This window comes from Sporosarcina sp. D27 (assembly GCF_000586555.1).
Lineage (GTDB): Bacteria > Bacillota > Bacilli > Bacillales_A > Planococcaceae > Sporosarcina.
The window spans coordinates 57672-173014 of record NZ_AZUC01000046.1 but is presented as its reverse complement, the minus strand read 5'-3'; the positions used below and the strand labels follow the sequence as shown (position 1 = coordinate 173014).

The following is a 115343-nucleotide window of genomic DNA, read 5'->3' as shown; positions in this document are numbered from 1 at the left end:
TATGGTTTTCGGCTTCCAATCGGTACTCTCCTGTAAGGATAGTATGATGTCATTCGCTGTTTGAGGGGCTTTATCCCAAAGCACGTTCATGATTTCCCATTCTGATTCTGATATACTAGGAATGTTTTTCTCCATATTTCTTCTCTCCATTTTCATTATAGATTCCTAAATCTTTTAAAATTGATAATGTAATTTCTGCCGCCTTGCTTCCAGATGAATCATCTTGATTTTGTATATTGGTAGCAAAGAAATAAGTATTGTTCTTCGTCTCTACATACCCGATAAACCAACCATTGATGTTTTTTCCATTCACTGCTCCTGTACCTGTTTTTCCTGATAGGTGAGCCTCTTCATTCTTTTCTAAGAATAGTGCTTCCTTCACAGCTTGGATATGCATTTCCTTATATCCCAATTGATTGTTATAAAAGGCTTGCAGCAGTTGGACTTGCTCGACTGGAGAAATTTTTAATGAGGATTCGTGCCAGAATTCACCCAATCCCCCAGATACATCAGAATTTCCATAGTTTATCTCTTGTAAATTGGATTTTATTGTTTCAAATCCTGTTCTACGATCTAATTCTTGGAAATACCAGCTTACAGATTTTTGTAAAGCAGATGAGACATCTTGATCCATATTCCAAGCGTTATAGGGCTGCTCCGTACCATCCCATGAAAGGGTGGATTCTTCGGGTGATATCACATTTGATTCTAGAGCAAATAAGGCACTATAGATTTTGTATGTCGAATCAGGTGATACCCGCAATGTACTTTTCTCTTCATTATAAATGTGATATTGCTGTGCGTTTTGATTATATAAAACAAAACTTCCTTCATACCCTTTAAAAAATCGATCTAAATCCTCATAAACTGCTCCGTCATTATTAAAATAGTATCGGTCATTTTCCGTCGCAAATACTGAAACGAATGGTAATTGGATTGTCAAAATGATACTCGCCAACACATAAATATAGACGCTTTTTCTTATTGGTTTTTTTGCAGAATGCTTATAAGCAGATATTTGTTCAATTCGTTTTTTGATTTGAAGCTTCGAACCGTTTAATTGTGTCACTAACTGTAGCTCACTTGACTGTTTTGAAAGATCCAAAAAATTAATGATTGTATTTCCATATTCAATAAATGAATGATCATCTAGCAACTGTAAAACAGATGTATCACATGCGATTTCCCGATCTAATCTCATTTCTCTAAAAGCAAGCCAGACAAGGGGATTAAACCAATAAATGGTTTGATAGAACAATATCATGTAATTTGTCAGCAGATCCTTGTTTTTATAGTGATTCAGTTCATGAAGAAAGATATACTCGTAATCTTTCAAGCTAAGCCAGTTTTCATGCTTAAAAGGTATGACGATATATGTTTGAAAAAGTCCAAATATCATTGGAGATTGGACTCTTCTCGAAATAACAACCTTTATAGATTTTTTAATCTTTAGTCTTTTCTTGCATTCTTCGAAAAGCACGAGAACTTCTTGATTGGAAAATGCAGAAGAATAATTCTTTATCCTTCTAAGTGTGAGCCATCCACGAACCATAGTAAAGGTAAATAAAAGCATCCCTAACATCCATAATCCCATCACTCCCATATTAAGTAAGGACAGGTCCGGCCGATTGACCGATACAGAAAAGTCTTGTATCAGGTGTAGACCCTGCATCATATCAGTTCCAGTTTTCTCCACATTAGAACTGAGTGCATTAGTCTGATATGCATCCGCACCGCTAAAGAGAGAACTAAAATTAAATAAATCAGTAGGTATGAATGGAAGTGTTAAAGCTATAAAAAGAAACATCCACAAATGATAGTGCGATTTTGCGGTTAGTTGTTTTCCAAACCATTTTCGTATGAGTAGAATAACGGTAACGGAAAATGAAGACACCAATAGACCTATTATAAAATGAGTTAAAAACATGTCCTTCAACACCAACTCTCTTGATTTTTAAATTTAAAAAATCAGGTATATAGCATATTTATAGTAGCTTGATGGTTAGGAAATAAAGAATTGACTTTATTTGATTACGTATGTAATACTATACTACAGATGTAATCAGACTACAAATGTAATCTGTTAAAACTCCTTGAATAAGGTTGTTTTTTCATTTTGTACATAGGAGTCTAATCAAATAATTAGGAGGTTTTACATCATGAACAAAAGACGTTTTTATCAAATACTAGCAGTGATAGGCTTGGTGCTTATGGTTGTAGGCTGCTCAGATGAGAAAAAACAGGTTGTACAACAGTCAGAAACAGAAAATATGGAGGGAACTAACCAATCCTCAGAAAATATAACGGCAAAAGAAACCACAAAAGAGAAATTTGAAGAACTTGAGAAGGAATATGACGCGAGGCTTGGGGTCTATGCCATTGACACAGGAACAAAAGAAATCGTGGAATTTCGTGAGGACGAACGATTTGCGTACACATCTACCTCCAAAGCGCTAGCCGCGGGTGTTTTATTGAAACAAAATCCGATATCAGAGCTTGAGGAAATAAGGACATTTACCAGTGAAGACATTGTTCCCTATTCCCCGATTACAGAAGGCTTTGTGAACAAAGGGATGACTCTAGGAAAGATAGCTGAAGCAGCAATGCAGTACAGTGATAATACAGCAGGAAATCTTCTGTTCAAAGAACTAGGCGGACCAGATGGATTTGAAAAGGCGTTACGAGAAAGTGGCGATACTATCACAATGGCTGACCGTATTGAACCTGATTTGAACGAAGCTATTCCTGGAGATTCAAGGGATACAAGTACCCCTAAAGCACTTGCAACTAACCTTGAGGTGTTTGGAGTCAGTGAGTACCTTTCTGCTGATAAGCAAGAAATTTTCACGAATTGGCTAAAAGGAAGTACGACAGGTGATTCCCTCATTCGAGCTGGTGTACCAGAAGGTTGGGAAGTTGGAGATAAGAGTGGAGCCGGTGGTTATGGAACTCGAAACGATATAGCGATTGTGTGGCCACCAAATCGGGAACCGATTATGATTGCAATCATGTCAAGTCGCGATGAAGAGGATGCCAGCTTTAATGATGAACTCATCGCAAAGGCCACAGAAGTGATTGCTAAGGCGTTTTCTAACAACAAATAGATTAATATTTTAGAGAAGGAGTACGACTCTTCAGGTAAAGATCGTTTTTTACTACAAAAAAGTTGGCGAAATAATATACTTAAAGGGTGCTTATGTTGAATAAGTGTTAAGCAATGGTCTTCTACAATCGGGCGCGATTGTTGTATACAACTTAGATTTTTCAATAACCGTATTGCAAAAGATTCCTCATTTAACAACTTTAATTTACCCCCATCCTGCAGGATGGGGGTATGTGTATTGGAAGTATTTAACTTAAACAACGTAATATAACCTTTGACATTTCCTTATTGCAGGCGGTGTCGGCTTCGCTGCTACTACCCCATATAAAAAAGAAATCAGAATGTCAATTGTATTTATATTTTGGCTATCAAAACTAACGAGTAGGAAGCATATAAGTGAACCATCGAGCGAATAAAAAATTACCCCAACCAAGTATTTTTTTGCTCAAGTAATTTATCAATATGAATAGAAAGTGGAACTCCTACAAGAATATAAATAGGTCCGGCAAAAAAATAACAAGAACAAATGTTTCAAAAACCCAAAGTAATACATATTAGATTCACGCTGAGAGATCAGAGTATAGAAAGCCCACGCATATACGATAGCAGAAAGAATTCCTGTGAGTAATCTTTTCCTAAGTTTATCAATCTGAGCTAGTGGATAGATACTTATTGAAGAAAACTTTCACTTTGTGCCATGCTTCAAATTGTGCCTGTGAGTAATCTTTTATATTTCCTCCTAGTAACAAGGTCATTTCTTTCCCGAAGTGAGACACGACAGATTGTGTAGCAGGTTATACATTGGTAACCGCATTTAATCCACCTCATTTCTACAAGCACTCATGTTTCTATAATTCAGAATTAAAATCAGAATATTTTACAAAAAAACTCCAAATTGAGCACGGATCTTATTCCTGTATTGCCCCCAGTTATGGAACACTATTCTCTGAGGAAGCTTTGGCTTTCAAATTCATATTTCTTTTTATAATAACGGATTGCAAACCCGTACACAGTAAATAAAAGCAGCATTAATACCACCATACTATCTCTATATGACTCATAAGATATATTTGCAATGATGCGATGATAAAGCTCAAGTATCACCCAACCAACCGGAAAAATTGGAAGTGCGATTTTAGAAGATTTAGCTACTATCTTTTGTGCTAAGTCACTCTTAGAGCCCTCACCTTTTAAAAACTTAAAATTCATCGCCAACGTAAATATGAAAAATGGAACCAATAACACTCCAATAACCATTATCAGCATTAATCAAATCCCCCTTAATATAAAGAAATAAATATTCCGTCAATATTAATAAGAGCGCAAATTATTCTGAGATAAATTCCTCCATTTGCTTAGTTTGTAAAATAAGTACCAGATATACCGAAAATTAATTTAATCGTGTTTCGTGTTTTTTTACTCCGTTTAAATCCCTCTTTCGAATCGATAATTAAAACCGTTTTACCAAGCCAGATTCTCAAGTAGAGAGAATGATATTTTATTGGATCACCTATTCCTTTTTCCTCATATTCGGTACCATCTGGTAACTCTGATTCAGTCCTAACCAACCACGTATTACCTATCCCGAATTCAAGAAAACTTCAAAGAATCAACTCTCTCCATCACCTCTTAAATTGCCCTATTCTTGCAAAAGCTATGTTGTTTAAGCCCCCATTTGTGAAACGAAAATCATCTAATATGGTTAAAACAGGATTAAAAGACCTTTTCAAAACAAACACACTGGTGAATACGTTTATTTTCAATTTTAAATTGACTTATGTCCTCACCTACATAATGTGCAAAAGCATTCACCAAGTGTAGTTTTGGAATTTCACTCTGAATTCTTTGAGTCATCTCGTCACCTTCAAAATAGATATGATAATAAGAATAAACATTAGTGAATTTCTGTTTCTCATACCAGTTCCAAACCCACAGATCGTCTCGTGTCCAAGCCTCAAAACGATTTAATCCAATTGCTTTAGCTCTATTCACAGCAGAGTTTAGTAATTGTTGTCCGATTCCTTGTCGAGAAAAATCAGGATGGACTGCGATATGCCAAATCATCCCTCCCAGCCCTTCTCCTCTCGAGCAAACTGTACGTTCCTCTTTTTCGTATTCAACATCAATAAGTCCAACAATTTGGCCATCCATCTCTGCGATTAGTTCAATTGCAGGGTTATCATAGCGTTCTTTTTGTTTTAATACATTATCAAAATATGCCGTCTCTAAAAACGCAAGTACTCGGCATCTTACCCAACCCATTTCATCATTAGGTTCATAGTCTCTAATAATCATCATTTCCCTCCTGATTTTAGGGCCCACGTAGTTTTAGGGGCAATTATACGCCCATCCCTTAAAATAAATTCACCCCTTAAGTACATATATTGTTTTCATGTGTATGCTGGCTAAAACGTTTCATGTATGAATGTACAGAAAAGTAGACCGCACACATCCCTGAGAAACAGCAATCTACCTTCAATTTTTCTTTGTAGCGAAATACCAATGGTCTTCATTGATATTTGACTTGATATTCTAGAGCACATAACTAAAAGTAAAGCTTCATCTACATCTTTCTCAAACAGTCATCAATACTCTGTACGAATAAATGAAGATCAGAGTGAGAGTTCATTTCTCTATATAAGCTTTTTAAAAACGTTTTGCTATTTGCATATAAAAACCAATAGTTTTCCTCACTCAATTGTTCCTTCTGTAATCGAAGTGCTGCAGGAATGCCTTGTATAAAGGATTGTAGTATATCCGGATTCAACCCATTGCTTACCATTGCCAACAAAGGAACTATAATCCGTTCATCTTCATCGTGGATATATACACTAGTGGAAACGAACATGGTTTTCCATAGAACTTCAACCAATTCGTGATAGGAACTCCTTGCCAAATTCGGATTTTTTACAAGTTCATCAATCGCATCAGCTGCGTGCGCAATACTATGAGCCCAGCCTTTCTCAGGTACGTATCCTCGTAGATCTTTCTCTAATATCATGTATTCGATCAAAGCATCCTTTGTTTTGAAAATCATGGAATCGCCAAGGAAATTGTCTGCGTTATCTCGATAAAGAATAAGTGCTATTAAAAGCAAGGTAAATGATCTCGTAAATACGGAATCGGTACCATTCTCTCCTATCCCGACAAATAGTGTTTTGCTTACACACCATTCCAATATGTCATACAACAACTTATGGTCCAACTGATTTTTCTCTAAAATAAGTTGGCAAAATAAGTTGTATATCAGATTATCTCTCAGTTCACTATCAGTGGATCCGATATGTTCAATCATAGATCTAACGAGTAATACTTTATTTTCATCGTCCCAAATTCTATTCCCTTCCTGAACTTCTATTAGGTGAACTTTCAATTCAGTTGCATCCATCGGAGTTATTTTGGCGAAATTCGCAATTTTTATATTCAAATTGGTTCCCTATCCTTTCTTGTCATTCTTCTAAGAGAACTCCATTTAAGAGACTGCTCTGCGAATGTTGGATTTAAATTAACACTAAACTTCAACGAACTTATCTTGACTATTTATCCATTTTTTTATACTTCAGCTACTTGGTGGGGCAGTTGGGACTTCAATATGAATGAAGAGTTCCTCTACAGATTCAGCGTGCTTGCCTCTTAACTAAGAACTTGCAGTATGAATTGACGTGATCCATCTGATCTCTCCATTTACTAAAATTTAACTCGTTGATTCCCATGAAAAGCATTGATAATGAATTCACGATTTGGAACTTGGAGAAGGTCATAAGATGACAAAAAGCTAGTGTTATCATAGATTACTTCTTCAAAGCTTACTTTAATTTTATCCTGTGAAGCGTCTACGATAGCGTATGGGGCTATAGGTTTGGAATTGCATCCTAAAGAGCCTGGATTTAGATAAATTGTGGATTCACTTTCGAAAAAGTGAAGTGGATGATGGTGACCAAAACAAATTAACTCTGCTTCTGAGTCTTTAAATAATTCGGTTAAGTTTTCAAGACTTGGTTCGACAATGTTGCTGAAAGGGTCTAAGCTAATGTGATCAAACAGTTTAGTATTCTCAATGTGATAATGTGTAAACAAGACACTATGACCATTGAGATTTTGATGAATCGTTCGAGGTAATCGTTCCAAATTTGAAATAAACCTATTATCCATAGTGTCAGCAATCCATTGATGATGCTCCCTAGCATGAGAGTGACTGAGTGGATGTTGTTCATCTTTTAAAAGTGCTAGAACTGCTTCATCGTGATTCCCAGTGATCATAGCTATATCGGTTCTGGAAAACAAGATTTCTAAAACTTCGTTTGTATCGGGCCCAATTCCAATCATATCCCCCAAACAAAGGATCTGATCAATATCCTGTCTCTTATCCAAATCTTGAAGCACAGCTCTTAATGCGGGAGCATTTCCATGAATGTCTGCTATTAATCCCATTTTCATATAAGGCTACTCCTTTAACTGATTCAGGAACACGAAAAGTTCCATTAAATTATCAATAACATAGTCACAGTCCCCGCTGTCAAAATGAGAAGTTTTCTTCCAGACACCTCTCATGCCAATAGCCATCGCTGCAACCACATCATTTCCGGGATGATCTCCTACAAAGACGCTCTCACCAGCAGAAACATTCAGCTTCTCTAAAGCTTTTACAAAAATTCTAGGATCCGGTTTTTTCATCCCTTCCCACTCTGATATTACTATCACATCGAAATAATCTGCTATCCCCAAACTCTGGATGTTTTCCATCTGGAACTGACCATATCCATTTGTAATAATGCCAAGAAGAAGATTCTGCCGCTTTAACTCCTCTAACATTTGAAAAAGCCCTGGAAAAGGAACGCATATATACTTAAATTTCTGTTCATAGTCTTGCAGCAGATTTTCCCATGTGATTTGCTCAATCTTGAACTCATGGGTCAATTGCTGGTACACTTTGTCCTTCCATACATAACCATGGTTATCCAACGCTAAAAATCTTGAGACATACTCTTCTTTCTGAACGTCACCTAGTAAACGATGCAGTCTTTCGTACTGATTGGCGATAAACAGCTTTACAGATGCATCTCTATCTAACAACGTGTTATCTAGGTCAAATAAAATTGCCTTAATCATTGGTTATAGGATGCCCCCATTCTAAAAGCGATGTTAACTTCTATATGTACCGTTTTTTCAAAGTGGATAATCATCTAAAGTAGCCAGCACATTTGACAGACTGACTAAAAGTTCCTTTTGTTCAGCGCGTTTCCAGTCCTCTTCGACTTCAGCCATTAACCACATCACTTCATCTAGAAAAACGTGTAATACGATAGCCTCCCACTGTGCACTCTCTACTTTGGATGGCGTTTGATATTTGAGATAACCTGATAAAAAAAGGTTCCATTCATCCGAAGTAAATACTCTATTTGGCGCTGAAACTAGTTCATTGTGAAACAGTAGTAAGGCCAGTGCCAAGTCAAAAGCACGAGGTATCCATTTAGCATTATCCGGATCAATCAAAACAGGTTTGTTGTCTTTGTAGATTAAGTTATTTGCTTTAAAATCGTGCGGAGTGTCGATCCAGTTTAATTCACAATTTTTTATAGTATCCTGATTTTTAACCGCTTGATCTAGATGTATTTTTAACTTATGAGTGTCAATGTTTACATCATATAACTCAACGAATTTCTCTATTTCCTTTATAGACTCCTCCACTTCTTGATAAGTAAAGTCAAAAACATCATATTCTTCTAGTTGAAACCTATTCTCTAAAGTCGAAAAAGAATGAATCCGACCTAACAGTTCGCCAGCTTGTATGATCTGTTCTTCTGATCCTTCATAGACAACTCCCTCAATAAAAGGATAACAAACAAAACACTCGTCGTTGATTTGCTGTGGATTATTGCAACTCATTTCGACGGGAGTTACGATGTTTATATTATTGCTCTCAAGGTGAGAAGTATAATTTACAAGATTGAGAGCTCTTTCTATAGGAAACTGAGTTCTTTTTATGATGTAGTTATCTATTTTAAAAACTTGAGAAAATGGATAAATACTCTTTTGTTCCATTTCTATGTTAAATCCGAATCGTTTTAAAATGGGTATGCTGCTCATACATGACTCTCCTCGCAAAAGGCCTTTCCACAATGAAAGAAGCCCTTTATCTATCATTATCCAAATCACTATCAAGGAATGACTTTTTTTCGATGTCCGCTCCTCTTTGTTTTTTTAAGAATCTCCTATTACAGATTGGTTTTTGCCATTTGTAACTGCAGCAGTGATGACGAAATATAAAAGCCGACAGCCCAAAGAATAATCGAAATAACTAATGAATTAAAAAATCATAGGAACCACCCGCATTCTATTGTTCTCCTGTCAAAACTTTCTTATTACTCCGTGAGTCCATATAGAATAGTAGAATCAAAGTTACCACTGTACTAACTACACATAGTAGTGACGCAACAAAGTCATGAAAGACTATCTCAGTCAAAAAATAGGTCATCGTAGCAGTAGTAAGAATAACCAGGGCTGAGTGGAGGAATGCGCTATGATGTATTTTACTTTGAATCAATCTCAAAAAAATCAGCCTACAGAAGAAAAAGCAAACTAAAGGAATTATTGAGATAATAATAGAGGGAATTGAGGCATACATAATCAATTCATTAAAATCTGATGTGTGATTGAATCGATACCGGTACTGCAAGATTAAGATTGTAATGAATGTCAAATTAAAAATAGCAGTAAAAGAGACTAACCTTTTAAGTGTTTTCATTTTTCCTACCTCATTAAGCGAAAGCTTGAATCCTATTTTTAATCTCAGCGATAACTGAAGGGATTGCGACATGATCAGTATCTATATACTCCTCAAAGTTGTCTTCATTAAAAGCAGTTAAGCATTTGTCTGTTTGTTGAAAGCACCAATTCCCTTCTTCTTCTCCGCGATGACGAAGTCGACCGTAGATTGTATCTTTACTAGCAGTTAAACAAAAATGGTATGTTTGTGTATCGAGCTTACTAAATCCGTCTTTTATGTAATGAAAGTACTCTGGTTTGCGAATCGTCATTGGAACTATCAAGTTCTTTTTGTATTTAGCGATTAAATCATGAGCTACTTGAACCGTTAATTCTTTCCAAAGTTCTAGATCTTGGAAATCACCAGTCTTCGCTTCAAGTTGGATTGTTTGCTGGGGGAGAATATTTCTTAACATAAAGCCAATCTCCTCAGGATCAAATATCATACTGTTTTCTATGCTTTTTACTAGTTCACTAGCTATTGTTGTTTTTCCCACGCCAAATGCGCCATTTATCATGATGATCACAAGAAATTCACCTCATTCATTCAGTTGAAATTGGGATAGTAATTGGTTACTACTGCGTTCTAACACAAACTAGACCGTGTGCCTAATTGTCTTGATTTAAGTGCCACAGTTGCGTTAAAGGTAATTCCTCATAGTTCAAATTTATTTTTTCTTTCAAAAACCATTTGGACATATCGTCTATCTCTCCTGTATAAAATTTCGTGACAACATGACAATGAGCTAATGCGACATGATCCGTTAATTGCTTTGCAAACTGGTCTAAATAAACGATATGTTCATCTTTTACAAGAGTATTAGAATAGACACTGACAGTTATTAAATTTTCCCTTAAATCATCTGCTATAGCATTGCTGGGTATGTCCAAATCTGCTAATTCAGGCAAACGATTCTCATCAAAAATAAACATCCTATAAAAGCTTTCCCCACATTGGACGTCCCAGACTTCTAAATTCTGAAGTCTTAACTTTCTTTCAAAGAAATCAATCATTACAGCCACCTTTACTAGTTACCTGAATGTGTTTTTCATAAATCATGTACACTGTATTAGATTATCGTTCCCAATTAGTCTTGTAGAAACCAACCCGGTTAGGACAAAGTCATTAACTAACCGATCGTATTTTCTTTTGTTTCTTCTTATAAAAATAACGCCAAATAAGAAAGATTGTCCAAGAGATTAGTGGGAGCAAGCCTGTAATATAGCCGGTTGGAGTTTCGGAATATAGAATAAGTAATACTTTAGCTATCACAGTCGGAACCATAATAATCAACCATACTCTGACTTCCTTATTTTTAAAACTCAGCTCAAATCGGTCACCCATGCCGTTCACCTCTTTACTTTAACTATATTGAGGACATGCAGTTTTTAAGAAACGTGTTCGATTACTTTCATATACAGATTGTCAATTTTGACCTTTCAGTATACATAACAGCTGTAAACCATCAGATTTGTAACCGCTATATCCTCCCATCCAACGAGGGTATGTCACAGGAATAATCGTTACTACAAACTGGAGAAAGTTAAAAATAGTTGTCCACCAAAATAATGGATGCAAATGACTTTGGACAGAGGAATTGTCAGAAATCCAAATGCAATTGCGAGAAATAACGACATGAAAGGTCCTCCTGCTAGTGCAATTGCTCTCTGTCGTTAAGTAAAAACAGTATCCCAATAAGCGAAACCGATAAATGACCAAGAGATGTGAGAGTGAAGCCTGCCTAATCTGAAATTCTCTTTATTATGTTCACATCTCGGTCCCAAATAGATATGTGCATGAGAATTTGACGATAAGACTGCTCCGATTCCATGTCCTATCTCATGGAGTAAAATACAAATCGGTACAACTAAAAGATAAATAATCAAGAGTTGTATCATAAATCCACTCTCTCGTACTTCCTTTACTAAAGATTTATTACGCAGTAAATCCTCTACCAATTCTTATTTAGTGAGAAACCATAATTTCGAACAAGAAATTAAAACGCTAAGAAAATTAATTACTCAGTTTTTCCCACTCGCTTAGATACATGGTTTTTGTAATGTTTTTAGGATTGTCGATTTTACAAATGAATTCTAAGCTGTTTCCATCAGGATCATTAAAATGAATTTTAGCGTGACCAAATCCATCATTAGGCATGACAAAAGGTTCGGTGGGTTCAAATCCAAAGGCTTTCCTAGGTGTGCAGCCCTTTTTTGTTAGCCAATTTACTGAGTCTTTGAGGCTTTCCAATGAGACCTCGAAAGCTATATGTCTAATTGAGGGATGATATTCAACTTCCACTTTATCTGTATTCCATAAGCCCAACCAGCTTTTATCCTTTTCAATCCATAAAAAAGCCAATCTGTCTTCTATTTTATGATCAAGCACTAGTCCTAGCCCTTCGTAAAAATGGATAGCCCTATTTACATCACTTACGGGTAAATGTGCTTCGTATAAACCTTTAATCAATACATAAAACCTCCTACAGTTAATAGACTTGCAGGTCTGATATATTATTAGATTATCGATGCGATAAAGCGCTTGATTCTAGAAGCTCCAGAATATTCTCTTCTGCTTTATCTGTTGAGTTTTGACTAGTGGGCCAAGAATTATCATCAGAGTACATTTGAACGTGATCATGGTAACCACTGTTCCTAAATCTTGAATTCGTCTTCTAATTCCTTTTCAATTTCATCATCACTTACCGTAACAATTTTATCTTTAACCCCATAATTTGTTTTTATGAACTGACCCACCTCTGACTTATCAATCCCATCTTTTACTGCTGTAAAGACTACAATGTACAAAAGTAATAAGCCAAAAATCCATAGTAAAATACTTCCCCAGAACATTGGTTTGTACCTCCAATTAAATATTTCAATGCGCTTTTCTAAAGCGATCTTTGGACCGATACAGGCACATTACATCTTCAATACCTGCGCCCGTTAACGATTCTTCACAATCGTGTTCGGATACCTAAAAACAATTATTATCTTGTGATGACTGAATTCGTTTCTAATGATAACTAATCTAAAACCTTTTTAAAATCCATATGTTAGGTGTTCATGGTATACATATTTATGTTGAATTCACTCACCCGTCATCCTCAACCCTTTTTCAATTCTGGATAACAGAGAAGTAGGGAACATTAGTTCAAAACCCTCAGTCAATTAGTATAAGAAGAATACTTCACAAACTTTAAGTGGTCTGCATAAACTTTCATTTCTTTTTGATCTCGAATGTTTTAGCAAACACATAACCTGACAATCCTAGTGAAGCAAAAATAATGTAACATTTATAATTATTAACTTGTAAGTACTGTTCGAGCTCATTCACATCATCGTACCAAATCGGCCAAGCATATTGTTTATGGGACTCAAATTCTTCTCTGTTTTCTGCAAAGAATGTTTTCAAATCTACTTCTTCAATCCCAAACAAAATACTTCCAGCCATTACATGGTCGAAATAATGAGCTAAATAAGAATCGAATGTAACAGTGTCAATATCATCTGCCACCGTTTCGATATCCATTCGCAACTCATGTTCTAAGAAGTTCACTGTGTATCCGATTAACACACCATCGTGAATAGATATTTTCATTCACCTCCTAATTATGCACTAATAGCTATTGTGCAAGAGAGGATCCCCTGCTAATGCAATAATAATCAATATTCTTCAAGTAATGAGTACGTCACCTTTTAAAATTGAATACATATATAAATCATCAAATTTGCCACAAGTAAATTCATAATGTCTTAATAATCCTTCCTTTTCAAAGCCCTTTTTATCCAATAATTTCAGTGATGCTAAATTAGCAGGTTCTATTAATGCTTCTATTCGTTCTAATTGTAAGTGTTGAAATCCATATTTAACTACCGCTTCCAATGCTTCACTGGCAATACCTTTTCCCCAATATTCTTTGCTTAATTCATAACCGATTTCAGCTCGAGAATGCTTGGATTGCCTATTAAGAAAACCACAACTTCCAATAACCCTACCATTGTCCTTGTGAGTTATTCCCCACCTAATTCCAGTACTCTCTTTATAAATCTTTTGGTACCACTCAATTTCTTCTAGTACCTCTTTTTCTGTTTGAAAAGGGTCTAAACCCATATGTTTTACAACATCTTTGTCAGATAAATACACGAACATATCATTTGAATCCTCTTTTTTTACCTCTCTTAAAATTAATCTATCCGTTTCAATGATTGGGAATTCCCTTTTCACTATGAGTTTCCCCTTTCTTAAGTTTAATGGTGTGCAAAATATGATTTAACTGAAGGGTTATGTAACTATATTTGGTCTCGTTACAAGAATGAATCATCAAACTGCTCTTCAACGACGATTTTATATTCCTTTTGTAATTCATCTTAAATAAGAGTAGTCTTTCATTCTGAAATATTGTATTGCTGTTACTTCACATCAGGTAGAGTAACTTGATACTTCTAGCTTTAAGCTGTATCAAGTTCTGATCGAATCACTCATGGGATATGTCGTTCATTTCAAGCAGGTCCAATAAGTTTTCTGGAACAAGACGAAGCTCCCCTGATCGAAACGCCTGTATAGGCAGACGCATCACCTTAAATAGTTCTCCGTTATCTTCAATGCCTTCAAATATACTCGCTTTGTTAAAAAAGTTTTCGGTGAAAGATGCATCATAGACCCTTACAATCTCGTGCCCTATCATTCCGTTGAAGCTGAATATGTTTTCTAGCGTTCCCAAGTATGCAAGAGCCGTAATACCAGTATCGAGTTCTTCTTTCATTTCCCGGATGAGTGCTTCCTCACTGCTTTCACCGAATTCGATTCCTCCACCGATTGGCCGGTAAAAGTGATCCTTTTTCACTGGATCATAACCTTCTGCAACAAGGATGGTATCCTCTTGTTGGAAAACACTAATAACCAGTGGCCGTATGATTCCTTCTCTCATTTCAATCCTCCCACTCATGTATCTATGTTTTTTAGTATGCTTTACCACTCTCACTAGAAAAATCGAAGGATATATAATTCTCATGCACTTACTGGTACTAACTATTCGATTTAGTCAGTTATCCGTAATAAATGAAGAAAATACTCCTATGTATTTCCAACTTACTAACATCCGTGAGTCATTTCTGTAACATTCCCCTCCAAATTGCAGAAAGGGGGTACATTGGAGATACGTCAATTTTCTTGAGGTGCCTAATTATGAGTAAGAAACGTTTATCCTGGGTGGATGGGGCAAAAGGATTTTTAATGATCCTCGTCGTCATTGGTCATTATCCCGGACAGCTTGATTTCCCACTCGTTAAATATATCTATTGGTTTCACATGCCAGCTTTCTTCATTTTAAGTGGTTTATTTTTTAAACCTGTTATTGAAAAGGGCTTAGTGAAACACATGGTTCATAAACGGTTTATGCAATTGATAGTTCCTTATTTGTTCTTTCTAGGAAGCATTACGCTGATTCGTTACGGGATTGAGCTTAGTTCGGGCAATATAGATTTGTCATGGTATGTGAATGATTTTTGGGCGCTTGTTGTCGGCGGACGCTTTGCCCGTGGTGCGTACGGTGTTTTCTGGTTTGTCACTACGCTTTTCTTTACGTATTTGTTCTTCTTATGGATGACTAAATACTTTAGCCGAACAAAACAAATCATTATTTTGGTAATCTCTTATAGTATCGCTCATTATGAAAGCTTTTTTGCAATGAGCGTCATTGGCGGGAAACCTGACACTGCGTCTCAAACAGTCCCAATGATTTGGAACATCGATGTCGTACTTATGGCAGTAGTCTATTTTGCGTTAGGTTATTATATGAAGAGTATTTGGACGAACGTTTCAATAAGATGGTTAATCGTCGGAATAATAAGTAGTGTAACAGCCATTTCACTCGATATGAATCATGTAATTGACTACCATTTAAGTATGAAGTTTTTACGTTATGAACATTTCTTTTTAGATTTAATCATTCCAGTTTCATTTACGCTCGTATTGGTTGGCGTATTCCAGCTCATTGCAGCACAGCTGTCCGTAAAATGGTTGCAAAAAATCGAGAAGCACTCCTTAACGATTATGTACTTGCACATCTTTACAGATATTTTGCTAAACGATTACTTCACATATGGCATTGTTGGTTTCACCGCATTCGGTTTGGTCGTTCCAATCGTTTTTTCGATCCTCATACAAAAATTTCTACCGTACGGAAAGCTACTCCTTGGTGGATTTTCACAAAAAAAGACCTCACCCAATCCAGCAATTACTCATTAAATTCGGTTCCAGTGAGCGATTTATAAAAGTACCTGTGTTCAAACTTTCATGGATGTTAAAACGATCATGTTTGTTTCTCGCGCAGGTACTTTTCATTCTAATAAATTTTAAAAATCCACAAAAAAAGGATGTGTATTTTCGTCTAAACAATATTCAATCCTCTGTCTAAAGTTCGTAATTGTCACCATTTCCAATGCTATCTTAATTGGGAAAAATCCTACTTCCAAACTCTCCGGACTCGTAGTAGGCTTACCTCCGATAACCCTACCTAGAAATAGTGTGTTACAAATGGATCGTTCGACGTTCTGAAAGATTCCGCAAAACTTGATAATCTCAATATCAATACCAGATTCCTCTTTCGTTTCCCTAATGGCAGCTTCTTTTAGAGATTCCCCCTCTTCAACTTGACCACCGGGCATCTCCCATCCTCTACGGGGGCCTTTTATTAACAAAAGCTCATTCTTGTTATTTAACACAATTGTGGCTGCTGAAACAATATGTTTTGGTGGTGTCATGCACTCATCCCCTTATCATATAAAATCTCCAAAGTATTTCCCTATTTTATGGACCTCAGACATAACGCGTTTTCTCCCAACTTCGGATAAATACCAATTATCTTTAGTTATTTCATGTCGATCCACTACAGGGAATACCATAAATTCAGTAGAAATAGGAAAAGTAACTTGATAGCTCAATAATGCTCTTCGGGAATGACCCGCTTTACAAACAATAATAGCCTTATCAAATCTAACCCCATTATTCTTTAGAACCTCCAATGAAAATCGGGCATTTTCTAGAGTGTGCTGCGCGTTATCTTCTTTTAGAAATACTTCTTCTGGTATCCCCTTTGATGAACCTATGTTTGTTAAATACTCCCATTCTGTAGTTCCTATTTGAGTCTTATAACCCCCGGACGGGAGTATGTATGGGGCAAAACCATTTTTATATAATATTGCAGCTTCATCCATTAAGGGTGGATGATTAGATCCTGGTATTAAAATCACATCTGCATGAGAAATTTCAGACTCTACAAATATAAAATCAGTTATACAGTCAAACGGAAACGTCATATATACCATCCCTCATAAAATAATGTTGTGGATTTCATTTGATTTCATCGTGTCATCATTACATTGTTTAGAGAGCACCGCCTAAATCTGACCAGTACAAATGGTTTATATGATCGATTAACCTGTCTTGTTACTTGTACAAGGAATAAGATGAAATTTATAGTCCTTCGCTTTCAAACCAATTCAATGCCCACTGTTCCAATTCATTTATGAAAGGTTTCTTTGCTTTACTGTATAAGGCTGTATCCTCATATTGATCAGCCAACTTTTCTTTGAAACATGTATATCGTTCAACTTCGTCTGGGTGAGCCCTTAAGTAATCACGGAACACCAGATGACGTCTAATTTGAGGATGATTATACTGATAAACATGAATATGATGCGTTCTGTCATTTCCACCCTTTCGAAATAAACGTCTGCCTGGTATCCCCCATTCACCAGCAACATCATAGCCTAACCGCTCCATTTGCGCATTGAATAGGTCGATTTTTTTGACATCTTTAACGAGACACATCATATCAACAACAGGCTTTGCCTTCATATTTGGAACAGAGGTACTTCCAAAATGCTCGAATTTAACTATTTCATCACCAAAAATACATTTGATAATTTCAACTTCCTCTTTGTACATTTTAATCCAGTTTCTATCATACTCTGACAATCGAACTTTCAAATGATCTCCCCCGTTAAAAAACAACGAAATGCAAAGCGGTTTATAAATTTTTAAATAGTATCTCTTCTAGTAAACCATCTATCTCACAGAACTCTTGGGATATAAAACCAAGTTAAGTTTGCATACGAATTGATTAACTGAGATCAAGCGGCTATTAGCTCTAACTTTTTAGTTAAATCGATCGAAGAATACGCTAATTAACGCGCGGAATTGGTTTTAGAGAGAAATTACTCATACCAGTGTTATGTAATTAAACCTATTAAATATAACTGACAGCAATAATAATAAAAATCAAAGTGAAGAAAAGACCTCTTAATATTAGAGAACGCCTGACATATACTTCATCTACTTTAGGTTTTGTTATGTAAGCTTTTCCAAACCATAAATGAATAGCTTTTGTGGGATTTATATACTGCCAGATCGAAATAGCGTATAATGCAATAACTATGATAAAAAATAAAAATAGTTTAAACATAAACCCCCACCTTCAGCTCCGTTCCTTTATTATGTGTTATCCAATACGTAAGTTCTTGGAAAAATATCTCTTGAAGTATCAACTTTAATCTATCAAGTGGAAAAAGATAATTAGACATAGTAACACTGATAAGGACCTTATGTTCGTTCACCAATCCATTTTAAGAAACAATACCATTAGATCTTCATTAAAATAAGTCTGATTTAGCTTTAATGCTCGTTTTTCTGTACCAAAAACTTCAAATCCCAGCGAAGAATACAAAGTTTTGGCAGCCTTGTTTGTCGTAACTACTGTTAAATAAACCTGCTCAATACCTTGCAATTCTTTTGACATTCTAATGGCTTCTTTCAGCAAAGCTTTTCCAATTCCCGAACCACGGTCTTCTGGAGAAACGTACATAGCTACAATCGTCGCTCTATGTCGTAGTTTGATCCGCTGTTCTGTAACCAAAGTGATAATCCCGACAAGTTCACCATCTTCGAAAGCACCAAATGTAAAGGAATCTTCTGACTGGAATCTAATTTTATACTTGTCAACAGTATAATCTTTTTCCTCTTCGTAAGTAGAACCGAATGCCTCAGGGCTGTTTTGTAAAGCTTTTAATCTTAGAGTTAGATAACTTTCTGCATCTTGTGGAACTAAACGTCTGATCATCATAGATTCCCTCACAATTATAGATATGATTTTTTCTTTGTTTTGCGATAATGTCATGAACTCTTGTGCTTCTTATGTTGTTGTGCGAACTGGCGCTAGTTATAATCAAGGTCGCTTCTCCCATGGTTCTAGAGTTCCAACTATGCTCTCTTCTTGATCCCATTGAATTGCTTTAATAATACCTGCAGCAATTTCTTTATTTGTAAGCCAACGAGAGTAGGAATCGCTCAGTATAAAGCCAAGCACTATCTGACGATAAAGACAGTGTTCAGGCACAAGTATATGACCTTGAGATAAATGGGCGCTACTTCCCTTGACGTGAAATAGCCGCCAAGGATTATTTGAAAGATTTGAAATTTGCTCCGTCAATAAATGTAGCGTGTTTCGAGCATCTGAATGAATCCAGCTAACGGCTAAAGTGATAGGTCCACGTTTATGTTGTATTTCCATAATTTCTTTAAGAAATAGTTCTTCATTTCGATAATCGACACTTATTGGGAAAACACTTGAAGAATCACTAGCCTCATTTACTACGTCGTCCAATCGTTTTTTGGTTCTCCCAATAACTGAAACATTGTAACCTTGATCGACAAGCCACAAGCATACCTCTTTAAGCATTCCAGATCCTCCTACAACAAGGACGTGAGGTTTCACTATGATGCCCCTCCCTCTTTAAATACTTCTAATCAATTCAATAGGTATAAGTAGTTTTCTTTTGTTTAAAGTTGATAATCGATGAAACTAAAAGTATCAAGAATGGCACATGAAAATCGTAATGAGTTAATAAACGATTTGTTTAAATGAGAAAAAACCCTTACATAAATTGCTCCTAATACACAGAGTGGTACTAAAAACATTTCAAAAAAAATTAAATTTTTCACCATTCTCCATCTTGATTAGATACAGAAAGATGACATTATCATGCTTTCTTAGTTGATTTGACAATGAGAACGATATCAACTCATTGAACAGCTAGCATTAATGGTAGTGTGCCTATTTATAAAATCGATATTGAATTAATTGGTCATCGATTCCTAAGTAATCTTCATGACCAATTCTACTTATTTCTATGAATCCTACCTTTTTCAGCATTTTTCTTGAGCGAATATTTCCTTCGTGTGTTTCGGCATCAAAAGTGGTAATCCCGAATTTTTTAGAAGCATATTTCATCATACAGAGAATGGAACTAGTCCCGATTCCTTTCCCCCATACAATTCTTTCTCCAATTGCAATGCCTATTTCAGCAGTATTATTTTTAATATGAGCCAAATCCACATATCCAACTAATTTATCTTCTAGTAGGATTCCCAGACGAACAGAATCTTTTGACTCGAGATTTACACAGTGAAGCCACCATTTATATAATTCTTGTTCATTTCTATTTAACTCCCATCCATTTGCTTCACAAAAAGTGTCGTCTCTACTCCATTTCAAGACAGCTTTATAATCGTCTTCATGTAAATTCCTGATTTTTATAGGGTGTAGTATGCTTTTTTTATTATTCATTCCATCCTCCCAAAAAAAATTAAGTGTGTTTTCTAGTCTAATAACCTCTGAATATTGAGCAATCGACACAACTACTTTTTCAGAAATGGATGCTCATTTAAGTGATACCGTTCAGTTAACAAAAAAGAACCTCTTTAGACAATTCTATCCAAAGAGGCTCAACAACGCAAATAGTTTTCTAATAATTCTTAACCTTATTCGTAGCGCAGTTCTGCTATGCAGGAATAATTATAATTGCGGATGAGGAAATCCATAGTTTCTAATTTCTCTAACTTGCTATTTAATACTAATCGATAGTTCGGTTTATTATTTCGAATTCTATTTATCTGGTCATGATTGACTTTCATACGTGCAACAATTTCTTGGTTTTCAATGCATTGTCTATTCGTTTTGATCCAATCAGGAATCTCTTTGACTGCGCCGTTGTTAGTCATAACAGTTAAAAGTACCTCTCACCTCTACTTTAAAACAGTACACATATTATAAAGGCTTTCTTTCGCTATCTCATTTGCTATAACTTTCATCGCAACTTTATATCAGAATCTGAATTAACGCCTCAGCACGTTGAATGCTTTGCTTTAAATATATTTGTGAATGAGCATGATTTAATATTTCTTCTGTAGTTAGCCAAAATACCTGTTCCACCTCATCCGGACTTTTACAAAATGCTTCCCCGGATTCATACTCACAAAGAAAAACAATATCCACGACATGTTCTCCTTTATCGGTTACAAATGATGTACTATGTACATAATGTAGTCTGTCTTTTACATTCACACCGACTTCTTCAAATATTTCTCTTTTCACTGTTCTCTCTAAAATATCTGATGAATTTCCTTCAAGCTCCACCTTACCTCCAACGAGTGAAAGCTGGCCGCCTGCATGTTCTTCTTTCTTGCTTCTTTCAATTATGAGCCACTTATCATTTTTCCTAATAGCACCTTCGACATTTACGATAAACATTTCAAAGTTCCTCCAAAATAATTATTTGTGTTATTAATACAAATTGGACCTGTAACCTCTCTATATGAAGAACTTCCATCATTGGACTAATGGAAGCGATTATTCAGCAACTCAGCCACTTGGATAAAAAATCTAAACTATAAATTGTGTAAACCAGGCAATATACTTAGCTCCCGGTATAAAGAATAATTGTGCCAACAAAGTTCCCAAAAGCCTCGAAGTAACCATCATCAACGAAATGTTTTTAAGTGTTTGATAATTCCCTCGCTGATTCACTACATCATCAGCAACCACGGAGACTTTAGGATCAACGAAAATAACTAACAGAATTGTTGCCATACCATTTATTAAACCGGATGCCATAATTGCTGTTGATGCACGTTCTGGGGTGAGTAATGCTGCATATAAAGCAGATAGCACACCAATAGTGTATATGGCAGTTATTATCATATTTATTAAGAATAACCTCACTGGGATATCTTTGATTTTCGTATCTTTCAAATATGAGAATTTTGGTAAACTGAAATGTGTAATGCCGCGTTTAATGTACTGCAAGGAAAATAGTCTTTTAAATAGCGATGGAACAGAACCCTTTTCTTCAGATAAATGAATGATTGCCCTTGAAAATAGAGCTACAAAGGTAGGGAGTAAAAGCATTCCAAACACAGTACCAACTGTAGAAGCTCCTATGAGAAAACGAAATTGTGTCTCGACGAATTCCTGAGCATCATGACTTGGCGCAGTGTCTATTAGACTTCCTGTAAAAGGCTGTTGCATCATATTTGCCAATCTTGAAAACATCACCATTATATTAAAAAGAGATAAGGCCGAAGCAATCATCCGTACTCGTGCTCCTGATAGTCTCACGGCATAGGCAAGCGTTTCAATAGAATGAATGATAAAAATAAACAACGCTATATATATGAGTTTTTGAGTAATAATCTCCAACAGAATTACCTTCTTTTTAGCAAGGTTGTTTGAAATTCGAGTACATAACTATGTCGAATTGTACCCTACAACCTAGTTCATAGTTCTACTATTTAGGAACACCAGTGTTTTGTAGTGGATAAAACCTGAATTTCACTTCTCCAATAACTGAGTCAGTCGAAATCAAACCGTATTCTCTACTATCGCTACTTTTCAATCGATTATCACCCAAAACAAAAAGATAACCTTTAGGAACAGTTGTCTTTCCAGTAAGTTCTTGCAAGGTGAAATCGCCAGTAATTCTACGCAGTTCAATCCCATTATTTCTTTTCACATAAGTTTCGTCATACGGCTTTCCGTTAACGTATAGCACATCATCTTGCATTTCTATGCGATCCCCTGGGAGACCGATTATTCTCTTTATATATTGTTTATCTGCATCTGGAGCTTTGAAAACAATCGTATCAAATCGATCCAATTTGCTTGTTTTACTTACAACAATTCTATTTTTGTCTTCGAAAGTGGGTTCCATAGATACACCTTGAACGGTCACGGGTGTAAAGATAAATAGACGGCACACAATCACAATAAATGCAGCAAATACAATTGATTTTATCCAAGAGTATACTTCTTTTTTGGTACTTTCTTGCAAGAGAATTCCTCCTAACATTTTTCTAACGCTCTCAATTCTGAAACAAGTTTTTGATTGAATTTATGGTACGGATAAAGATTTAATAAACATGAATACCACCGTTATGCTTAATAAAGGAGAACCCATAGTAGGTGATCCCTAATTTAACTTAACTCATTTATATGTTTGATCACAGCCATTTCCTTGCCGAAACGATCGCCATTATCTATAAATCCTAAACTGGCATATAAATGGTGGGCCGCTTTATTATCCGGATGGTAAGCCACAACGATTTTGTCTGCATTTGGTAGCTTGCTCATCTCTGAAATCATTAACTGAGTTGCAGCTTTTCCTATGCCTTGCCCCTGGAATGACTTATCAACCATTATTCTAAATATCCAATAACCATCAAGTTCCTCTTGCAGAGTATTAAACATTAGAAAACCAACTACTCTTTCTTCTAGATAAATTGCAAAGGGTTTTAAAGAGGGTTCAAACTTTGATTGGGCAATTGAAACAGCGTTTGCTTCCATATACCCAACTTGGTTCTCTGACAATTCTAATTCACAACAGTCATACCAGTTATCTTCGTTCAATTCTTCAATTTTCACATTACCTGCTTGCATACATTTTCCCCTTTCGGTTTTAGAGGGAACGCTAAGTCACTGTTGTTATTTAGACGTTATCCCCTTTGAGTTCTTAACTAAAAAAGTGTTCACATTTGCCATAATGAACGCCCCCTTAACATGTTTTTGATATAAATAGCATTGTGAATTTTAAAAAAATATAGGATGGAAATAATCAATTACGGAAAATCTGTGTAATTAAGCGCGATGGTTATTAAGCAACTTCTCCTTTTCTTTTTATAAGAGAGTGCTCTATAAAGTTGACTTTACAAACTTATTAAACTTGGCTTCCTCTTCTACAAAAGGATTATGATTACTATGCTCGAAGGTTGTCAATTTGGCATTGGGGATTAGTTCAGCAATTTCTACGCCGTATTTATACGGACACTGCGCGTCGAATCTACCTGCATATATATAGCTTGGCACCTTTACCTTTCCCAATGCCCCCCTCAAATCATATGTGGATACCTCGACATCTTTAAAATAATCTAGACGCGGTCCAACTGTTTTTCCACTGTTAGGGATTTTCAAGGATGACATTAGTTTTTCTCTTGAATGAAAAGACATCTCAGCCCACTCATTCCCTAATTGTTTGCGAATTTCCGGCGTTGTGGATGGATCATTTAATTGATTCATAATTTCTGTTATCCGAGAGAACTTGGGATTCTTACGACAATATATAGAATCTGCATCTGCACAATAATCCTTACTTGCGGCTGCTCCACCAGCAATGGTTTTCGTTAAAGAGTTCGGAGCTAAAACTGCATATTTTAGAGCGAGCATTCCGCCTGTTGAGTGTCCAGCAATTCCCCATTTTTCATAGCCTAATGCTATACGTATAGATTCCAGGTCTTTCACAGACTCTTCCATACTGTATTGACTTCTCTTTTTCCCTTTAACAGAATTACCACAGTCCCGGAGGTTTATTAAATACACTTCATAATGTAAGGTGAATGGATTTGCAAAAGTGTTACCTCTTTCGTCAAAGGCACTATATAAATGAGTTACGCATAAAGGTTCTCCACTCCCTGAAACAAAAACTTCAAATTCCCCTCGCTCAGTTTCAACAAAAGTTTTCTTCCACATACCGCTTGAGCACTTCCTCTCTAATTTCTTCTGGCTGAATTTTAACCTCTTCCCTGACTGACGTATCTATACTTCTTTCACTAATACTTCCTTTATTGTAAGACGTTTGAACTGGTGGAAAGGTCTTTTTTTTTAATACAGGGACATAAAAAAATGAAAAATCTAATTTAAGTGGCCAGTATCATATAATAGTATTTCACTTCATGTAAGAAACTACTTAACTCAATGGCTGTCACAAGAGTAAAATATAGTCCAAGTGTACCTGCTAGAATAATTATTAACGCGCCGTTACCTTTTAGCATTTCACTCTTTTTCTTGTAAATAATCAGGGCGGTTATAACAACAAGTACAAAGTAAGAGAACGATATTATTAATGTACCTAACTCTAACTCGCTCTCGTTAACACTAAACATAAAGTTCTCTAGATTCTTTATATTATCTTCATTTTCTTCAATGAGTAAGTTATTTCCTTTATAACTAATTTCCCAAGAAAATGTATCATGTTCCTTTACGACAATGTATTGATATCCCATGGCTGCCCCGTAGCCAATAACCCCTGAGTCCCCTTGTACGTTATCTTTTTCCCCTTTGGAACAAGCCGCAAGTAATAAAATAATAGCGAAAAGTATTAGAAGAACATATTTTTTCATGCCACCTCATCCCCTTCCAAAATCCATCATGTAGATGGCAATAAGATAGGAACAGCTAGTTCTTAATCTGGCTTAGCGCTCCTATTATTTCAGGAAAATTAGACAATTGCTCACTTTGTGAAATGAATTGATAAGCTTCTGTATATTTCTTTTCATTCTTCAGTTCATGATAGTGAGAAACATCATCTAACCATTTTTGAGAGAAACCCCAGTCCTCAATATTATCTTTCTTAACTATCTCCAAAGCTTTTTCTGCAGAGTTTACTGCCTCTTGAGAGTCAATAACGGTTAATAAATAGGAGAGATCCATGTAACTATACGGATTTTCGGGTTCTATACTAATGATTTTTCTTCTAGCGATGAGAGCTTCTTCCCATCTTTTTTGTTTTACAAGCAATAATGCGTATTGGTGCCATGCTAACGGTTCTCGTGGATGCTTCTTAAGAATTTTTTTATAGTTTTCTTCAGCTTTCTTGAAATCATCCTCATGCCAAAGCTTATAAGCTACATCTAAATCTTTCTCCCATGAATTAATACTTTCAATATTAAGTGTCTTTGGATCTATCCCGGTGAGTTGTTTGAAGGACTCATCAAACGTTCCGAATTCTTTTATATTTAATACAATGTCTGACAAAATAATGGAATCGTCAACGCTTCCTAGTACATATTCAATTGCTTTTCCTGCAAAGTAATAGACATCAGATTCAGATTGCTTAGTAGCATTCTTCCAATCTTGAGAACTTTGTAAGTTGACAACCGTTAAATCAGGGCTAATGTTTCCAGCAGATTTTAATTCCTCACCTACCTGATTCCCTATGTATTCGCTTACGCCTTCATGATACCAAGTAGGGACATCGTCAAATTTTATTCCCTTGTCGACTAAAAACATGTCCATCAAATAGTGACCATACTCATGACTAAGAATTCCAGACAATGAAGGTTCCTCACCATTCACATCTTTTGGCTGCTCATATATGATGGCTCTATTATCCATTCTAGTATACGAACCGCCCTCCCTTTCCCCTGCAGATGTTCTTGCTTGTATGTACTCCTCATAGTTAGGCAAAATAATAACTTCTATATTCTTAGTTTTAGGTATTTGATATCCGAATATTTCCAGTTCTAGTTGTTCAATATCACCCATTTTGCTGATCATCTCATGGACTTGGTCCTCCGAATTCGGTGGGTATTTGAACGTAATATTTTGGCTCTTTAATTCAGGATAGTCTTTTATGAGTTGTTGGATTGCTTTTTCGTTAATATCGGTCTTACCCAGGACAACATTCATTTTATCAAGCGGAGTAAACTCCCCGTATTCATCAATTATTGCGAAGTTAAAAATCCATAGTACAACCAAGAGTGTCCCGGTGATAATCAAATATAAAGATTTTAAGGAAAGTTTTATTAATCCGTTCCAATTATAAAGCTTAGACTGTGATTTAATAAAGTTGACTAGTGCAAAAATAAAAGCTGTAAACAAGCCGATTAATCCCAGAATTAAAACAATAGTTCCCCATAGTTTACTTGATAATAGAAACACGCCAACCAACAAGATAGCTGTGATAATTAAGCCTATTAATGTAAAGAAGATATATTTAACAACGCGCAATTTACTTTCCTCCAAGATGACACAACAATAGTGAAAAAGATCTTTAAGTAATCGATCAGTTCTTACTTATCGGAGTCAAAAATAATTGATAACGATTCTTTATCAAACACTTTTATTGGACAAGTGCACTAGTTACTACTACTTCATTTTCATCGTTTAATATAATTTTCACATCATTTGCTAGTGTGATTTCAAGAGGGAAAACAGTAGAATCTTTATCTGAAAATATCCACTTTCGGCCAGGTTGAACTAGCAACACAAAAACTCCAGCTTTAGTGTCACCCATGAAGTTAAGAGAAGTAGCACTTAATGGTTCATTGTCACGTTCTTTGATACCCAACTCCATTAATTGTCGTCCAACTTTTATCGCATCAAGAACAGTGAGACTAATTTCACTGATATTTAGAATACTCTTATGGGAAAATGGTTCGTCTCCATTGTCAGATGTGGAATGTCTGGATATGAATTCTACAATATTACCAGAGGGATCATTAAAATAGAGCGAGCGAGCTGATAAATGTGGGAAGTCTGCTTCGTCTACTCCATCTTCTCGATTTAAACTTACTTTTTCTTCAACCCATGACTTTGCTTCATTGAATTTATTTCTCGGTATATTAAAGGCGAAGTGGTAATATGGATTTACTTTTTCATTGGTACTTGTAAACTCCAATTTACTTGAACCGACTGCGACACAAAACTTGTCTTCGTTATCTTCAACTAAATCTAATCCAAGTGTAACCGTATAAAAGTATTTCATTTCTTCTATTTTGGTAGCCTGTAATGTGACTTGTTTTATATCCATAATTTTTCCTCCAATATTTTTTTTCGTTTTGCAAGTAAGTCCCCATTTTGGTGTAAGTCACAGTTTAGATAATACATCATTAAGATCATTCCATTCGTAAATCAGAAGTGTTAAATCAGTACCTGCTATTGTGGTTCTTTTAGATTTAAAGAGATTAGCACCATAATACTCATAGAAAAAGCGTGTTTTATTCTCTTCTAATACTTCTACAAAAATTCTATCGAAACCTAACTCTTCAAATTGAAGGAAGAGACGTTTCAATAATTGTTTACCTACGCCCTTTCTTTGATATTCTTCAAGAAGATAAATAGAGGTTAGGTCACCCGAATTCTCAACATGATTACCTTCCCTTTTACCGCAATCTACAAATCCTATGATCTCTCTTTGATTATTTTCTGCTACAAAGATGTAGTTTTCCTCTTTAGAAATGTTGCGAATCCACAAGTCTGTTCGTTGGTCATATGATAATGTCTGCAAAAACTCGTACGGAATAATGCTTTTGTAAGTGGATTTCCAACTATCAACGTGGACATTCGCTATAGCCTCTGCATCGGATAAAGAAGCTCTTCTAATGTTCACTCAATCCCTCCGAAGATAAACTTCATATTGAATAAATTAAGAATATAGCTTCTCCCATTGACTCAAATACATTTTTTCAGATTGATCTATTTCTTTTGGTAGTCTTGTGATAAGCTCCAAACTATTCCCATCAGGGTCATTAAAATAAATCATTGCATGAGCTTGATTCGGAACAACAACAGGTTCCTTTGTTCCTATATTAAATTCGTCCTTCACTTTGATTCCTCTTTCTTTTAACCAAAGCGTTGCATTCTTAATATCTTCTAAGTCTACAAGAAATGCTAGATGTCTTAGTGAAACATGATAAGGAATTGTTGATTCAGTACCTTCCCATAAACCAATCCAACTTTTTCCTTCTTCTATCCAAAAAAATGCTACCTTTTCATATCTTTTATATAGGATAAGCCCTAAATCTGTATAAAAATCAATGGACTGTTGTAAGTTACTAACTGGTAAATGCGCTTCATAAAGACCCTTTATCATTAAATACCTCCTGGTGTAAAAAAATAGGTCGATTATTTAGGTTATTCATTTCCGTAAATGGAGTAAGATTTGTATGATTGATCAAATGAATGTAACACAGACGTAGATAACAAATTCAAGCAATGTAGTCTTTGGATTATGAAAAATCAATATTATTATTGATATGATGGAGATCATCCAGTATCATTACTTTATTTAACTTTAAAAAGAACTAACTACTATCGGAGTTATCAATAATAAAAATGACAGAAGAATTAGCAACAATGACACGTTTTTTGGGAGTTTTTCTTTACTTTTTCCTTTATACCATCCTGAAAACTGTAACTTGTTTCTATATAATACAAAAATGATTATAAAAATTGCTATTGAACCAACCCACATGTCTTCAGTAGGTACTTCATACATGGTATAAATATTCTTTAATATAGCCCATCCCAAACCACCAAAAAATATAAGAATTATAAGTATGCGAAGTAGTTCTAATGACGTCCTCATATCGATACTCCATTCTTTTTATGATTAAACTTTTTATGCACGTGCATTTCGGAATTTCGGCACCATTCATAAGAATGATTTCTTAGTTAAAAGCGCGAACATTTTGTTATTTATAGTTAAATTGTTCCAATAAGAAATCTAAATCCTCGGGGTATGCGTGAGACATTGTTTTCACTTCAGGTAATGACTTCCAAGCAGTAGCTCCTATGATACCATCAGGATCCTGAATACCAGTGCTCGTGCCAAACGTATCTATTCTAAAATAATATGTTTTCACTTCAATACCTTTAATCGACGTTTCTTTAACTAGCAATTGTTCGATAATCCTCACATCATATCCTGTTTCTTCTTTAACTTCCCTTATGCAACATTCCTCTGGACTTTCGCCTTCTTCAATACCGCCAGAAGGAACCGACCATTCTCCTGATCCGTGAGCTTTCACCATTAGTAGTTCATTTCTTTCGTTAAAGCATATCCCTGCTGAACCCAACCACCTTTTCATCAAATCCCCCAAATCTTTAATCCCATTATTAAACTGAATGCTCGGATAAAACCTATGTTTTCAGATATAGCTCACCATTATTCAGTCTAATATACTTAAAGGTTGAACAACTTCGCAAACTTCACTTTCTTCAAGGAACTTGGTGATGATCGATGAATGGGAGCTGCCTACAATCAATAGAATACGCTCCTCCTCAGACTCAATTAGACGAGTCAGATTAGCGAACATAATTAAATTCCTCTTATACCACCAGCCTAACCAGTTCATACCGACATAGTTATTGAAGTCACCGATACGTGCTATGTTTACATATATCTTATGGAACATATTAATGAGAACTGGATCATTTAGCTCTCTATAGTAATCTATTATACTTTTATTTTCTGTTAATTCTGGCACGTGAAGTTCCTTGTATATTTCATTTAAAAGTTCAGGTTGGTTTTCTCTCCCCCAACTCTCGACTTCTCCATAATGCATGTCATACTCGCCCATCCAATCGATTGCGTATATCTGTTCATGGCCAAGCTTTAAACCTAAACGAAAACCTACTTGATCGATTTCATTCATTTCTAAGTTGTTCGAGCCTGACTTGTAATGGATATATTTTTCGTTTAACTCCACGTTCTCTTCTGCTACCATTTCAACTGCAATCTTCGTTGGTTTAAAAATTGCTAATTTAGAAACTAATTCCTCGATTTCAGTTTGTCTTTTTTCGGAATTTAGGTCATCATGTTCAAACATATGAAAAGTTCCAAGTACAAGAACTTTAGCCTTTTTCTGCATCGAATTCCCCCCCTTTTTTTTCTCCATTCACTATCTAAAACACTATAGAGAAAGGAGTCTCGCCAACCCTCTTCCAATAGCAGATTTTCTCGTATTCTTCCTTCATGAGTCATTCCGACCTTCCCTAAAACCGTTGAAGAGCCAACATTTCTTGGATCACATGTAGCGAAGATACGATGTAGACTTAAGTTCTCAAATCCAAAGTTTATTAAAAGAGTTGCTACTTCTGTAGCGTATCCCTCTCCCCAATAATCCGGATGTATAATATAGCCGATTTCCCCTTCTCTATTGGTAAAACTCCGTATATTCAACTCGCCTGCACCAATTAGCACGTCGTTTTCGGTGACCGCAAACACAAACCTACTTCTTGGATTCACTGCAGCATCTGCCATCACTTGTTGAACAAATAGCTGTGACTCTTCTTCGGTATTCGGTCCCCACGGTTGATATTGGCAGACACTGGGTTGAGAGGCATATCTATGTACATCCATCCAATCTCTATCTTCCATTTCTCTCAAGGTAAGTCTCTTTCCAACTAAAAATCCAGTCATTCAAGCAGCCTCCCCACTCCAGTGGTATTTCTTTTTATGAAAAAAATTATCAGCTAAGTTACAAATTCCATTCAAACCATCTTCCGTGTCCATCTGTGTCACCGATCGTGTTTTTATATTCCACACCATTCTCGTAGTAATCGAGGTGGAGTTGTCGATCCCACATATTGTTGTATATATGAAAGACGTCTCTCTTACTCCCAATCTTTGCTACCTTCTCTAATAGTTCGTGTTTAGTTTCTGTTGGGATTTGGTTTGCAACATGAGTATGGAAGATACAGATCGTGGATTCTTTAGGAAGTGTATCTACTACATCTGAAAGTAAAAATACTCCATCTCCTTCAACTAGTTTTACTGGGTTTTCTTTCAAACAATCAGCAGCCCTATCAAATAACTCCAGTCGTTCCTGATGCTCTGGCCAAATGAGTGACTTTAACCACAAATAATCATCTGGATCAGATAGGTTGCTTATATTGAGATCTAGTCCAATTTTAGAGGCAATAGGAGGGCTTTCTGAAAGCAACATTGGAAAGTGATCCCCTTTAACTTCTGAAGTAATATGAACCCCAGCATCTTTATTACCATACATTTCCCCAGTTCCGTATGAATAGCTATAGTGATCCCATAAAAGTTGAAGACCCGCACTGGTTCCAATTTCAATAAGAGATAATGGTTTTTCAACTTTGTTGTAAATCCACGAAAAAACGGGATACAGGTAACCACATCTTCTTACTTCATTTGTTTGAACTAACCTGTTCTCTAGTAATGGAGTGATTTCATCACGATATCTCTCACAGAAATCTTTGAAATTGACGAAGGTCTCACTGTCTATTTTCTTTGGCTGGTTTGTAACACTACTATAGTAGTCTTTTAATGGATGTACAGATCCTTTTAATAGAAGATAATGAACAGCCCCGAATAATAGGTTAGGTACCGGCTGACCTTTTGGTACTTCCAGGCACAAATCGAGTAAATTAGAGTCTTCTGCTATTTTTAAAGATAGAAATTCATACAGTTGACTTGAGCCCCTACATTCCATATTTGCGAAGTTCATAAAACTCCTGGACAAATTAGAGTTTTGCATAACTGTTCCTCCTCTAATATTCTGTTTAAGCGGCCTTGATATTCGCTTACTTAAACGTCAAGCCAACGTTCAGTACAAGATACAGTTTTTGCATCTGCATCTAGCTTGACCTTTTTCCCAATGGTTAATGGATGCATGGGATGTGTGTGGCACGTGTCAAATTCAGCTAGAATCGGAATTGGCAGTCCATCTAGCTGTTCTAACAATAAATCCATAGGTTGTTTGCCGGTCCCTAAATCATCATATAATTCGTGTTTCCCCAAAATGATGCCCGCAACTTTTTCAAAGACACCATGTACTTTTAGCATAGCAAGGTTTTTTTCCACCACAGATGCCGTTTTCATACAGTCTTCAATTAGTAAAATATCCCCGTGCTTAAACTCAGGGAAATACGACGACCCGATAAAGCCGTACATCGTATTCAAATTCCCTCCAATCAGCCGTCCTTCTGCAGCTCCTCCGTTCCCCGTCACCCATTCATTTGGATACAACTTTTTCTCAGTCGTCTTCTCCAACCAGTTGACCGGTTCGTCGGACCAATAGTCAGGCATTGGTACTTCATAAGGAATGACACTTTCTTGCATAAAATACTGCTCGAAATAGCGATACGTAACATTGACTAGTGGCTCAAATTCCCCGAATGACGGAACCAATGCGGGTCCATAAAATGTAGGGATACCTGTTTTTGCATAAAGCGCGAGTAGTATCGCTGTGGTATCCGAATATCCAACTACAAGTTTGGGGTTTTGTTTAAACGCTTCATAGTCAATATAGGGCAACATACTATTTGAATTGGTGCCACCAATTGTGGACATGATCATGGTGACATCTGGATCTCTAAGCAACTCGTTTAGTTCCTCTGCTCGCTCTTTTGGTGTGCCAGAACGGTATCCTTCGTCTTTCCCTGTTAAATTCCCCTCTCTCACGATGAATCCTTTCGACTCCAAAAACGCTTTTGCCCGTTTATAGCGTGGTTCTGCATTCACAGTAGCAGGTGATGATGGGGAGAAGATTCCGATTGTATCCCCTTGTTTTAATCGCTTCATTTTGTGTACTCCTCTCCTTATAAATTGTTCATCTTATCTGCAATTGTACGCAAGATTTGATTTTTTTCTTTCTGTAATTTAATGAAAGTAATTAGAAACCAAATGATGAACACAAATGGTACAAGCCAAAAAAGTAGTGAAAGGATTGGGAGTACAGAAATCATATTTTCCATAAGAATTCCTCCTTCCTATTTAAAAGCTCATTCAGATATTTTGGTGTATGTATAGAGAATCTAAAAACTGTTATCCGAATGTTAACTCTTTTATTCCGGATAATTATACCATATTTCTATCTAGCAACACTTAATAATTGGAAAATATTTAGCACATACTCCCTACCAGATGATGAATCTCAATACTGGTAGGGAAAAAGTTTCGCAGCGATTCAATTGTAATGATGAGTTTATGTAGCGTTCATATTGCGGGAGTACACTGAAGGTAATCAATAACGGAGGTGTTCACCATGCAAATGGCGTGGAAAGAAGTTAAAAAAAGTAAAATGAAGTTCCTGATACTCGGTTCGATTATCTTTTTGGTTAGTTTCTTGACCTTCATTATCTCTGGGCTTGCGAACGGATTGTCTGAAGACAACGCTGCTCTTATTAAAAATGTCCCCAACGGGCAGTTCTACTTAAATGAAGATGCAAAACAAACATACAACCTTTCTAAAATCGATATCGATCAGCAAGACAAATTGCTCGCAGACTATAAAGGCGCCACTGCAATGTCCATTCAAATGGGCTTTGTCAACGATACAGATGACAAACAGCATAGTGTAGCGTTTGTGACTTCCACTGACAGCGAACTATTCCCGAATGTCAAAGACAATGAAGTTGTACTGGATGCTTCCTTGAAAGACGATGGGATTAAAGTCGGTGACATTCTGACAAATAACCAATTCAGCGGAGAGTTCAAAGTCGTTGGATTCGCAGAAAAGCAAACGTATAGCCACGCACCTGTTGCGTTCATCAGCATGAAAAACTATCAAGAAATTTACCGTGTGATGGAAATGCAGACGGTATTCATCCCAGGATCGGACAGTCCTGATTCCATCAAGGGACTTGAATCATTCAATAACAAAGAATTCTTGAATACGATTCCGAGCTATGGCGCAGAACAAATGTCCCTCAACATGATCATTTGGTTCCTCGTTGTGATCAGCGGTATGCTGTTTGCGATTTTCTTCTATATGATGAACGTCCAGAAAATCGGATTGTATGGCATATTGAAAGCGATTGGTGTGAAGACCATTTCACTGTTTAGCATGATGTGGTACCAAATGTTACTTATTACAGCTGTTTCGCTCGTATTATCCGTTGGGCTCAGCCAAGTATTCAGTATGGTAGCTCCCGCAGGTATGCCGTTCAGCTTACCAATTGAGACTTCATTATTACTGTCTGGTGTATTCTTAGTCATCGGATTCATCGGAGCAACTATTTCAGGATTCCAAATCAAAAAAGTGGAGCCGTTGCAGGCAATCCAACAAGGAGAGATGTAAGATGGCGATTTTCACAATTGACGATGTCGAAAAAACATTCAAAAGTGGTGATGTCAGTGAGAAAATCTTAAAAGGTGTCGATCTTGACTTGAACGAAGGCGAAATCACAGCACTCGTTGGTCCATCAGGATCTGGTAAATCGACGATTTTGACGATTGCCGCTGGACTGCAAAAAGCAACTGGTGGGCAAGTGCTTTTTGAAGGTAAAGACATGACTCAGATGAGTCAAGAAGAAATTCGTAAAATCCGTTCAAGTGAATTCGGATTTGTGTTCCAGTCATCGCACCTTGTTCCCTTTTTGACGGTTGAAGACCAATTACTGCTCATGCTAGATGTCGCTGAAACGAAGTTAAACAAGAAGCAACAGAAGCAAGAAGTGTCGAAAGTGCTGGATCTTGTCGGCATGTCACACAGGAAAGATGCCTACCCTTCTTCCCTCTCTGGTGGCGAAAAACAACGTGTCGCAATTGCACGAGCAATCATCCACCAACCGAAAATGCTATTTGCGGATGAACCAACAGCGAGTCTCGACTCTAAACGTTCCAAAGAGGTAATGGAAATCATCCGGAATCTAACGAAAACGTTGAAAATCACTACCCTTATGGTCACTCACGATGAAGATATGTTACCGTATGCAGACCGTATTGTTACGATGAAAGATGGTTTGATTGAATAATTGAGCAAACCCCTTTGCCTGACGTTCAGGACAAGGGGTTTTTGGGTAGTATAGAAGAGAGGGCATGAACCCAGCAGATTCATACTAACTTCGACATAAATCTGGTAGTATGGATACCATTATCAGAAGGAATAGGAGGCAAAAAAATGCGCAATATCTTCACGATTTTTAAGCGGGATGTGCGCAACATCTCAACAAACTGGGTCGCCGCAGTGCTGATTGGCGGCTTAATATTCCTGCCTTCTTTGTACGCATGGCTCAATATTTATGCCTCTTCAGATCCATATGGCAGAACCGATAAATTGCCCATCGCTGTTGTTAATGAAGATAAAGGAGCGGATGTGCAAGAAAAACACATTGACACGGGGAAAGAAATCGTTTCGACACTCAAGAAAAATCCATCCATGGAGTGGCACTTTGTATCTCGAAAAGAAGCGATGGATGGAGTCGAGTACGGCGATTATTTTGCTGTCATGGTGTTACCGAAGAACTTGTCAGAACAACTTGCGTCAGTTGTATCCGGCAATCCTCAAAAAGCCGAAATCGACTACTTTGTGAATGAGAAATTAAACTCCATCGCACCAAAAATCACTGAAAAAGGTGCAACGGTGATTGTCGACCAAGTTAGTAGTCAATTCGTTTCCACTGTGAACGGTGTCATCTTTGACATGCTAAACAAACTTGGCCTTCAATTAGAACAAGACTTACCGGACGTTCAAAAATTCGAAAACTATGTGTTTGAAGCTGAAAAAAGCTTGCCAGAAATCTATGACCTTCTCAATCGAGGATTAGGTGATGCTACAGATGCACAAGCCATCATCCACGAAGCACAAGGCAAGTTGCCGGAAGCGAAACAAATCACAGACGATGGGCTTGGCCAAATCAATCGAACCGTTGGCTATTTAAACGAAGCTGAACAGAAGTTAAATGAAATGTCTCCAAAAATTAAAGCCGATTTGAAAAAAGTAAGTGATATTTCTAACGAAGCAAACGATTTTTTGAAACAGTTACAAGGCGTTCAAATGGATTTTACTGAACTCGATAATGCGAAAAAATCATTGGACGAGCGGATGTCAGCAAGTATTGAACGGGTCGACGGTGTCAAGCAAGATCTTGTTCGTTTGCAGGAATTAGTAGAACAGTTACCGACACCGGATGAAAAACCTGATAGTGAACAACAAACGGCTCCCTCCTTATCATCCCCCGACCTGTCTGGCAAACTGGATGATGCGATTACAAAAACAGACAATCTGAAAAAGTTGTTACAAGAAGCACAAACGAATGCTCGTACAGTGAACAGTGTCGTTACAGGTAAAGCTGAGGAATTGGACCAGGCAGTCGATGATTTACAAAAAATTGCCGGAAATACATCCGTTGAATTGGATGCATTCATGAAAGAATATGTGAATACGATTGAACCGACAGTTAAAAAAGAAGTCGCTACAGCAAAAGACACGCTCGGAAAGGCTAAAGGACTTCTAACCGAAATTCAATCCACCCTTCCAAAAGTGCAAACGATTCTTGGCAACTCAGATCGGGAATTGGCTGAAGGAAAAGAAACAATCGAAAAAGCTGTAACTGAGTATCCGTACGTTTCTGAAAAAGTGAATCAGTTAGCGGAGAAAATCCGCAGCATTCAAGGAGAAACGGATATTAACCAAATCATTCAATTGCTCCAAAATGATCCGAATGCTGAAAAAACGTTTTTTGAAGAACCAATCCAATTGAAGGAAAATCGGTTATACTCGATTGAGAACTATGGGACTGGTATGACGCCATTCTATACAGTGCTCTCCCTCTGGGTCGGTTGTCTTCTTCTCATTTCTTTACTATCTACTGATGTGCACGGAGAGGAGTTTACAACACGACAAGTCTATTTCGGACGTCTCCTGACATTCGGTTTGATCGGCTTATTGCAAATGTTCATTGTAGTTGCGGGAGACCTGTTGTTGCTCGATGTTCATATCCGTGAACCGTTTTGGTTTGTCGTATTCGGAGTGATTATTAGCCTGGTCTTCATGTCAATTGTCTACACGCTCGTTTCTGTGTTTGGTGATGTCGGTAAAGCCATGGCGATTGTCATGCTCGTTTTGCAAATTGCAGGCTCTGGGGGAACGTATCCGGTTGTACTGCTACCCGACTTTTTTGGAATGATCAACCCATTCCTACCATTTACGTATGCAATTGACGTTATGCGTGAGGCAGTTGGCGGCATCGTTTGGGAACGAGTCGCTAAAGACTTGTCATTCCTTGCTTGCAGTTCGATTGCATTCATCCTGTTCGGTGCACTGCTCAAGGCGCGCATTAATAAAGGAACGAACAAGCTATTGAAAAAATCGAAAGAAGCTGGGATATTCCATTAACTCAAAAAGCACTTCAGTCCTGTCGCTATGACAGCTGAAGTGCTTTTTGTATATACACATGTCTAGGTTTCAAATCTGAAGAGAGTGCCTAACACTGCCCCAAAGATTGCATGACCCAGTAACCAGTATAGAAGCGATAACCCATCCGTAATCTCTGGTGTTCTATCGGATAATGCTGTTGTTGGAAATAAAGATATCCCAATGATGACACTACCCACCGTACAAATCGTAATTGCTCTTTTTTCCCACGATGGACGCAACCTGTACATCAAATAAAACCCAAGTGCAACCGAAACCGAGACTACAAGGTGAAAGAGCACTTCTATCCATTCCTGGAACGCGATATCTCCTACAACAGGTATGTAATCGACATTGAGCAAGAATGTGTATACTTTTTCACCTGTTGCAGACTCTATCCATTTAAACAGAAATGTTAGGATGAGTCCTCCAATTAGACCGTAGCCAGCTGCCCAAAGAGTGCGTTTCATGCTTGCCCCTCTTTCCTTCCTTTTATGAGCGCATATGCATCAAGAGCACGTGATCGAGCGGCAGAATGGTCAACAATTGGGAACGGATAAGTCTCACCGAGAACAATCCCTGCTTCAACCAAGACATCTTCAGGGGCAATATGCGGTTCATGGAGAAATACATCTGGAAGCGCAGCTAATTCAGGAACCCACCTTCTAATATAAGCTCCCTGTTTATCGAATTTCTTACTTTGCATCGTCGGATTAAATATTCTAAAATACGGAGCTGCATCAAATCCAGAGCCTGCTACCCACTGCCAACCTAATGTGTTGTTAGCGACGTCAAAGTCGACGAGTGTTTCACTGAACCACTTCGCCCCAATACGCCAATCAATGAGTAAGTGTTTGATGAGGAAGGATGCGACAACCATTCTCACACGGTTATGAATGGTACCTGTCTCCAATAATTCCCGCATTCCTGCATCAACGAGCGGGTAGCCAGTCTTCCCCTCCTTCCATGCGGTCAGTCCTGCTGAATCTTCAAGCCAAGGAAAATGGAGAAACTCTGAACGTAACGATCTCTCTGTAATGTCTGGAAAATGAAACAGTTGGTAGTGCGAGAACTCTCTCCAAGCAAGCTGTCTGAGAAACGCTTCTGGTTGTGGGGCAATCCCCTCTTCCTGCGCATTTCTCACGGAGTGCCAAAGAGCTCGGATGCTTATATTACCGGAAGCTAAAAACCCGGACAGTCTGGAGGTGCCGTTCAATGCTGGGAAATCACGCTTAGCGTCATAATACTTAAGTCTCTTGTCACGAAAGTTGTCCCATTGTTCAAAAGAAGCGGTTTCACCTGGTTTCCATTCTTCTTGAAGTGAGGCATCCCAGTCAATCGAAGACCGTAAACCTGATTGTTCCAAAGGGATAGTCCCTGGATACCCCTGGAACCAACTCGTCAATGTAGTGGGAGCTGCAATCGGCCAAGGAATCGTCTGTTGTTGCAAAGATTTCCAAAACGCACCAAATACTTTATACGGTTGACCAGCTCCTGTTATTAAAATGGTAGGATCCAGCAACATATTCGGTGGGAAACGTTGAATGTCCACCTCCGATAACGATTCCAATTGAAGCAAGTTGACCTCTTCTCTTCGGGAAACAGGATCTACTTGACCATTGAAGAATAGAGCATCTGCTTGTGTTTCTTTTGCGAGTCTTGATAGGACTCTTGAGGCGGGGCCTTTTAAAATTGTCAATGCATTCCCCAACTCTAAGAGCTGTTGCTCAAGTTGCTTAAGGGATTCATACACCCACCAATCAGCAGCCGTCGGGGACGTATGGTCCGGTAGAACGAATACGGGGAGCACTTGACCACATTCTGACGCTTCTTTTAAAGCAGGATGATCATGCAAGCGCAAATCATTTCTGAACCAGACAATTGTTTTCAAAAAAACCCTCCTAAAAAAGGACCGCTCACTATAGCGGTCCTTGAATTATTCCTATTATAGCGGTGATAGGGCTGGTTTTCCAAAAAAGTAACCTTGAAACAGCTGGTAGCCTTTCTCCTTTAACCACTCGAAATCTTCTTCCCGTTCGATTCCTTCAGCAAGTGGAACAGAACCGCTCTCTTTAGCTTTCGTCAAAAACATCTCTGCATTCTCTTGTTTTTTTACGTCCAATGAGACACCGTCTACAAATGATCGATCCAGCTTCATATAATGAGGTTTTAAATCGGATAATAACTCCACTGTACTATAGCCTTCCCCTACATCATCAAGTGCATAATTGAACCCTTTGTCACGATAATATCTTAATATTTTTTTCAAGTGCTCAACATCATCTACTTTGTCTGTTTCGACAACTTCAAAGACAAGTTGAAATGGGTCGATATTGAACTGTTCTGCTACTGCAACGGTCGATTGCAAACAAAACTCAGGTGAATAAATGGACGTAGGTACAAAGTTAATGAATGCTTTTAGATTAATAAGAGGTGCTGCATGACGAACTGCAGTAATCCGACATAACCGATCGAGTGCATAAAGTCTTCCACGAGCTCTAGCCGCAGCAAATGCTTCATCTGGATAAATCATCCGACCTTCAGGCGAATGGAACCGAGCTAATAGCTCGTAGCCGAAAACAGAGCATTCTGCGTCCACAATAGGCTGATAAAAGGAAATCACGCGTTCTTGTTGAATGAGGTCATCAATCCACTGAGAGGTGAACACTTCATCCACTTCCAAGAGGGATCTCCACGGTGCCTCTCCAGATATCCGAAAGTATAACTTTTTCACATCTAAAAAATCCCGAGCAAAGTCAGTTAAATCTCGGAGACCAGCTTCATTAACAGTAAATACAGAGCTATTCTCTCCGTCAAAAGCACCCAGAACATGCAGGCGTTCCATGTGTTCTTTTAGCATTTTGTGTTGTGTTAGGTCATCAACCTTCACTTCTATTTGTAAGTCGGTAACTATACATGCCGTTTTGCAAGTCAATTCAAACCCTCCGTCCTATTCCACATTTCGAATCACCCAATTTATAACTAATTGTAATCGATTACTCCTAGTTGTGGCAAGCATCAGACTACGAAATGCCTATAATAAACTGAAAATAACAGCATGCCCCATGGTACTTTTAGGGGCATGCTGTCATTCAACACTTATATATCGAATTACGTAGGTAGACCTGTTCCCGTTGTATCCGTACTTTTAGACTTTGGTCGTTCCGTTTTCACTTCAACAGTGGTATCTATTTCAGATTCTATCGTCTTCCCGAGCATATAATATTCCGTTTCTTCCTGAGTTAGACTATTATAGCGCTTTTGGATGACACTATAGAAAATACCTCCAAGTACTGCCCAACAGACTAGTAAAATATAAGATGGGGTTGTCAGTGCAGCTGGAGAAAATGGAATGAGCAATAATAGTAAGAACGCGATACTAGCTACAATTCCGAATAACGCGAGTCCTTTTTTAATAGGAGCGATTTCACGATTGGCTTCTTCAGCTCCCCAAGCAAGTACTTTATATGCCGCGATGCACGTAAATAAGTACGCTACAGATACTCCTGTAGAAGACATGTCCACAATCCAAGTAAGCGCTTGGCGCCCGAACCAAGGAGTTGGAAGAGTAATGAGCGTTACAAACCAAATGCCCCAAATAGGCGTCTGGTTCTTCTTCGAAATCGTTCTAAACATGTCAGGTAATGCTCGCGCCCGAGCCATGGAGAAAAGAAGTCGACTAGATGACATATAGAATCCGTTTAAACCAGTAAAGATTCCCATCATGATGGCAACTGCCATAACTATGAGTCCACCAAATCCGAGTGCGGAATTCACAACTTCACCTGTCAACCAAAGGCTACCATCACCTATTGATGAACCTGTAGGGAATGTCCAAGCCGTAAGTCCAATCATTACAGCATAAATAAGGAATGATGCAAATAATGAAGCTACAATGAGCATCGTCGCTTTTCGTGGTGAAAAATTAAACTCTTCTGCCGCTTGAGGAACATTGTCGAATCCAACATATGCCCAAGGCGCAATCGCCAATATGACAAGAATCGATGTCAGAATCGACTGGTTGCCGCTGAAAAGCGGTTTCATATTTTCAATTGGGGCTTCGGTTATGCCAAATGTAAAGGCACCGAGCACCACAACCCCAGCAACTAATAGAATGCTAAAGTAAAACTGAATTCGTCCTGAGATGTTTGTCCCTGTTGTATTAACGAAAGCAAACAACAAGATGATTAGTGAAGATATAATGACTTCCGGTAAATAGACATCCCAGCCAGCAACACTATATAGATAGAATTGCTTCATAAAACCGGGTGCTAAGAACTTAAGAAGTAGTGAAAATGCGGAAGCGTTTAATGCAACGATTGATATGTATCCAAGTGATAAAAACCAGCCGCATATAAATGCCCAAATTTTACCCGCTGCGATAAAGGCATATGTGAATCCGCCTCCGGACACTGGGAATTTCTTAATCATAACCCCGTAGCTTGATGCGATGACCATCATCACTAGCGCTCCGATTAGCAAACCGATCATGGCGCCTAGTGGTCCAGATTCACCTATCCAATCACCTGGAAGGATAAAGGCTCCCCACCCAACTGATGATCCTAGCGCAATCGCGAAGACCCATGATGGTTTAAGCGTTTTCGTTAACTTTCTGCGCTTTTGATGCGCATCTGTCTGATCCATGTGTAAGTTCCCCCTAAAAAATCTTTCTTAGATTTATTCCCTACTCGTCAGAACTAAAACCTATTATTCTGTAAAAAATAAAATTGGAAATCACTACATCTAAATGTGTAGTTAAGAAATTGTTATGAGAAGGACCAAAAGGTTTCAGAAAAAATGGCACGGGTATTCTCAGACTAGCAACGAAATCTAGTATTAAAATTCCAGGAGGCGGTTCAACATGGTAAAACGACAAGTAGTAGGCTACTATGAAAGTGAAAATGATGCGATTCTTGCAATTGAAGACTTAAAACGACAAGGCTATTCTTCAGATGAAATTTCAGTTATCAGTAAAGAGCGCGAACACGTTAACACTGTAGTTGAAGAAACTGGAACACACGCAACGGATGGCGCGGCAACAGGAGCGGCCACGGGTGGTGTCTTAGGTGGGCTTGGAGGTGTACTAGCGGGTATCGGTGCGCTTGCGATTCCTGGTATCGGACCTATTATCGCTGCAGGACCAATTGTTGCAGGAATTACGGGTGCTGCTGCAGGTGCGGGTGTTGGTGGATTAGCTGGTGCACTCATCGGTATGGGGATTCCTGAAGAAGAAGCATACCAATACAATAATCATTTCGATGAGGGTAAAATTCTCGTTCTTGTAGATGGGGATTATCCACGTAGAGCGGATCATGATCTAGATGAATACAACCGTACCCTTTTATAAGGAAGCGATTCTCTCCCCCCTTTTCGATTTTCTGAAAAGGGGGTTTTTGTGTGGACATCGAAAAACGGTGCGATGCGTGCTATACTGTAGCAATGGCATGGAAAGAACGGAGGCGGAATGGAATATGCAATATAATCAGCAAAAGATGGCGCAGCTTGTGAAAAAGGAGCCTGAGCTATCTACACGGTTGACTCAGATTATGAAGGAACACGAATTGGAGCGGGCTTTTGCGTTGAAGGCGTTGTATCACGCGGAAGTAAAAGATAGCGGACGGTTTATGAAGCCGTATCAGGAGTTGTAAGACAAAAAAGCACAGACATCCCATTTTTGACGGGGTGTCTGTGCTTTTTCAATTAGTATAAATTGAAGACAGTGTTGACTTCCACTTCAGACGGACGCTTTCCGCGGGCTCGAACTCAGCCTCCTCGATCACTTCGCTCACTGCGGGGTCTTCGTTCTTCGCTGATTCCGCAGGAGTCGCCGTCTTCCGTTTCAATCAACGGAGATTGTTAACGATAGCATATTCATCTGCAACAGTACTTAATAGTAAGGAGAGATTAAGAGATAGACTAGTACGCCGGTGAAGCTGACGTAGAGCCAGATGGGCATTGTGAAACGGACGATTTTTCGGTGACGTTCGATTTCTCCGTTCCATGCACGTGCTACGCTCGTTAAAGCAAGTGGTACGATTGCTGCTGCTAATAGGATGTGAGTAATTAGAATGAAAAAGTAGAATCCTTTCATGAATCCGCTGCCGCCGAATGGTGTCGATTCCGCCAAGAAGTGATACATTACATAGGTGATCAGGAAGAAGAATGTCGTCACGAATGCTGCGTATATGAATCGCTTATGTACCGTGATATTGCGTTTTTTAATGGCGATCAAAGCCCCTACTAGAAACAGGAATGTAAAGGTATTGAAGATCGCATTGAGCATCGGAAGAATTGTAATATCAAATGCGTCAAAATTTTCAACTCCAGGTATTCCTGAAAGAATCCCAATTGCACCGATTAGAATGACCGATACAATGATGATGAACGGCTTATAATTCCGCTTTTTTATAGGCGTTTCAATTGTAGAAGACGCGTTTTTCAACGTTACCACTCCATTGCTAGTAAATTGTCGTACCTTTCCAGTTTACCATACGTGGAAAGGCCGAGCCACTTCACTTCAGCCTAAAGTGCGTGCTAAGAATGCTTTTGTTCGATCATGTGTCGGATTTGTTAACATCGCGGTCGGCACGCCTTCTTCGACAATCTGCCCATCTGCCATGAATAATGCTTTCGTTGCGACATCTTTCGCAAACGACATTTCGTGTGTCACGACAATCATCGTCATATTCTCTTCCGCTAATTTTTTCATAACTTCGAGCACTTCCCCCGTCAATTCTGGATCGAGTGCAGATGTAGGTTCATCGAACAAAAGAATCTCAGGTTCCATCATAAGCGCCCGTGCAATTGCAACACGTTGCTTTTGCCCACCTGACAAATTAGCAGGATACGCATCGACTTTATCTGCAAGACCGACTTTAGTTAGAAGTTCTGTAATCCGTCCAGCAAGTTTCTCTTTTGGCTCTCCCTTAACAAGTTTAGGAGCAAGCGCCAAGTTCTGTTTTACAGTTAAGTGTGGAAACAAGTTGAAGTGTTGAAACACCATACCGATCCGTCTACCAATCTTTCTGATTTCAGGAGTGCTCGCATAGACCCCTTCATTTACGAGCGCTTCCCCGTCGATTCGAATGGTTCCCCCTTCAATCTCTTCAAGGTGAGCTAGACTTCTAAGCATCGTACTTTTCCCTGAGCCGGATGGTCCAATGACCGCTACAACCTCGTTTTTCTCTACCTGGAATGTGATCTGTTTCAAGACCTCTATATCTCCAAATGATTTTTTCATATCGACTACTTCAATTAATGCCATTGCTTTTCACCTTCCTCATACATAATGGAATCGTCGTTCCAACCACTTGAACACGAGTGTCAAAACCGCTGTAATTAGTAGATAGATCACGCCTGCCATGACAAATGGAACAATCGTAAAGTCGCGGTTGACTGCCGTCTGCGCAAAGTGGAGTAGTTCCGGAACAGCAACAGCATACAACAACGCCGTATCTTTCACGAGTGTCACCGATTCATTCGCAAGAGCTGGAAGCGCAATGCGAATCATTTGAGGAATGACAATCCGTGTCGTCGTCTGCCACTTGTTCAACCCGAGTACTTGTGCTGCTTCATACTGTCCTTTATCAATAGATAGTAGACCACCACGGAAGATTTCTGCGAAATATGCTGCATAATTCAGTACGAAAGCGAGCGCAGCCGCAGCGAAGCGATCCATAACTAAGTATTCCCCGATGACCGGGATAAGTGGCAACCCGAACACGAAGAACAATAATTGCAACAAGAGCGGCGTTCCTCGCATGAGATAGATATACGTGTTCGCTAACCACGACAACGGTTTAAACTTGCTGTTAACCGCGAGTGTTAGTAAGAATCCGAGTGGGATCGAAGCAACGATTGCGATTACAAACAATAGAATCGTTGCCCGTGCCCCTTCGAGCATTGGCTTTAAAATCGATAACAAATAATCTGGTGACATTGTAACCCCTCCAACCTAACTAGAAACCGTGACTTACTTTAGTACTTTGTTTTCACCAAACCACGTTTCGGAAATTTGTGCAGCTGTTCCATCTTCATTCATCGTATCTAATGCATCTTGCAGTTTTTTCAATAAATCCTCGTTACCCTTTTTCACTCCGACACCGTATTCTTCAGGAGCAAGCGTTTCGTCGAGTACTTTAAATTTACCTTCTTCTTTGGACATGTAGTAGTCGATTACGACCTCATCGATAATGACTGCTTCTACTCGTTTACTCTTCAAATCAGAAAGTGCTAAAACGTTATCCGCGAATTCCGTCTTGTTCTTAACTTTATCTGCGATTGGATTTGCTTCTAATGCATCAGCTGCTGAAGACAACGCTTGAAGACCAACTGTTTTACCTTCGAGATCACTAAGTGATTGAATGTTTGAATCTTTAAGCACTGCAACTACCTGAGCGTTGCTTAAATATGGTTTTGTAAAGAGCACTTTCTTCTTACGATCGTCTGTAATCGTATACCCGTTCCAGATAAGGTCGATGCGTCCACTAACCAATTCTGTTTCTTTCGCCTTCCAGTCGATTGGCTGAAACTTCGCTTTCATGCCCATGTGTTCAGCTGCAGCTTTCGCATAGTCGATGTCAAAACCAGTAAGCTCATTCGCTTCATCTCGAAATCCCATTGGTGCGAATTTATCATCAACCCCGATGACTAATTCTTTTTCACCGTTTGTTGCTTCTTTAGAATTCCCGCATCCAGCTAAAAGTGCAATGATACCAAATCCGGCTAACACAACCTTCATTTTTTTCATTTTCATATTGTTTTCCTCCACTTCATCGCTTTAGTCTGTTAAAGTAATAATAGAATAGCACACAATTCAAAGAATGCAAAGCATTAGCTATGAAAAAACTGATTCTTTTTTTGAAACCGTTTCCACTGAAATTCGTATATACTAGAAAAAACAGGAAGGTGGTTTGACTATGGATCCTTTTAACGATTCGTTTTTTGGCGGAGTTCCTATTTTCTTCGCAATTTTCTTCTGTATTATAGTAGGAATAATTCTTTTTACCTTCATAAAAGGAGCAGCGGAATGGGGGAAAAACAACAATTCCCCTCAACTCACTGTTGCTGCACATGTGAAAACGAAACGAACGAAAACGTCCGGTGGAACTGGTGACACAGGAGCGAGTACTTACTACTATGTGACGTTTGAATATGAAAGTGGCGACCGACAGGAGTTTCAAATGAGAGGTAATCAGTATGGCATGTTAGCCGAAGGTGATATTGGAAAATTAACTTTTCAAGGTACTCGTTTTCTTGGATTTGAACGTGTACATTCTTAAAAAAACGGTTCCCCATCTATTGGAGAACCGTTTTTTAAAGTTATTGAATGACAGGTCGCTTTTTACGGCCAATCAACAAGTATAGGATAAGCGCAACGACGATTAATCCTGAAAGGATCATATATAAATCGCGGTAGCCAAATGCAGTGGCTACACCACCTAAGAAGTAAGGACCCAATCCGAAACCAAAGTCTAGGAAGATATAGAAAGTAGACGTTGCAATTCCGATTCGTTTAATAGGAACACCTATAAGTGCAATCGCCTGAGCACATGATTGGAAGTTCCCGAATCCTAACCCAATGATAGCACCTGCAATTAGCAGGATGATTCCAGTATGTGTTTGACTCAGTAGTAATAAACCGCCTGCAAACAAAATCAATGCAGGAACTACAACAAATGTCCCGCCTTTACGGTCAAGCAATTTTCCGGAGAACGGACGGGAAACCAAGATTGCGATGGCATACACTAGGAAGAAGAAGCTTGCGGTATCGACAAGGTTTGCTTCTTTTGCGTAAAATGACAAGAACGACAAAACACCAGAATATGCGATTCCTGCTAACAATGTAATTACTGCAATCGGTATCGCAGATTTTTCGATGTAATTTGCAAGTCCTTTTGGTGCATTCTTTGGTTCGCTTATCTCTTGTGGTGCTTCTTCTGGACGTTTATCGACAAAGAAAAACATTCCGAGACCAATAATACTAAGTACTAAACTGAACGCGAAAATCCATGTAAAGTCGGCATGTTGACTTAAGTAAATACCGAAGAATGGTCCGATTGCTGTCGCAAGTACGGTACTCAAACTAAAGTATCCAATACCCTCACCTCGACGTGACGGCGGTATAATTTGCGCTACCATTGTCCCGGTTGCGGTAGAGGCGATGCCGAGCCCAATTCCGTGGATGAAACGTACGAGTAAAAGAATCGGTAACGAGTGTGCAGTAAAATATAGTGCAATGGCTATGACTGATATAATCATACCAATCAGTAAGATGCGACGGCTACCTATGCTTTCAATAACACGACCTGTTGCAAGCCGGGCCGATAATGTTCCGATGATGAAAATCCCGGAAACTAGTCCTGCCATACTAGCGGATGCTCCATATTCGTCAACTGCAAATGGTGCAATTGTTACGATAAGCATATACATAACAATCATTATAAAGAAGTTAATGATTGAGATGAAAATAAAGTCTTTTGTCCATAAGTTTTGCTTGTCTTCCATATAATGACCCTCTCTATTAGTTGATAAGATTTTCGTACGCCTGATCGAGCAGCTGTTTAGCAGCCCTTATATCTTCTTCAGGAATACCTGCTAAAATATGTTCGTAAAACGGAAGCAGTTCCGATTGAATCTCCCGTGTAATCCGCTCACCTTCACTCGAGAGCTTTAACAACTTTTCACGCTTATCTTGCCCTGGAGTTACATCCAGATAACCAATTTCATGAAGTCGCTTTACTACTTTTGTAACAGACGGCTTTTCAATCATCTGTTCTTCCGCAATTTCTGCAGAAGTCATTTCCCCTTCTCTCGACAGTAAACTGAGAATGGTCCATTGTGCGTTGTACAAGTCATAATGCAACAGCATTTTATTGAGTTGGTTCACCAAAGGACGATACAGTTTGACATAACTTCTGAAAAATTGATGTTCCAAATGCATTGCCTCGCCTCACTTCAAGGTTAATATAGTTAGTTACCCTATCTAACTATATTAGTATACGCTCAGAAATTTCATTTGTAAACGATAGTGTTTCATGAGTATTACCCTATTCTCACGAAATAAAATAAGACTTATTTTGACGATGTTCTTGTGCGGAATTTGAGGGAACAATCAAAAAACGACCTCCAATAGTAGGAAGTCGATTTTTAACAGTATTCAAAACTTAGTATGCAGACCAGCCATTATCTGCTTGCATGATAACACCATTTACATAAGAGGATTCATCAGAGGCTAAGAACAAGGCGATGTTTGCGATCTCTTCTTTCGTCCCAGGACGACTCAATTGGCTAACGCCTTTCATTGCTTGCTCCATACCATGCTTATCGGGTTGCACTAAGTTGTTCGTAATATTTGTAGGAACTGTCGCAGGAGCAATCGCGTTACAGCGAATGTTCAAATGTCCATAATGAGATGCAACGTTTTTTGTCATCCCTGCAACTGCATGTTTAGACGCTGTATATGCAAGTCCACCTCGTCCACCTGTAAGTGCCGAAATGGATGCCATATTAACGATTACGCCAGCTTTCTTTTCTTCGAAGATTGAAAGTGCTTTGCGTGTAGCACGCATGACACCTGTTGTATTGATTGCTAATACTTTGTCCCATACGTCATCTGTGATCGTTGCAGCGGAATACATGTTGTCCATAATTCCTGCGTTATTAACAAGGATATCAATTGTACCGAAAGTCTCGACAGCTGTATCGATCATACGCTGAACATCTTCTTCTGCAGTAACATTCGTTTTCACCGCAAGCGCTTCCCCGCCAGCTGCTTTAATCGTTTGAACGGTTTCTTCTGCACCTTGCATATTCATGTCTGCGATGACTATCTTTGCACCTTCACGTGCATATAGTTCTGCGATTTCACGACCGAGTCCAGATCCAGCACCGGTTACCACTGCTACTTTGTTTTCTAATCGATTCAACTAAACCGCCTCCAATAATTATGTTCGTACCATCCTATGTCAGTATACGCTTTAATGCTTAACTATTAAAATAATTTGATTTACTAGTGGAAGCCAGTAGATTGGTTGCCGATATGGAAGATATGCCGTATACTGATATAGTTAAATCCCAAATGTCTCAGTAGCTCAGGGGATAGAGCAACAGCCTCCTAAGCTGTGGGTCGCAGGTTCGATTCCTGCCTGGGACGTATTGAAATCCTTGTAAACTCAACGTTTATGAGGTTTTTTTGTTTTTCTGTAATCGTGAAAATTTGTAATTGGGGTTGGATTTATTTCTAACTCGTATTTGAACACAAAAAAAGGAGGTAGCCGCCCCCTCTTTTTAATGTGTTTGATTTATTCTCGTTACACCATTGGAAAACTGTTTAATAGTTATTCGTACAAGTTATGCCACAATCGCCCCCCGATTATGAAAAGTATTAAAAGTTTTTTTAACTAGTTTCTGCTCATTCCAGCATTTCCAGATTTTTTGTGAGGATGAATTTTTTTGTGATTTAAAATTATTAAAGGTATCCCGATTATTGCTGTAATTAAAACTGGAATAAACATTTTATTCATGAGGCTGTAAAGCAACACGACAGTAAAAATCACAATGATTAAAGAGTGAAAGGCATAGTTTTTTTTCAATTTAATTCCTCCTTTACTTCGTTTTTATCTGGCCTTATTACTGAATAGGATGCAGATTTCGTATACAATAATCGCCCCCGATAACTGAATATCTTGACCGTTATTTGGTTTGTTATATACGCACTTAATCAATAATAATTAGACTTACATGTATTCCTTTTTTATTGCTTTTATATCCTTCTAATTTATAACTCGTTTGATTATTTTCGTCTATTTTCTTTATGCTTTCACATACATCTTCTTATACTACCTGATCCCCAAATTCATCAGCTCTTCTATCGATTGTCGAGGTTATCTTATCGTTGGAATAGTTTAAATCATGAATAATTGGATCGCCTTCATGAGTGTAATTTACTACTCGGACTTCACTTTCCTTATTATGAGAAACGTCTTGCGTGAAATTTTCAAGAAGTCCAAGGTTTTCTATGGTTCCGTGGGTATTGACTACATCCCACATAGAAGGAGAATATTCGCCACAACCAGAAAGGATAAATAATAATGAAAAGATAATAAATAGTTCTCTCATTTAATCACTCCCTAACAGTAAATAACCTAAAGTGTTTGGGGGTGTTAAATTTATTTTCATAGTTACCATCAAATATATTAAAATGTCCCGATTGCTGAGCTTAAGAATTCAATTTATCTTCTAGATTATACTAAAACCAAGATGAATTATCAGAATTTATTTAAAAAAGAGTAAATCAATATCTATAATTGTACGGATTATAAACAATGAGGAAGAAGGCATCTGCCCCCCTCTCTTATTTGTTCTTATCTAACAGCTTTTTCCTTTGATGATTTTGTCTCTTCTTGAAGTACAGTTACGTCTTCTATTTTTTCAATATTACCTTGCCATGATAATTCCAGGATGTCGGTCTTTGGCTTAAATTTATCGTCCAGAGTCCGAGCCATGAATGCGCTGAACTGGCCACGAGTGACTGCTGTATCTGGTCTGTAAGTGCCGTCAGCAAATCCAGAAGTGATATTTTCTCCTACTAACTTTTGGACGTATTGGTAAGATGCCATGTGCGGTAACACGTCCTTGAATGTTTCTGTTGATGATTTTTCAAACTTGAAAGCACGAGTCAAAAAAATCGCCAACTCCGCACGGCTGACTGCACTGTCTGGACGAAATTCACCAGTCGGATACCCGCTGATAATACCTGCATCTACCGCCGACTGGATATAACCAGCTGCTGCACTCTTCGGACTAACATCAGGGAACTTTGTTTTCCGCTGCGTCCCATCCAGATTTATGGCACGGCCAATCATGATAGCTGCTGCTGCTCGTGTGACAGGTTTTTCAGGTTGGAACCTGCCATCCGGATATCCGGAGATGACACCCTCAGTGGATAGATAGTTGATCTCATTAAAGAAACGGTAAGACTTCGGCGTATCCTTAAAGGTCGCTGCGCTGGCTTCGCTTGTCACACCGACAAAGACCAACAGGAAGACCAATAAAAGTGGAAATACTCTTTTCATTTACCTCTCTCCTTCTCTCTAGGTTCACTACAATACTAGCCAATAAATTGGTAAATGTCTATGAGGCTTGAAGGTTAGGTTAAAAAAAGAAAGTTGTTGCCCTCTCTATTACTTAGCTATCATTTCGACAATTTTACCTTTACCGAATTCGACTACTTCCATTTTCCTTGCATGAAGCAAATTGATGCCGTACTGTTCTTTCGTCATAACCATTTCGGAACCATTAATATGTACGGGTTCGATTTCTAATGGATTATCGACTGTTTCAAACTGTACGTCATTGCCGTTCTTTAGAAGAACATAAACCGAATATCTTTTTACGTTTCAATCTCCTTTGCCAATTATCTACGACAAAGGAAGTGGGTAATCCTTCTTGTTTTCTAAATATTTCGCAATCATTCAATGCCTTATTTGCGCAATCACTATATCCTCAAATTCAATACGCTTCAATTCAAAAGGATCCTGTAGCATGATACGCCTGTTATGTAAATCGTTGGTTTCAATCATGCCAAGTATCAACAGCTGTTTGACATTTCATTTTCAACGCTCTGTCTAACTACTCCTGGATTGATTCTAGGTCCCACTCAGTCAGATCAGGTCGTTGAACGTAATCATCTTCCTTTCGCCATTTCCTCAGCAAACCTACATTTACTGCTCTCTGATACTCGTATGACGTGTAAACTGAGCCTTGGTCACTATGAAGAATGCACCCTTCAGGTAATTCGGGCAGTCGAGACAGGGTATCCAGCTAAAATGCTGTATCCTGTGTTCCTCCAATCGTGTGGGCGATGATTTCTCCATTAAAAAATTTTAACCATAATATTTTTCCCCCTTTTTTTCTTATATCTGTTCATCCACTTTAGATTCTGCTAATTCATCTCGAATTTCATCCGAAATAGATTCTTCTTTTTATCCTTCAATTACCTTCAATTTTTCTGCTACGTTATGTGGAATCAACACCTCTAACTCAGCCAGGTTCTAAATGATTGATAACCATTCATCCGCACTCCAGCCACCCCATGCTTTGAAAAAGTAAAAAGAGTGTCGTTATCGTCACTACCACCCGACTAAAAAAGCCCCATCCAATAAAGGACAGGCTAAAAGTTTTTAAAGAAATTCTGACGAATCTAACTAATAATACCAATATATCGCCATGTAGTCTACAATATATCGATATATATCTACAATTAATGTCTTATATAAGCAATTATTACCAGAACTATTGCTTATTAATATTAAAAAGCCCTTACCAATTAAGGTCAGGGCTTTGCACGATTTTTCTTTAGCCACTGGAAGACTAAAGACTATTATGGAAAAAGAGGTAAACCTGATTACAGGTTAATTTTAACATTTACTGTTTTTCCCGTCAAATGAATCACACGGCTGTCCCGGCGGATGATGTTATCACCGCATTATTCTACTTGATCAGTACTTAAATAGTAGAAATATATGAGTGCAATATGTAAGTACAAGTAAGATGACAGCTAAAAGATTTCTTTCAAGAGAGTTTTCTCGAACAATAGATGTTTGCTTCTGTATAGCCAACCAGAACCAATTGAATTAGGACAAGAAATATTGTCGAAAAGGGAAGCGAAAAGTCGATCCCTTATACAAGTGGCTGTATCAAAACTATTATCCTGATATATATAAAGAAAATTTTATTAATTTTCTTTTTTCAAAACCAAGCTGTTTCAATGTTGGATCTTTCTTCATCATGTATAAAGTTAAAATAACTGCGGCAATCAAAAACGCTAAGATTTGAAAGATAATCATTCCTTTGTCGTCAACTTGAAAAATTAATCCAATTGCAGAAAAGATACTTATAATAATTGTCAATCCCAGCCCGTATCATAGCAGTTTTACATAAATCATTTTAATTCCACCGATCTTTATAGAACATAACATAAACGCCATAAAGGTGACTGTAAGGAGACGGCTGATCGAGTAGGATTAGCTGTCTTTTTTACGTTTACTTAACCGCCCCATCCCAAAGCTGAATATTGCTAGCAAGATACCTCCCGCAATGATTGCTACTGCTTCTGGCGTTGTTAAAACTGTCATTCTCTCTCCTTCTTTGCAAAGCTTACATAATCCGAATCTGAAATAATAAATACCTATCTCCTAAAATACTCTGTGATAGAATAAGGGTTAAAAAAACAATAGGAGTGTTTAAACTGGAGATATTACACAGTTACATAAAGGCAACAAACACACATAATTTTGATGAAGTTAATAAAATACTCCATCCTAATGCTGTTTATTTCTTCTCAGATCGAAACAGTACGAATCATGAAGAAATAAAGTCTTATTTTGAAAACGCTTGGTCAGTAGTTAAAGACGAAAATTATGAAGCCCAAGAAGTGCATTGGTTATTCAAAGGAAGTAACTCAGCAACCTGTACTTATACATACTTCTTTGAAGGCTATATCAATGAAAAATATGCACAAGGTTATGGTAGAGCAACTAATATCTTCGTAAAGGAATCTGATGAATGGCTTTTAATTCACGAGCATTTAAGCCCTTTACCACAATAATTTTTTAAATTTAAGACGTTCTATTTTACTAGACGTCTTTTAATTACTCATTTTGTTCGGAATGCGACTTAAACCAAGTAGCCAATTTCCTTTGCATACTTGATAATCTCGTCTTGAATTTCCTCACTGTGTCCCCAGTGAGGACAATGTAATTCACCATATCCATGATTCCCGTTGCTATCTTTACCAGTTCGAATAAAGTCTGCGAAATCAAGAACTAATGCTCTAAGAGTTCCTCCGTCGCTAAAACTATTCCAACCACGAGAACCATTAATAACAGCAATCTCATCCTGGGTATAGTTATCTACAAAGTAAATGCGTCCATTTTTCAACTTCATGTATGCAACGCTATCTATATTTTCTTCACGCAAATTACTATTTGTATAAAAAAATCTCCGTCCGTGATTGGAAATGAAGCTAATTAGACTGTTCACAATTTCTACCCGATATTGTTTGCTCTGCTTCATAGATTTTCTAACATCCCTTCTGTCATATTTTGTTCGTACTTTGCAGCATTTCAACCAAATGGTTTTTACATAATAATTTGAAAACAGTCAATCTTAAATGATACTATTACGCTGTAAGTCACAGTAATTTAAAGGAGGTTGCGGCACCATGTATAAGACCATTATTTTTGATGTTGACGGAACACTAATTAATACAGAAGATGCGGTTTTGGGATCACTTCAAAAGCTTCTAAAAACAGATTACAACAAGGATATTGAACGGTCAGAATTGTCCTTTGTATTAGGGATTCCAGGTTCTGATTCTTTACCTAAACTAGGAATAGATAATATTGATAAGGCTAATGATAGATGGAATTTCTTTATGAAAGACTTCTATCAATCAATTCATGTTTACAATGAAATCAACTATCTTTTAGATACATTAAAGAAAAAGGGTCTAAACCAAGGTATTGTCACATCAAAAACGAAACAAGAACTAAAAGATGATTTTGAACCCTTTGGTCTAATGAAATATCTTTCACATATCGTTTGTGCAGACGATACAAAGAAACATAAACCCAATCCAGAACCAATTATTGAGTTTTTAAAGATTTCAAAAGCTGAATCCTCATCTTCAATTTACATAGGAGACACTATTTACGATTTTGAATGTGCTAGAGATGCTGGTGTCGATTTTGGATTGGCTTTATGGGGATGTAAAAATCATGAAAGCATACCAGCAAAATATAAGTTTGAAAAACCATCAGATATACTGAACATTTTGGCTTAAGTTAGAAACATTTGGTGATCAACATAAATCTTATAGTAATGCCATTAATCTAACCGTCTTTAATAGGCGGTTTTTTCTATTAGTGACATTCAGCAATGAAAACTCGCAAGTTCTTTTACTTAAATACAGAATCCCAATGAATTACTTTTTCGTTGTTGATTCGCTCCTTCACAGTTTGTTTCATTATGTTCGTACTGCGACATAAAAAATATTTAAAATAAATAAGCCGAAAGTGACTTGTGATTATATTTACTAACAGCTTCTGATTTGATCTCTTCGAGAATTACAAACAAAGTAGAGGTTAGCATATTCAATGAAGATTTAACGTAACCTTCTTCAAAAATATCAATAGAAACAGGTAATTCATCTTCGTCTAAAATGTAATATTCACCATCTGGAAAGACTAAAATATCCAAAATTAAATCCTCAAAAGAAACCATATCTGAACTAATTATTGTGTTTTTTACAATATTAAAATAAGCGCCCAAATACTCACCATCACTATTTCTCCAAAAATACAAATTATAGGGTCTATCTTCCCAGAAGTAAGCTACAGTATAGCTTCCTTTTGGAATAGTTAATCCAACATTTCCCGCAATCATAGTAAAAGGAGTTTCAATAACATGAAAAAGCTTTAGGTTTCGACCTTTCAATTCTAATAACTTACATTTATAGTCTACTATTTCAGTGTTATACTTAATCTTTCTTTCAATAATATCTTCCATACTGTCCACAACCTTTACAATTTTTTATCATACTCGCCATTAATATTATTGTAACAGCAAGTTTTTAGTTGCACATTTTCTGTCTGATACGTCTTATGTTCGGAATGCTTCAGTAACTCAGTAATGTTCTCCGCAATTAAACAGTTTCTCACGAAATATTGTTTCGTCACCTCATTTGTCACATTTATACAGTAATAAATAGTTGATTCACAAACGATAAATATTCTAACTTTTCAAGAAATAACTCCCTGTAGCATTAGTTGCATGTTATAATTTTCCTTAGAGCAAATAAGGAGGTACAAGTCCAATGGTAAAAAACTAAAATGAGAAAATCTTATATTATTTTATTGTTCTTAGAATAAGCATGTAGATTTTCTCTTTCACAAAATCACTATTAATAAAATGAGTGAGGAGATATAACATGTTAAAACAATTAAGTGAGACTATATATTATTTACCTAATCAAAATGATAGAGAACGACCAACATTAGGATTGGTATGTGGCAACCAATATAGTCTAATAATAGATTGTGGTAACTCAACTCAGCATGCTAAAGAATTTTTACTAGAAATCGAGAAACTAAATGTACCTCCGGTTAAATATGTGGTTATTACTCATGCACATTGGGATCATTTCCTAGGTATGAACGAATTTGATGCAACTGTTATAGTTAATAGTCAAACAAACAAAATAATAAAAGAATGGCAAGACTATTCGTATGATGACAGTTCACTCGAAAAGTATGTTAATACTAATCAAATGAGTTCTATGTGCAAGGAGATTATAAAAACCGATATACCTAACAGGGATGATTTCAAGTTGAACTCCCCGGATGTAATCTTTGAAAATAGGTTAACTCTCGATTTGGGAAATAAAGTTTGCATAATTGAAACAATCAAAAGCACACATACAAATGATTCTACAATCATTTATATTCCCGATGAAAAAGTGATTTTTTTAGGTGATAGTCCATATGGCACTACCACAAATTCTTTATATCATTTCAAGCAGTCATTGTTATTACCTATGATTAATGACATTCAGAAATATGATGCTGAAATGTTCCTACTTGGTCATGAATCTATCTGCGATGTAGATGAAATGAATATATATTGGAAAGAGTTAACAACTGCAAGTCGTGCTGTAAAATCACCATGTCTTGAAAGTGCAACAAAGTGTTTCAAGCTAGAGAATAAAAGGGATCCCAATGATGATGAATTATTTTTCTTAAAAGCTTTTGTGAATGACCAGATAATTCAATCAAAATAATTCTATAAACATCAGTCATCTCATTGCAAATATGAGGTGCTTTTAATTTGTCGATGAAGTAAGAGGTATCTGTGCATGAAACAAACAGGAAAGTTTCTTGCGTAGGCTCCTTTCACTTGGAAGTTGATGAGTATTTGTTGATCTAGTTATGCCTCGAAACTAAATAAACATCGAGATCTAAGCCATAATCGGCTAAAATCTCGATGTTTTTTTAAATAGGGCCTGCTTTTTTCTCATTCATCAGCGGCATTAACAAGTGAATTTCAATCTTCCTGTATTCGCGAACGAATGTTTGTTATGCTTTTGGAGGTGTTCCTTCAGCGTTACTCACAACTGCATCGATTTGGATTAAAGCATCATTAGGTAAAGCAGAGACGCCAACTGTTCTTCGTGCAGGAACTCCACCTGGGAAGAATGTTTTGTAAGCTTCGTCCACTGCATCCATGTCTGCAATATTTTTAACGAAGATATTTACTTTAACTACATCTTCCAAAACGTGATCGATACTTTCTACAATTGCCTTAATATTTTTCAAACACTGTTCAGCCTGTTCTTTTACACCACCAGCTACCAATTCACCAGTTTTTGGATCCAAAGGCAATTGAGCTGAGAGGTGGTTGTAGTGAGAGAATGCTACAGTTTGTGTAGAAAGAGAACTCTTTGGTGCATTCTCTGTGTTGTTTGCCCAGATTACGATACCGTGTCTGTCTTCAATAGCTTGCGGAGGTGTACCGTCACCGTGGGAAACTACTACTTCAATTTGCACCAAAGCCCCCATAGGTAATGCTGCAGCTTCAACTGTTGTGCGTGCAGGTACATACGCTACAGCTCGAGCAATTGCTGAGTCTGGGAAGAATGTTTTATACACTTCGTTTACAGCTTCCGTATCCGATAGGTCTTTAAGGAACACATTGACCTTGACGATATCGTCAAAAGGAACATCGATACTTTCTAAAATGGCCTTAATATTCTTCAAGCACTGTCCAGCCTGCTCTCTCGCACCGCCAGCTACCAATCTACCAGTTTTCGGATCGATAGGCAGTTGAGCCGAAAGATTATTGTAATGAGAGAAAGACACGGTTTGTGTAGATAGAGGACTTGTTGGTGCATTTGATGTGTTATTTGTAAGCTTAATGAGATCTCCTGCTTGTGGTGCGTTTGGAATTGTACCTTCACCGTGTGAAACAAGAGCCTCAACTTGTACCAAAGCATCCATAGGCAAAGCTGCGACTGCAACTGTCGTCCGTGATGGAACATAAGTTGGGAAGAATGTTTTATACACTTCGTCTACAGCGTCAACATCTTGAATATCCTTAACGAATACAGTGATTCTAACAATATCGCTCATAACATGATCGATGCTGTTTACTATTGCCTTGATATTATTGAAACACTGTTCAGCCTGCTCTTTTATACCACCAGCTACCAAGTTACCTGTTTTGGGTTCGATAGGTAATTGAGCCGAAAGATTATTGTAATGAGAAAAAGCAACAGTTTGTGAAGATAATCCGTTACCATTTGGTGCATTCTCCGTATTTTTTGCTGATACTGCATTAAAGTTTGTCATGAAAGCATTCCCCTTTTAGATAATTTTTATATACATATTTTTAACCTCATGTTCGTACAAAAACGCAAAAAACGAAGCGAATGGCAGACGGTTCCGAATAACGAAGAACTCATGCGATACTGAAATTATTGTATTATATAGAATCCGCTGAAGCATTGAGGTGTTCTTCAAATCGGCTATGTCACTGGTTCGCCTTGAAAAGAGATACTATGCAACATTAAGATGCGCCCATCGCACACATCTCCATATGAGTATAAATCTATGTATATAAATCAACTTTATCATGAAAATCCCAATAATCTATTATCTTTATGAAATTGCAATACTATCCTTGCTAATTTTAATGTTTTTAAGTCATATCTAGTATCTTACAGCCTGAAGTATAAAAGTGATAGATGAATCCGTGTGAAAAGAACGGGAATGTTCGGAGAGAAATGAAAGCTCTTGAGTAGGTCCTTATTTCCAATAACACTTCTTGCAAACACCATTTGTTGCTCAAACAGGGCTACCAATCGTAACTGGAGTGCTCTATCCACAGTTTTTTCTATAGGATCGCCACGCCATCAGTCACTTTATTCCAAAATGTATAGTTCGTCTTATTCCTGTAAATACTCCTAACTCGCCTAAAGGCAAAGGTGACTGTAAAGAGATGGCTGATTGATTAGAATCAGCCTTCTTTTTTGCTTTTACTCAACTGCCCCATCCCCTAGCTGCCTAATACATTCTGCTATGATTGCTACTGTTTTTTAGTACTGTTAAAACTGTCAATTTCCTCTTTATTCGAGTCACTTTTTGTTTGGCATGCGAATCGACACATTACGACTGTATGATATAATTTTTAAGTGCTATACATACAGAAAGGAAGATTAGATGACCAAAATATCAAATGTATATATACGACCGCTTATCCTCTCAGATGCTGTTGAATTACTAAGTTTAGAAAAAAGAAATCGAGCTTTTTTTGAAAACTATTCCATAACTCATCCGGAAAATTATTGGACTTTAGAAACACAGAAAGAATTAATTGAAAAATGGGAACAAAACACAAAAAAAGAATTAGAATATCGATTCGGGATCTTTAAAATTAGCGAGGATACTCTTATAGGCACTATCGGCTTGTTTCAAGTTTTCCGTGGACCACGTGAAAGTGCGCTTTTAGGCTATTCCTTAGACCAAAAACATAATGGTAAAGGTTATACTACCGAAGCTACCAAGTTGGTTGTTGATTATGCTTTCGAAATTCTAAACTTACATCGAATCGAAGCAGGAGTAATGCCGGATAACTTAGGTTCCATTCGAGTTTTAGAAAAAGCTGGTTTCCATAAAGAAGGAATAGCTTTGAAAAACGTTAAAATTAATGGGTCTTGGGAAGATCATCAGATGTTGGCTATCCTTAATCCGAAAGACTAACCTTGTAATTGACTCTGATTTTTAGACACACTCTTTTTCCACTCATTTAAATTATGAGTGGTTTTTTTAGTTTGTGACGTATTTTCTTCGGAATGTGTAATATCCTTAAATTGACTACAACGTTGTGGCAATTGTTTCATACTATAGTTAAAAGCCATTATTAAAAAAAGGATGTGTAACAATGAATAATTTTGATAATTCTCCGCAAGGTGAAAATGGTATCTCTCCTGAAATTTATGCTGCTAAAATTGGTTTTATTGGATCATTACTCTCCACATTAGGAGATGGTCTTCAGGCAATAGGAGCGGGAATTGAACTTCAGCAATTAGAAAACTCGAGTAGTCAAGACACAAAAAACCAATCAAATCAATTTGAATCTATGCAAAAACAAATCGATCAATTAACTAGAAAAATAGAAGAAATGGAGAGGGAAAATTAATTTCCTTTTAAGAAATGGACTAATAATTATGCATACCTCACGTCGCATTATCTCTTTGGTGCTTCTCTTATTTGTAAGGAGCGTCACGTTAATGTTTATTTCTACAAATAAATCTTACTTACTACAAACACTGCAGCTGCATTTTATTTGAAGACTATATTATAGCCCAAGAAAAATATTGGGCTTATCACACTAAAACAAGACCATACATATCCTGTATATGTGCTAACTATGCATATTTGACATCATCAGAAAAGGATGTGCTTATGAATTCAAATATTGATTACACTTCACCAACCACGCAGTTCACTTTTGATGTAAATGAAAGTCCTTTGTTCAGAAAAGACGGCAGAAACTTTATTAATGTTTTAGGTATTCAACAGTTAAATACACTAGAGAATGTCTCGCTGCTTGATATTTTCCTAAGCACTAATAATGTGGTGGAACCTCACTATCATCAAAATGCAGCTGAGCTAGTCTACTGTATTTCAGGTGCAGCAACTGTTTCGATACTAAATCCATTTACGAAAGAATTACTCAATTTCCCTATTACCCCTGGAAAAGTCGCAAATGTTCCGCAAGGGTGGTGGCATTACGAAGTGGCCACTACAGATAACACTCATCTTTTGGCAATTTTTGATGCACCAACTCCCGAGGTGATCTTAGGTTCAGACATCTTAAAATTCACTCCTGCAAATATCATGGCTCATACCTATTGTCTCGATGAAAATCAATGGAGAAAAGCTATAGAACCAGTAAAACCTTCAACATATATCGGTCCATACTCGGATTGCAACAGAGGAACAAATAATATGACTCAGCATAATAATCAGCAGTATTACCAGAATTACCAACCTGGGTACAGATATTATTAAGCTTAATTGATAAAGAATTTCGTCTTTAGATATGAATAATTCCATGTCTGTTTTGTGTTACAGTAACTGAATGAAAAATTTCAGTCAACATGCTTAAGTTAATGCAACGTAAAGAAAGGTGTGCGTAAAACAAACGTGAATGTTCAAACAAACACGAAAGTTTCATGCACACCTTTATTAATAGTATCTATTTTAATATTGTTCTTATCTTACACAAATTTTTTCTAGCTCAATGGACGTGCTTATTTTTAATATATTCCAAGCCTTTTGTTGTTATGGATAAAACTAGATTATCCGATTCTCTCCCGTTGTCTGCGGCATATTCCCTTTCGATAAGATATTCAATAGCCAATTTGCTATTTACGTCGGCATTTAGCATTGCCTTTGGTAGAGTGTAGGGTTCTCCGTTATAAGCAAAGTGATAGTCATAAAGACTTTGTAACAGCATATCCGATAGTTTGTTTACGTCTTCATTTGTCATGAGCATTACCTCCCTCCTTCTACATTTCGATAAACGAAACGGTAATCCTTCATTTGAAAACTACAGGGAAGCCATTTAGGATCTGAGCGATAAACCCTTCACCTATTAAATCAAACGCGAAAATCTGCAACCAAGATAGTCTCAAGAATAAGAAATTTTCTTTTCATCCTAGTTTTCAACGGTGCCTGTAGGGCGAATAAATATAACCGATAACCCGATCAAGCCAAAGGTGATAAATGCTGACATATAATTCGTCCATTGTATAAATAAACCAGCTGTGGCCGATCCGATGATTTGACCAAATGCCAGGGCTAAAAAGGGTAGCCCAATTCCCAATGAAGATTGCTGCGGAAACAATCTTATCCCCCAAACCAATAGCACCCCTGTTAAAAAGATATAGGAACTACCAAAGAACAGGGCGGAAATATAGACGGGAATAACCTCAGTATGAAAGAGGGCAAGAATAACGAGAGAAAAAAAGATGACCATTACCGTGAATCGGTATGCCTTCACAAGCCCAAGTTTTTCAATAACATTTCCTGCAACGCCTCCGGCAATTCCCGACAAGCCGATCAAGATCCAAAAAATCGATGTCATTAATGAAGATAGATTTCCCTCATTCGTTATAAAGTCTTTTGAAAATGTCCAATAAATTGCTGTCGAAATCCCCAAGATAATGGAGGCAACGATAAGAAAGAAAGACTTTTTAAAATCTGCTTTATGAAAAGAAAACTTGATTTGATTTTCCTCTTCGTCCTTTTGAACTCTGGGGATGTTTACAAAATTCCAAATTAAAACCGCCAATGCGGTAAAAGCAAACAAAAAATATACCGTTTGCCAATGCCCTGAGAGAAGGAGCACGATAGGACCTGATACCATTACGCCAAAACCTGTACCGGCGTTAATCCAAGTGTTTGCCTGATCCTGAAACGGCTTTCCTATCTTTTTTGTTACAACTTCACCATATGCTGGTGATCCAAAACCTGTACTAGCACCCGCGATGAGGACACCCGCAGCTAACATGATTTGATTTGTTGATAGTGCTATTAAAAGCATCCCTGCAAATGCTGAAATGCCTGCTGCCACAATGGAGGGAAGTGGCCCTAATTTAGGAATCAAAAGGACGGAAAGGACGATAGCAATGCAATATGCAAAATAGGAACCGGATCCAGTGATACCTGAAATTTGGGGGTTCATATCCAGAGTGGATGAAATCTCCGGTAATAATAATCCGTAGGCGAATCTTCCTAAACCATATGTGACTGCGATCATAGCGAGACCTGGAAGTACTATTCGTTTTTTCAAATCAATCCCTCGTTTCATTTTAAGCAGAATATGACTCAATCACCTATAGACTTTACATATCATAACTACCCATTTAAATAGAACGTTCTTTCTATTAAATAGAAAAGAAGCAACTTAACTTCTCCAGGCTTGTAAAAGTGTTTCCACCATACAAAGCGCTTGGTTTCCTGCTTGCTGTGCCCCAACGATTTCGGCCATCGAAGTTGCGCCTTCTAATAATACAGCTATTTGAAAAGCAATATCTTCATAATTCGAGTATCCTTTTTTCTGACCAAGGTCCCGTAAATGTCCTAATACCTTGTTTTTATGATTTCTTGCAATGCTTTCAATCTCATTGTTTGTTCCGTTAAATTCCTCGATTGCCCGAAGAAACATACAGCCTTTCTTCCCTTTATCATTTAGCCATTTGACGTGCGCCTCTACGATTTCTAAAAAAGGGTCATGGGATTCTTCTTCAACAGATGAGTTCAGATATGACCAATATTGTGATTCACGGTTCTTAAGGATCTCTTCTATGAGATGTTCTTTTGACGAAAAATGGTTGTAAAGTGTCATTGTTGCTACATTCGATTCATTTATAATTTGCTTCAATCCAACAGCGTGAAATCCATGATCATAGAATAAGGCTTCTGCTGTATTGAGTATTGCCTCTTTTTTAAGTGAGCGACTCATTTTCATCCTCCTCATTAATATATAGAACGTTCATTATACTTAAACTAACATTTACATATATGAATTTCAAGGACTATGAGTATACTTTTAAGCGAGGAGTCCCTCTTTTATAAATATTGTGTGAAACTGATTGCAGTTCTTTACATACTCCACATTAAATTGCTCCATTTGAAAAGCAATCCTATTTCTATCACAGTTCAACTAATTTTGTAAAATCTGTTCGTTGTATTGATCTAATTTCAGTTGTCATTTACTTCACTTTCTATAAAATTGAGATTAAACTATCCGGTCCGTTTTAGGCGCAATCCTTCTGCAATGACTGACCCCGACCGCAGCAATTACACTTATATCAAATGCTTCGTACAATTGTATAGCTTACAATCCCATTTTCCATTTGTGTTATTCAATACTGTTAGCGAGGTATTATCCATATGAGTTGATTGGAACACTGTAGGGAGTATACGTTGTAGGGTCAAACCGATTAAGGCTCCGTGACTCACTATCAATACTCGCTTGCCATCGTATGTAGTGACTAGTTCTTCCATAAATTCAATTCCTCTTTTACCTACGTCTTCAAAGCTTTCCATTCCTAAATTTAATTTGCGCCAGTTGCTCCCCCATATTTCTACTCGGTCTTCTTCTGTAGTTCCTTCAATTTCTCCGCAATCTATTTCTCTAATCCTCTCGTCAAAACAGGTAATTGCTAAGTTTATTTTACTTCCAATGATTTCTGCAGTTTCAATTGCCCTTGATAAGTCACTGGATATAATCATATCCCAATTACCTTCTTCTAAAATCCTGTCTCCAACAGCTCCAGCTTGCTTTCTACCTAATTTGTTTAAAGATATATCTGATGTACCTTGTGCCTTACCAAGATCATTCCAATCCGTTATCCCATGTCTAATTAAACCTATGGTAATCACCTAATATATTCCCTCTTTCTATCTCGGATATTACTTAGATAGGACGCTATTTTTAACCATCAATTTTGACCGATTATGATATAGACGAAATCGTTCCCGTTTATGAAAAGTGAGCGCTAATATTTCTGCTAGATAAGCGCTCTTCTGTGAATTGACCCATAAAATGCAGCAAAACTTTTAATTTCCATTTCACTCAACCATTTGGTCTTTATTTATCGGCTTTAAGATATCTATTGGTTAATAATTGCTTTCAACACGTACCTTTTACTTATGTTCTTTGCTCCTCCACCCCTTCGTAAACAATCGAATAATCAATCGTTAAAAAAGGAATTGAAAATATCCACATTTCATGTGTAGCTTTTAAATTACCGTCCTCTGTTTCCTGAATGAAAAATGTTTCTTGCAGAGGTAATGTGAATAAATCTCTATTGTTGAAAGACAAATATACTCCCGTATCTGAAGCTGGATCTGTCCGTTTACTTGTAAGCTGCAATCCTCCATCAACTGCCTGCAACTCCAAAATCCCCGTCATTGTCGAATAAGGTAAGGGCAGCGCAATATTCATGTACATACGTTCATTTGTTTTATGCTGCGAATAGAGTGCAGTGAAAATCGTCTGTTCACCGACTTTTCGTTCCCAAACGCGCACTTGTTCCCGTTCATCGAGTCCTTCATCCAGCGTAAAGATATCCCCTGTCATCTCGACCACTTCAGAATGTAACGGTAAATTAATTTGCTGCGTGCGTTTACTGATGAACGAATAAAGAAACGCAAACGGCTTAAACCAGCGATGCCAGTGGGTCGATGCGTAAAGCCTGAATTCTAGCGTGTGCTCGTAAAAACGAATAATTAAAGGAGAGACCGAACCAGACGACACTCCGTAAACAGATAATTCATCAGATAGTCCGCGATGCCCACCGACTTGGCCGATTTTTTCCGCAACTTGTCTTCCGCGAATCCCGCTCCTCGGAAATGTGAGCGGTACAAAACTGGATGGTGGCACATCCAACGACCACCCAATTGCGCCGACTAATGCAAATATGACGCAATTCAACACCCCATGAAAACGAAGCATGAAATCAATCGTAACGGAAAATAGACCGAAACCATTACTCAGTACATGCAGCATGGAAAACGTAATAGTGACCGCAAGTGCGCTAAACGCTAGGCGCAACAGCCACTTCTGCAAACTAGAAGCGAAAGAAAGTTGCCAAACGATCCAGATAATCGCGCAAAAGCCACAGATATAAAACAGGACTGAGAACATTTCAATCCATCGAGAAAACGTAATCCCGACCGCTACAATAATCGGTGCTGCAAGCAATGCTGCCACCGCCCACCGATACAATACCGATCGATGCAAACGCCCTATCCATCCTATGAAAATCGGTAATATAAAAGCGGAATAATGAAAATGAATGGCAGTCAACCACGTAAGCAACGGACTAAACCCCAAATCGATTCCCGCAACAAAAGCAACATACCAACCACCACCCATGGCTAAGTATACGAGGCCAAGATCGATCGCAAACTCCTCGACATTCGTAAATCCTCGACGAAGAAACCGGGTGATTCCGTAAAGAGCTATGTATACCGTAAACAATAAGTACAGTGTAGCAATCCATCCATCCCATCTGGTAGAGACTACTTGTCCAAGCAACACCGCGGTATAAGCAGGAATGGCGAAATACGGATAATACTTCCAAAACCAATCGCGTTCCGTACAGACCATTCGTAATAGAACTGGAATGTACACAAGTTGTGCAACCACCAACAAGCCGTATGGCCACGGCGCATCACTGAAAACGATTGCGACCATAAACAACAGTATATGAATCATGACAAACTTACGCATCCGCTGTAAACTCTCCTTCATATGACAATATCTTACCTAGTAAGGGGTTCTTGACATCGACATGAATTCGAAACACACCATGCAGCTCATCGTACGACTCTACAACTGTCGCTAATCCTTGCAGAAATTTCGGCAATGGAATCTCTATCTTCCCGAGTATCAATCGTTGATTCAATGATTCGATTTTCAATGCGTGACCATCCACGACGGTAAACCCCAAATCCGAATAAAAGATCGTAGGTTCCCCGAGGTAATCTTTCACAACCATTCGTTGTTCATCCAAACTCATTAAGGCATTGAAATAACGCATCTTTTTTGGAAAACTAAACTTTCGTTCCCAGTGAATTTGTTCGTCGCCTGCCGAATTAGTAAAGCATGAATTGACAATCGTAAACGAAATATCCGTTCCACTTTCCGGAAAAACAAATTTTCGTCTCGTCCCCAATAGGAAGAGCGGAAAAAGCCATTTCGGCCCACCCGATATGCGATTCATCGTTCCTGCCGCTTGAAAGACCGGCTTTTCAAAGGCATATCTTTTTTGAAGCATCGGATGAAGACGAAAAAAATCGTCCCCCAACACTTTTAGATAAATAGACATTTCACACTTCACCTCTTTCTTTTACAAGATGTAGCAGTTGGAAGATCCCGGTTCACAAGCAAGCCGATTCCTGTTAGCACGAGTAGCGATAGATTAAACGTGATGGGATTGAATGGATGAATGGCAGTTTCCGGAGCGTAAACAAAGGCTGCAATAGTCAACAAAGGAAAGGCGACCATTTGCAAGATTAAGAGATGTCGTTTCTTGCGATAGAGCAACCAAATAACTCCAAATAGAACTTCAGCCAAACCAATCGCCCAGACGACATTCGTTGCTGTAGCATCCGAAAGCGACAGACCGCTTGCAACCATTGCCTTTTCCTGTGGATGCATCGCAAGGAGTTTAGGTACGAGACCTTGATACATCCATAGAAAGGCGAAATATAGTGTGAGAAGTTGCATTGTAAAAAAACGGCAATATTGAGTTATCGGGGCTTCCCCGCGTTCGATCCATCGTTTAAGCACATCAAAACTCAGTGCAGTTGCATATCCCATTAAGGGTCGAAACAACCGATCAATCAGTTCTCCAGCCTTCCCGAAGCTTGTTTTATAATCATACTGCGTCAAAAACTTGGTACCTTCCTCCATCGGCTCATACTTCCAATAGCCGCGACCTTCACGTATCGGAGAGATTTTTTGATCCGTTCCGAAGTGTAAGGAAGAACTGCGTGAACCATCGTTCAAATAAGCAGAACCACTACTTTCCCCCCACCCTTCTACTGTTATAAAGGGACCAACAGTTCGTGTATATGTAAACCGTTGCGGCTGATCGTCTTCCTTAGGTAAATAGTGAATGGAAGAAAAGCGCAAATCCCACTGCACATGTAAATCTGGATCTTGCGAAGCTTCCCACACCCGTTGTAACGGAACATCTATTGGAATTTCTACATAAATTGGTTTTGACTTCATAGTTTTCACCTTCCGAAGCACATTTGGATACACAATTACCAATTGACTTCACTTTTTGCACTACTCTATCTAGTTTATCATTTTTTTGACTAGATGAACCATCCTACACAAAAGAAAGAAAAGCCTCCGTGGGCTCCTCTTTCTCATTCAATATTAAGATTCAAGCTGAACAAACAGTCCTGAATCACTTGAGGTGCTGATAGCTATTCTTAAGATAGAAATAGTGTGCAAACCATTGTCATGGAATTTCCGCCATTTGTTGATTTCAATATCTTTTACATCTTGGATATTCCATAGCTTACAATACTAAATATTAAACTGATAATGACTAATCCTAAAATTGGAATTGCAACAATTTTATTATTTTTGAACTCTATGATCGCTGTGATTGCTCCTGCAAGGCATAATGCTAGCCATAGGGGCGTAAACAGAGCATCCGCAATTCTCCGTGGAAATATTGCATAACCATTCACTAAGAAAAATATCCAATGAAAAATCAATAATCCCACTACTACATAAGAGGTTTTTCTAGGCGGTTTTCTATTTTTACCATTGCTAACAGCTATAAACGCAGGAATGACAAACGTTAAAAATGCAATAATACCAACAACCATTAAAATTATTATGGATATCCCGATAATGAACACTCCCTTAGTCAATACTTTATCGTGTAACTTGACTTATTGTACAAAGAAAGGTAACTTGCGAAATCCAGCAATTTGGACATATTACTGAAAAAGCAAATTCTTAATCCAGAAATGCCCCCTTTTCAGAATCGCCCTGATTGTTTACCGATTGTCACAAGACTCGGCACAACTACTTCCCTGTCATTCCTGGTTCACCTATAAAATTAAGAACTGTATGTATCCAATCATTAATGGCGAATTCTCTTTCAGCTGTTTCAATATCTTTAGGTAACATTAGCCATTGGAGTTTTCTTGGAAGCTTATGGTTTTGTTTTCTTATACATATATTATGAACTGCCTCCTCATCAATAAAGAACAACTCATTATTGCCTGAAAGCTTTTGATAGACTCGTGTTGAATAATCCTTTCCATTGATGATAAGGTCATAATGTCCACGGCTATATGGACGGCATCGAATTTGATTGCCTTTTAATTTTGAAAGGGAATATTCAAATGCTACAAGATGTGCTTCACTGACTATAAATTCTTCCAAATAGTATTTATTGTCTACATGCTTGCTCCAATTTATATCGTACACATCAAACATCATACGAATCATTATATGTTTTGAATTTCATTTGTTCTTATTGGTTTCCTTTGTTATTGCGTAAGGCATTAAGCGTTTCTTAACTAGAAACTCAATATTACTATGATCCAGATCACATCCGTAACTAAGAAGAAATACAGTTTCCAATTACTCAGCACCCCATTTTTTATAATCAATCTCGTGGTAATTTAATATTTCCATGGCTATAACCCGATAAAATGATTACAACTATTGCTAGGGTAAAGTTTATAATCTTAAGTACGATAAACCTCCATTTCATCTTAAGCCATGCAACAAAGTGGTCTGTTTGCGATATTGGCGCGATTACATGTACAGCAATCGGCCCCATTTCTAGAATAAATAGAATACTAAAATTGTGATTGATTATTAAATGTCTAATAAATCTTGATTTGTGAAGCTATACAAATCACAACTTTCACTTTCACTTTTTTAATTCTTCACGTAACTTCTTAATTTCTTCCGTTTGATCCATTATATTATTATTAACTTTTCTTATTGCATCATATACTGCGAAAATACTAACAAATATTAAAAACCCAAATAAAATTTCCAATGTAAATACATTCCCTGTATATTTTTTTCGAACTTCTTCTTCTGCAAAGTAGCCGGTTTCGATATAGTCGTGTTACAGAAAAAAACCCGATTCTTTAATACAGTCGCAAGACAAATGTCAAATTTTTTTCCGGTAAACATTTATTTCGTAATCTTCCCAGGTTCGATTTATTTGTTCAAACTTAATAATTTTTAATGGCTCAAAGAAAGTTTGCCCGCTTTTATTAAAATAAACATCATTTTCAATGTGATAGGAAGAGTGTTGGATAATATTATTCGAATTTATCCACGTCACCACATCTCCTTCTTGAATGTCATCATCTACCATAAAATAATTGTTAATAAATAATCCCTTTAAAAATGTTTCCGGATGCACCCATTCATCGAGAATCCAAGCTTCTCCCGTGATTGCAAATAATGTTGAGGCTAGACAATTACTACCAGCCACAGTTGAAAAAGTATTCGCATACGCTTTAAGATGTGTTGGCGTTTTTTCTGGAATATTATTGCATGTCCACTCGTCAACTTTCATAGCATATGCTTTTACGATGTTTGCCTGTACCATTCGAGGTAGTTCATTCCACATACTGGATCGGAAAACAATGAATTCCTTTTCTCCGGCTGTATTATTACCATTGAAATATTGATTTATATTATTATTTCTTTTTACTATATATTCAGCTGGAATAGTACCTGTAGATTGGAATAATGAAGCAGGGATAGTTAAACCTGTTCCCATTTCAAGTTGAACTTCAAGTATGTGCTTTCTCAAATGAAGTGGTAACCCTGTGATCCAACTACCCTTCGCAACGATAATATAGTCAATTCTATTTGATAAAGTCCAGTACATATAGCTATTCACAAACTGGATTTGATTATAAGAAGAGTGATCGAAAAACTCCGCTCTTGGTATAACCATTACTTCATTCAAATAGCCTTTTAAAGTACTTAAGTTGTTTTCCTCTACAAAAAAGAAATCTTTTTTGGGGACATAATTTTCAATCCAAAAATCTATTTGTTCATGTGTAGGTTCTACTTGTAGGCTCATATTAATTAGCACCTCAGTTATTGAATTTTATTCTTCCACAGCAATTAAAATGGACATCTTTTTAAAATTGATAAAACACATTTAACAATCAAATGGCCCGTTTCTGACATAACGCTCCGCAATTAAAGCCCCCATTTGTTGTGTAATCCATCATGTTAATTTTAAAAATCAGCGTTATCTAATTCTTGATTAGTATTCTTATCCATTAATTTAATTTCCCCACCAGTTAATGGTTCTTCGCTTTCAAAATACCAGATATACAAACCTTCTAATCGGAACCTTTCTATCTCGTCTTGTGGCAACATCGCCAAATTGAGTATAGTGGCTTGTTCTTCATTGACTTGAACAATTCGGTCATCGCCTTGCTTGATGAAACCATAGATCAAATTCTCACCCTGCCCTTGGAATCCATTCAGACTATCACTATCATAATTTCTCTTACTGGCCATTGGACTCCAAGTCAGCATATCTGCTTTCCATCCAAACATTCTTTTTTGAACATAAACAGCACCAAAGTTTTCCTCGTTTTTAATAAAAAAGAAAAGTGCTTTGTCATTTAACTTGTATCCAGGTATTAAGAACAAATCATTATCAATTTCAAATAGTGCTTCTTGAGGTTCTGAGTATGAATTTGGTTTCTCAGATAGTACCCAAACAATAGCTATAATGACTGCTACATAAAGGGTCGTTAGTAACCACCTTTTCATTAATTTACTCCTTTCTAATATAACTAAATGGCCCGTTTGATAAATGGTCGCTTTATTTATAGTGCTCGCCCTTGCTTGGAGTGGAAGATGGCCGACACCGTATGGATTAACGAAGAACGGCTTTTGCGAGTGAAGCGCAGCGAGAAGGGGCACATCTTTGTACTCGCCTTGCGACCGAAGAGGCTCAAGCCACGCCCCTCGGAAAGCGGGCCGTCTGGAGCGGAAAGCAACAGTTTGTATACTTCATAATGGCCCTTTAACGGCATAATCTTTATTCCAGAAATGCACCTGATTGCTTTACGAGGAAATAGTTCTTTGCTTTCTGATTACTCTTATAATAAACATGATAATTGTGGTCAATATTATAAGAGCACCATTAACGAAAGTAATTACACCTAAAATTGCACCACCAAAGCCCGCGCCCTCTCCCTCTCCAGTTCCCCCTGAATCCCAGTCATAAAAATGAAGCAATAATTCTCCACTTTTAGAACCAATTACAGGGGCAATTATCATCATAATGATTCCTAAAATAAGGATAGGACTGAACCTTCCTTTTTTAACAATACAAAGATTGCAATATTTAAAGAGAGTATTAACAAGAAAAATAGTACTACTATTAAATTGGTAATCGTCTTCCCCTCCTTCTCAAATCTAACTTAGTAATAAAGCTGAATCTTGAACAAAACAAATAATATGTTATATGACCCTATTGTTGAATTTACGAATTTAACCTATCTACTATATTATACCAAACCTCCATTGAATTATCTGAATTTTTTAAAGAAATGTCAAAAACCCTAAAGTGAAGAGCTACTTGTTTATGTAACAATTTTCCTCTCGTAGAAGCGATTACAAAAACCCACATCTAGTAAAATAGGTGTGGGTTTTCATGATGATTACTGAGGGATGAGATTTGAAACGCTCTTTCCCTCTTACTCGCATTATTTCTAAGATCACAATCACTTATTAAAATTCTCACGTAAAATCATACTGAATAGCACGATGTCCAATATCACTTCTCCAAAATACGCCATCCCTATTAATCTTTTCTAACTCCTTATAAACCAAAGCTCGCGCAGCAAGAAGATCCTTTCCTGTCGCAGTCGCAAGCAAAACACGACCACCATTTGTTACATAGTCCCCGTTTTCATTCTTCGAAGTACCTGCGTGGTAAATATCTACATCCTCAACTATCGTATCCAAACCGACTAACGGAGTTCCTGTGACGTATTCTCCTGGATATCCTTCGGCTGCAACCACTACTCCAACTACAGATGCTTCGTCCCATTCAAGTTCGTAAGGCTGACGTTCGAGAACAGCGAGCATCGTTTCAGCCAAATCGTTTTTCAATCTGGGCAAAACGACTTGTGTTTCTGGATCCCCGAAGCGAGCGTTGAATTCAATTACTTTCGGTCCTTTCTTAGTCAAAATCACTCCTGCATAGAGAACACCAGTAAAAGAACGATCTTCTGCTACCATCGCATACGCAGCAGGTTCTAAGATTAGTTCGATGGCATCAGAAATAACTTGTTTAGGAATTTGTGGCACTGGAGAATATGCACCCATTCCACCTGTATTTGGACCAGTGTCTCCATCGAATGCCCGCTTATGGTCTTGAGAAATCACCATCGGATAGACATTCTTTCCATTCACAAAAGCCATTAATGAGAACTCTTCACCTTCCAAAAATTCCTCCATGATAACGGTTGCTGAAGCTGTACCGAACTTCGATTGCAAGAGCATTTCTTGAAGTGCTTTTACTGCTTCTTCTTTCGTATGGGCAACGACTACACCCTTTCCAGCAGCAAGTCCATCTGCTTTTATCACAATTGGAACTCCGACTTTTTCTAAATAATTCATAGCTGAATCAAAATCTGTAAAAGTTTCATAGGTAGCGGTAGGAATTCTATACATCTTCATTAGTTCTTTCGCGAAGGTTTTACTTCCTTCAATAATGGCAGCCCGTCTGTCAGGACCGAATATGCGCAGTCCTGCCCTTTTGAAATTGTCCACAATGCCATTAACCAATGGTGTTTCGGGTCCTACGATCGTCAATGAAACGTTTTGTTCTTTAGCGAATGCAATTAGTTCGAAATGATTCTCTTCAGGAATCGGTACAAGTTGCGCCACATCTTCCATTCCAGGATTACCTGGAGCAACAAATACAGTTTGGACATGGTTACTCAACGATAATTTCTTCGCCAGCGCATGCTCGCGACCGCCTCTGCCAATCACTAATACGTTCATGGAATCACCTCTAGGTTTAATGAAAATATGTACGTTGTTTTAGCATTCAAACTTAGTGTTTAAAATGGCGAACGCCTGTAAAGACCATTGCAATACCGTATTCATCCGCTTTTTTAATGGAATCCTCATCACGGACAGATCCGCCTGGCTGGATAATCGCAGTAATCCCGGCTTTGGCTGCAGCTTCTACTGTGTCATCCATCGGGAAAAATGCATCGGATGCGAGTGCAGCACCAGTTGCCTTGTCACCTGCTTGCGCGAGCGCGATATTTGCTGCACCGACGCGGTTCATCTGCCCTGCGCCAATTCCAAATGTCATCTGTTCTCCGCTAACGACAATTGCATTGGATTTCACATGTTTCACAACTTTCCAACCTAACTTAAGTGCAGCCCACTCTTCTTCAGAAGGTTCACGCTTTGTCGGGATGGAAATCGTTGCCTGATCGAACCCGAACGTGTCTAAATCCTGAACAAGTAATCCACCTTGGATCGACGTCGTTTTTTGCTCGTTTTTACGTTCTCCTTTAAAATCGACAGTCAACAATCGAATATTCTTTTTTGCTGTTAAAACTTCTAATGCATCCTTCGTAAATGAAGGGGCAATGATGATTTCTAGAAAGATATCTTTTAGCATCATTGAAGTTTCTAAATCTACTTCACGATTCAACGCAATGATTCCTCCGAAAATCGAAGTCGAGTCTGCTTCGTAAGCTTTTCTGAATGCTTCAGCAAGTGTTTCACCGACACCTACTCCACATGGATTCATATGCTTTACTGCAACTGCCGCTGGCTGTTCAAAGTCACGGACAATGAGTAACGCTGCGTCTGCATCATTGATATTGTTGTAAGATAACTCCTTACCATGTAATTGCGTGCCATAGGCTACAGAAAATGTAGAGCCTAATGGTTTTTGATAAAATGAAGCGTTTTGATGCGGATTTTCACCGTAACGAAGAGATTGTTTTAAATTATACGTAAGCGTTACACTTTCAGGGTTCTCTTCTTCTGCAAGCTGAGTCATATACTCGGAGATTACTGCATCATAGGCAGCTGTATGACGGAATACTTTTGCTGCAAGCTGGCGTTTCTTCTGCCCAGAGACTTCGCCATTTTCTGAAAGCTGAGCGAGCACGATGTCATAATCTGACGGATCTACAACCACTGTCGCGAATTCGTGGTTTTTCGCAGCAGAACGAAGCATTGTCGGACCGCCAATATCGATGTTTTCAATCGCTTCTTCGGGAGTAACGTCAGGTTTTGCGATTGTATGCTGGAACGGATATAAATTGACACAAACTAAATCGATTGGCTGAATATGATGCTCTGCTAATTGAGCAAGATGTGAGTCATCATTTCTTCTTGCTAATAATCCGCCATGGACGTTAGGATGCAATGTTTTCACTCTGCCATCCATAATTTCAGGGAATTTCGTTATTTCCTCAATCCCAATCACTTCTATTCCATTTTCAGCGAGCGTTTTTTTTGTCCCTCCAGTAGACACGATCTCAAATCCTGCCTCTTTCAGACCTTTCGCAAATTCAACAATTCCTGTTTTATCTGAAACACTAATTAATGCACGCTTCATTCGACTTTTCCTCCCTATATATGCGCGAGTATGTCATCTATCCCTTACTGATTAAAATACTTTCCCAACAAATCGAGGAACAGAATTTGTTGTTTCTTTGGTGAACAGCTCCTGAAGTACTTTTGGGTAGCAGATATGCTCTGCCTGTTGAATTCGTTTTTGTACGTCATCTCTTGTATCGTTTTCATGAATCTTAATTTCTTTTTGGACAATAATAGGACCCGTATCCATCCCTGCATCGACATAATGAATAGTCAAACCACTTATCTGTACCCCAGCATCCATTGCTTGTCCAATCGCATCTTTTCCTGGAAAAGCCGGCAATAAGGAAGGATGAATATTAACTATCGATTCGGCATATTCTTGCAGAATCGTAGATCCGATTAGACGCATATATCCTGCTAATACGATGAATTCAACGTCCCGTGATTTTAGCTGCTGGACAATTTCCTTTTCAAACGCTGTTTTATCAGTGAAATCTTTAGGGGATATGCAAAAACTGTCGATTTTAGCTTCTTGAGTTCTTTGCAAAACAATCGCAGATGGTTGATCACACACTAGCAAACGAATTTCTGCATCGAGTGTGCCTGCGTTTACTGCATCCACTATAGCTTGGAAGTTACTGCCGCTTCCTGATGCAAATACGGCAATTTTCTTCATGATTCACCTTTAAACGAGACACCGGATTGATTGACAACTTTCCCAATTCGGTAGGCTTGTTCGCCATGCTTTTCAAAAAAAACAACGAGTTCATCAGCTGATGCTTCATTCACAACAAGCGCCATTCCTATCCCCATATTAAAGATATTGTACATATCCTCTCGTGGGATACTCCCAGTCTCTTCTATAAGACTAAATATAGGATGGATTTTCCAAGCACCAGACTGGATTTCCACACCTAAATCTCCTGGCATCATTCGAGGGAAGTTTTCAATGAATCCACCACCCGTGATATGGGCCATTCCTTTAATTTCATACTCTTTCATTGCAGCCAAAATAGACTTTACGTATATCCTTGTAGGCTTTAACAGTTCTGCTCCAAGCTCACACCCAAGTTCGGGAATGAATTCAAATAGATCCATATCCGCATCTTCTAACAAAATTTTGCGGACGAGTGAATATCCGTTACTGTGAATGCCGTTTGAAGCTAATCCGATAATGCAGTCGCCTGCTTGAATGTTTTCACCAGTTATCAAATCTTGTTTTTCACAAGCACCTACTGTAAAACCTGCTAAGTCATACTCTTCCTCGCTATACAGTCCCGGCATTTCAGCCGTCTCGCCCCCGATTAATGCACAACCTGCTTGGACACAACCATCGGAGACACCTTTTACGATACTTTCAATCTTTTCAGGATCTGCTTTTCCACAAGCAATGTAGTCTAAAAAATACAGAGGTTCTGCACCTTGTACGATAATATCGTTCACGCACATAGCTACACAGTCGATGCCGATACTTTCATGTTGATCCATCATCATCGCAAGCAAAAGCTTCGTTCCTACTCCATCTGTACCTGAGACAAGTACCGGTTCACGTAAGTTTAGCTGGGATAAATCAAACATCCCACCGAAACCACCAAGTCCGTTTAGTACTTGCGGCCGCATCGTTTTCTGTACATGTTTTTTCATGCGAGAGACAGCTTCGTATCCTGCTTCAATATCTACTCCCGCCGATTTGTATGCATTTGACATGGATTGAGGTCTCCTTCACTCAGCATTTTATGGAATCTATTTCTTGATCGGAATAGATTTCCGTAGGATACTTTCCGTTAAAGCAAGCGAGACACTGTCCTCGGTTCTCACCTTCAAACGGTCTTCCTATCGCTTCGACTGTGCCCTCAACACTTAAAAATGTAAGAGAGTCTGCTCCAATAAGTTCACGAATTTCTTCAACTGATTTTTTAGCGGCAATCAATTCATCTTTATCGGACGTGTCAATTCCGTAAAAACATGGATTTTTAATAGGCGGGGAGCTGATTAGAACATGCACTTCTTTCGCACCAGCATCTTTCAACATTTGTACAATCCTTTTGCTTGTCGTGCCCCGGACAATGGAATCGTCAACCATGACGACTCGTTTCCCTTCCACAACCCCACGAACAGGTGATAGTTTCATTTTCACACCTTGTTCTCTTAACGATTGAGAAGGTTGTATGAAAGTACGGCCGACATAGCGATTTTTCAGTAAGCCCATTTCATAAGGAATCCCACTAGCTTCCGCATATCCAATCGCTGCTGAATTTCCCGAATCAGGGACACCTGTAACAACATCTGCTTCAATCAATTTTTCAACAGCGAGTTGCTTGCCAAGGTTTTTGCGAGCGGTATGAACATTAATGCCATCAATGTTACTGTCAGGACGAGAAAAGTAAATATACTCCATCGTACACATGGAACGTTGTTTGCAAACAGCGAACCGTTCACTCGTGATTCCCTCATCATTGATGATCAGCAGTTCTCCTGGTTCAATATCTCGGAGAAAATCCGCTCCTACTATATCCAGCGCACACGTTTCGGATGCGACAACATAAGCGTCACCCAGCAACCCAAGGGATAAAGGTCTAAGTCCGTTCGGGTCCATAGCGACAAACATTTCAGTATCCGTCATAATTAGGTACGCATATGCGCCTTTTAATGAGTTAAGCCCATTTGTAATACGGTTTTTCAACTCTGAAGAACCGACTTTACGTATCAAATGTGCGAGTACTTCAGTGTCAGATGTGCTATGAAAAATACTGCCTTGTGCTTCCAATTCTGATTTCAACTGATCCGCATTCACGATATTTCCATTGTGAGCCATCGCCATGGATTCATTTTGAAAGTTAAATAACAGAGGCTGGACGTTTTCAAAACCGCCGCCACCCGCCGTTGTATAGCGGACATGGCCAATTGCTGCATTTCCTGACAAGGATTGCATTTTCTCTGCAGTGAGTACTTCCGTTACTAATCCTTCACCTTTTACACTAGTCAACTTTTTATCTTTAGCCAAAACCATCCCTGTTCCTTCTTGGCCACGATGCTGCAAACTATGCAATCCGTAATAGGTTACTTGCGCAGCATCCGGGTGTCCCCAGATGCCAAACAAGCCACACTCCTCATTTAATCCCTTTAGTTCAGCAAGCATGGAATCGCACCTTTCCAAGCTTTCTCTAATGATTGAACAGTTGTATCAATTAACAGTCCGTCTTGCTCATGAGAAATGGTCAAGTGATTATTATTCGTGACCGTCCCAATACATCTTGCATCTTGAACAATGCTTTCAAAAGCAACACGGTGTTCAGGAGCAACAGAGACAACAAATCTAGATTGTGTTTCACTGAATAATTCCGTTACTGCTTCCATATGAACAATGATTCGGGCACCTAGATCTGTTCCGAAGAGTGATTCTGACAAAGCAACTGCAAGACCGCCTTCTGAAAGATCGTGAGCCGAAGCGACACATCCATTTTGAATAGCTCTTAACAGCTGTTGCTGGCGTAGCTTTTCTAGTTCCAAGTTGATAGAAGGAGATTTACCAAAGATTTTTCCTTCTGTCATTTTTTGCAGCTCACTGCCTCCGAATTCTGTTTTCGCATCCCCGATGACATATATCAGGTCGCCTGAATTTTTAAATTTCTGCGTTGTAATATGAGCTAGATCTTTGATAAGACCTACCATTCCGATAACAGGTGTTGGATAAATCGACTCACCATTTGTCTCGTTATAAAGGGATACATTGCCACCAATAACAGGTGTACTCAAGATTTTGCAAGCTTCACTAATTCCATCTGCCGCCTTCTCGATTTGCCAGAAAATCTCTGGTTTTTCAGGATTACCAAAGTTCAGGTTATCCGTAACCGCTAATGGTTCTGCTCCAGAACACACGATATTACGTGCAGCTTCAGCTACGGCAATTTTTCCTCCAACTTCTGGATCCAAGTGAAGGTAACGAGCATTACAATCTGTTGTCATCGCTAGCGCCTTGTTCGTTTCGCGAATCCGTACAACAGCCGCGTCGGAACCTGGAGGGACAACTGTATTCGTCCTTACCATTGTGTCGAACTGATTATAAACCCACTCTTTACTTGCAATCGTGGGCTTTGAAAGTAAACCAACCAACGTTTCTTTATAGTCATCAATAACAGGAGCTACGTTTGTCATTGCTTGAAAGTCACGGAAATATTGCGGTTCATTAGATGGTTTGTAGTAAACGGGCGCTTCTTCTACCAAAGCATCCACTGGAACGTTCGCAACAACTTCTCCTTTATGAGTAAGTTTCAGCATTTTATCTTTGGTAACAGATCCGACAGCTACGGCTTCAAGATCATACTTCGCAAATAAATTTGCAATTTCTTGTTCGCTTCCCTTTTTAACAACTATGAGCATTCTCTCTTGAGATTCTGATAGCATCATTTCATAGGCAGTCATTCCGGGTTCGCGCTGTGGGACAAGGTCAAGATTCATCTCGATTCCCATGCCTGCTTTACAAGCCATCTCTGCTGATGAGCTTGCAAGACCTGCTGCCCCCATATCCTGGATCCCAACAAGTGCATCATGCTGAATCAGCTCAAGGCAAGCTTCCATTAGCAGTTTCTCCAAGAAAGGATCTCCAACTTGAACTGCCGGACGATTTCCTTCAGACGAATCCGTCAATTCCTCCGATGCAAAAGTTGCTCCGTGAATGCCATCACGACCCGTTTTCGCTCCGACATGCATGACGCTATTGCCGGCTCCGTGGGCTTGTCCTTTTTGAATATCGTCATGATTGATCAAACCGACGCACATGGCATTGACCAGTGGATTCCCCTCGTAGGAAGGATCGAATTGAATTTCGCCCCCAACTGTTGGAACACCAATACAATTCCCGTATCCGCCAATTCCCGCAACCACTTCTTTGAACAAATACTTTACTCGTGCATTTTCCAATTCACCGAAACGCAGTGAATTTAATACGGCGATTGGACGAGCACCCATTGAAAACACATCACGAATAATCCCGCCGACTCCAGTTGCTGCACCTTGATAAGGCTCGATTGCAGATGGGTGATTGTGGCTCTCGATTTTGAAAACGACCGCTTGCCCATCTCCAATGTCAACAATTCCTGCACCTTCACCAGGTCCTTGAAGCACGTTATCCCCAGAGGTAGGGAACCTTTTTAAAATTGGCTTGGAATTTTTATAGGAACAGTGCTCTGACCACATGACAGAATACAAACCTGTTTCGGTATAGTTCGGTGTGCGGCCAAGCATGTTTTCAACCATTGCAAACTCTTCATCTGTAAGACCCATAGCTGCATATTCTCGTTGTGATTTAATCATTTCCGGACTTGGCTCAAGCATTAACGACATAACTTTCCCTCCAATTTCTTACGATTGATTGAAATAGCTTTAATCCGTCTTCACTTCCAAGTAAACGATCGACGGCACGTTCCGGATGAGGCATCATTCCTAATACGTTTCCGTTTTCATTTACGATTCCCGCGATATTCTCTAAGCTGCCATTTGGATTATCCACATGATACGTAAATGCAATTTGATTGTTTTCCTTTAACTGTGACAACGTCTCTTCGTCGCAATAGTAATTGCCTTCACCGTGAGCAATTGGCAGAGTAATCGTTTCTCCCTTTTCGTAGCTAGTCGTAAACATCGTCGTATTATTTTCTACTTTTAGCTGTGTTTGTTTACAAATGAATGCTAGATCACGGTTTTTCCGCATCGCTCCAGGTAATAATCCAGCTTCCAATAAAATTTGAAAACCATTACATACGCCTAGTATTGGAACGCCTACAGACGATGCCTTTACCACTTCCGCCATTATCTTTGAGAAGCGAGCAATTGCGCCTGTGCGGAGATAATCTCCATAGGAGAAACCGCCAGGTAAAAGAATCCCATCGAAGCCCTCTAAGCTATCCGCTGTATGTGGTACGTATTCTACTTCTTCACCTAATTCGTCCTGAATGGCATGAAACATATCGATATCACAGTTGGAGCCCGGAAATACGATCACAGCAAATTTCACAGCGCGACAACCTCCTCGATTTCATAGCGATAATCTTCAATTACTGTATTGGCTAAAAGGCGTTCACACATTTCTTTAATTGCATCGTCGATATTTTGATCGGTCTTTTCTATCGTCAACTCCATGTATTTACCAATCCGGACATCACGAACGGCCTCAAACGCCATACTGTGTAAAGCAGATTCCACAGCTGTACCTTGGGGATCCAAAACATTTTCTCTTAACGTGATAAATACCTTTACTTTATACATATTGACGCCCTCCCAGTTTCGAATAGATTGTTTGATAACCATCAACTAAATTTCCTAGATCACGACGGAATACATCCTTATCGAGCTTTTCTTCTGTTTCAGCGTCCCACAATCGGCACGTATCCGGAGAAATTTCATCTGCTAAAAGAATCTCACCATCAGCAAGTTTTCCAAACTCTAACTTGAAGTCTATTAAACGAACTCCTATTTCAGCAAAAAGGCTTGATAAAATTGTATTCACTTCCAAGGCTTTTTGTTTCAAAAGTTGAACTTCCTCTTCAGTTGCGTGGCCTAATTCTTGAATATGTGCTTCGGTTAACAAAGGATCTCCAAGCGCATCATCTTTGTAATAAAATTCAACAATTGGTTGTTTTAACGGTTGACCTTCTTTTACCCCAAGACGTTTGGACAGGCTACCAGCAACTATATTACGGGTTACCACTTCAAGAGGAATGATCGTGACCTTCTTGACGAGTTGCTCAGTTTCGGAAATCTTTTTAATAAAATGACTTGGAATTCCAGCCTCATGAAGCTTTAAAAACAGCAGGCTAGTAATGCCGTTCGTCAATACACCTTTACCTGCGATTTCTTCTTTTTTCTCACCATTGAGGGCTGTTGCAAAATCCTTGTATGCTGCCCATACAACGTTCTGATCATCTGTTGCATAAATTCTTTTGGCCTTGCCTTCATATAGCAATTCTCGCTTTTCCATCTGAAGAACCTCCGCATTAAAGAATAATGTACTTTTTAAGATAGATTCTAAACGTCTTGACTCATTTAGTGATTCCAAATTCTACTTTGTTCAATCTCAGCATGTGCTTGAACCACTGAGTTTCGTAACACATTTACATGACCCATTTTGCGTTTCGGTATCGCATCTTTTTTGCCGTATAGATGAACTTTCCAATCCTTTGCTTCAGGAATCACCCTTAGAAGGTCCTCCATATGCTCGCCGAGAATATTGACCATCACAACAGGGCTCATTAAATCCGTTTTCCCTAAAGACCAATTGCACACTGCCCGAATATGTTGTTCAAATTGCGATGTTTGACATGCTTCCATCGTGTAATGACCTGAATTATGAGGGCGCGGTGCCAATTCATTTATGAGAATCTCTTCATGCTCGGTTACAAACATTTCAACACCTAACGTACCGACAAGATTTAGCCGCTCCGCTAATTGCTCCGCAAGCTCTGTCGCTTTGCGCGAGGTATCCCCACTAATTCGTGCAGGAACAATACTTTTGTGCAAAATGTTCTCATGATGGATATTTTCTGCAACAGGGAAACATTTCATTTCACCAGTTGTTTTTCGAGTGACGATTACAGAGATTTCTTTTGTAAATGGAATCCATTTTTCAATGACACATGTACAGTTTTTCAGAAGATCCGAAGCTTGTGCAATATCAGACTCTGATTGAATTACAAGCTGTCCTTTTCCATCGTATCCTCCACGAGTTGTTTTCATCACGCATGGATATCCCAGCGTTTTAATGTTCTCATGAATGTCCGTTACATTTTTCACGATGCCGTATGGTGCAACCTGAGCTCCTGCTTTCGTGATTGCGTCTTTTTCTGAGATTCGATTCTGTGTAGATTTTAAAAGTTTTGCTCCTTGTGGCAAGTAACTATGCTCTTCTAACCACGCTAATGCTTCAAAACTCACATTCTCGAATTCATACGTAATGACATCGCTCACTTCAGCAAGTTGTTGGATGGCATCCAAGTCGTCGTAGGCACCATTAATTTCAATATCAGCAATTTGCCCACATGGACAGTCCTTTGTCGGATCTAATACTGCAATACGAAAACCCATAGCCTTCGCAGACAAAGCCATCATTCTTCCCAGCTGGCCGCCTCCGATAATGCCAATTGTTTGTCCTGGTAAAATTACGTTAGGTAAGTTGGTCATTGCTTTTTAACACCTTTACTTTCGTTTCATTTCGGATTGTTTCTAATCTATCTGCAACTTCAGCATTACAACTGCCGAGAATTTGAGCAGCCAATAACCCCGCGTTGGTAGCGCCAGCTTTTCCAATTGCAACAGTCGCAACAGGTACTCCGCCAGGCATTTGGACAATTGAAAGCAATGAGTCCATTCCATTTAACGCTTTTGTTTGAACAGGGACGCCAATAACAGGCAATGTTGTCTTGGCAGCGGTCATACCAGGTAGATGAGCAGCCCCTCCAGCTCCAGCGATAATGACCTTCAAGCCTCGTTCTCGTGCAGATTCTGCGTACTCAAATAACAATTCAGGTGTACGGTGTGCGGAAACCACTTGCTTTTCATAAGGAATCCCGACTTGATCCAATGATTCACACGCATGTTTCATCGTTTTCCAATCGGAAACACTTCCCATAATGACTCCAACTTGTGCGTTCACTGTCTTCCCTCCCACATTTGCATACTTAGATGATTTGTAGAAATAAAAAAACGGGCAGGGAACTTTCTCGAAAAAGAGAAAGTTCCCTGCCCTGGATAAGTAGCCTTTTACAATAAAAGGACAGACCTATCCTAAGTAAAGGGTGCACTTTCTCTCATAGTCCGACAATTTACGGTTATCGGGTAGAAACGTTCGGGCCATATTCCCGGAGATATATGAGAGATATAAGTAAGTTCGTAATTATCTTAACAATCGATCAACCTGGCGTCAACCAATAACACGAATGGTTTTTAGAAATTTGTAAAAGAATGTTCGTATTTAGGTTCGTAAACGTTAACAAATAGCAGTATACATTAGTAATTATCATCATTTCGACAAAAATACAAATAGCTAGTTTTTTAATTGCCCCTACAGTTATTGGAGGGAGCAACTTCCTTATCTAAAGCAAATAAGTTTTTAAGTCACCAGAAAATGGAGGCATCATCTCTCCTCTTAGAGTGACCTAATGACTTATGGCTCAAAAAACGTTAGTTAAACTCTTGATATAGCACATAGGTTCATGTTGTATCATTTCTACTTGAATGGTGGATAGGCAGGCAATTTTAATGAGGACGTACTCAAATGTAGGAAAAGAGGATGACTCAGTTGGAAAAGATTGTGCGGAAACTTTGTAAGTGTTCTACTGTTTTTAGGTGTTGTACTACTTTTAATGATCACTTAAAAGTAGTATGTTACGTATGCGTCTTACATGAGATCGTCAATTGACGATCTCATGTTATCTAACTAACGAGCCCCTGATAAGTTGAAGTCTATATTTTTTGTATCTCCTCAGCCAACTCCAAAATGATTCCTTCTGGTCCGCGAACGAAGCATAATTTATATGTGTTTTCGAAGTTTTGTATCTCGTCTATAAGCCCTGCACCATTCTTTTTCAACTTGGTAACAAGGGCTTCAAGATCTTCAACAGAAAAAGCAATATGCTGGGTTCCAAAAGAATTTTCCTCAGGAAGCGTTATATCATTTTCATCTGCTACCGTGTGAAATTTTACTAGTTCTATAGTTGCTTCGCCGCCGAGCGGTCGGAACATTACAATTTCCAACTTCACACATTCTTCTTTAACGTCATGAAGACGTATCATCCGTTCCAACCATTCCCCTTTTACTTCTGTTTCGCCTACCATTTCAAGACCAAAATCAAGAAAAAATGCTTTCATGGCAGTAAGATCCTTAACCATTATACCTACATGATCGATTCTATTGATTTTCATATTTCATATCTCCTTGCTCTTAATTTTTCATATGTGTAATTTAATTAGTTCTTCCTTATTGCTTACAGCTATTCCGCTTTCTTCGACAAAACGGTGTGATTACGATATGGAGGAAATACCTATATTTCTCCCTATTCTGGAAAAATAATATGATTTAAGTCAGTTGTTATTGTAGAAGATTAGAGATTGTTAAAATTGGTGCGTACTTGTTGAGCAAGCACTACTCTTTTATAAACGATTACGAATTAACGGATTCTAGCCTTACGAAACCCATCGTATGCATTGAATGCCGCAGATAAAATAAAAATAATTATTAAGCCTCCCACTATCCATGTTTCAAATTGCATAGCTGTTGTGTTAAATAAACCACTCACATACGTAATAAATTCAGGATTCATTAAATCAGGATTGCTTAACATAACAATGAATACAACAGTTGAGATAAGCTCAAGAGCAGTAGTAAAGATTGCCATTTTCTTCGTCCATTGCCCTATGATTAATTTGTAGAGAGATAGCGCAATTTCTAGTGCAATGATAACGAGAACGATTGGCCAATAACGAAGTAAAACATCTTGATTTAAAGCCGGAATCACAAACTCAAGCTGATCTCCCCTGCTTTCATATACACCTACAAGATGGTTCGCATAAAAATAAAGAGTGGCCCAAATCGCCGTCCACATTAAGTAGCCAAATATTTCGAGCTTCGTAATCACTTTTTTCTTGGGAATATAAGGAATGCTTTTCAAATCATCAGGGGTCCATTTTTTTAGACTTGTAGACAATGGATGCTGATCTTTTCCTTTATCTGTTCGTTCGATAATGGCGAAAATAAGTGTTAACCAGAAAAAGGTTTGGATGCCTACTTCAATGACTTTCCATATAGCAAAACCAGTAATATCTAAAACTACATTAATTACCGCTTCTTCGCCACGGTATCCTATAAAATATTCTGCAATTATCGAGATCAGAGAAATAGTAGCAGCAATTGGCAAAATCATTTTTAATAAAGAGACATATACATCAAAGTAGCGTGGTCCAATTAGATGCATAGGTTGATCTCGATATCCACTAGCTAACGTTGCTGGATTCCCTAATTTTTCAAGAACTTCATTTATATCTCTTTCATTATAATCGTCAGGTAGCATATCCTCAATGGTTGACCTTAACTCGAGTGCAATATCCTCACGACTTTTTTCAGGTAGCCTACGAGTGACTTCTTGTATATATACCTCAATCAAATTCATCTTCTTCCTCCCCTTTTAATATGCCATAAAGTTCTTTCGAATTTTTAATCCATTCTTTTTTTAACTGCAAAAAGATTTCGAGACCGTATTCACTTAAAACGTAATACTTACGTGGCCTACTTTCAGATGTATCCCAGCTGCTCGTCACTAATTCCTGTTTTTCTAAACGACGAAGCAATGGATATAAGGTACTTTGATCGATGCTAATGCTCGATTTCTCCAATAACTGAACAAGTGAATATCCATACTGGGGTGTTCGTAATTGACTTAAAACGGCTAATGTCAGCGTTCCTCTCCTAAGCTCTGTCGTTAATGAATTCAGTAAAGTATTCATTCACTCACCTCTACATTTATACTGTATGATTTATACTATGTATGATACACTATTATTGTTACAGTAACAATTGAATTTAAACACTCATTAAGACGTAAAACGTAAATTAGCTCAAAGAGTATATAAAAACATGATTATAAAGCCTGTTAAAAAAATCTAACTATAAAAAAGCCCAATTTCTCTGAGTTGTAAGAGAGAAATTAGGCTTTGTCTACTAAAAAAAATGGTGCTTTTACTGAATAAGCACAGATTATTTAGATCAGAATCGCTTCAGTTCTATTAACATAATCAATTTCCAATCATCTTAGTTAACACATCGAATGTATAAGTTTCAATAATTGAAAAGCCAACTTTTTACTTGCATAAGAACCCTTAACTTTTAATTTGCATTAAACTCGTCCATAAAAATTCTTCGCCGAATAAATCATCTGATTGTGCAGGCTTTTTCATCTTTCTAAAATTCAAAATATCGAAGTCTTTATTGAAGATCTCCTTTAATCTTTCTTCAGAATAACCTATACCCCCCTTTAAACTTTTATCTTTGTAGACATCCCAATCAGGTGTATCTAAAGCGCCATCTGTATTGAAGCAAACAATCCCAAAGTATCCGCCTTTTCGTAGGGCTTTTTTAATAATCTCTAAATACGTTAAACGACGATGTGGAGCTAAATGATGGAACATTCCACAATCGTAAATAAAATCGTATGAATTCGGCTCAAATTCAAAATCAAATAAGGAAACGCAATGAAAATCAAGATTTACCCCTTCCTCATCTGCTCTTTCTTTCGCCCATTCAAGCGCTTTGTTTGAAAGATCTAAAGCACTTACACTAATCCCTTGTTTAGCCATATAAATAGAATTTCTCCCAGGTCCAGCCCCAAGCTCCAATACCCTTGTAGGCGAAAGTCCCTTTCTAAAATATTCAACTAAATTCTCATCAGGTCCTTTTACTTTGAAGAACGGAATGTTTTTTGTTCTATCTTCATAAAAGTCCTCCCAAAATTGTTTAGGTTCTCGAAGTTCATCATCTAACATTTCCAATATGTCTTCGTAATTTAAAATACTTCCCCCCATAAATACCCCTCCAATTTGACTTGCCTTTCCATTCTCTAAACAGGTGCTTCGTTATGCATGCATTGTCTCCAATTGTAAAAACTAGTCCGTTTTTACAAGTACTTCGTCAAACAACTCTCACAGAAAGGTTAAAATTTAATTTCTTTAGGCTCGTCTCCTGGAGCGGTTAGAATTACCTTATTAAGCTTAGGTACGTAAGAAACTGTATGTAAAGTCCCAAAGAAATGTTCGTAATCTGTATAAAAAACTGGAGATGCTTGATCACTAAACCAGTTATGAACCTCTCTAACAGGTTTTTTAGCCTTAGATAATTGAGATAATGCTTCCATCCTCTCTAAAGAAGAGTAAACGTTCGCTCGATTATAGCTTTTCATCTTGTCTGTTTGAAACATATTCACACAAGAAAGTGATTCTTTTTCGCGATGTATATTTGTCTTCTTTGGAGATGCTTCAAAAACAGCGAAATTCCCATACCGGTCAGCTAATGAATAATTATAGCTAGCTGCATGCGGTAATTCTTTCAATAAATCAAGAGCTTCTTCTACAGTTTTGCACATTTCTAATACAATTCTTACTATCGTACTTCCGATAAATCCTTTTTTGTGCAGATCATTGTTTACAAAATGCAACCCGCAAGTTAAACCATTATGGTTCATCCCATCCAACCGACCAACCACCAGCTCCGAGTTTCCACAAGTCCAATCGTTTTCATTATGTCTTTGAATAACGAAGCTTCCGTCGTAGATTAACGGACTGAAATCATAATTACGCACGTAATAATCGGCAGTTATAAAACTTGTACAACCCATTTCTAGAATAGGCATGTCATATCCGCCGAACAATTTTAAAACATCACTTTCTGGATACTTCATACCTTCTTGAAGGCCGTTCAATTCATCTAATAGATTTGGACAAAAATAATTTAACGTGCTTTTAATTTCTTTCGTGTTTTGTTCTAGGTTCAAGTTATCTTTAAAACCTGACAACATACTTTGATAATGCATTGAGTCGTTTAGCTTACGTCCATGTGCTAAACCAATTTCATAATAACTCCCTTTAAAATCCAATATATCTATATTTCTCATGTTCTCTACCCTCTCCATGCATTATTTTGAATATAGTTTTTCAACTTCAAAAAAACTACTCACAAAATGGCCCGGTTGAAGGGCAACCTTAAATCATTAATATCCTCCGTTTGCTTGCTACATTTTTCATTAAAAATCTCGAATAGAATCCAATATTTTTTCAATCTCTTTTTGGAGAGTGTTACCCACATTGTTATAGCGAAGGCGAAAATATAAATTGTTTAGAAAGTTACGCACATTAAGCTTAAGATACAAGCCGTTAAGGTCAGATACGAGTTTCTTTTGAGTGTCCAATTGGATTTTTAAATTGTTAATCCAATTTAAAATTTGGTGTTCACTTAATAACCCTCTATCGATTGTATTAAAAGCTGAGAGTGCGATGCGTTCGTCCTCGTTATGAGTATAAACAGAGTTAGAGAAAAGAATTTTGGCATTAATAACTTCCAATAGTTCTATTAAATCATCTTCCTCAGTGTAGGGATGTTTGGCAATCGCCGCTAATGCATCAGCAGCGTGAGCCAAAGCATGTGCCCACCCCTTTCCATCTACATATCCTCTTACGTCTTTTTCATTCCTGACATAAGTATAAAGCCTTTTTTGTACGTACTTTATTTCACTCTCGGATAAAAAGGAGTCGCGATGATCTACATTCAAAATAAGAGGTAATATCAATACTGAGAATGACCTTACAAATACAGAATCAGTTTCACTTTCTCCTAACCTATAAAAAAGATGTTGATCATCAACACAAATATCTAATAGTAGTTTTATCTGATCTTTGTTAAGAACATTATTTGTCACGATCATTTGCCCGAATGTTATGTAAATCAATTCATCACGAAGTTCACTGTCTATTGCTCCAATGTTCGTTAGCATTTCAGAAATTAACTTATCAAGATCATAACCAGTGAAATTGTAGTCATTTTTTTTAATCTCTATTAATTGGCACTTTAGCTCTTCCATTAATCCACCTCATTTCTTTTTTTGCTATGTATTTGTGCGTTATTCGGGACCGTTTCAAGCACAAACCTTATGCGACAACTACTCCCCTGATGATGGAACAATAGGAATTCACGCATGCTCTTAGTTGTCAAACGAAATAACAAATTACTAAAGGTTTAATGCACGGGGTTCTTTTTAAAATTGTATCGTTGTAATTTCTCAATAGCTCATTAGGAACTTTTTCTATCCGGTCTTTCCATTCATCGGAATCATAAATTGCTAGGGTGACATAGGATCTTATTTAAACTGCCACCATTTGCTGATGGCAGTATACAAATTGTAAACTTATTTAATTGGAATCCAGATTTCCGAGTATAAATCTGGATTATTGGGATTTTCATCCGTATAAAGTTCAAATTCTGGTATACCGGCATGCTCATATCCAGTAGAAGGGAACCATTCGGAGAAAATTTGTTTCCAGGCATTTTGCATCGCTGCAGGCATGGGTCCATGCACTTCAAAAACCGCCCACTTGGAAGCCGGAATTTCTAAGCTAAGCAACCCTTCTGGAACTTTCCCAGCGTAGGAGGTTGCCACCCAATAATCAAACACATTAGCCTTTTTTTGCTCATCACTGACTTCCCCACAAACTCCTAAAACTCCTTTTACTACCCCGTCATTCAATTGAAACAGCAAATCGCTTGTGCCATCTAGATTGACCTCTTCCCAAAGTTCCGATATGCCTACTACGTTTTCTTCCTCTGGCACACTAGAAAACTCCCTCTTAACTCCAACAATTTGAAAAGCATTCTTCTTAACCACGGTGTATTTCATTGGTTCTGCTCCTTTCAAGGTTACCTGGATTATCAGGCGGTTATAGGATTGCAGCTTCCCTTTATTCTTTCGCGCTTCAGTTGGAGTAACTTTGTGCTGTCTGCGGAAAGCCTTAGAAAAAGCCTCGGGAGTTTCATAGCCATATTTATAGGCAATGTCAATAATCTTAGCATCCGTTATCAGTAATTCCTCTCCAGCCAATGTTAATCGTCGTCTTCTTATATAGTCACCCACTGTAATTTCTGTCAAAACAGCAAACGTTCGCTGGAAATGAAAAGGTGACACATTGGCTTGTTTAGCAATACTGTCTATCGTTATGTCTTCTATTATGTTTTTTTCCATGTATTCAATTGCTTTTTGTATTGACTCCACCCATGCCATGGCTTTCAACTCCTTATTGTCATCTTAGCAACTTTTAAAAAACTTAACCTGTCAATTTATGCTTTGATGTGGCAGTTTCGATTCCCTTATTTCTGAAAGTGCAGTTTAAGTGTAATTCAACAAGATAATTGCCTGATCTTGATGAAATAATATTGCTATAGCTATATGCAGATTTTTGCCCGAAATGCTGCCTTATTAGATTTGTCTGTGTTTATTTATTATCTCCATAAGTCGTTCTGAATTCTCTGTCGATACATTTTCTGATAATCTCGCACCAGCGATGACTGGAGACCATTGGAAAACTTCCGGTCTTCTAAATCCGCTTTTCTCACAATAAAGTCTTAAATAAACTTCAGCTAATTCAGTTGAAAATTGGGAATATAAAAGATAAGTGCGGTATACATCAGCACGGGGATCACCTGCACTTGCATCCACCCAATCTATAATAACCACTTCGTTGTCTGCCACGAGCAAATTGAACAAATGGAAGTCACCGTGACATAGTCTACTCTCAAATGTAAATGATTCCAGTTTCTTCAACAAATACGATTTTTGTCGTTCATCTATCGTAGTTACTGCTTCAATTTGGCGATATAATTTATCATGCATGGGTTCAAAGTCGTCTGGAATAATGCTATGAACTTTCAGTTGCATATCTACGGATGTGTTTAGGTAACTCTCAGCTTGGTCTTTATCCTTGAGTAATAATTCTCCTAATGATTCACCCTTTATATATTCCATTGTAATTGCTTGTTTTCCATTTATAATGCCAACATCCAAAACCTTAGGTACAGGAAGACCACATGAATAGGCGTATTTTTGCTTATTAGCTTCTTTTTTGGATTCATTATCCGGTAAAAAGTCATTAAAAACCTTGACTATTTTGTTTTCAGACAAATAAATCTTTGCAGTATTCCCCATCGCTATTGGGTTATCTAAATTCATTGTGTGATTCCCCTCTACTTGTTAACTACCGCATCATGCGATTTCTCCGAGCCCTCAACAATAAAATGGCCCGTTTGAAGCACAACCCTTATACCGTTAGAGCCCCCGTTAATGGAAGAAGAAAAGCGAAGTTTATAAAGTATTTTTAAGACGATGAAATGATTTTGTTTGAGCGAATTGTTCAAAACCAATAGACTTGTAAAGCTCACATGCATCTAGGGAAGTACAAACAACAACTGCCGTTTTTGCCCCCTTATCACTCAACGCATTGAGAGCAAGCTTACAGACAGAACTGGCTAACCCCATTCTTCTAAATCTCGGATCAGTTCCAACAGGTTCCAGTAACCCCACCTTGTTATCTTCGTCAAACCAAATTAAACAAGATGCTACGAACTCACCATCTGGGGATTCTATTACCCAATCAAGAGAAGAATCATAAGGATAGGTATTCATGAGGTTCAAGTAACTTTCTTCTGTGACTCTGGATTTTTGAAATGCAGCCCTATGTACTCCCACACGATTTGTTAAATCCTCAGAACCCTTGATATGGCGACCTTTAAACTTTTCTGGCAATTGAACAGGGAATGAACAACTATCCAAAGAAATTTTTGTGAGGATTTCTGGATTTTCTGCTAATGGGTTGAATAAAGAATCTTCTAAGGCTGAAATAAGATGCGACTCCGTTTATAGGACAGTCACTTTTTGCTCATTGGTTTTAGTTATTTTATCAAACCAGTCAATGACATCCTTGGCCACCTCAGGAAAATTGGGATCAACTTGACAGGTTAACTCACCAGGTTTTTGAATCCATCCCCAAGCAACGGGATTCCCACCCATTTCCCAAATCGCAGTATCCCAATCATCCTCGCGTCCAGCGTGTCGATGGCGTTGCCAAGCTAGATCGCCTATATGGTAATTAGGTTCCAGTGGCCATAAAGCTTGTGTAAGTTTCTGCATTCGTTTTAAATCACTTTTATCTTTATAAGTTCGAATTACAGGTTTACTCATTTTTTTATCTCCTCGATTCTTCTTGATATTTGTAACTCTCTTTTTGATATTCTTACTACGGCCATCCTTATATTTAATCATCTTATACTAACCGCTATGACTAGCTCTAAAATTGAACTCTCCCTTTTTTCCTTCATTCAATGATCACTATTGAGCCTTTTCATATTCAATAAAAATTTAATTATTTCTTCTTCAACTAAACTGGCCCTATTACTGAAAAAAGGGTGCAATCCTTATGCAAGAATTGCCCCCATTACTTAAAGAAGATGAAACCTAATACCAGTAACAGCAAAATCGCAATGAAAGATCTAATCCATATAACTCTTTTACTAATACCAGCTCTCTTTTCAAGATAATGTAAGTAAATCATTGCTAGGGGGTAACCTAATAATGCAAACGCAGATTCCACAGCAGGCACAGTTTCCTTAAATTTCAATAACGCTAATGCTATGATTATGAGTCCTAATGTACCAATAGATATATTTAAATATAAGTAACCTTTCTCATTATCCTCCACTAATTCTCCCCCAAGTCCCTCTATACGACTTGATTAACCTTTTGTATGTGTGAAATCCTATTTAATATTGTTTTTTTACTAACTGGTAGCAGATCCTTATGCCAGAATCGCCCACGTTTATGAAAAACTTTACTTTCTGAATTTGTATTGAAACCTGTTTTGTAAGAATTCTATTAGAACAGCGTCAACAACTCAATTCACTATCAATATTAGTACCCTTTTATTTTTTTCTACCTATATACAGCAAGTGAGAAGATATACCAAGAACATAAGGATCTGCTGCTCTTTCTTTAATTAAAGTATTTATTTTTTCCACCTCTTGTTCACCCTTATCTCTCCAGTAATTCCAGCTATCATTATTTAATATTGCTCCTACATTTGATCCTATTAATTCCAAAGTTTCGAATCCTTGTTCCTCCATAAAAGGATTAATGTCCTCAATATTAAAATAGTATGCACCTGTAAAACGTCCTTCATCTGCGTGATTAAAGCAACCTGATTGAGAAAATTGATTAATGCTATCCATATTATCATTTGGTTTCCAATTTCCTGGAGATGAAAGCGATGTAAGTATGTGGCGAATTCTTGGCATAAAGGCTACAAAAACAAGTCCGTTCTTTTTTGTAACCCTTATTAGTTCTTTAACTGCCTTAATACGATCCATTTCTTTCTGTAAATGATACATAGGTCCAAGCATTAATGCCGCATCATACTGTTCATCTTTAATCATATTTAGTTCTCTTGCATCTGCTACATAAAAACCATTAAATTGTCTATCTAAATTGAGTTCTTTTGCCTTATGTGCTGCAACTTCAACTAACCTTGGTGTTAAATCAGTTAGTGTTACCTGATAACCTTCTTTAGCAAGCTCCATTGAGTATTTTCCCGGTCCAGCACCGTTGTCCAGCACATTTCCCGTTACAGGCATATATTTTTTTATATAATGCCAGTTCACTTGGAATTCAATCGGTTCTCGATCCAGTCTTCCCCACTCATCAAATTGATTATAGTATTTAATTATCCCGCTCATAATTTCGCTCCTATATTCAACGTTCTACTTACTCTAATTTGGTAATAAAGGTATAAGTCGTTCTTCATCAAAATGGCCAGATTGAAGCACAAACGTTATTCAATAAATGCCTCCGAATTTGGACTAATTCTTTGTTTTTAAGTATTGCAACTACTTGGTCTAAACCTGGTTAGCTCCACAATGGTTATTTAATATCTGCATAATTTACTTAAAAGTCTGCAATATAGTGCCTTGTCCATTATCGGATTCAACTTGTGCGTATGCCCCGTTTATGAGGGTGATTTGTGGTGGGACATGACCGCAATCAATATCGTATAAGATAGGAATTTGAAGCTCATTAGAAAGCTCATTATAGACATCTTCAACCGTATAATTTTCAACAGGTGTATTAGCAGGACTTCTACCAAACATAATACCAGTACAATTCTCAAACCAACCAGCGAACTTCATTTGTAAGAGGGCTCTACGCAAGTCAGTGGAAGATGAATCGCAATTTTCGAAATACCAAATGATAGAATCTCCCTCAATATAATTCTTCCTGAAATTCTTTATATCGCCAAAAGGTGTGCCAACTAAATGACTTATTGTGTCAATACATCCACCGAGTAATCTCCCCTGCATGTTAACTTTTTCATCTTCAGTTGATTTCCAGTAAGTTTGTTCTGTTAAGTTGAAAATATAAGGGGTAGGGTTATCATGTTGCCATTCTTTCTGATATTTTTCTGATGAATGTTGGAGAATCGATTCACCCGTTTTAGTGGATAAAACAGAGTGCCACATAGCTGTTGTATCATCAGAATACTCTCCTCTTAAATCCACTAGATTTGTTCCGTGAGCAGTAGCAACACCAGTTTTCAATGTGATTGCTAACAGTAGAGTACTAATGTCGGAATAACCCAATACCCATTTACTCTGTATTTTCTCAAAGTCAATATACTCAAGCGTCTCAATAAGTAGTTCCCCGCCCCATGGAGGAATAATTAGTTGTATATCTTCATTGAGCATCATATTATTAAACTCTTCCGCACGCTTTTTAGAAGGAGCTGATTTTGCCTTATACTGGGTCCAAACAGTTTCATCGCTGATTATGTTAAATCCTTTTCTTTCCATACTTTTAATTGCAGAATTTAACAATTCATGTAATTCACTTGGCACTCCAGATGACGGTGCAGTTACCCCTATCGTCACATTCATTTCTAGGGTAGGATATGTTATCATGTTGGCTCATCTCCTTTAGTTTTGTGCAACTTTGACTTTTCAATCTATTATGCTGATGGCATTTCTAGAATCTTAGCATAGAAAGTTTTTATGCTTTTAATATCTATAGTCTTTAAAATAGCCTTTTTGATTCAATTTTCAAAATATAAAAGCCTTTTTTGTGGAAAAAACAGCACTTACATTTAAACTTCATACTAGTTGCTGTAATCGTACATATCCACGTTCTAAGCACACATTCTATAGATGCATATATTTCCAGCAGAATTGTAGAGAAGCTGAACTTTCTTTCATGTAAATGAGCAGTCTCAATACTAGTAGCTCTACTACTAGTAATAGCAATTCTCCATTCTAGATCATTTACAAATAAGAGTTAGGAACAAAGATTGCTTGTGCAAAATAACACTTAAAGCAAAAACTATTAAGGACATGTAAAAGATAGCCGTCTAACTGAAAAAATCAGATAGACGGCTATACCGCAGGAACGCATTCCAAATCCCTAAAACTAAAGTTGTTTCTTTTTGGATTCACCTATATAAAATGGAGAATTATAATGAAAAGTACATTAGATTTATAATAGTTCTTTAACATATGCAAGCAGGTGAATCCTGGTTAATAGCAACATTTTTTCTGACGATTATTTAAATCATCTACTCAAACGTTGAACAAATATTTTATGAGAGAGAGGATTGAGCTCTCCAATCTTTCAGCTTTATATTCTTATTCAACCATTGATCATGTGGTGCTTGGTATGGCGCTGAAGCGATTAAGTAATTTTTGTGCCAACTAGCAGCACCTGAACGAATCATTTCATCGATAAGAGGTTGAATAAACTCTTCTGGACGAAGCTGGAAAGAGTAACGTGCAAAATCTTGAAACCAACCACACTCCAGTAGATAGTTATCTATTTCTTCTTTTTCCAATCCGTTTTTAATAATTAACGTAAAAGAAAAAATTCTTTTACAGGCATGCCATGAAACTTTTTCAGGCGTACTTAGCCACTTCTCAAACCGTTTTCTTGATGCATCAATGACTTCAACTGGATTATCGATAAGGGGTCCGTGACCAGAATAAGCAAGTTGGATCCTAAGTTGGGACAACCGATCCAGACTTTCTAGTGAACGTTGTATAGAAGAAACACCTTCACGAAAGATATTTAGCCAGCCAAGATCATTTTTGTGAAATAGATCCCCGCAAATCAATACTTCCTCTTCAGGTTCATATAAAGAAATATGTCCTAACGTATGTCCCGGAGTATGTACAACTTTCAAGATTCTGCTTCCTGTATTAATTTCATCGTTGTTTGAGAGCTTAATATCTACCCGATAAGGTTCAACAGGCTGATCTAACCATTCTGCCCCGCATGCTTCAGTGTCACAAGTATTAATTAAGTCTGCTTCCCATTTATGAGCAGCAACTTGTACACCATAATTCTTTTGAAAATGAAAATTCCCTCCTACATGGTCACTATGATAGTGCGTGTTTACGACTAAATGTAAGTCTTCAGGAGAAACACCATTTCTTTTGATCATTTGTTCCGTTTCCCTCACATCACTTCCAAAGCCACTATCAATAAGGGTTGGAAACTGATCTTTAATCATGACCATGTTGGCACTTGGAAATTTTCTTTCATAGAAAATAATACTAGATTTTTTCACATGCAACTCCTCCTTAAAGTCGATGATCAAACAAATCGCTTCAAAATAATTTTTTATTTACATGTTAGGTTTAGATCTATATTGTCGTTCTCTAAATGATTAATGAATTCCTGGTATTACCCACCTTATAGTTTGACCTTTGTCTTCTATTCTCCATTTCACATATGAATACCTCTTTAAAACGAATGGAATGACACATTACAATGAATAATGCGATCTATACCGCTGAATTTAAAACATCATTTATGATTTCAATGATGTTTTTATTGAAGACAAGCAGTCAACCACTCCCAAGCTCATTCGCGCAACAATCACATATCAAATTTTTTATACAAAAAATACTGACTAAAACCCTTTGGATGATCTTCGATAGTGCCGAAGACTTCATAACCATTATTTTTATAGAATTCAGGGGCTTGGAAGCTGAATGTATCTAAGAAAATGAAACGACACCCTTTATCTAATGCATAGGTTTCCATTCTTTTTAAAAGTTCACGCCCAAAACCTTTCTCTCTAACACTTTTGTCAACCCATAAGGATTCGATGTGCATATGGTTCCAGTAAATATTTGCAGTAATTCCTCCGATGATTTCTCCTATATCGTTCTTGAGAATAAAACTAACATTGTCATTTGAAGTTTTAAGTTTATCGGGAAGTTGCTCCATATTGTGCTCGATTACCTTTTTTCTAATAAAATCGCTATCTGCCTGCTTCCATTGTTGTACTATATTCAAATTTGTCATCTCCTTAAGATTTAGTTAGTATATAAAGATCCGATTAGAGCGTAGAGTTATTTCACAACTGAGTCCAGATATATTACACATCACTTTATATAACCAGATCTTACAGACCTTGTAGACCCTGCTGGTTAAAGTTTGATAGAATCACTAAAAAGCGATTCATTGGAACCGATGTCTAATCTTAAAGATAGTGCTGAAGCAGTAAAAGGTATCGTTGAAGCTGTTCCTGTATACCAGATTTATTGCAACCAGCCGTTCAAGAGTTAGGAAAGGGTCTACAGACTCTTTCTAAAACAGTTCACATTGCTCTATCTCCTATTTCAGCAATGGTCTGGAGGTATGATCAAATCAAAGATTTTGTTCAGCAATCATTAGAGCAGAAGCTGTCAAATGCCCCTGCGGAAAAAATCATTCCCCCTGATCTCTCTAATGCCTGTCCAACAGTAGCCAATATATGATCTCTTGTTGTTCAACTAACGCACTCGTTATTTTTAATCCATTCATTTACAAGTCATCAGTATATAATTTATTAGTTGAATCCGTCACAAATTGTAACCACTCTTCTTCAGTCAAATCATCATAAGCAAAGCCCATTACAGAAAACTTACCATACTTGATCACATCTAGCACCTGATCAAGCAATCCCGTTCCAGCTCGCCAATCATGTAATCTTATATCATTACTATCAAATGCTTCTTTACAATTTATACATCGAATATAGACTATATTTATTTCATCTATTTTATCGTCGTCATCATACTGTAAATTATCACTTGAAGCATTGCAGTTAGGACAAACAGCTTCCAAATGTTTTATATATAGATTTTCAAAATATGAGCATCTTTTAGTAGCTAATTCTAATGAACAATTACAAATCTTTGCATACTCTTCAGTATTCAATGTATTTATCAATTTCATTCCTCCCTATATGAATAATAATTATACTCTTCATTCGACTGTATTTTGAGTAATTAAAAAACACCTCAGAAAAGGTGTTGGTACGATACGTTATCGTCCGTGTGCGTCTTTCGAAAATAGATGATCTAATGTTGTTCTACAAACGCGCCCGTTGATTGAATAAGTCCTTTCATTTCTCACTACTTTTCCTGTCGAAATTGGTGAAAAACGTTGTCATCAATACTATAAAAACAGGCAGTAAACTCCATAAGAAGAATCTCCATTGTTGCATTATAAGTGATAATGTTAAAAAGAAAGCAAGTGTTACAATCGAAATGTAAACAGTACGTTTTTTATATTTACTCACCTCATACACTCCTTCCTCAACGTTCTTTACAACGCAAAAATGCTGCGCAATTTAGCCAGGTAGTGGCAGACTATTCAAGCCCTTGTTTGTAACAAAGAGTCCACCTTTTCTGCTATATAATTCTTAAAAAAATGGAGTTCTTCCTTATCAAAAGAATTATTGTTTTTCTTATCTGTATAGATGTTTATCGCTTTTTCAACTGTTATCCGTAAGTCCTGCGGTAATATTTTTAGTCCCCAGTCACCGGCATCTTGTTTCGATGAAATAACCCCTTCTTTTAGATACCAAAACACCCTAATTAAGTTTAAACAACAATAAACTGGCTCATCTTCAATATTTCGTACACAGTCCTGGAAATCTCCCATTATTGACGTTATATAGTCTGATTTCGGAACAATGGGAAATACCCTAGCAATAGAATCGCCAGAAACACATATACCCCTATGATTGGTTATTGTAATATGGGCAGCTAAATCCGTATCAGTGTTATTATCATTTTGTGAAAATTGGAATGTAGTACTTATCAAATCATCTTGATATCTTTTTCTCCAAAACTCACTATAATGAAAATCAAATGGACAAGGATGCTTCCATTCCTTTAACTGCTCCTTGTTTAAAAAACTAATTTCGACTGGGAATGGGCAATTTGAATAATGAAGGAAAAACTGTGCTAATAACCACTTAATTTCGACCCCTATTGCTTTATTTGTAACAACCAAAACATCGATGTCGCTACTATTCGGGTTAAAACCTCCCATTGCCAAGGAGCCGTGTATATAAAAACCCACAAAATCATCTTTAATAATCCTTTGAATTCCTTTTTCAAGGTTGTAAATAAAAACCTTTACCTCATGGGGACATGTTTCCCAATCATATCCCATTTCGCACTTCCTATTCTTTGTTCGTACTTAAACATTTGTTAAACAAACTGATACGAATGTGAACAAAATTCATCTCTATCATAACATATTCAATCTATTTTGAGTAATTAAAAAACAAGTTATATAATGTGTTGTTTCGACACGTTATGTTCTGACTGTGACATAAAAATGCCTTAAATTAGTACAATAAATAAAATCACAACTCTTCTTTTGTAATTTTCAATGTATTTTTTGTGTTGTAAGTTATAGATAGGCTGCCGGGTTGCTCTAGCCAAGTTTCCCAATCATCATCCCAATAATAAGCTTCTATTTCTACAAAAACGTCATTCAACCGCCTATTAATTTCAACCTTAAATGTATTTCTGGATGAATTAATTTCTCTGATCAAGTCTAGCATCAAACAAAACACATCAAATAAATTATATCTATATTTAGAACCTAGCTAAAAACAACTTCTTATGTATATGTCCGATAGCTGAAAAACAGTATATATTCCACCATACAATAATCGCCCAATTTAGAGTATAAAAAAACACCTAATTATAAGGTGTTAATACGATACGTGACGCGTTATTGTTCGGAGCCGACATAAAAAAGACCGTCAGTAAACGATCTCTTGTAGTACAACTACCGCACCCAATTATTATTTAATCATTAGTGTGACCTATAATCTCTTAAAGCCCCATAAAAACTACATCATGCCATGATCCATTTCGATAAAATGGTTCGTTTAACTTTCCTTCTTCGTTAAAACTGAGTTTTTGATATAATTTTATCGCTCGTTCATTTAAGGAAAAAAACCATAAATTCACTTTATGCAAATTTAACTCATAGAAGGCAAACTCCAATACTGTATAGGCTACACTTACTTGGACAATAAAGTGTGGTATATACAAGAAGAATTAAGTTTAAAATAGTTCCGACCCTTGCTCATTTAGAAAATTAGCGACATCTTCATTTCCATATTCTTTTGCATAAGAGAGGGCAGTATTTCCATCATCGGTTTTTGCATTTATATCCGCACTTCTTTGTACGAGTAATTTCACGGTTTCTAGGTGGTCGTAACAACTTGCAATTATTAAAGGAGTAGTGTCGTTATATGACTTAATTTCAATATTAGCACCATTGTTTAGAAGATATTCAACGATTTGTATATTTCCATCAGCAGCTGCTTGATACAGAGGTGAAAACCCCTCTTCGTCTTTTGTATTAATATTTGCACCTGCGGAGAGGAGTAGTTTAACGATATCTAACTCACCTTCCTGAACAGCCCAGCGGAGAGCTGTAAATCCAGATTCATCCGATTTATTAACGTCTATTCCAGTATGGATTATCCGCTTTACCTTATCTAATCTACCATAACAAATAGCCCACACCATTTCTCCTCTATACCTCTTTGCTATTTTCATTATTATTCTTTTTTTCATTATTTGTCCTCCTAATTACTTCAGGTTTCCAGTAAAGCTCTTATTGAACCAACCTGCACCGTTAGTTGAATAATACAAACCTTACTCCCAGCGAAAATAATTCATAAAAAAGTTCTCTAAATTGAACCAAACCCCATTGGTAACAAAGTAAAGTTGACTAGCTGTATATTCTTGTCCATCTCCAGTTTTAAAGCGTATCATCCACGAAAGATGGTCTTGTGAAAATATAGAATCAGGGTCTTTAAAACCATCCAAATAATAAACAAATTCACCTATCTTAAAATCTCTTGCTTCTTCCCAACTAAATTCAATACCATCTCTACAACCTGTAAAAGATTCTATTATGAAAATCTTGTCATTTACCCTCGATTCAGAATGAACTGACATTTATTTTCTCCTTTTTCACACTTTATTTCCCTCGTTAGTTGAATATGAACTTGTTACTGTTCGACTAACCTGCCTGTTAGTTTAAGTAATGATGCCGTAAAATGCCCGTTTGCGGAACAAAATATATTTATTTCATCGTACTAAAATCAACCAATTTTGAGTAAGTAAAAAACACCTCATAAAAGGTGTTGTTACGACACGTAATGGTCCGGGTGCATCTTTAATATGAACGTCAATAGATGATCTAATGTTGTACTACAAACGAGTCCGTTTGCGGCAATACCAAAATACCCATAAGACAGTGAAATACTGACCCGAGATAACCGTAAATTTTGTACATATTATGGATATTTTTGTGCAGTGGATTATATCTTAAATACTAGTCGTTTTTATACGCAAATCCATCATCTTTTCATCCAGCAGTTGGAATGTTCGTGTTACAAGTTCTTTCGGTAGTTCTGCGTACAGGTCACCTAAACTGACCTCAAAGGAACAAGTCTCTTCATCGATTTCAACCAAATAGCCCGTGAAGCCCATACCCGTTTCCTGTTGAACCTCTGTCAGAACTGATGCTACCTGATCTTTCGCCTGATGGAAATGGACGTGAAACATATTGGATACGGGAATGTGAGGAACAGTTGAAACATCGTGGCAGGAATTAAAATATCCAGCAAGTTCCTTCGCTTCTTCAAAATACTGCCCCATTCTATGTGACCGTTGATCAAAATAATAATCAGACGTGATGACATAGGGATACAGGCTAATCAAATCGCCACCATAACGTTTTTTCCATACTTTTGATTTCTCCACAAAGCCACGATCACCCGCAAGAATCGCCCCCGCAATGCCGCCAAGTCCTTTGTACATCGAAAGATAGACGCTGTCGAAAAGTGCACAAACCTCTTCAGATGTCTTTTGATAATAAGGAAGTATTTCCAAAAAACGAGCTCCATCCAGATGCAGCTTAATGTCATTTTCACGACAATATATGGAGATTTGTTCTAGGGTTTCAAAGCTCGGTAATTGGCCGCCAATCTCACGTTGGGGCAATTCCAGTAACAAACACGCAATCCCTTCTTCCATTTTTAGAACATCATCTAACTCGATGACACGGTTTTTATCAGCTAGCAAAACAGACTTGATTTGATGCAATTCTTTCAGTCCGTCTTCTTCATGGATCTCTAAATGGCAGAGTGGATGATAGGCAACTTTTTTTGTGCCTTTTTCATCACACCAAATGCGCAATGCAATTTGTTGCGCCATGGTTCCGCTTGGAAAAAAGACCGCAGATTCTTTACCTAGGAATGTCGCCATTTTTTCCTGAAATTCCTCAATAACCTTTCCCTTCCCATACATATCACTGTTCATTTGTCCATCAATATTTTGAAAGGCATCCTGTAATATATTTGCCTTGCGTTTGCCATGATCTGATAACTGATTTTTGGTTTGAAGATATGATTCTTTCAATGTATCGATTTTGTTCATCCTGTTGCCTCCTGTTTTTAGAATTATTTTTATTGGATTGACAGGTTACTAAGAAAAAGCACCTTTCACGCCTTTTGTCTCTCTAAAAAAAATCTTCTCTATTTTATTAATAGTTATCTTAACATTGTTTATTCATTTAACTGGACCGATTACGGAACAAAATCTATTTATTCCATCCTACCATAGTCGCCCAATTGGAAGTGATAAAAAACACCTAATAAAAGGTATTGTTACGACACAGTATGGTCCTGCTGTGCAAAAAAGAAGCCCCGCCGAATAGGTGAGGTGAAATAAATTCACATTAATCAACAATGTGTTTCACAATGAAACTAGATGTGATAGTACTTGGTTGGTTATTAATCCAAATCTTCCATGTCCCTGCTTCAGGACTATTAAAAGTCATGATTTCAGGGTTAAGAGAATAACCATTGTAACTTCCGCCTCCTGGATAAATAGAAGGGTTCGTTAAGGCATAACCATATTTAGTTCCTTGTGGAGACTCTATTACCAAGTCAGGATATAAATCATTACTCAAGTTTGAAAATAACGCCTCAAATTTCAAGATATTTCCGCCCGATACAAAAACACTTCCAACCATTTTGTTTTCTCCAGCATTTATTACTCCAGTGATATCGCTATTCCCGTCTTATACCCTTTCTATCTTTCGGCTTTCGATAGGGCCTTCACCATGCAGGCGACTTTCATCGCACACGGCGATCCGTCAGCGGTAGATCTTTAAAACTTATTTCCCCTGCTATGAGTATATGCTAGTACAAGTGTTTAGAATACTGAGGTATATTAATGGTTTGAACTTTCTATTAAAAAACAATATATTACTATGACGTGTTTTGGTTCGAATGCGTTAGAAAAAGCCAACAGATTACTGTTGACTTTGTTTACGATTCTTCACCAATCGCCCCCGATTGTTTAATTCTTCAAACCTTTTGTAATGATGAAATTCTTATTCAAGAATTTTGCTTAATCATTTCTTCTACGTAATTTAAGATATTGGGATATGGAGAGTTTCCTTCTAAAAATTGCGATGCCATAACCAAAGGTAATATAACTGTATCCCTCTTCTTGGAATAAAGTACACTATAACTTCCAGGATTTTTGACCCCGTCAAGTTGAGATGAATAATGGTATACAGACTCAAACTCATACCAATGAAAGTCTTGCTTGATATTATTTTTAATAACTTCGCCTATATATGCACCTATACGATACGTAAAATTATCAAAATGCTTATTCAACAGTTCCGTACCAGCAACAGTATCCAATAATCTTTTTGCATATAAATCAATATATCGAATGCTTTCAACAGTGAAATCTAAATTTCTTTTAGTAAGGTTTTCTTTATCCCAGGCATCTTCAGAAACATCCCTATAATTTAATTTCGCTATTCCTTTTAAATCATCTTTTATTAACTTTGTTTTGTATAAGAAACCAAACATACCGGTAATACCCCTTTATCAATTTTATTTAAACTATCAACATTTGCGAAATCATTTACGAAACAACAAGGCCCTGTTTTTTGTAAAATGCTGTAAAATCAAGGAGACTTGATTGCTTAAAAAAAACTTTCCTCACATCATTTTTTACTTTTCTTATAATTATGCGGGCTCCATGCCCATACAAAATAGACACCTTGAAAATGCTACTATGGAAATCCCAAAATTGTTTATTCATCGGATTTAATACTTTTAGAATTGATTAGTTCTATTTTATATTTTCAACGGGAATTATTTTTTTATTAATTCTCCATGCAATGTATATAGCGACACCTGTTATTGGAAATTCTATGAATAAACGATAGGGAAGTTCAACACCTCTAGACACGAGCAAGTATTTTGATAAATAAAACACTGACAATGCAGCTATATATATTAGCATCCCCAAGAAATAAACAATTTTTTTACTATAAATAGACATGAGTGTACCCATTAATAATAAAACAAGTATATTGATCATTTTCAACCACCTATACTATTACACATGCAGATATCTCTAATCACATCAAACATGCCCGATTGTGGAACAAAATCTTTCTTCATCTTATCATAATCACCAAATTTGGAGTCATAATAAAACACCTCATATGAGGTGGTGTTACGACATGTATTGGTCTGGATGCGTCTTTAATAAGAACGTCAATAGATGATCTAATGTTGTTCAACATACGCGCCCGTTTGCTGAAAACGTTTAAACAGATCTGTTCCCTTTATTTTATGGTAAAGCATTTCTGAAAACTATAGATCCCATAATAATCTTTTAATAGTCTCCCTTACTTATATCTATTTAATATTTCTTGTGGAATATGACAATAATCATTTGGACATCTATCTAATCTATCTTGATGTTCTTCTGCACTTCTCACATAGTTTGTGAGAGGTAATACTTCAACAACTATAAAGTCATAATCATGTCTCTCACTAAGAAACACCTTCGCTTCTTTTAAGTGTTTAGGCTTTACACTATATACTCCTGTTCTGTATTTCTCGCCAACGTCCTGTCCTTGTTTATTCAAACTGTATGGATCAATGATTTCAAATAAATAACCCATTAATTCCTTGATCGTTACAACTGTCGGATCAAATCCTGTTTTTACACATTCGGCGTACCCATCATAATCTCCCTCAAGTGTATGACTTGTTCCATTAGCTCTTCCTGCTTCGGTAAACTTAACTCCAGGTAAAGTTTTTATAAAAGCTTGTACTCCCCATAAACATCCACCTGCAAAATATACTACTTCCATTTTGACTCTCCTCTTCGTTTAAGAAACAAAAAAATTCATTCCAAGTAAATTAGGAATAAACTGTAGTTACATAGTCTACTATACATTAAAATAATGACAAATTTTCTTATTCCACAATATGGTCCAATAGTTGAATATCAGTATTTATTCCATCGTACCATAATCAACCAATAGCTAGTAATAAAAAAACACCTTAATACAAGGTGTTGATGCTACACGTTATGGTCCGGGTACATCTTTAATATGAACGTCAATTGATGGTCTAATACGCACCTGTTTGTGAAAATGCGTATCCATCGGGAAACGCTCGGTTACCAAGCAATGGTTATTACGTCAGATTCAACGAATTCAATTACAAATGTAGGTGTTGGACAAAATATATACTGTTTATAAGAATCTTCTGCTGCTAGATGAGCAATATTTTCAAGAACCTTGGATAATCGCATTTTAACCCAAGGTAATGTACTAAAAGGAGGAAGGTCATCTTGTAAGAAAAGATAAACTGAATTCTCCGTGTACAGTTCTTTATCATTTAAAAACAATGTCACTTTATCGCTACTAACATTATGTATCACGAACTTGTTGTTCATTTTATCTAAATCTAGACTTACCCATTCGATTACCGGAATGCTCTTTATAAATTCAGTTTTCATTTTTTCCCTTTCTTCATCATCTAACAGCCCAATACCTTCCTTAGTTGAGAAAGGCTCCAACATCCAACCTAATTGCATCTGTACATCATCATTTCTTTCCTTCTCTTTTTGTTTTTGTAAGAGAAACTCTAACCTTGTTTTTCGTTGATTCGTGTCCATTGTACACCTACTCTTTACTATTTCATTCAAGTATAATTGATTTCCCACGAGTTGTTGACAGTTTTTATAATAAAAATCAAGCAGCCCTTTTTACAAGTTTATATGTAAGTTAAAGAACAATATCTTATTCCGTCGTACCATCCCCCCCAATTAATGGTCATAAAATACTCTTCATATTAGGTGTTATTACTACGTATTTTGGTCCGGGTGCGTCAGAAGTAGCCAACAGATCACTGTTGACTTTGATTACACTTCTTCAAAAATCGTGCCCGATTCTTGCACAATGCTGTTAGATTAAGGAACCCCGATTGCTTGTAAAAGAACTTTCCTCACGTCATTTATTACTTTTCTTATAATCATGTGAACTCCATGTCCATACAAAAAAGACACCTTGGAAATGCTAAAAGGAAATCCTAAAATTGATTTTTCATCGGATTTATTTCCTTTAGAATTGATTAGTTCTATTCTTTATTTTCAATCGGAATTATTTTTTTATTAATTTTCCAAGCAATGTATATAGCGATACCCGTTATTGGTACTTCTATGAATAAACGATAGGGAAGTTCTACACCTATAGATACTAATAGGTATTTTGATAACTCAAACATAGACCCTGCAGCTATAAATATAAGCATCCCTCATAAATAAACAACTTTTTTACTATAAATAGACATGAGTATGCCCATTAATAAAACAAGTATATTGACCATTTTCAACCACCTATTCTATTTCAAATGCAGATATATATGTCTAATCACATCAAACTTGCCCGATTGTGGAACAAAATCTTTCTTCATCACATCATAAACACCAAATTGGGAGTCATTAAAAAAAACACCCCGTATAAGGTGTTGTTACGACACGTTATAGTCCGAATGCGACATAAAAAAAGCCAACAGATACTGTCTACATCATTTTTTCTTTTTCAACTAAAGCAACCGTTAGTTCAATAAGACGAACCTCCAATAGTCAAAATATAATAAACAAAACTTATCTTCTGGCCATGCATTTCGAATTCTTCGTCATCAGTAGCTATTCTCTCAAATCCATTTTTCTCTAAAACTTTTTGAGACGCTTTATTGTTTGTTGTCGTTTTCGCTTTAATTTGTTTTATGTCTTTGTCAATTACTGTTTCTATTAATAATTTCAATGCGTTACTAGCAATTCCTTTTCCAGTATGTGCTTTCCCTACCCTATAACCGAGATGACCAATTTTATGAGATGCATCAATATCCACTAAATTTATTCTTCCTAGGATTGAACTATCTTTATCTTTAATTAAATAGAAATATGAATCTCCTTGTACTTGTTCTTCAAGTAATGCTTCGTGTCTTTTTTTAAAAATCTCAGGGATATAGTAGTCATCTCCACGAGAAGGTACCATTTTTTCGAAATTTGATCTGTTTTCAAGTTCAAATTTATACAAATCTTCGGCATCTGAAACTAGTAACTTTTCAATATATACATTCATATATTCTAACCTCCGTGTAAATCCCCATTTTACATTGTCGCCAATTGCAGATTTCTTGTTCATCTAAATCACCTGTTAGTTGAGTAACAGCATTTATACAATAGTACCATAATCACCCTATCAGAAGGCGTTAAAAAACACCTCATAATAAGGTGTTGATGCTACACGTTATGGTCCGACTGCGTCAGAAAAAGCCAAGAGGATAAAACAGTACAACTTTATGTTAACTGCTTTTTCTTCATTCTTGTGCCCTGTATGATAAGGGCGACATAGATTACGATGGCAATCGAATCTAAAATCGCATCCTTAAACCCTGAAGCGTCAAAGAATGCCGTCACACCAAGAATAGTCATCAATCGGACTATCAAAATCGCTACAATCAACCATGCTGAAAAACGGATTTTTGATTGATCAGTTTGGAATGACATGAAGATGAAAGCAATGCCAAAGACCAGATTCTCCACCGTGATGATGTGCCACACATACGTGAATATTGTCTGGGCTCCCACGGTTATCGTTTCAATGTTGAGCGTGGGTAGCACAGCGGACTGCCCGTTCCATGCGTGCGTAAAGGCAAACAGTATCGCAAGGACTCCTGCAATCAGATAATAAAAATTCGTTATCTTAATGTTCATCACAACCTTCCTTAGAAATTCCTAGTTCCTTCTTTCTCTTTCTTTATTATTGCAATGTATTTTTTAGTTTTGAATTTAAGAACTGACTTTGTCATTTAATAACACTAATCTGCCCCGTTAGTTAAAGAAGCATTTTTTATCTTAGTACCATAATCATCCAATTTAGAGACATAAAAAAACACCTCATAAAGGTGCTTGGTGCTACACATTAAGGTTCGATTGCGTCAGAGAAAGCCAACAGATCACTGTTGATTTTCATTATGCTTCTTCAACAATCGCGCCCTATTGTTGAAGATTGTTATTAAAAACCGGTAACCTTTAGTTGAATTAAAACACAATATCGAAAATTATGTTCCATATCATTTCCTTATCATTAATTCAAATTCTTCTACCTCATCGTTCCAATCATCGATTTTTTGAAGTTGTTTCATTTAGAGTTCGTACCAAAGATTATACGTGGTAAACTGAATCTATGATGCAATTTTGAAAGTAGGTTGTTCAATGGAATTTGTCATTTTTTTTATTATTGGAATTATAGGTAATGTAGTCGGTACATTGGTCGGAGGAGGAGGACTGATTAGCTTACCCACTATGTTACTTATGGGGTTACCCGTGCATTCAGCAATCGGTGCAAACAAGGTTTCCAATACTGTCAGCTCACTCTCAAGCTTTCTTGTCATATTAAAGAGAAAAGAAGTTTCCACAAAAGAAGCATTATTAGTCCTAATGTTTTGTCTTGGAGGAGGTATTTTAGGTGGACTCATTGCTTCCTTTTTAAGCGGAAGTACCCTAACGCTTATTGCAATCATTTTATTAAGCTTTGCATTTGTAACTTCCTTCATGAATACAGGTAATTTTGATGGAATTGAACAGTTTCATGCAAGTAAAAAATCAGGAACTGCACTAATTGGTATAGGAATGTATGACGGAATGTTTGGGCCAGGAAGCAGTACACTTGCGATGTATTTATATGCAAGCCAAAAAATTGCCTATATCCGAGCAATTGGCTTAGCAAGAGTTGGGGTTTTTGCAAGTTGCTTTGGTTCTTCCATCACTTACATATCAACGGGTAAAATTTTCTGGCCACTTACCATAGCATTAATGCTTGGATCCATTGTTGGTGCACAGTTCGGAGTAAGATTAGCTCGTAAATTAAAAACGGAACATGTAAAACCACTTCTTAGATTAGTAACAGTTCTTTTAATCGTACAAATGATTGTAGATTACTTTAATTTTTAAAAGTATCTTTTTCGTAGATTCTAATTGAACTACAATTCTAACCAGACAAATAAGACGTCCATCATACTTTTGGATCGACGCCTCCTTGATTTAAGATAATATTTATAGGGGTTCTAAAAAAAATTTGAAATTCTATTCAACTGGTTCTTCAACTATCCTGCTCCGTTAGTTGAAGAACCATTTGGAAGGCATTAAAAAACCACCTTTATACAAGGTGCTTCCTGCTACACATTTTATTCCGAATGTGTAACAAAAAAAGCCAACTAAAAGTGACTTACCTTGTTAAAACTAAAGCACCCGTTGATTAAAGAAGGAATAATCGTTTAGCCTCTTCCGTGTAATTCTTCACACTCTTGCAAAGTGATTATATCTAGTTCGGGTTTCGGTGGGTCATCTAACATCGCAAGAAATTCAATTGAATGACAATCAGGGTCTTTAAAGTATATAGATACAGCAGGCATAAAAGGAAAAACCAATAGATTTTCAGAACGCTCACCCAAAAAGTTAGTTGTTTCTATTCCTAGATCAGATAAATATTCTCTTGCAGAGGAGATATCTTCTAAATCGACTTTAAATGCAAAGTGTTGTCTTTGGATTAAAGGACTTGGATAATTCTCTCTAATTCCAAGCATAGAATCTCCAGGTCTTCCAACCCAATAAAATTTTGATTTCCTGTTAGAATCTTCATACAATGGTATAATGTTTAGAAGTTTTTCATAAAACAATGCTGATTCTCGATAGTTACTGACATTGATATGAGTTTCAAATATACCTTTAATCATTAATATGAATGTCTCCTTTTTCTACCAGACTACACTTAACTTGAATTTTTTATTGAACTAAGCTCCCCAGTTAGTTGAATAATTATTTATTATCATAGTACCATAATCGCCCAATTTGGATGCATTAAAAAAACACCTCATAAAGGTGCTTCCTTCTACACATATTTGTTCGATTGCGACATTAAAAAGACCGACAATAGACGATCTCTTGTTGTTTAACTTTCACATCGTATTGTAGAACACTTACTCAAAAAAGACACTTGGATACTCAATTATACCAGAAGAATGATTAAGAGAGCCTTCCTGTAATTCAATAGCCATTAACGCTTCTTCAGGCACTTCAAATGGCGCTTTAATTTTCCATATGGATGACTTTCGAAAACCGAATTTCGGATAATATTCTGGATGACCTAGCACTACTACTGACTGGAATTTAAGCTTCTTCGCCTCTTCTAATGCTTTCTGTATTAAAGACTTACCAATTCCTTTGTTTTGGAAATCAGGTGAAACAGAAACAGGTGCGAGTGCAAGAGATTCCGTTTTTTGATTGTCGTCATTACCAATTAACACTTTAGATAAAAGTATATGTCCTATTATCACATTGTTTTCTTCGTTGACAGCTACCAAGGATAACTCTGGTACGAATGAACCTAATTGTCTAATTCTCGATACCAACTTATGCTCATTTTGATCACTTTGAACTGCGGAAGCAAATGCAGTTTCTACGACCTTCTCAGTTGATTCATAATCGCTTTCCTGTTCTTGTCTGATAATAAAATTCATAATTACAGCTCCTAGTTCTTTTATATATCCTGTTAAAAAAACCATGTTCAAACAGGACTTTTTAACAGCACTTCTTGTTAGTTGATGAACTTTATTATGATGGTAACATAATCCACCCTTTAGAGAAACTTTCGTAATATAATCTTTCTATTACACATTATCGTCCTTATACGGACAAAAAATGGATTCAATAAAAGTCGTCGAATTCGGACCCTATTTTCCGGACTTCTTTATTTGATAACTCAAAGAATACATCTTGAGATACCTCTAATTTCAGAGCATCTTCTTTTTCCATATCCGAGTAGATTCCGCGCAATATCCTTCCGGTTAAACCATGAGAAACAGCGATCACTTTAGGTTCATTTTTTACACTTTCAAGCCAATCAGTTAATCTCTTCACAACCGTCTCATAACTTTCTCCATCTGGGGAATTAAAATACCAACCATATAAATCTCTGTTATTAAATAGGTTCGGCCAAGATAACTCGATTTCTTCAGAAGTTAATCCAGCCCATGACCCTACGGCAACCTCACTTAGGCGATTATCCTTTTCTATTTTATTATAATCATAGCCAATTGTTTCACAGATGATTTTAGAACTTTGTAAGGCCCTTCCTAATGGGCTAGAAATAATTCTCCAATCATTTGAATCTCCAATAATAACCTTTAATAATTTTGCATTTTGTTTAACTTGTGCTATACCACTTTCGGTTAAAGGGGAATCTAATTCCCCTTGGTACCGACCTCTTGTATTAAAAACTGTTTCTCCATGACGAAGTAAATATAGTATTTGACTCAAATCCATCCCTCCCTTCTACATGATAATTTAAAATGAGTTATATCGGAATAAATATTTTTGCAACTATTTTTATATTTCGCATTAGGGTACGACTGCGTCAGAAAAAGCCAACAGATCACTGTTGACTTTGTTTATGCTTCTTCAAGAATCGCTACCGATTGTTGAAGAAGCTTATTATTTGTCTGAAGAGAGTAATTCTTTAGAAAGTCCGTTGTCTTCACCATATCCCAACTTGCCGATTTTCCCCTTTTGCTTAGTAGAGAACAGAACAACTCCTGATACATCTGCTGTTTTTTCTTTTTCACCATCTTTTAAATAACCGACAGTTGCAGTGAAGGTATATCTGTTGGAATCCTTTTCAGGTTGTTTAACGACTGTGTCTTTCAAATTTAATTCGTAACCAGAAAATTCTGCCGCAGTCGGATACATTAGCCCTCCTGTTTGAAGAAATGTGACTAGATAGTCTTCTGTAAAAAAATCTCCATATACTTCTGTGATGTACTTATCGAACTTCTCATTGACTTGCTTTCCATCTACGACCTTTGTGTAATCAGGATTCTGAAGCAACTCCATCATCTTTTCGTCTGGACCGTTGAACTGAAGCTTAAGGACTTTTTCGACAATACCCACATTTGGATCCACTGCCTGGGTATTTGAACAGGCAGCGAACAATACCCCAGTAAGTAGCAACATAAAACTAATGAATGACACTTTGAACGCTTTTACATTTTTATTTGACATGACATTCCCCCTCCCTTTGTTTTATTTACGCAATTCGTTTCTGTAAAGATTCAATTGTCATTACAAATCATCTTCTCTTACTCATCAATTTGGTCCAATTGCGGAACAATATCTATCACCACATTACCATAATCATCCAATTCAGAGTAATGAAAAAACCCCTCGTAGAAGGTGTTGTTACGACACGTTATGGTCCGACTACGACAGAAAAAGCCACCCTCTTGACTTTGTTTACACTTCTTCAACTAAAGCACCCGTTCGTTGAAGAAGACACTCGAGTGATTTAATAAAGGATTCTCACTAATGTGTGTAGAATACTTACTGTAATACTGAAAATAGGTGGGATAAAATGGTGAATCAGGTTTGTGTTATAAGTATTTACGTGCCAAATTTAAACAAAGCAATTGACTTTTATACCAATACTTTAGGTTTTGAATTAAACAAACAGTATGGACCTAACATTGCATCACTTGTACATGGAGAGTTACCGATTATTTTAGAGGAGAACAATAATACAACCTCTAATCAAGATAATAAAATTACAGGAATTGTATTAGGTTTACGAACTGAAGATATTTATGAAACCGTTAAATTCTTAAAAGAGAAAAAAGTGGATTTTATAGTAGATGAACCAACTAATTGTCCTCCAGGAAAATATATTAGTTTCAAAGACCCCTTTGGAAATATTTTAGAATATCTCCAATTTGAAAATATATAACAAGCATTAAAAGTTCAACATAATTGTTGAACTTTTTTTAATCTCCCTCTCGCATTAACCTGCAGCGTTAGTTGAATAACCATTCGTTATAATAATACAAATATTATCCAATTCGGAGTCATTA

127 protein-coding genes, 1 tRNA gene, 2 pseudogenes and 1 riboswitch (1 of these 131 only partly in view) are annotated in these 115343 nt (G+C 37.4%); of the genes and pseudogenes, 17 read left to right on the top strand and 113 right to left on the bottom strand.

Annotation, left to right across the window (positions count from 1 at the left end; genetic code table 11):
* Together blaI and N693_RS0109060 are read right to left on the bottom strand one after the other, a co-directional pair.
* Positions 1-135 carry the 5' end (the start) of a penicillinase repressor BlaI gene (blaI, locus tag N693_RS0109065; protein ID WP_025784473.1) on the bottom strand. It extends 249 nt beyond the left edge of the window, so 135 of the gene's 384 nt are visible here — the first part of the coding sequence; the start codon lies at positions 133-135; its stop codon lies beyond the left edge, outside the window.
* Positions 116-1927, bottom strand: coding sequence for a BlaR1 family beta-lactam sensor/signal transducer (locus tag N693_RS0109060; RefSeq protein ID WP_025784472.1), 1812 nt, complete (start codon positions 1925-1927; stop codon positions 116-118). Before N693_RS0109060 ends, blaI begins: the two co-directional genes overlap by 20 nt.
* 232 nt (positions 1928-2159) lie before the next feature.
* Between N693_RS0109060 and bla the strand changes: the two genes are divergently transcribed.
* Positions 2160-3104, top strand: a complete 945-nt coding sequence (bla, locus tag N693_RS0109055) for a class A beta-lactamase (RefSeq protein WP_025784471.1) — start codon at positions 2160-2162, stop codon at positions 3102-3104.
* A gap of 643 nt (positions 3105-3747) precedes the next feature.
* Here bla and N693_RS20800 read toward each other — a convergent pair.
* The 15 genes and pseudogenes from N693_RS20800 to N693_RS0108970 all read right to left on the bottom strand — a co-directional run bounded on the left by N693_RS20800 (position 3748) and on the right by N693_RS0108970 (position 14799).
* Positions 3748-3879 carry an acyl-CoA thioester hydrolase/BAAT C-terminal domain-containing protein gene (locus tag N693_RS20800; RefSeq protein WP_371257552.1) on the bottom strand — a complete coding sequence of 44 codons (132 nt, stop codon included), beginning with the start codon at positions 3877-3879 and terminating at the stop codon, positions 3748-3750.
* Between the two features lie 163 nt (positions 3880-4042).
* A complete protein-coding gene (locus tag N693_RS0109050) occupies positions 4043-4369 on the bottom strand; it encodes a hypothetical protein (RefSeq protein WP_025784470.1) in 327 nt (108 codons plus the stop codon).
* 89 nt (positions 4370-4458) lie between these two features.
* A pseudogene (locus N693_RS0109045) lies at positions 4459-4701 on the bottom strand (DUF3977 family protein); the annotation flags it as partial.
* Between the two features lie 115 nt (positions 4702-4816).
* Entirely contained in the window at positions 4817-5398 is a 582-nt protein-coding gene (locus N693_RS0109040) for a GNAT family N-acetyltransferase (protein WP_037593004.1), read from the bottom strand.
* A 268-nt stretch (positions 5399-5666) separates the two neighbouring features.
* A complete protein-coding gene (locus N693_RS19080; protein WP_081760192.1) occupies positions 5667-6530 on the bottom strand; it encodes a DUF2785 domain-containing protein in 864 nt (287 codons plus the stop codon).
* 260 nt (positions 6531-6790) lie between these two features.
* Positions 6791-7540, bottom strand: coding sequence for a metallophosphoesterase (locus N693_RS0109030; protein ID WP_025784467.1), 750 nt, complete (start codon positions 7538-7540; stop codon positions 6791-6793).
* Positions 7541-7546: 6 nt separating this feature from the next.
* Complete coding sequence (locus N693_RS0109025) at positions 7547-8212, bottom strand: HAD family hydrolase (RefSeq protein WP_025784466.1); 666 nt, start codon at positions 8210-8212, stop codon at positions 7547-7549.
* A 57-nt stretch (positions 8213-8269) separates the two neighbouring features.
* Entirely contained in the window at positions 8270-9190 is a 921-nt protein-coding gene (locus N693_RS0109020; RefSeq protein ID WP_025784465.1) for a phosphotransferase, read from the bottom strand.
* Positions 9191-9861: 671 nt separating this feature from the next.
* On the bottom strand, positions 9862-10386 hold the full coding sequence (locus N693_RS0109010; RefSeq protein ID WP_253271183.1) for an AAA family ATPase: 525 nt from the start codon (positions 10384-10386) through the stop codon (positions 9862-9864).
* Between the two features lie 91 nt (positions 10387-10477).
* Positions 10478-10882 carry a hypothetical protein gene (locus N693_RS0109005; RefSeq protein ID WP_025784462.1) on the bottom strand — a complete coding sequence of 135 codons (405 nt, stop codon included), beginning with the start codon at positions 10880-10882 and terminating at the stop codon, positions 10478-10480.
* A gap of 1000 nt (positions 10883-11882) precedes the next feature.
* On the bottom strand, positions 11883-12338 hold the full coding sequence (locus N693_RS0108990) for a VOC family protein (RefSeq protein WP_025784460.1): 456 nt from the start codon (positions 12336-12338) through the stop codon (positions 11883-11885).
* A 185-nt stretch (positions 12339-12523) separates the two neighbouring features.
* Positions 12524-12721, bottom strand: a complete 198-nt coding sequence (locus tag N693_RS0108985) for a hypothetical protein (RefSeq protein ID WP_025784459.1) — start codon at positions 12719-12721, stop codon at positions 12524-12526.
* A gap of 367 nt (positions 12722-13088) precedes the next feature.
* Positions 13089-13469 carry a hypothetical protein gene (locus tag N693_RS0108980; protein WP_025784458.1) on the bottom strand — a complete coding sequence of 127 codons (381 nt, stop codon included), beginning with the start codon at positions 13467-13469 and terminating at the stop codon, positions 13089-13091.
* 75 nt (positions 13470-13544) lie between these two features.
* Positions 13545-14096 carry a GNAT family N-acetyltransferase gene (locus N693_RS0108975; RefSeq protein WP_025784457.1) on the bottom strand — a complete coding sequence of 184 codons (552 nt, stop codon included), beginning with the start codon at positions 14094-14096 and terminating at the stop codon, positions 13545-13547.
* A gap of 250 nt (positions 14097-14346) precedes the next feature.
* Positions 14347-14799, bottom strand: a complete 453-nt coding sequence (locus N693_RS0108970; RefSeq protein WP_025784456.1) for an NUDIX hydrolase — start codon at positions 14797-14799, stop codon at positions 14347-14349.
* Between the two features lie 257 nt (positions 14800-15056).
* On the opposite strand from N693_RS0108970, the gene N693_RS0108965 reads away from it, so the two are divergent.
* Positions 15057-16118, top strand: a complete 1062-nt coding sequence (locus N693_RS0108965; protein ID WP_025784455.1) for an acyltransferase family protein — start codon at positions 15057-15059, stop codon at positions 16116-16118.
* 107 nt (positions 16119-16225) lie between these two features.
* On the opposite strand, the gene N693_RS0108960 is transcribed toward N693_RS0108965, so the two are convergent.
* From N693_RS0108960 to N693_RS20380, 23 genes are all read right to left on the bottom strand, one after another.
* Positions 16226-16633, bottom strand: coding sequence for an NUDIX hydrolase (locus N693_RS0108960; RefSeq protein ID WP_025784454.1), 408 nt, complete (start codon positions 16631-16633; stop codon positions 16226-16228).
* 15 nt (positions 16634-16648) lie between these two features.
* Positions 16649-17188, bottom strand: coding sequence for a YdcF family protein (locus N693_RS0108955; protein ID WP_025784453.1), 540 nt, complete (start codon positions 17186-17188; stop codon positions 16649-16651).
* Positions 17189-17345: 157 nt separating this feature from the next.
* Positions 17346-17861 carry a GrpB family protein gene (locus N693_RS0108950; RefSeq protein ID WP_025784452.1) on the bottom strand — a complete coding sequence of 172 codons (516 nt, stop codon included), beginning with the start codon at positions 17859-17861 and terminating at the stop codon, positions 17346-17348.
* Between the two features lie 622 nt (positions 17862-18483).
* Positions 18484-19047, bottom strand: coding sequence for an N-acetyltransferase family protein (locus N693_RS0108940; protein WP_371257551.1), 564 nt, complete (start codon positions 19045-19047; stop codon positions 18484-18486).
* 48 nt (positions 19048-19095) lie between these two features.
* Positions 19096-19644, bottom strand: coding sequence for a short-chain dehydrogenase (locus tag N693_RS0108935; protein WP_256378131.1), 549 nt, complete (start codon positions 19642-19644; stop codon positions 19096-19098).
* A 339-nt stretch (positions 19645-19983) separates the two neighbouring features.
* Entirely contained in the window at positions 19984-20496 is a 513-nt protein-coding gene (locus N693_RS0108930; RefSeq protein ID WP_025784448.1) for a GNAT family N-acetyltransferase, read from the bottom strand.
* Positions 20497-20690: 194 nt separating this feature from the next.
* Positions 20691-20930, bottom strand: coding sequence for a hypothetical protein (locus tag N693_RS0108925; protein ID WP_025784447.1), 240 nt, complete (start codon positions 20928-20930; stop codon positions 20691-20693).
* A 97-nt stretch (positions 20931-21027) separates the two neighbouring features.
* Complete coding sequence (locus N693_RS0108920) at positions 21028-21459, bottom strand: NUDIX hydrolase (RefSeq protein ID WP_025784446.1); 432 nt, start codon at positions 21457-21459, stop codon at positions 21028-21030.
* 132 nt (positions 21460-21591) lie between these two features.
* The gene (locus N693_RS0108915) at positions 21592-22407 is read right to left on the bottom strand and encodes a lipid II flippase Amj family protein (protein WP_025784445.1); all 816 of its coding nucleotides are present in this window, start codon (positions 22405-22407) and stop codon (positions 21592-21594) included.
* An 88-nt stretch (positions 22408-22495) separates the two neighbouring features.
* Positions 22496-23038: a signal peptidase I gene (gene lepB, locus N693_RS0108910; RefSeq protein ID WP_025784444.1), complete on the bottom strand. Its 543-nt coding sequence runs from the start codon at positions 23036-23038 to the stop codon at positions 22496-22498.
* A 143-nt stretch (positions 23039-23181) separates the two neighbouring features.
* Complete coding sequence (locus N693_RS0108905) at positions 23182-23643, bottom strand: GNAT family N-acetyltransferase (protein WP_025784443.1); 462 nt, start codon at positions 23641-23643, stop codon at positions 23182-23184.
* A gap of 252 nt (positions 23644-23895) precedes the next feature.
* A complete protein-coding gene (locus N693_RS0108900; RefSeq protein ID WP_025784442.1) occupies positions 23896-24729 on the bottom strand; it encodes an alpha/beta fold hydrolase in 834 nt (277 codons plus the stop codon).
* A gap of 167 nt (positions 24730-24896) precedes the next feature.
* A complete protein-coding gene (locus N693_RS0108895; RefSeq protein ID WP_025784441.1) occupies positions 24897-25379 on the bottom strand; it encodes a hypothetical protein in 483 nt (160 codons plus the stop codon).
* Positions 25380-25434: 55 nt separating this feature from the next.
* On the bottom strand, positions 25435-26988 hold the full coding sequence (locus tag N693_RS0108890) for a hypothetical protein (protein ID WP_025784440.1): 1554 nt from the start codon (positions 26986-26988) through the stop codon (positions 25435-25437).
* A gap of 112 nt (positions 26989-27100) precedes the next feature.
* Positions 27101-27790, bottom strand: a complete 690-nt coding sequence (locus N693_RS0108885; protein ID WP_025784439.1) for a hypothetical protein — start codon at positions 27788-27790, stop codon at positions 27101-27103.
* Positions 27791-27847: 57 nt separating this feature from the next.
* Entirely contained in the window at positions 27848-28369 is a 522-nt protein-coding gene (locus N693_RS0108880) for a GNAT family N-acetyltransferase (RefSeq protein ID WP_025784438.1), read from the bottom strand.
* Between the two features lie 36 nt (positions 28370-28405).
* Positions 28406-28852, bottom strand: a complete 447-nt coding sequence (locus N693_RS19075) for a VOC family protein (RefSeq protein WP_037593001.1) — start codon at positions 28850-28852, stop codon at positions 28406-28408.
* Between the two features lie 601 nt (positions 28853-29453).
* On the bottom strand, positions 29454-29849 hold the full coding sequence (locus N693_RS0108865; protein ID WP_025784436.1) for an NUDIX hydrolase: 396 nt from the start codon (positions 29847-29849) through the stop codon (positions 29454-29456).
* An 81-nt stretch (positions 29850-29930) separates the two neighbouring features.
* On the bottom strand, positions 29931-30632 hold the full coding sequence (locus N693_RS0108860; protein ID WP_025784435.1) for a DUF5694 domain-containing protein: 702 nt from the start codon (positions 30630-30632) through the stop codon (positions 29931-29933).
* A complete protein-coding gene (locus tag N693_RS0108855) occupies positions 30569-31183 on the bottom strand; it encodes a GNAT family N-acetyltransferase (RefSeq protein WP_025784434.1) in 615 nt (204 codons plus the stop codon). The genes N693_RS0108860 and N693_RS0108855 overlap by 64 nt, the downstream gene beginning before the upstream one ends.
* Before the next feature lie 58 nt (positions 31184-31241).
* The gene (locus N693_RS0108850) at positions 31242-32267 is read right to left on the bottom strand and encodes a DUF2332 domain-containing protein (protein WP_025784433.1); all 1026 of its coding nucleotides are present in this window, start codon (positions 32265-32267) and stop codon (positions 31242-31244) included.
* Positions 32268-32317: 50 nt separating this feature from the next.
* Positions 32318-33313 (bottom strand): S66 peptidase family protein, encoded by a 996-nt coding sequence (locus N693_RS0108845; RefSeq protein ID WP_025784432.1) that lies wholly within the window; start codon positions 33311-33313, stop codon positions 32318-32320.
* Between the two features lie 17 nt (positions 33314-33330).
* A complete protein-coding gene (locus N693_RS20380; protein WP_172643579.1) occupies positions 33331-33486 on the bottom strand; it encodes a hypothetical protein in 156 nt (51 codons plus the stop codon).
* A gap of 290 nt (positions 33487-33776) precedes the next feature.
* Between N693_RS20380 and N693_RS0108835 the strand changes: the two genes are divergently transcribed.
* The 3 genes from N693_RS0108835 to N693_RS0108825 all read left to right on the top strand — a co-directional run bounded on the left by N693_RS0108835 (position 33777) and on the right by N693_RS0108825 (position 37850).
* Positions 33777-34811, top strand: coding sequence for an ABC transporter permease (locus N693_RS0108835; RefSeq protein WP_025784431.1), 1035 nt, complete (start codon positions 33777-33779; stop codon positions 34809-34811).
* Position 34812: 1 nt separating this feature from the next.
* Complete coding sequence (locus tag N693_RS0108830; RefSeq protein ID WP_025784430.1) at positions 34813-35487, top strand: ABC transporter ATP-binding protein; 675 nt, start codon at positions 34813-34815, stop codon at positions 35485-35487.
* Between the two features lie 146 nt (positions 35488-35633).
* On the top strand, positions 35634-37850 hold the full coding sequence (locus N693_RS0108825; RefSeq protein WP_025784429.1) for a YhgE/Pip domain-containing protein: 2217 nt from the start codon (positions 35634-35636) through the stop codon (positions 37848-37850).
* Between the two features lie 62 nt (positions 37851-37912).
* Here the strand turns inward: N693_RS0108825 and N693_RS0108820 are convergent, their stop codons facing one another.
* From N693_RS0108820 to N693_RS0108805, 4 genes are all read right to left on the bottom strand, one after another.
* Positions 37913-38338, bottom strand: a complete 426-nt coding sequence (locus N693_RS0108820) for a hypothetical protein (RefSeq protein WP_025784428.1) — start codon at positions 38336-38338, stop codon at positions 37913-37915.
* The gene (locus tag N693_RS0108815; protein WP_025784427.1) at positions 38335-39759 is read right to left on the bottom strand and encodes a deoxyribodipyrimidine photo-lyase; all 1425 of its coding nucleotides are present in this window, start codon (positions 39757-39759) and stop codon (positions 38335-38337) included. Before N693_RS0108815 ends, N693_RS0108820 begins: the two co-directional genes overlap by 4 nt.
* A 54-nt stretch (positions 39760-39813) precedes the next feature.
* Positions 39814-40803: an EAL domain-containing protein gene (locus N693_RS0108810; protein WP_025784426.1), complete on the bottom strand. Its 990-nt coding sequence runs from the start codon at positions 40801-40803 to the stop codon at positions 39814-39816.
* A 176-nt stretch (positions 40804-40979) separates the two neighbouring features.
* Entirely contained in the window at positions 40980-42512 is a 1533-nt protein-coding gene (locus N693_RS0108805) for an APC family permease (RefSeq protein WP_025784425.1), read from the bottom strand.
* A 217-nt stretch (positions 42513-42729) separates the two neighbouring features.
* Here N693_RS0108805 and N693_RS0108800 point away from each other — a divergent pair, with 217 nt between their 5' ends.
* Together N693_RS0108800 and N693_RS20375 are read left to right on the top strand one after the other, a co-directional pair.
* Positions 42730-43215: a general stress protein gene (locus N693_RS0108800; RefSeq protein WP_025784424.1), complete on the top strand. Its 486-nt coding sequence runs from the start codon at positions 42730-42732 to the stop codon at positions 43213-43215.
* Between the two features lie 124 nt (positions 43216-43339).
* Positions 43340-43516 (top strand): hypothetical protein, encoded by a 177-nt coding sequence (locus tag N693_RS20375; RefSeq protein ID WP_172643578.1) that lies wholly within the window; start codon positions 43340-43342, stop codon positions 43514-43516.
* A 239-nt stretch (positions 43517-43755) separates the two neighbouring features.
* On the opposite strand, the gene N693_RS0108790 is transcribed toward N693_RS20375, so the two are convergent.
* From N693_RS0108790 to N693_RS0108775, 4 genes are all read right to left on the bottom strand, one after another.
* A complete protein-coding gene (locus N693_RS0108790) occupies positions 43756-44310 on the bottom strand; it encodes a DUF420 domain-containing protein (protein WP_025784423.1) in 555 nt (184 codons plus the stop codon).
* A gap of 75 nt (positions 44311-44385) precedes the next feature.
* On the bottom strand, positions 44386-45132 hold the full coding sequence (locus tag N693_RS0108785) for an amino acid ABC transporter ATP-binding protein (RefSeq protein WP_025784422.1): 747 nt from the start codon (positions 45130-45132) through the stop codon (positions 44386-44388).
* A 15-nt stretch (positions 45133-45147) separates the two neighbouring features.
* Complete coding sequence (locus N693_RS0108780) at positions 45148-45807, bottom strand: amino acid ABC transporter permease (RefSeq protein WP_025784421.1); 660 nt, start codon at positions 45805-45807, stop codon at positions 45148-45150.
* A 33-nt stretch (positions 45808-45840) separates the two neighbouring features.
* Complete coding sequence (locus tag N693_RS0108775) at positions 45841-46617, bottom strand: amino acid ABC transporter substrate-binding protein (RefSeq protein ID WP_025784420.1); 777 nt, start codon at positions 46615-46617, stop codon at positions 45841-45843.
* Positions 46618-46786: 169 nt separating this feature from the next.
* Between N693_RS0108775 and N693_RS0108770 the strand changes: the two genes are divergently transcribed.
* Entirely contained in the window at positions 46787-47149 is a 363-nt protein-coding gene (locus N693_RS0108770; protein WP_156028896.1) for a DUF2500 domain-containing protein, read from the top strand.
* 40 nt (positions 47150-47189) lie between these two features.
* On the opposite strand, the gene N693_RS0108765 is transcribed toward N693_RS0108770, so the two are convergent.
* From N693_RS0108765 to N693_RS0108755, 3 genes are all read right to left on the bottom strand, one after another.
* On the bottom strand, positions 47190-48374 hold the full coding sequence (locus N693_RS0108765) for an MFS transporter (protein WP_025784418.1): 1185 nt from the start codon (positions 48372-48374) through the stop codon (positions 47190-47192).
* Positions 48375-48390: 16 nt separating this feature from the next.
* Positions 48391-48810: a MarR family winged helix-turn-helix transcriptional regulator gene (locus N693_RS0108760; protein ID WP_025784417.1), complete on the bottom strand. Its 420-nt coding sequence runs from the start codon at positions 48808-48810 to the stop codon at positions 48391-48393.
* A 223-nt stretch (positions 48811-49033) separates the two neighbouring features.
* Entirely contained in the window at positions 49034-49795 is a 762-nt protein-coding gene (locus N693_RS0108755; protein ID WP_025784416.1) for a glucose 1-dehydrogenase, read from the bottom strand.
* A 154-nt stretch (positions 49796-49949) separates the two neighbouring features.
* Between N693_RS0108755 and N693_RS0108750 the strand changes: the two genes are divergently transcribed.
* Positions 49950-50022, top strand: a tRNA-Arg gene (locus N693_RS0108750).
* Between the two features lie 247 nt (positions 50023-50269).
* Here N693_RS0108750 and N693_RS0108745 read toward each other — a convergent pair.
* From N693_RS0108745 to N693_RS20200, 4 genes and pseudogenes are all read right to left on the bottom strand, one after another.
* Positions 50270-50461, bottom strand: a complete 192-nt coding sequence (locus N693_RS0108745) for a hypothetical protein (protein WP_025784415.1) — start codon at positions 50459-50461, stop codon at positions 50270-50272.
* A 241-nt stretch (positions 50462-50702) separates the two neighbouring features.
* Positions 50703-50987 carry a DUF4362 domain-containing protein gene (locus N693_RS19065; protein ID WP_253271172.1) on the bottom strand — a complete coding sequence of 95 codons (285 nt, stop codon included), beginning with the start codon at positions 50985-50987 and terminating at the stop codon, positions 50703-50705.
* Positions 50988-51232: 245 nt separating this feature from the next.
* The gene (locus N693_RS0108735) at positions 51233-51943 is read right to left on the bottom strand and encodes an S-layer homology domain-containing protein (protein ID WP_025784414.1); all 711 of its coding nucleotides are present in this window, start codon (positions 51941-51943) and stop codon (positions 51233-51235) included.
* A gap of 646 nt (positions 51944-52589) precedes the next feature.
* Positions 52590-52757 (bottom strand): annotated as a pseudogene (locus N693_RS20200) (IS3 family transposase); the annotation flags it as partial.
* 1360 nt (positions 52758-54117) lie between these two features.
* Here N693_RS20200 and N693_RS0108715 point away from each other — a divergent pair.
* Positions 54118-54477, top strand: a complete 360-nt coding sequence (locus N693_RS0108715; RefSeq protein WP_025784412.1) for a nuclear transport factor 2 family protein — start codon at positions 54118-54120, stop codon at positions 54475-54477.
* A gap of 68 nt (positions 54478-54545) precedes the next feature.
* Here N693_RS0108715 and N693_RS0108710 read toward each other — a convergent pair whose 3' ends face one another.
* A complete protein-coding gene (locus tag N693_RS0108710) occupies positions 54546-54944 on the bottom strand; it encodes a hypothetical protein (protein ID WP_025784411.1) in 399 nt (132 codons plus the stop codon).
* 148 nt (positions 54945-55092) lie between these two features.
* On the opposite strand from N693_RS0108710, the gene N693_RS0108705 reads away from it, so the two are divergent.
* Positions 55093-55713 carry an HAD family hydrolase gene (locus N693_RS0108705; protein ID WP_025784410.1) on the top strand — a complete coding sequence of 207 codons (621 nt, stop codon included), beginning with the start codon at positions 55093-55095 and terminating at the stop codon, positions 55711-55713.
* Between the two features lie 212 nt (positions 55714-55925).
* Here N693_RS0108705 and N693_RS0108700 read toward each other — a convergent pair whose 3' ends face one another.
* Positions 55926-56438, bottom strand: a complete 513-nt coding sequence (locus N693_RS0108700; protein WP_156028895.1) for a DUF402 domain-containing protein — start codon at positions 56436-56438, stop codon at positions 55926-55928.
* A 421-nt stretch (positions 56439-56859) separates the two neighbouring features.
* On the opposite strand from N693_RS0108700, the gene N693_RS0108695 reads away from it, so the two are divergent.
* Positions 56860-57708 (top strand): MBL fold metallo-hydrolase, encoded by an 849-nt coding sequence (locus N693_RS0108695; protein WP_025784408.1) that lies wholly within the window; start codon positions 56860-56862, stop codon positions 57706-57708.
* Between the two features lie 295 nt (positions 57709-58003).
* On the opposite strand, the gene N693_RS0108690 is transcribed toward N693_RS0108695, so the two are convergent.
* On the bottom strand, positions 58004-59275 hold the full coding sequence (locus N693_RS0108690) for a RidA family protein (protein ID WP_025784407.1): 1272 nt from the start codon (positions 59273-59275) through the stop codon (positions 58004-58006).
* An 870-nt stretch (positions 59276-60145) separates the two neighbouring features.
* Here N693_RS0108690 and N693_RS0108685 point away from each other — a divergent pair.
* From N693_RS0108685 to N693_RS0108675, 3 genes are all read left to right on the top strand, one after another.
* A complete protein-coding gene (locus tag N693_RS0108685) occupies positions 60146-60685 on the top strand; it encodes a GNAT family N-acetyltransferase (RefSeq protein ID WP_025784406.1) in 540 nt (179 codons plus the stop codon).
* A 181-nt stretch (positions 60686-60866) separates the two neighbouring features.
* On the top strand, positions 60867-61124 hold the full coding sequence (locus N693_RS0108680) for a hypothetical protein (RefSeq protein ID WP_025784405.1): 258 nt from the start codon (positions 60867-60869) through the stop codon (positions 61122-61124).
* 266 nt (positions 61125-61390) lie between these two features.
* Entirely contained in the window at positions 61391-61999 is a 609-nt protein-coding gene (locus N693_RS0108675; protein ID WP_025784404.1) for a cupin domain-containing protein, read from the top strand.
* Positions 62000-62228: 229 nt separating this feature from the next.
* Here N693_RS0108675 and N693_RS0108670 read toward each other — a convergent pair whose 3' ends face one another.
* The 51 genes from N693_RS0108670 to N693_RS0108405 form a co-directional block, all read right to left on the bottom strand.
* Complete coding sequence (locus N693_RS0108670) at positions 62229-62480, bottom strand: hypothetical protein (RefSeq protein ID WP_156028894.1); 252 nt, start codon at positions 62478-62480, stop codon at positions 62229-62231.
* Positions 62481-62648: 168 nt separating this feature from the next.
* Complete coding sequence (locus tag N693_RS0108665; protein WP_025784402.1) at positions 62649-63785, bottom strand: MFS transporter; 1137 nt, start codon at positions 63783-63785, stop codon at positions 62649-62651.
* 114 nt (positions 63786-63899) lie between these two features.
* Positions 63900-64457, bottom strand: coding sequence for a TetR/AcrR family transcriptional regulator (locus N693_RS0108660; RefSeq protein ID WP_025784401.1), 558 nt, complete (start codon positions 64455-64457; stop codon positions 63900-63902).
* 344 nt (positions 64458-64801) lie between these two features.
* Positions 64802-65380, bottom strand: a complete 579-nt coding sequence (locus tag N693_RS0108655; protein WP_025784400.1) for a histidine phosphatase family protein — start codon at positions 65378-65380, stop codon at positions 64802-64804.
* A gap of 268 nt (positions 65381-65648) precedes the next feature.
* Positions 65649-67235 (bottom strand): YndJ family protein, encoded by a 1587-nt coding sequence (locus N693_RS0108650; RefSeq protein ID WP_051508711.1) that lies wholly within the window; start codon positions 67233-67235, stop codon positions 65649-65651.
* Entirely contained in the window at positions 67228-67833 is a 606-nt protein-coding gene (locus tag N693_RS0108645) for a DUF4166 domain-containing protein (protein ID WP_025784398.1), read from the bottom strand. The genes N693_RS0108650 and N693_RS0108645 overlap by 8 nt, the downstream gene beginning before the upstream one ends.
* A gap of 8 nt (positions 67834-67841) precedes the next feature.
* The gene (locus N693_RS0108640) at positions 67842-68741 is read right to left on the bottom strand and encodes a DoxX-like family protein (protein WP_025784397.1); all 900 of its coding nucleotides are present in this window, start codon (positions 68739-68741) and stop codon (positions 67842-67844) included.
* 275 nt (positions 68742-69016) lie between these two features.
* Positions 69017-69355: a hypothetical protein gene (locus N693_RS0108635; protein WP_025784396.1), complete on the bottom strand. Its 339-nt coding sequence runs from the start codon at positions 69353-69355 to the stop codon at positions 69017-69019.
* A 202-nt stretch (positions 69356-69557) separates the two neighbouring features.
* Entirely contained in the window at positions 69558-69977 is a 420-nt protein-coding gene (locus N693_RS0108630; protein WP_156028891.1) for a hypothetical protein, read from the bottom strand.
* A gap of 688 nt (positions 69978-70665) precedes the next feature.
* A complete protein-coding gene (locus N693_RS19655; RefSeq protein ID WP_025784394.1) occupies positions 70666-71595 on the bottom strand; it encodes a hypothetical protein in 930 nt (309 codons plus the stop codon).
* A 161-nt stretch (positions 71596-71756) separates the two neighbouring features.
* The gene (locus N693_RS0108615) at positions 71757-72302 is read right to left on the bottom strand and encodes a hypothetical protein (RefSeq protein WP_025784393.1); all 546 of its coding nucleotides are present in this window, start codon (positions 72300-72302) and stop codon (positions 71757-71759) included.
* A gap of 297 nt (positions 72303-72599) precedes the next feature.
* Positions 72600-72818, bottom strand: coding sequence for a hypothetical protein (locus tag N693_RS0108610; protein ID WP_253271171.1), 219 nt, complete (start codon positions 72816-72818; stop codon positions 72600-72602).
* A gap of 459 nt (positions 72819-73277) precedes the next feature.
* Positions 73278-74549: a phosphoribosylamine--glycine ligase gene (purD, locus tag N693_RS0108605; RefSeq protein WP_025784391.1), complete on the bottom strand. Its 1272-nt coding sequence runs from the start codon at positions 74547-74549 to the stop codon at positions 73278-73280.
* A 52-nt stretch (positions 74550-74601) separates the two neighbouring features.
* The gene (gene purH, locus N693_RS0108600; protein ID WP_025784390.1) at positions 74602-76134 is read right to left on the bottom strand and encodes a bifunctional phosphoribosylaminoimidazolecarboxamide formyltransferase/IMP cyclohydrolase; all 1533 of its coding nucleotides are present in this window, start codon (positions 76132-76134) and stop codon (positions 74602-74604) included.
* Positions 76135-76185: 51 nt separating this feature from the next.
* Complete coding sequence (gene purN / locus N693_RS0108595) at positions 76186-76794, bottom strand: phosphoribosylglycinamide formyltransferase (RefSeq protein WP_025784389.1); 609 nt, start codon at positions 76792-76794, stop codon at positions 76186-76188.
* Positions 76791-77825, bottom strand: coding sequence for a phosphoribosylformylglycinamidine cyclo-ligase (purM, locus tag N693_RS0108590; RefSeq protein ID WP_025784388.1), 1035 nt, complete (start codon positions 77823-77825; stop codon positions 76791-76793). Before purM ends, purN begins: the two co-directional genes overlap by 4 nt.
* 19 nt (positions 77826-77844) lie before the next feature.
* Entirely contained in the window at positions 77845-79257 is a 1413-nt protein-coding gene (gene purF / locus N693_RS0108585) for an amidophosphoribosyltransferase (protein ID WP_025784387.1), read from the bottom strand.
* A complete protein-coding gene (purL, locus tag N693_RS0108580) occupies positions 79242-81461 on the bottom strand; it encodes a phosphoribosylformylglycinamidine synthase subunit PurL (protein WP_025784386.1) in 2220 nt (739 codons plus the stop codon). The genes purF and purL overlap by 16 nt, the downstream gene beginning before the upstream one ends.
* Entirely contained in the window at positions 81445-82131 is a 687-nt protein-coding gene (purQ, locus tag N693_RS0108575; protein WP_025784385.1) for a phosphoribosylformylglycinamidine synthase subunit PurQ, read from the bottom strand. The genes purL and purQ overlap by 17 nt, the downstream gene beginning before the upstream one ends.
* On the bottom strand, positions 82128-82382 hold the full coding sequence (gene purS, locus N693_RS0108570) for a phosphoribosylformylglycinamidine synthase subunit PurS (protein WP_025784384.1): 255 nt from the start codon (positions 82380-82382) through the stop codon (positions 82128-82130). The genes purQ and purS overlap by 4 nt, the downstream gene beginning before the upstream one ends.
* A complete protein-coding gene (purC, locus tag N693_RS0108565) occupies positions 82375-83094 on the bottom strand; it encodes a phosphoribosylaminoimidazolesuccinocarboxamide synthase (RefSeq protein ID WP_025784383.1) in 720 nt (239 codons plus the stop codon). Before purC ends, purS begins: the two co-directional genes overlap by 8 nt.
* 65 nt (positions 83095-83159) lie before the next feature.
* Positions 83160-84293 (bottom strand): 5-(carboxyamino)imidazole ribonucleotide synthase, encoded by a 1134-nt coding sequence (purK, locus tag N693_RS19055; RefSeq protein WP_037592996.1) that lies wholly within the window; start codon positions 84291-84293, stop codon positions 83160-83162.
* On the bottom strand, positions 84277-84765 hold the full coding sequence (gene purE, locus N693_RS0108555; RefSeq protein ID WP_025784382.1) for a 5-(carboxyamino)imidazole ribonucleotide mutase: 489 nt from the start codon (positions 84763-84765) through the stop codon (positions 84277-84279). Before purE ends, purK begins: the two co-directional genes overlap by 17 nt.
* Before the next feature lie 137 nt (positions 84766-84902).
* Positions 84903-85004: riboswitch (purine riboswitch) on the bottom strand.
* 570 nt (positions 85005-85574) lie between these two features.
* Positions 85575-86033 carry a VOC family protein gene (locus N693_RS0108550; protein ID WP_025784381.1) on the bottom strand — a complete coding sequence of 153 codons (459 nt, stop codon included), beginning with the start codon at positions 86031-86033 and terminating at the stop codon, positions 85575-85577.
* Positions 86034-86278: 245 nt separating this feature from the next.
* Positions 86279-87277 (bottom strand): hypothetical protein, encoded by a 999-nt coding sequence (locus tag N693_RS0108545; RefSeq protein WP_025784380.1) that lies wholly within the window; start codon positions 87275-87277, stop codon positions 86279-86281.
* Positions 87264-87611 (bottom strand): PadR family transcriptional regulator, encoded by a 348-nt coding sequence (locus N693_RS0108540; protein ID WP_025784379.1) that lies wholly within the window; start codon positions 87609-87611, stop codon positions 87264-87266. The genes N693_RS0108545 and N693_RS0108540 overlap by 14 nt, the downstream gene beginning before the upstream one ends.
* A 372-nt stretch (positions 87612-87983) precedes the next feature.
* The gene (locus N693_RS0108535; protein WP_025784378.1) at positions 87984-88685 is read right to left on the bottom strand and encodes a class I SAM-dependent methyltransferase; all 702 of its coding nucleotides are present in this window, start codon (positions 88683-88685) and stop codon (positions 87984-87986) included.
* Between the two features lie 128 nt (positions 88686-88813).
* The gene (locus N693_RS0108530) at positions 88814-89770 is read right to left on the bottom strand and encodes a C45 family peptidase (RefSeq protein ID WP_025784377.1); all 957 of its coding nucleotides are present in this window, start codon (positions 89768-89770) and stop codon (positions 88814-88816) included.
* Between the two features lie 129 nt (positions 89771-89899).
* On the bottom strand, positions 89900-90733 hold the full coding sequence (locus N693_RS19050; RefSeq protein WP_025784376.1) for a DUF2785 domain-containing protein: 834 nt from the start codon (positions 90731-90733) through the stop codon (positions 89900-89902).
* Positions 90734-91057: 324 nt separating this feature from the next.
* The gene (locus N693_RS0108520; protein ID WP_025784375.1) at positions 91058-91927 is read right to left on the bottom strand and encodes a GyrI-like domain-containing protein; all 870 of its coding nucleotides are present in this window, start codon (positions 91925-91927) and stop codon (positions 91058-91060) included.
* A 195-nt stretch (positions 91928-92122) separates the two neighbouring features.
* Entirely contained in the window at positions 92123-92872 is a 750-nt protein-coding gene (locus tag N693_RS0108515; RefSeq protein ID WP_025784374.1) for a phosphotransferase family protein, read from the bottom strand.
* 132 nt (positions 92873-93004) lie between these two features.
* On the bottom strand, positions 93005-93325 hold the full coding sequence (locus tag N693_RS19650) for a GNAT family N-acetyltransferase (protein ID WP_253271182.1): 321 nt from the start codon (positions 93323-93325) through the stop codon (positions 93005-93007).
* 231 nt (positions 93326-93556) lie between these two features.
* Positions 93557-93961: a hypothetical protein gene (locus tag N693_RS20195; RefSeq protein ID WP_025784372.1), complete on the bottom strand. Its 405-nt coding sequence runs from the start codon at positions 93959-93961 to the stop codon at positions 93557-93559.
* Positions 93962-94133: 172 nt separating this feature from the next.
* A complete protein-coding gene (locus N693_RS0108500) occupies positions 94134-94397 on the bottom strand; it encodes a hypothetical protein (RefSeq protein WP_025784371.1) in 264 nt (87 codons plus the stop codon).
* A 220-nt stretch (positions 94398-94617) separates the two neighbouring features.
* Complete coding sequence (locus tag N693_RS0108495) at positions 94618-95427, bottom strand: bifunctional 2-polyprenyl-6-hydroxyphenol methylase/3-demethylubiquinol 3-O-methyltransferase UbiG (protein ID WP_025784370.1); 810 nt, start codon at positions 95425-95427, stop codon at positions 94618-94620.
* Positions 95428-95631: 204 nt separating this feature from the next.
* Positions 95632-96645 (bottom strand): S66 peptidase family protein, encoded by a 1014-nt coding sequence (locus N693_RS0108490; protein ID WP_025784369.1) that lies wholly within the window; start codon positions 96643-96645, stop codon positions 95632-95634.
* 671 nt (positions 96646-97316) lie between these two features.
* Positions 97317-98300, bottom strand: coding sequence for an MBL fold metallo-hydrolase (locus N693_RS0108485; protein WP_025784368.1), 984 nt, complete (start codon positions 98298-98300; stop codon positions 97317-97319).
* 311 nt (positions 98301-98611) lie between these two features.
* Positions 98612-99034 carry a GNAT family N-acetyltransferase gene (locus N693_RS0108480; RefSeq protein ID WP_025784367.1) on the bottom strand — a complete coding sequence of 141 codons (423 nt, stop codon included), beginning with the start codon at positions 99032-99034 and terminating at the stop codon, positions 98612-98614.
* Between the two features lie 510 nt (positions 99035-99544).
* Entirely contained in the window at positions 99545-99952 is a 408-nt protein-coding gene (locus tag N693_RS0108470) for a hypothetical protein (RefSeq protein ID WP_025784365.1), read from the bottom strand.
* Positions 99953-100127: 175 nt separating this feature from the next.
* Complete coding sequence (locus N693_RS20190) at positions 100128-100304, bottom strand: hypothetical protein (RefSeq protein WP_156028890.1); 177 nt, start codon at positions 100302-100304, stop codon at positions 100128-100130.
* Positions 100305-100378: 74 nt separating this feature from the next.
* Entirely contained in the window at positions 100379-101185 is an 807-nt protein-coding gene (locus N693_RS0108465; RefSeq protein ID WP_025784364.1) for an aminoglycoside adenylyltransferase domain-containing protein, read from the bottom strand.
* A 196-nt stretch (positions 101186-101381) separates the two neighbouring features.
* Positions 101382-101582, bottom strand: coding sequence for a hypothetical protein (locus N693_RS0108460; RefSeq protein ID WP_025784363.1), 201 nt, complete (start codon positions 101580-101582; stop codon positions 101382-101384).
* A 511-nt stretch (positions 101583-102093) separates the two neighbouring features.
* The gene (locus N693_RS0108455; RefSeq protein WP_025784362.1) at positions 102094-102612 is read right to left on the bottom strand and encodes an ankyrin repeat domain-containing protein; all 519 of its coding nucleotides are present in this window, start codon (positions 102610-102612) and stop codon (positions 102094-102096) included.
* A gap of 81 nt (positions 102613-102693) precedes the next feature.
* Complete coding sequence (locus tag N693_RS0108450; RefSeq protein ID WP_025784361.1) at positions 102694-102999, bottom strand: hypothetical protein; 306 nt, start codon at positions 102997-102999, stop codon at positions 102694-102696.
* 372 nt (positions 103000-103371) lie between these two features.
* On the bottom strand, positions 103372-104484 hold the full coding sequence (locus tag N693_RS0108445; protein ID WP_025784360.1) for a low specificity L-threonine aldolase: 1113 nt from the start codon (positions 104482-104484) through the stop codon (positions 103372-103374).
* Between the two features lie 301 nt (positions 104485-104785).
* A complete protein-coding gene (locus N693_RS0108440) occupies positions 104786-105082 on the bottom strand; it encodes a hypothetical protein (RefSeq protein WP_025784359.1) in 297 nt (98 codons plus the stop codon).
* A gap of 367 nt (positions 105083-105449) precedes the next feature.
* Complete coding sequence (locus N693_RS0108435) at positions 105450-105938, bottom strand: hypothetical protein (RefSeq protein WP_025784358.1); 489 nt, start codon at positions 105936-105938, stop codon at positions 105450-105452.
* 830 nt (positions 105939-106768) lie between these two features.
* On the bottom strand, positions 106769-107239 hold the full coding sequence (locus N693_RS0108425; protein WP_025784356.1) for a peptide-methionine (S)-S-oxide reductase: 471 nt from the start codon (positions 107237-107239) through the stop codon (positions 106769-106771).
* Between the two features lie 311 nt (positions 107240-107550).
* On the bottom strand, positions 107551-108051 hold the full coding sequence (locus tag N693_RS0108420) for a hypothetical protein (protein ID WP_025784355.1): 501 nt from the start codon (positions 108049-108051) through the stop codon (positions 107551-107553).
* Positions 108052-108997: 946 nt separating this feature from the next.
* Positions 108998-109522 (bottom strand): GNAT family N-acetyltransferase, encoded by a 525-nt coding sequence (locus tag N693_RS0108410; protein WP_025784354.1) that lies wholly within the window; start codon positions 109520-109522, stop codon positions 108998-109000.
* 218 nt (positions 109523-109740) lie between these two features.
* Positions 109741-110157, bottom strand: a complete 417-nt coding sequence (locus tag N693_RS0108405; protein WP_081760190.1) for a hypothetical protein — start codon at positions 110155-110157, stop codon at positions 109741-109743.
* Positions 110158-110658: 501 nt separating this feature from the next.
* Here N693_RS0108405 and N693_RS0108400 point away from each other — a divergent pair.
* Entirely contained in the window at positions 110659-111396 is a 738-nt protein-coding gene (locus tag N693_RS0108400; RefSeq protein ID WP_025784352.1) for a sulfite exporter TauE/SafE family protein, read from the top strand.
* A 323-nt stretch (positions 111397-111719) separates the two neighbouring features.
* On the opposite strand, the gene N693_RS0108395 is transcribed toward N693_RS0108400, so the two are convergent.
* The 4 genes from N693_RS0108395 to N693_RS0108380 form a co-directional block, all read right to left on the bottom strand.
* Positions 111720-112178, bottom strand: coding sequence for a VOC family protein (locus N693_RS0108395; protein WP_025784351.1), 459 nt, complete (start codon positions 112176-112178; stop codon positions 111720-111722).
* A 243-nt stretch (positions 112179-112421) separates the two neighbouring features.
* Positions 112422-112961 (bottom strand): GNAT family N-acetyltransferase, encoded by a 540-nt coding sequence (locus N693_RS0108390; protein WP_025784350.1) that lies wholly within the window; start codon positions 112959-112961, stop codon positions 112422-112424.
* Positions 112962-113148: 187 nt separating this feature from the next.
* Positions 113149-113766, bottom strand: a complete 618-nt coding sequence (locus tag N693_RS0108385; protein WP_253271170.1) for a histidine phosphatase family protein — start codon at positions 113764-113766, stop codon at positions 113149-113151.
* A 168-nt stretch (positions 113767-113934) separates the two neighbouring features.
* Positions 113935-114501, bottom strand: a complete 567-nt coding sequence (locus tag N693_RS0108380; RefSeq protein ID WP_025784348.1) for a hypothetical protein — start codon at positions 114499-114501, stop codon at positions 113935-113937.
* A 349-nt stretch (positions 114502-114850) separates the two neighbouring features.
* Here N693_RS0108380 and N693_RS0108375 point away from each other — a divergent pair, with 349 nt between their 5' ends.
* The gene (locus N693_RS0108375) at positions 114851-115219 is read left to right on the top strand and encodes a VOC family protein (protein ID WP_253271169.1); all 369 of its coding nucleotides are present in this window, start codon (positions 114851-114853) and stop codon (positions 115217-115219) included.
* Positions 115220-115343: the final 124 nt, after the last annotated feature.

Coding starts and splice junctions, on each gene's coding strand:
- N693_RS0109060 (WP_025784472.1), bottom strand. CDS start 1,927: ATGTTTTTAACTCATTTTATAATAGGTCTATTGGTGTCTTCATTTTCC.
- bla (WP_025784471.1), top strand. CDS start 2,160: ATGAACAAAAGACGTTTTTATCAAATACTAGCAGTGATAGGCTTGGTG.
- N693_RS0109050 (WP_025784470.1), bottom strand. CDS start 4,369: ATGCTGATAATGGTTATTGGAGTGTTATTGGTTCCATTTTTCATATTT.
- N693_RS0109040 (WP_037593004.1), bottom strand. CDS start 5,398: ATGATTATTAGAGACTATGAACCTAATGATGAAATGGGTTGGGTAAGA.
- N693_RS0109030 (WP_025784467.1), bottom strand. CDS start 7,540: ATGAAAATGGGATTAATAGCAGACATTCATGGAAATGCTCCCGCATTA.
- N693_RS0109025 (WP_025784466.1), bottom strand. CDS start 8,212: ATGATTAAGGCAATTTTATTTGACCTAGATAACACGTTGTTAGATAGA.
- N693_RS0109020 (WP_025784465.1), bottom strand. CDS start 9,190: ATGAGCAGCATACCCATTTTAAAACGATTCGGATTTAACATAGAAATG.
- N693_RS0109010 (WP_253271183.1), bottom strand. CDS start 10,386: ATGATAAATGGCGCATTTGGCGTGGGAAAAACAACAATAGCTAGTGAA.
- N693_RS0109005 (WP_025784462.1), bottom strand. CDS start 10,882: ATGATTGATTTCTTTGAAAGAAAGTTAAGACTTCAGAATTTAGAAGTC.
- N693_RS0108985 (WP_025784459.1), bottom strand. CDS start 12,721: ATGTTCTGGGGAAGTATTTTACTATGGATTTTTGGCTTATTACTTTTG.
- N693_RS0108980 (WP_025784458.1), bottom strand. CDS start 13,469: ATGAAAATATCTATTCACGATGGTGTGTTAATCGGATACACAGTGAAC.
- N693_RS0108970 (WP_025784456.1), bottom strand. CDS start 14,799: ATGAGAGAAGGAATCATACGGCCACTGGTTATTAGTGTTTTCCAACAA.
- N693_RS0108965 (WP_025784455.1), top strand. CDS start 15,057: ATGAGTAAGAAACGTTTATCCTGGGTGGATGGGGCAAAAGGATTTTTA.
- N693_RS0108960 (WP_025784454.1), bottom strand. CDS start 16,633: ATGACACCACCAAAACATATTGTTTCAGCAGCCACAATTGTGTTAAAT.
- N693_RS0108955 (WP_025784453.1), bottom strand. CDS start 17,188: ATGACGTTTCCGTTTGACTGTATAACTGATTTTATATTTGTAGAGTCT.
- N693_RS0108940 (WP_371257551.1), bottom strand. CDS start 19,047: ATGACATTATCGCAAAACAAAGAAAAAATCATATCTATAATTGTGAGG.
- N693_RS0108930 (WP_025784448.1), bottom strand. CDS start 20,496: ATGAATAATAAAAAAAGCATACTACACCCTATAAAAATCAGGAATTTA.
- N693_RS0108925 (WP_025784447.1), bottom strand. CDS start 20,930: ATGACTAACAACGGCGCAGTCAAAGAGATTCCTGATTGGATCAAAACG.
- N693_RS0108920 (WP_025784446.1), bottom strand. CDS start 21,459: ATGTTTATCGTAAATGTCGAAGGTGCTATTAGGAAAAATGATAAGTGG.
- N693_RS0108905 (WP_025784443.1), bottom strand. CDS start 23,643: ATGCAAGCAGGTAATGTGAAAATTGAAGAATTGAACGAAGATAACTGG.
- N693_RS0108900 (WP_025784442.1), bottom strand. CDS start 24,729: ATGTGGAAGAAAACTTTTGTTGAAACTGAGCGAGGGGAATTTGAAGTT.
- N693_RS0108895 (WP_025784441.1), bottom strand. CDS start 25,379: ATGAAAAAATATGTTCTTCTAATACTTTTCGCTATTATTTTATTACTT.
- N693_RS0108885 (WP_025784439.1), bottom strand. CDS start 27,790: ATGGATATAAAACAAGTCACATTACAGGCTACCAAAATAGAAGAAATG.
- N693_RS19075 (WP_037593001.1), bottom strand. CDS start 28,852: ATGATAAAGGGTCTTTATGAAGCGCATTTACCAGTTAGTAACTTACAA.
- N693_RS0108865 (WP_025784436.1), bottom strand. CDS start 29,849: ATGAAAAGGTGGTTGGGTTCAGCAGGGATATGCTTTAACGAAAGAAAT.
- N693_RS0108860 (WP_025784435.1), bottom strand. CDS start 30,632: ATGCAGAAAAAGGCTAAAGTTCTTGTACTTGGAACTTTTCATATGTTT.
- N693_RS0108855 (WP_025784434.1), bottom strand. CDS start 31,183: ATGACTGGATTTTTAGTTGGAAAGAGACTTACCTTGAGAGAAATGGAA.
- N693_RS0108850 (WP_025784433.1), bottom strand. CDS start 32,267: ATGCAAAACTCTAATTTGTCCAGGAGTTTTATGAACTTCGCAAATATG.
- N693_RS0108845 (WP_025784432.1), bottom strand. CDS start 33,313: ATGAAGCGATTAAAACAAGGGGATACAATCGGAATCTTCTCCCCATCA.
- N693_RS20380 (WP_172643579.1), bottom strand. CDS start 33,486: ATGGAAAATATGATTTCTGTACTCCCAATCCTTTCACTACTTTTTTGG.
- N693_RS0108835 (WP_025784431.1), top strand. CDS start 33,777: ATGCAAATGGCGTGGAAAGAAGTTAAAAAAAGTAAAATGAAGTTCCTG.
- N693_RS0108830 (WP_025784430.1), top strand. CDS start 34,813: ATGGCGATTTTCACAATTGACGATGTCGAAAAAACATTCAAAAGTGGT.
- N693_RS0108825 (WP_025784429.1), top strand. CDS start 35,634: ATGCGCAATATCTTCACGATTTTTAAGCGGGATGTGCGCAACATCTCA.
- N693_RS0108820 (WP_025784428.1), bottom strand. CDS start 38,338: ATGAAACGCACTCTTTGGGCAGCTGGCTACGGTCTAATTGGAGGACTC.
- N693_RS0108805 (WP_025784425.1), bottom strand. CDS start 42,512: ATGGATCAGACAGATGCGCATCAAAAGCGCAGAAAGTTAACGAAAACG.
- N693_RS0108800 (WP_025784424.1), top strand. CDS start 42,730: ATGGTAAAACGACAAGTAGTAGGCTACTATGAAAGTGAAAATGATGCG.
- N693_RS20375 (WP_172643578.1), top strand. CDS start 43,340: ATGCAATATAATCAGCAAAAGATGGCGCAGCTTGTGAAAAAGGAGCCT.
- N693_RS0108785 (WP_025784422.1), bottom strand. CDS start 45,132: ATGGCATTAATTGAAGTAGTCGATATGAAAAAATCATTTGGAGATATA.
- N693_RS0108780 (WP_025784421.1), bottom strand. CDS start 45,807: ATGTCACCAGATTATTTGTTATCGATTTTAAAGCCAATGCTCGAAGGG.
- N693_RS0108775 (WP_025784420.1), bottom strand. CDS start 46,617: ATGAAAAAAATGAAGGTTGTGTTAGCCGGATTTGGTATCATTGCACTT.
- N693_RS0108770 (WP_156028896.1), top strand. CDS start 46,787: ATGGATCCTTTTAACGATTCGTTTTTTGGCGGAGTTCCTATTTTCTTC.
- N693_RS0108765 (WP_025784418.1), bottom strand. CDS start 48,374: ATGGAAGACAAGCAAAACTTATGGACAAAAGACTTTATTTTCATCTCA.
- N693_RS0108760 (WP_025784417.1), bottom strand. CDS start 48,810: ATGCATTTGGAACATCAATTTTTCAGAAGTTATGTCAAACTGTATCGT.
- N693_RS19065 (WP_253271172.1), bottom strand. CDS start 50,987: ATGAGAGAACTATTTATTATCTTTTCATTATTATTTATCCTTTCTGGT.
- N693_RS0108735 (WP_025784414.1), bottom strand. CDS start 51,943: ATGAAAAGAGTATTTCCACTTTTATTGGTCTTCCTGTTGGTCTTTGTC.
- N693_RS0108710 (WP_025784411.1), bottom strand. CDS start 54,944: ATGAAGCAGAGCAAACAATATCGGGTAGAAATTGTGAACAGTCTAATT.
- N693_RS0108705 (WP_025784410.1), top strand. CDS start 55,093: ATGTATAAGACCATTATTTTTGATGTTGACGGAACACTAATTAATACA.
- N693_RS0108700 (WP_156028895.1), bottom strand. CDS start 56,438: ATGGAAGATATTATTGAAAGAAAGATTAAGTATAACACTGAAATAGTA.
- N693_RS0108695 (WP_025784408.1), top strand. CDS start 56,860: ATGTTAAAACAATTAAGTGAGACTATATATTATTTACCTAATCAAAAT.
- N693_RS0108690 (WP_025784407.1), bottom strand. CDS start 59,275: ATGACAAACTTTAATGCAGTATCAGCAAAAAATACGGAGAATGCACCA.
- N693_RS0108685 (WP_025784406.1), top strand. CDS start 60,146: ATGACCAAAATATCAAATGTATATATACGACCGCTTATCCTCTCAGAT.
- N693_RS0108680 (WP_025784405.1), top strand. CDS start 60,867: ATGAATAATTTTGATAATTCTCCGCAAGGTGAAAATGGTATCTCTCCT.
- N693_RS0108675 (WP_025784404.1), top strand. CDS start 61,391: ATGAATTCAAATATTGATTACACTTCACCAACCACGCAGTTCACTTTT.
- N693_RS0108670 (WP_156028894.1), bottom strand. CDS start 62,480: ATGACAAATGAAGACGTAAACAAACTATCGGATATGCTGTTACAAAGT.
- N693_RS0108660 (WP_025784401.1), bottom strand. CDS start 64,457: ATGAGTCGCTCACTTAAAAAAGAGGCAATACTCAATACAGCAGAAGCC.
- N693_RS0108650 (WP_051508711.1), bottom strand. CDS start 67,235: ATGCGTAAGTTTGTCATGATTCATATACTGTTGTTTATGGTCGCAATC.
- N693_RS0108645 (WP_025784398.1), bottom strand. CDS start 67,833: ATGTCTATTTATCTAAAAGTGTTGGGGGACGATTTTTTTCGTCTTCAT.
- N693_RS0108640 (WP_025784397.1), bottom strand. CDS start 68,741: ATGAAGTCAAAACCAATTTATGTAGAAATTCCAATAGATGTTCCGTTA.
- N693_RS0108635 (WP_025784396.1), bottom strand. CDS start 69,355: ATGGTTGTTGGTATTATTGCATTTTTAACGTTTGTCATTCCTGCGTTT.
- N693_RS0108630 (WP_156028891.1), bottom strand. CDS start 69,977: ATGATGTTTGATGTGTACGATATAAATTGGAGCAAGCATGTAGACAAT.
- N693_RS19655 (WP_025784394.1), bottom strand. CDS start 71,595: ATGAGCCTACAAGTAGAACCTACACATGAACAAATAGATTTTTGGATT.
- N693_RS0108615 (WP_025784393.1), bottom strand. CDS start 72,302: ATGAAAAGGTGGTTACTAACGACCCTTTATGTAGCAGTCATTATAGCT.
- N693_RS0108610 (WP_253271171.1), bottom strand. CDS start 72,818: ATGATGATAATTGCCCCTGTAATTGGTTCTAAAAGTGGAGAATTATTG.
- purD (WP_025784391.1), bottom strand. CDS start 74,549: ATGAACGTATTAGTGATTGGCAGAGGCGGTCGCGAGCATGCGCTGGCG.
- purH (WP_025784390.1), bottom strand. CDS start 76,134: ATGAAGCGTGCATTAATTAGTGTTTCAGATAAAACAGGAATTGTTGAA.
- purN (WP_025784389.1), bottom strand. CDS start 76,794: ATGAAGAAAATTGCCGTATTTGCATCAGGAAGCGGCAGTAACTTCCAA.
- purM (WP_025784388.1), bottom strand. CDS start 77,825: ATGTCAAATGCATACAAATCGGCGGGAGTAGATATTGAAGCAGGATAC.
- purF (WP_025784387.1), bottom strand. CDS start 79,257: ATGCTTGCTGAACTAAAGGGATTAAATGAGGAGTGTGGCTTGTTTGGC.
- purL (WP_025784386.1), bottom strand. CDS start 81,461: ATGTCGTTAATGCTTGAGCCAAGTCCGGAAATGATTAAATCACAACGA.
- purS (WP_025784384.1), bottom strand. CDS start 82,382: ATGTATAAAGTAAAGGTATTTATCACGTTAAGAGAAAATGTTTTGGAT.
- purC (WP_025784383.1), bottom strand. CDS start 83,094: ATGGAAAAGCGAGAATTGCTATATGAAGGCAAGGCCAAAAGAATTTAT.
- purK (WP_037592996.1), bottom strand. CDS start 84,293: ATGACCAACTTACCTAACGTAATTTTACCAGGACAAACAATTGGCATT.
- N693_RS0108550 (WP_025784381.1), bottom strand. CDS start 86,033: ATGAAAATCAATAGAATCGATCATGTAGGTATAATGGTTAAGGATCTT.
- N693_RS0108545 (WP_025784380.1), bottom strand. CDS start 87,277: ATGAATTTGATTGAGGTATATATACAAGAAGTCACTCGTAGGCTACCT.
- N693_RS0108540 (WP_025784379.1), bottom strand. CDS start 87,611: ATGAATACTTTACTGAATTCATTAACGACAGAGCTTAGGAGAGGAACG.
- N693_RS0108535 (WP_025784378.1), bottom strand. CDS start 88,685: ATGGGGGGAAGTATTTTAAATTACGAAGACATATTGGAAATGTTAGAT.
- N693_RS0108530 (WP_025784377.1), bottom strand. CDS start 89,770: ATGAGAAATATAGATATATTGGATTTTAAAGGGAGTTATTATGAAATT.
- N693_RS19050 (WP_025784376.1), bottom strand. CDS start 90,733: ATGGAAGAGCTAAAGTGCCAATTAATAGAGATTAAAAAAAATGACTAC.
- N693_RS0108520 (WP_025784375.1), bottom strand. CDS start 91,927: ATGGCATGGGTGGAGTCAATACAAAAAGCAATTGAATACATGGAAAAA.
- N693_RS0108515 (WP_025784374.1), bottom strand. CDS start 92,872: ATGAATTTAGATAACCCAATAGCGATGGGGAATACTGCAAAGATTTAT.
- N693_RS19650 (WP_253271182.1), bottom strand. CDS start 93,325: ATGAATACCTATCCTTATGATTCTTCTCTTGATTGGGTAATAGAATCC.
- N693_RS20195 (WP_025784372.1), bottom strand. CDS start 93,961: ATGATTAAATATAAGGATGGCCGTAGTAAGAATATCAAAAAGAGAGTT.
- N693_RS0108495 (WP_025784370.1), bottom strand. CDS start 95,427: ATGAGCGGGATAATTAAATACTATAATCAATTTGATGAGTGGGGAAGA.
- N693_RS0108490 (WP_025784369.1), bottom strand. CDS start 96,645: ATGATAACATATCCTACCCTAGAAATGAATGTGACGATAGGGGTAACT.
- N693_RS0108465 (WP_025784364.1), bottom strand. CDS start 101,185: ATGGGATATGATTGGGAAACATGTCCCCATGAGGTAAAGGTTTTTATT.
- N693_RS0108460 (WP_025784363.1), bottom strand. CDS start 101,582: ATGCTAGACTTGATCAGAGAAATTAATTCATCCAGAAATACATTTAAG.
- N693_RS0108455 (WP_025784362.1), bottom strand. CDS start 102,612: ATGAAAAAAAGAATAATAATGAAAATAGCAAAGAGGTATAGAGGAGAA.
- N693_RS0108450 (WP_025784361.1), bottom strand. CDS start 102,999: ATGTCAGTTCATTCTGAATCGAGGGTAAATGACAAGATTTTCATAATA.
- N693_RS0108445 (WP_025784360.1), bottom strand. CDS start 104,484: ATGAACAAAATCGATACATTGAAAGAATCATATCTTCAAACCAAAAAT.
- N693_RS0108440 (WP_025784359.1), bottom strand. CDS start 105,082: ATGGTTGGAAGTGTTTTTGTATCGGGCGGAAATATCTTGAAATTTGAG.
- N693_RS0108435 (WP_025784358.1), bottom strand. CDS start 105,938: ATGTTTGGTTTCTTATACAAAACAAAGTTAATAAAAGATGATTTAAAA.
- N693_RS0108425 (WP_025784356.1), bottom strand. CDS start 107,239: ATGGAAGTAGTATATTTTGCAGGTGGATGTTTATGGGGAGTACAAGCT.
- N693_RS0108420 (WP_025784355.1), bottom strand. CDS start 108,051: ATGGACACGAATCAACGAAAAACAAGGTTAGAGTTTCTCTTACAAAAA.
- N693_RS0108410 (WP_025784354.1), bottom strand. CDS start 109,522: ATGAATGTATATATTGAAAAGTTACTAGTTTCAGATGCCGAAGATTTG.
- N693_RS0108405 (WP_081760190.1), bottom strand. CDS start 110,157: ATGAACATTAAGATAACGAATTTTTATTATCTGATTGCAGGAGTCCTT.
- N693_RS0108400 (WP_025784352.1), top strand. CDS start 110,659: ATGGAATTTGTCATTTTTTTTATTATTGGAATTATAGGTAATGTAGTC.
- N693_RS0108395 (WP_025784351.1), bottom strand. CDS start 112,178: ATGATTAAAGGTATATTTGAAACTCATATCAATGTCAGTAACTATCGA.
- N693_RS0108390 (WP_025784350.1), bottom strand. CDS start 112,961: ATGAATTTTATTATCAGACAAGAACAGGAAAGCGATTATGAATCAACT.
- N693_RS0108385 (WP_253271170.1), bottom strand. CDS start 113,766: ATGGATTTGAGTCAAATACTATATTTACTTCGTCATGGAGAAACAGTT.
- N693_RS0108380 (WP_025784348.1), bottom strand. CDS start 114,501: ATGTCAAATAAAAATGTAAAAGCGTTCAAAGTGTCATTCATTAGTTTT.
- N693_RS0108375 (WP_253271169.1), top strand. CDS start 114,851: ATGGTGAATCAGGTTTGTGTTATAAGTATTTACGTGCCAAATTTAAAC.